This is a genomic window from Micromonospora sp. C31, from assembly GCF_018070575.1.
Taxonomy (GTDB): domain Bacteria; phylum Actinomycetota; class Actinomycetes; order Mycobacteriales; family Micromonosporaceae; genus Micromonospora.
Genome location: NZ_JAGPXN010000002.1, coordinates 55,250 through 170,592, shown reverse-complemented (window position 1 = coordinate 170,592; position 115,343 = coordinate 55,250). Strand labels below are relative to the sequence as shown.

The window sequence follows — 115,343 nt, the reverse complement described above, 5'->3', positions numbered from 1 at the left end:
GCGACCGTGGTGGGCACCATCACCGGCACCAGCTACACCGCCACCGGGCTGACCGCGAACACCAGCTACACCTTCAGCGTCCGGGCCCGGGACGCCGCCGGCAACATCTCGGCCCCCTCACCGGGACGTACCTTCACTACCCTCGACGGGAGTGGCGGCGACGCCGGCTGCACGGCGACCTACCGGGTGACCACCTCCTGGTCGGGCGGCTACCAGGCCGAGGTGGCCGTGAAGAACACCGGCACCAGCGCGACCAGGAACTGGACGGTCACCTGGACCTCGCCGAGCGGCACCTCGATCGGCTCGCTCTGGAGCGGCCGGCACACCGTCTCCGGCTCGACGGTCACCGTGCGCAACGAGGCGTGGAACGGCGCCCTGTCCCCGAACGGGACGACCACCTTCGGCTTCACCGCCAACGGCCCCGACACCGTGCCCGGCGACATCTCCTGCGCCGCGTCGTCCTGATAGCCCTCGACCGGCATCCGTGCCGGCGACGCGCCCGGCCGGTCACCCACGCGACGGGTGACCGGCCGGAAGTGCCGTGACCGCGACCACGACACCCATCCCCATCCGCCGACCGCGGGGGTCGTCGGCGGCCAGAAGCGCGTCTGAACGGCCGGCAGGCCGGTCGGGCATGGACAAGACCGGGCTGCGGAGATCAGCCGGGAACCGGTGGAGGGACACCGAAGAACCATCGGCGCTGTTGCGGACCGGCACGGCCGTCGGCGAGATCGTGGACCTCAGGAAACGGCGAAGCCCAGGTCGTTGACCTGGGCTTCTTCACCGAGCCGCCTGACGGAATCGAACCGTCGACCTACGCATTACGAGTGCGTCGCTCTAGCCGACTGAGCTAAGGCGGCAACGATCAGCAAGTGTACGGCACGACCCGTCGACGGGCCGAGCGGGTTCCCCCATCCGGACATCCGGCCCCGAACCGTCGGCCGCCGGACAGCGTCCGCCGGCGGCCGGGACTACGCTGCGGCGGGTGAACGACGATCGCGGCCCCGACGTGGATCCGCAGGACGGCGCGGCGCGGAGCCCGCACGCGAGTGAGGCGGCGGGCGGGCGGGCGGCGCGCCGGCCGCGCAGCGTCGACCCGCGGGAGCTGGGGTTCACCCCACGCAAGCCGGTGCCGTGGCTCGCGCCGTTCCTGCTGGTCAGCACCGGCATCCGTACGCTGCTGGCGATGCTCTTCGGGGCGTACCTGGACAAGCGGGAACTCCAGCACACCTTCGACACGACCATCGTGCGGCAGGTCGGGCCGGACGGCGGGCTCTGGCTGGACTACGTGGCCGACCTGGGCGACGGCTTCAACGCCACCTACTCGGTGGCCTACCTGCTCGCCCAGCCCGAACTGGAGGTGGACGGGCACCGGCTGCCCCGCGCCCAGACCCTGGTGATGGGCGGCGACCAGGTCTACCCGTCGGCGGCCTTCGAGGCGTACGAGGACCGGTGCAAGGGGCCCTACCAGGCCGCACTGCCGGTCACCCCGCCCGAGCGGCCCACGCTCTTCGCGGTCCCCGGCAACCACGACTGGTACGACGGCCTGACCGCCTTCCTGCGGCTCTTCGTCCGGTCCCGGGACCGGCACTTCGGCGGCTGGGGCACGGGCCAGTCCCGCTCGTACTTCGCGGCCGAACTGCCCGCCGGCTGGTGGCTGCTCGGCCTCGACGACCAGTCCGGCTCGTACCTGGACGATCCGCAGCTCACCTACTTCGACCGGGTCGCCGAGCGGCTGGGCCCGCAGAGCCGGGTGATCCTGGCCGTGCCGGCGCCGACGTGGGTCAAGGCCGTCGACCACCCCACGGCGTACGACTCGGTCGACTACTTCGTCCGTACGATCGTCGCGCCGACCGGGGCGCAGGTACGGCTGTTGATCTCCGGCGACCTGCACCACTACGCCCGGTACGCCGGCCCGGACCGGCAGCTGATCACCTGCGGGGGCGGCGGCGCGTACCTCTACCCGACGCACCAGCTCCCGGAGCGGATCGAGGTTCCGCCGCGCGACACCCTCGCCCGGCGGGCCAGCGCCTCGCACCCGTACGAGCTGGCCGGCCGCTACCCGGACGCCGCCCGCTCCCGGCGGTACGCCTGGGGCATCTTCCCCCGCCTGCCGATGCGCAACCCGGGCTTCACCACCCTGCTGGGCACCCTGCAAACGCTGCTGATGCTGGCGATGGCCGGCGTCGCGAGCAACCCGGAAGGCACCGCGCAGCGGCTGTTCAGCGTGCCGCTGATGGCGATGCTCGTCGTCACGATGCTCGCCGCGGCGTTCTTCGCCAAGCCGCCCAGCTCCGGCGGCAAGCGGCACGCCCGGCACTGGATCCTCGGCGTGGGCCACGGGCTGGCCCAGATCGGGCTGGCCGCCGCCGGCACCTGGGCATGGCTGGCCCTGCCCTTCTACGACTGGCCGTGGCCGTTGCCGGCCGCCGCCGCGGCGGTGCTCTACGGCCCGGTCATCGGTCTGGCGGCGAGCCAGGTGGTGGCCGCGTACCTGCTGGTGGCGGGCGCCTTCGGGGTGAACGTCAACGAACTCTTCGCCGGGCAGGGCATCGAGGACGCGAAGGCGTTCCTGCGGCTGCGCATCGACCCCGACGGCACCCTGACGATCTACCCGATCGCCGTCGACCGGGTGGCCCGCGACTGGCGGGTCAACCCGGACGAGTCCCCGGAGGCCTCCTGGCTGGTCCCGAAGCAGCCGCTGCGCCCCCGCCTGGCCGAGCCTCCCACCACCCTGACCTGACATTTGGGGACAGGACACGCGTCGACCATCTGGTCGGGGACTGCATTACTTGACGAAGGATCTCGTCGACGACGCCAGCGAGAGGCGCGGTCGCGTCGATCACGGTGCCGTTTCTCGGAGTGTCCTCCCTGGTTCGGTGCAACCGCGCGACGAGTTCGCGTTCGGCCGGTCTTGCGCCCCACTCGTCTTCGGATCGCCCGTCGAGCCGCCGGTTCAGGGTGTGCAGGTCGACTTCGAGGACGAAGACGCCGTCGAACAGGTCGACGAACTTGTGGAAGTTCCGCGAGCCCCCGCAGAAGAAGGTCACCGGTTCGTCGTGGTCGGCGACCAGCGCCCGCACGTCGTCCACGCGCCAGATGTGGTGCTCGTGACCGATACCGTCCAACGGCTCACCGGTCTCCGGGTCGCCCTGATAAGCCAACTCCCGGTCACCGTTGATGGCATGGTGGCCGCGCCGCCGCAGCTCTTCGCAGACCGAGGTCTTGCCGGTGCCGGAGACGCCCTCGATCAGATAGTTCCTCAGGCCCATCGCCGGTCATCCCGCTGCCCCAGCCGGACCTGGCTGGTCACGGCCTTCGTAGGCGCGGCGGGAACCGCAGACGTCGGCGCGGGAGCACATGGAACGCGAGCCGTCGGCGTCCAGGCGAACGGTCACCGCGTCCCTCGGGACGCTGTGACCGACCACCCGGCCGTCTCCTTCCGGCGTGGTGACGCGGGAGCCGACCGCCGGGGCGGACTCCTGAAATTTGGCGTACAGGGGATGCTCGTACTTGAGGCAGCACATCAGCCGGCCGCACGCTCCGGAGATGCGCAGCGGGTTGAGCGGCAGGTCCTGGTCCTTCGCCATCCGGACGGTGACCGGCTCGAAGTCGGTCAGGAAGGTGGCGCAGCAGAGGTCCCGCCCGCAGGAGCCGATGCCGCCCTGCACCCGCGCCGAGTCCCGGGCGGAGAGCTGACGCAGCTCCACCCGGCAGTGCAGGGTGGCACCGAGGTCGCGCACCAGCGCGCGGAAGTCCACCCGGTGCGGGGCCGTGAAGTAGATGGTGCTCCGCTCGCCGCCGCCCTCGGCGGCCCCGAGCACATGGTCGATCGCCACCACCTTCATCGGCAGGGCGTGCTCCCGGATCAGCCGCTTCGCCGCGACCTTGGCCTCGGCCTTGCGGCGGCGCACCGTCTCGTCGCGGCGCAGGTCCTCGTCACCGGCCAGGCCGGCCAGCCGGGGAAAGCCCTCGGTCTCCTCGGTGACCCACTGCGCCGCCCAGACGCACTCGGCCACCTCGGGTCCGTCGTCGGTCGGCACCAGCACCTTGTCGCCGACCTGCGGCCGCAGCTCGCCCGGATCCAGGTAGTAGAGGCGCCCGTACCGCTGGAAACTGACCGCGCAGAGCATGCCCATGTCTCACACCCTACGACGCGCGGGCCGGGACGACCGGGTGGCAGTCGCCGACCGACTACTGCACGTCCACACCGGCGTCACCAGCCCACCCGGGTGGGGGTGTCGTAGCGGGGGCGTTCGGTGACCGGCGCCCGCCAGCGGGACTCGGCGAGGCTCGGCGCCCACTGGCGCAGCAGGGTCTCGGCCCCGTCGTACGCGACGCAGAGCACCGCCAGCACCCGCGCGGCGATCTCGGCGGCCTCGGCTGCGCCCGGCCCCACCGCCCCCGGCTGACCCGACGCGCGGGTCGGCACCGGCGTCGCGGCGACCACGGTCACCGCCTCGGCGCAGCGGAGGACGTCGGCCAGCGCCCGGGCCAGCGCCAGCCGGCTGCCCTCCACCCAGTCGGCGAGCGCGTCGGCGTAGCCGGCCGTCGACTCCAGGCGACCGACCAGGCTCTCCGGTCCCTCGTCGAGGTGACGCAGCAGGGCCGCCCGGGCCTGCCCGTACGACGACGCGGCCGGGCCGGACCAGAGCACCGGGTCGGCCAGCGCGGCGCAGGCCTCGTCGTAGCCCCGCATCAGGCGGCGGGTGCAGTGTCCGGCGGCGGCCAGCGGCGCCGGGTGCAGGTCGAGGAAGTTGCGGACGGCCTCGCCGGGGAGCACCTGCATCCGGCGTAGCAGCGGCCACACGCGGTGGCCCTCGGGGGCCCCGGCGGCGAGCAGCGTGTCGACCCGGCGCAGCAGGTCCAGGCCGGGCTCGGCGAGCCGGTCGAGCGCGTCCATCACGCCTCCCCGGTGAGCCGGTGGCGCGCGGCGCGGTCGACGTCGGCGTAGTGGTCGGCGGCGGCCCGCACCGCCGCCGCGGCAGCGGCCAGCCGTTGGGCCGCGACGTGCGCCTCCCGGGCCCGGTCGCCGGTGGCGGCGGTCCACTGCCGGTGCAGGGCCCGCCCGATCTCCCCGGGCCGGCCGGGGGCGTCGGCACCGAAGGCGGCCTGGGGCGGGTCGCCGGCGGTGACCGTGCGGGACACGGTGGTCAAGGTGTCGCTCGCCTCGTCGAGCCGGGCGGCGAGGGCGCGCAGGCTCTCCATCTCAGGCTCCCGCCAGCGGACGGTAGGCGGCGAAGGTCTCGTTGTGCAGCTTCTCCCGGGCCCACTGGGCGGCGTCGGCCGCCGCCGTGACCGCCGCCTGCACCGAGCCGGCGACGTCGCGGGGGTTGCGGGTGTGCAGCGGGCCGAGGAAGCGCACGTCGGTGATCCGCCCGCCGGCGGTGACCACCACCTCGACCAGCCCGTCGGGCGATCGGACCGTGACCTCGACGGTCGACACCGCCTGGTCGAACTCGGTCTGGAGGGACTCGATCCGGCGGTAGCGCCGCACCGCCTCCTCGATCCAGGCCTCGTCGATCTCCCCCCGCGGCATCGGCGGACTCCTCCCGGAACAGGGCATCACTGTGCGTGCCGCCACCGTCACCACGGCACACCGGACCGTACCGCACAGCAATCGCGCGTGTCGATGCCTGTGGACGGACGGTCCGGCCGGCGGGACCGACTGCCGCAGACCGGCCGCCGCGGGCCCGGCACGGCCGCGCCCGCGAGCTGGCGCTCGGCAGGCTCAGCCCTTCCAGAGCGAGAGCATCATCGCCTCGACGGCGATGCGGGGCTTGACGTTCGCCTCGATCGCCGTCCGGCACTCCAGCACCGCCTCCAGACGGCGCAGCGCCCCCTCGGCGTCCCACTTCGCCGCGCCCGCCTCGGCCAGCGCGGCGGTGTCGGTGTGCACCGGCGCCACGGGGGCGCGCAGCGCCATGGTGAGCGCGTCGCGATAGAAGCCGGCCAGGTCGACCAGCGCCCGGTCCAGCGCGTCCCGCTGCGCCCGGGTGGCCCGGGACTTCTGCCGCTTCTCCAGGTCCTTCAGCTGCCCGGCGGCGCCCCGGATCGCGCCGGCCGCCCCCCGCCCGGTGCCGCCGGCGCCGAGCGCGGTCTCCAGCGCCGCCCGCTCGGCCGCGTCGGCCTCCGCGACGGACGCGTCGGCCTCCGCCTCGGCCGCCTCGATCAGCGCCGACGCCGCGTCGAACGCGGCACCCACCCCCGTCAACCGGCGCGGCACCGCGAGCACGGCCTCCCGGCGCTTGCGCGCCTCCGGGTCGCGGGCCAGCCGACGGGCCCGTCCCACGTGCCCCTGCGCGGCCGCCGCCGCCCACCGCGCCACGTCGGGCGTGACCCCGTCGCGGCGTACCAGCACCTCGGCCACCGCCTCCGGCGCGGGCTGCCCCAGCGGTACGACCCGGCAGCGCGACCGGATGGTCACGGAGATGTCGTCGGGGTGGGTGGACGGGGCGCAGAGCAGGAAGACCGTACGCGGCGGCGGTTCCTCGATGGCCTTGAGCAGCGCGTTGCCGGCCGCCTCGGTGAGCCGGTCCGCGTCTTCGATCACCACCACCTGCCAGCGCCCGCCCGACGGGGTGCTGGCGGCGCGCAGCACCAGCGCCCGCATCTCGTTGACACCGATGGAGAGCCCTTCCGGCACCACCATCCGGACGTCGGCGTGGGTGCCCGTCATCGTGGTGTGGCAGCCGGGGCACGCACCGCAGCCGGTGCCGTACGCGCACTGGAGAGCGGCGGCGAAGGCCCGCGCCGCCACCGACCGGCCCGATCCGGGCGGCCCGGTGAAGATCCAGGCGTGCGTCATTGCCGCCCCCGCGTCGACGGCGGCTGCCGTCGGCGAGCCGTCCGGCTCCTCGGCGAACGCGTCGAACTCGTCCCCGGCGGCGGTCGGGGGCGCGACGGCGGCGGCGTGCAGCACGGCGGACGCCCCGGCGGCGGCGCGGCGCAGCGTGTCGACGGCCTCGTCCTGCCCGACCAGGTCGGCGAAGACGTCGGACATCAGGTCCGGTGCTCCATCGGTACCAGCTCCGATTCGGATAACTCAGGCTGCACCGAGGTGTCCGGCCCGTGCGCGGGAGGCGGGTGCACGATGCCGCCCGGCGTACCGAACATCTCCTCGACCCGCCGGGCCACCTGCCCGGCGATCTCCTCGACCGGGCGGGACGCGTCGAGGACCAGGTAGCGCTTCGGGTCGGCGGCGGCGAGGTCGAGGAAGGCGTAGCGGACCCGCTCGTGGAAGGCGACGGATTCGGCCTCCAGGTGGTCGGCCGCCTCGGCACGCGCCGCCACCCGGGCCAGGCCGGTACGCGGATCGACGTCCAGCAGCACCACCAGGTCGGGCTTGAGCCCGCCGGTGGCCCAGGACGAGAGCCAGGAGACCTCGTCGGTCGGGAGCGTCCGCCCCGCCCCCTGGTACGCCAGGGACGAGTCGACGTACCGGTCGCTGACCACCACCGCGCCCCGGACGAGCGCCGGCCGGACGACGGTGGCCACGTGGTGCGCCCGGTCGGCGGCGTAGAGCAGCGCCTCCGCGCGCGGCGACGGCACGTCGGAGCCGGGCGCGCCGAGCAGCAGCGACCGGATCCGCTCGCCGACGGCGGTGGCGCCCGGCTCACGGGTCACCACCACGTCACGCCCCTGCCCGCGCAGTCGATCGGCGAGCGCGGCGAGTTGGGTGGACTTGCCGGCGCCCTCGCCGCCCTCGAAGACCACGAAGAGGCCGGCGGAGACGAACGGCTCGGCCGGCATCAGCGGGCGACCCCGGATCGAGCCCCAGAGGTCGGCCAGGACGGGGACGCCCTTCTTGTCGTCCATCTGCCCGAACGCGCTGATCCCGGCGAAGATGCCGGCGGCGCCGGCGGCGAGCAGCAGCAGTCGGGTGGACGAGATCGACACGCCCAGGTCGGCCAGCTCCAGCCGGCGCGAGCCGCCGACGCCGGCGAGCAGGCTGCCGAGGCCGATCGCGAGGATCAGCACCAGCCGGGTGCCGATCTGCACCACCGCGAAGACCCGGCCGCGCACCTCGTCGGCGATCTCCCCGCCGAGCAGGGTGGTGCCGGAGAGGAAGGCCATCCCGGCGCCCGCGCCGACCAGGATCGCGCCGATCATCGCCATGGAGAGGTGGATGGCGAAGGCCAGGGTCATCACCGAGGCGCTGGCCAGCACGATGCTCATGCCGAACCAGCGCCGCCGGGACATGTCCTTGACGATCATCGGGCCGAGCCCGATGCCGAGCGCGAGGCCGACGAAGATGGCGCCGAAGAGCAGGTAGAAGGCGGCGTCACCGGCACCGAGCGAGATGGCGAAGAACTTGGCGGTGCCGATCACGATGCCGCCGCCGGCGAAGGCGCCGAAGATACCGAGCACCAGGCCGCGTACCAGCGGGGTCTGGCCGATGTAGCGCCAGCCCTCCTTGAACTGGCGCAGCATGCTCTGCTCGCCCCCGCCCCGCTCGGCGGCCTGCCCCTGGCTGATCTCCTTGATGCCGTACGCCACCACCAGCGCCGTGGCCAGCCGGGAGAACGCGTTGAACCAGAGCGCCAGATCGGCCGGCTCGGCCCAGTCCGGCGCCGCGCCCCCGGTGGCTCCCCGCACGATCGCGTCGAGCGCGGCGAGGACCAGCGCGGCGAGGACCGGCGTGAGGCCGTACGTGGTGATCAGCGTGAGCTGGTTGGCGGCCTCCAGCCGGGCGCGCGGGATCAGGTTGGGGACCGCGGCCTCCTTGGCCGGGATCCACAGCAGCGTGAGCGACTCGATCAGGAAGGTGGCGATCGCCGCCCAGGCGACCACCGCCCCGCCCGAGGCGCCGAGCAGCGCGACCAGCGGGATCGAGGCGAAGAGCAGGAACCGCAGCACGTCGCAGATGACCATCGTCCAGCGCCGGTCGAAGCGGTCGGCCAGCACGCCGGCGATCGGGCCGAGCACCAGTGCCGGCAGCAGCCGGATGGCGATCACGCCACCGAAGGCGGCGCCCTTGGCGGTGCTCCCCTCGACCTGGGAGGCGGCGAAGACGCTGGTGGCGAGCAGGCCGAACCAGTCGCCGAAGGATGCCGCGCCGAGCACGATCCAGAGCCGGCGGAACGGGGTGATCCGCAGCACCGAGCGGATGCCCGCGTAGCCGGACAGGTCGGCAGCGGACTTCTCGGCGGCGCCGGGCGGGTCGGCAGCGGGTTTCTCGCCGGCGCCGGGCGGGTTCGTGGACGGCGACACGCCGGGCGACTCGCCGTTGAACTGGCTTTCGATGGCCGTACCTCCACGTGCCGGCCCATCGCTGGGCAGTCCCGGTGGAACACTCTAGACCCGGTGGGGACCCGCCCCGCCGCGACATTCTCCTGTTCGCCGAGCCTAGGCCGCCGCGACCACCGCCCGCAGCCCGGACAGACGCGAGGGTATTTCGCATTGCCTCCCAGACAGTTAGCGTGCACACGTGGCCATCGAAAGCGACAAACTTCGTGAGCGTCTCGACCGGGCGACCGCGCACCTCGACCCGCCGTACGCCGTCGTCGACCTCGCGGCCTTCGACGGCAACGCCGCCGCGCTGGCCGACCGCGCCGCCGGCAAGCCGGTCCGGATCGCCAGCAAGTCGGTCCGCGCCCGGGACCTGATCGGCCGGGCACTGGCGCGACCCGGCTGGGCAGGCGTGATGGCCTTCACCCTGCCCGAGGCGCTCTGGCTGGTCCGCGCCGGCGTGACCGACGACGCGCTGGTGGCGTATCCCACGGCCGACCGGGGGGCGCTCGCGGCGCTCGCCGCCGACCCGGCGCTCGCCGCCGCCGTCACGCTGATGATCGACGGCACCGACCAGCTCGACCTCGTCGACGCGGTGTGCCCGCCCGCACGTCGCCCCGAGCTGCGGGTCTGCCTCGACCTGGACGCCTCCTGGCGACCGCTGGGCGGGCGGGTGCACGTCGGGGTGCGCCGGTCGCCGGTGCACAGCGCCCGGGCGGCCGGCTCGCTCGCCGCCACCGTCGCGGCGCGCACGGGCTTCCGGCTGGTCGGCCTGATGGCGTACGAGGCGCAGATCGCCGGCCTCGGCGACGCGCCACCCGGGCGGGCGGTGCTCGGCTCCGCGATCCGGCTGACCCAACGCCGGTCGTACCGCGAGTTGCTGGCCCGCCGGGGTGCGGCGGTGGCCGCCGTACGCGAACACGCCGACCTGGAGTTCGTCAACGGCGGCGGCACCGGCAGCGTGGCCGCGACCAGCGCCGATCCCGCGGTCACCGAGGTCACCGCGGGATCGGGCCTGTACGGGCCGACGCTGTTCGACGCCTACCGCGCCTGGCGCCCCACCCCGGCGGCGGCCTTCGCCTGCGCGGTGGTGCGCCGCCCGGGGCCCGGCCTCGCGACCGTGCTCGGCGGCGGCTGGATCGCCTCCGGCCCGGCCGAGGACACCCGGCTGCCCCGGCCGTGGCTGCCGGCGGGCCTGAAGCTGATCGGCACCGAGGGGGCCGGCGAGGTGCAGACCCCGCTGGCCGGCACGGCGGCCGGCGCGCTGCGGGTCGGCGACCGGGTCTGGTTCCGGCACGCGAAGGCCGGCGAACTGTGCGAGCACGTCAACGAGCTGCACCTGGTCGAGGGGGATGCCGTCGTGGCCACCGTGCCCACCTACCGGGGCGAGGGCCACGCCTTCCTCTGACCAGCCACACGGCCGGGCCGGTCGGCGTCGGCCGGGTCAGCCGGGCCGGTCGGCGTCAGCCGGGTCAGCCGGGCCGGTCGGCGTCAGCCGGGTCAGCCGGGCCGGTTGGCGTCGGTGGGGGCGTCGACCTGGCGGTGCAGGTACTCCCGGATCAGCGCCTTCGCCTCGACCAGCACCCGGTCGTCGCCCTCGGGCAGCCGACGGAACGCCAGCTTGATCAGCGCGTCGGCCGCCTCCACCGCGATCTCCAGGTGGAACCGGAGGTCGGGGACGTCCAGCCCGAAGCGGTCGGTGAGCACACGGGCCAACTGGTCGGCGATCACCCCGTTGTTGTCCCGCTGCTCGTCGAGCAGGTGCAGGTCGACCACGTCGCCGAAGTGCAGGGTACGGAATCCCGGAACGGTGCGGTGCATCGTGATGTACTCGTCGATCCCCGCGTCGACCCCGTCCCACCAGTGGGTCAGGTCGTCGGCGGCGAACCGCTCGTCGAGCCGCTGGAGGTAGGACTCCATCGTGCGCAGGGTCAGCGCCTGCACGATCGCCCGCTTGTCCGGAAAGAACTGGTAGACCGACCCGATCGCCACCTCGGCACGCTCGGCGAGGAGGGTCGTGGTCAGTCCCTCGTACCCCACCTCGTCGACGAGTTCGGCGCAGGCGTCCAGCATCCGCTGGACCCGCGCGACACTTCGACCCTGCACCGGTACGCGGCGCAGCGGCCCGGCTGTGGCGGCTGGTGTGGACACTCGCCACCCCCCTTCGACGGATGAACATATCTGCACGTCACGAGTTCGTGACTACCGGTACAACGAGCAAACCTCGATTGCGGTATTTACCTGCTACAACGTTCCTGATATGAAGTCAGTTCACATTCATGTCGAGGAGTGCGCATGGCCGGCACCGCACCGCCAACCCTGGCAGCCTGGTCCAACTGGGCCGGCAACCAACGCGCCACCGCCACCGCCACCCTGCGCCCCACCTCCCTGACGGACGTCGCCGACGCGGTACGCGCCGCCGCGACGACCGGGGACCGGATCAGGGCGGTGGGCAGCGGCCACTCCTTCACCGGGGTCGCGGTCACCGACGGGCTGCGGATGGAACTGGTTGACCTGGACACCGGAGTACACGTCGACGTCGATCGCCGACTGGTCACCGTACCGGCCGGGACCACCCTGCGCGCGCTCAACGACCTGCTCGCCGCCCACGGCCTGGCCCTGCCCAACCTGGGCGACATCGACGCGCAGACGATCGCCGGGGCGATCTCCACCGGCACCCACGGCACCGGCGCCGGCTACGGCTGCCTGTCGACGTTCGTCGAGGCGCTCACCCTCGTCACCGGCACCGGCGACGTGCTGCGCTGCTCGGCCGACGAGCACCCCGACGTCTTCGCCGCCGCCCGGGTGTCGCTGGGCGCGCTCGGGGTGCTCGTCGAGGTGACCCTGCGCTGCGTGGACGCGTTCGTGCTCCACGCCCACGAGCGGCCGGCACCGCTGGCAGCCGTACTCGGCCAACTGCCCGCGCTGGTCGAGGAGCACGACCACGCCGAGTTCTACTGGTTCCCCTACACCGACCGGGTGCAGGTCAAGACCAACGACCGGGTCCCCACCGACGACCGGCCGCTGCCCCGGTGGCGCGGCTGGCTCGACGACGAGTTCCTGTCCAACACCGTCTTCGCCGGGGCCTGCCGGCTCGGCCGCGCCGTGCCGGCGCTCGCCCCGGGCATCAGCGCCGTCTCCGCCCGCGCGCTCACCGAACGCCGCTACACCGGCCGCTCCGACCAGGTCTTCTGCACCCCGCGCCGGGTCCGCTTCGTGGAGATGGAGTACGCGCTGCCGCGCGACGCCCTCCGCGAGGCGCTCGACGCGCTGCGGCGGATCGTCGACGGGCTGCCGTTCAAGGTGCTCTTCCCGATCGAGGTGCGCTTCACCGCCGCCGACGACATCTGGCTCTCCCACGGCTACGGGCGCGAGTCGGCGTACGTGGCCGTCCACCAGTACGTCGGCATGCCGTACGAACCGTACTTCCGGGCCTTCGAGCAGGTCGCCGCGGGCCTCGGCGGCCGGCCCCACTGGGGAAAGCTGCACTGGCGCGACGCGGAGTCACTCGCGGCGGCCTACCCCCGCTGGGCGGACTTCCAGGCGCTGCGCGCCCGCCTGGACCCGCACCGCCTCTTCACCAACCCCCACCTGACCCGAACCCTCGGCTGACCCCGTCGGTGCTGCTCGCCGCTCGCCGCTCGCCGCCGAGCGGCGAGCGGCGAGATCTTGGCAGGAAACGGCCCCTCTGGGGGCCGGTAGCTTCCAAGATCTCGCTGCGGGCGTCAGCCCGACCAGCCCGCTCTGCGAAGTGCCGTGCGGAGCTGTTCGATGACCTCAGCCGGGTGGGCGCGGAGGGCCCAGGACGGGAATCGGAGGACGCGGTCCCCTTCGGCCCACAGGTCGTTCTGGCGGCGCATGTCGGCCCAGGCCGCACGCGGGTCCAGATGCTGGCCGCCGTCGATTTCGACGTGCACCTTCCACTCCTCGAAGTACGCGTCGAGGTAGCGGCGCCGTCCCGTGGCGTCGTACCTGATCTTCTGTCGAGTGGGTTCGGGCAGTCCGGCGCGGCGCGTCAGAGTCAGGAAGTCCAACTCGGCCAGCGAATGCGCCCCGCCGCCCGCGTCCGTGGCGACACTCAGGATCAGTTTCCGGCGACGCAGCCGTGGCATCCGGTCGAGGACCTCGCGCAGGTCCTCCTCGCACACGGTCCGTTGCTGAAAGCCTGCCGCAACGATCGCCCGGGCCTCCGCGTCGGTACGCGCCCACTGCGCCGCGTCCACGACCGACCGGGCAGGCATCGTCCGACGTGGCTGCCCGACCGCGAGCACGTCTCGCTCCGGCAGATGGGTCGTCCGGTGTGGCACCACTTGTTGCGGCAGTTCTCGTCGCCGGCCAGCCGGTAGCAGGAGATGGATCGGCCGGTCGGGAAAGCCGCGCAGACCTCCCGCCTGGGCGGCGGTGAGCCCACCGAGCAGCGCGCCCGGCCCGGCAGCCAGCACCGCGATCCACCGAAGCTGTGCGGGACCGACCGGCCCGTTGTGGGCGACGAAGACGGCACGGTGAACGTGTCGCCACCGCCTGCTGGTCACTCGATGCCGGATCGCCTTGCGGGACAGGTGTCGCAGCGCCTGGTCGAGACTGATCACCTCGTCCTGCCGGAAGAGCAACCAGGTCAACTCGTCGGCGTCGTCGCCGGGCACCGCCCGGCCCAGCGCCGCCAGGGATTCCGTGAAGCGCGCTCTCACGCCCTCCACCCTGCCGACGCGGCCCCGCCTCGCGCTGCCCCTGTGGACAACTCAGAAGATCTTGGCAGGCGGTGGCCCTTCAGGGGGCCGGGCCCTGCCAAGATCTCCTGCGGCGGCAGTTGCCGGCGAGCCGGTGGGCGGTCAGTCGGTGGTGGTGGTGGCCTTCTTGGGGGCTGCCTTCTTCGCCGGGGTCTTCCTGGCGGTGGTGGCCTTGGCCGTCGTGGTCTTCTTGGCAGCCGTCGACTTGGTCGCCGCAGCCGTCTTCTTCGCCGCCGTGGCCTTCTTGGCCGGCGCCTTCTTCGCGGGCGCCTTCTTCGCGGCTGCCTTCTTCGGCGCCGGCCCCTTCGCCCGCTTCTCGGCGAGCATCTCGGAGGCCTCCTCGATGCTCAGCGCCTCCGGGGTCTGGCCGCGCCGCAGCGACGCGTTGGTCTCCCCGTCGGTCACGTACGGGCCGAACCGGCCGTCCTTGATGACCAGCGGCTTCTCCGTCAGCGGATCGACACCCATCTCCCGCAGGGGCGGCGCGGCGGCCCGGCGCTGACGGGCCTTCGGGGCGGCCAGCAGGGCCAGCGCCTCGTCCAGCGTGACGGTGAACATCTTCTCTTCGGAGTCCAGCGAGCGGAACTCGTCACCCTGCTTGACGTACGGGCCGTATCGACCGTTGTTGGCGAGCACCTCGGCGCCGTCGGGGGCCACCCCGACCAGCCGGGGCAGGCTGAGCAGCTTCAGCGCCTCGTCGAAGGTCAGCGAGTCCGGCGACTGCGAACGCAGCAGCGACGACTTGCGCTCGCCGCTGGCCACGTACGGGCCGAAGCGGCCCGACTTGAGCAGGATCGGCTCGCCGGTGCCCGGGTCGTCGCCGAGCTTGCGCTCGCCCCCGCCGCCGAGGAACAGCTCGTGCACCTTCTCCGGGGTCAGCTCGTCCGGCGCCAGCCCTTCGGGGATCGGCGCGCGGTCGCCCTGGCCACCGCCCTCCTCGCCCTCGGCGGCCGGCCCCTGCTGCTCGCCCGGCACCGCCCGCTGGAGGTACGGCCCGTAGCGGCCCACCCGCACGACGACCTCGCGGCCCTCGTCGTCGGTGAACAGCGGGATCGAGTTGACGCTGCGCGCGTCGATCTCGTTGAGGTTCTCGGTGACCAGCTTCTTCAGCCCACCCGAGCGGGCGATGTCCTGGTCGCCGGCGCCGTTGGCGCTGCCGAAGTAGAAGGCGGTGAGGAAGTCGACGGCGGCGTGGTCACCGCCGGCGATCTCGTCCAGCTCGTTCTCCATGCTGGCGGTGAAGTCGTAGTCGATCAGGCGCGGGTAGTGCCGCTCCAGCAGGCCGATCACCGCGAACGCCAGGAAGGTCGGGATCATCGCCTGCCCGCGCTTGGTCACGTAGCCGCGGTCCTGGATCGTCTGCATGATCGAGGCGTACGTCGACGGGCGGCCGATGCCCAGCTCCTCGAGAGCCTTGACCAGCGACGCCTCGGTGTAGCGCGACGGCGGCTGGGTGTGGTGGCCCTGCGCGGCCAGCTCGTCGGCGGTGAGCGGCTGGTCCTTGACCAGGTTGGGCAGGCGCCGCTCGGCGTCCTCGGCCTCGGCGTTCTCGTCGTCGCTGGACTCGACGTACGCCCGCAGGAAGCCCGGGTCGGTGATGGTCTTGCCGGTCGCGCCGAAGTCGGCCTCCTCCTGCGCGGAGGAGACGGCGCGGATGCGCACGGAGACGCTGGAACCGACGGCGTCGGTCATCTGCGAGGCGATGGTGCGCCGCCAGATCAGCTCGTAGAGCTTGAACTCCTCGGCGGACAGTTCCTTGGCCACGTCGCCCGGGGTGCGGAAGTTGTCCCCCGCCGGGCGGATCGCCTCGTGCGCCTCCTGCGCGTTCTTCACCTTGCCGGTGTAGCGGCGCGGCTCCGGCGGCACGCTGCGCTCGCCGTACAGCTCGACGATCTGCCGGCGGGCCGCCGCGATGGCGGTCTCCGACAGGTTCACCGAGTCGGTACGCATGTAGGTGATGTAGCCGTTCTCGTAGAGCCGCTGCGCGGTGCGCATCGTCTGCTGCGACGAGAACCGCAGCTTGCGGGCCGCCTCCTGCTGGAGGGTGGACGTGATGAACGGCGCGTACGGGCGGCGGCGGTAGGGCTTCTCCTCGACCCGGGTGACCCTGAACGGCCGGCCCTCCAGGCGGGCCGCGAGCCCCCGGGCGCCGCCGGAGTCGAGGTGCACGACGCCGGCGCCGGCCTTCACCCGGCCGGTGGTCGGCTCGAAGTCCTTGCCGGTGGCGATCCGGTCGCCGTTCAGCGCGACCAGGGTGGCGTTGAAGGCGCGCGGCCCCTCGCCGGCGTTCGTCACGGCGAGCGTGGCCAGGATGTCCCAGTATTCCGCCGTGCGGAAGGCCATCCGCTGCCGCTCGCGCTCCACCACGATGCGCGTCGCCACGGACTGCACCCGGCCCGCCGAGAGCTTCGGCATGACCTTCTTCCACAGCACGGGCGAGACCTCGTAGCCGTAGAGCCGGTCGAGGATGCGCCGGGCCTCCTGGGCGTCGACCAGGTCCCGGTCGATCTCGCGGGGGTTGGCCACCGCGGCCTGGATGGCCGGCTTGGTGATCTCGTGGAAGACCATCCGCTTGACCGGCACCTTGGGCTTGAGCGTCTCCACCAGGTGCCAGGCGATCGCCTCGCCCTCGCGGTCCTCATCCGTGGCCAGGAAGATCTCGTCGACCTCCTTGGCCAGCTTCACCAGCTTGCTGATCTGCTGCCTGCGGTCGGCGGAGACCACGTAGAGGGCGTGGAAGCCGTTGTCGACGTCCACCCCGAGGCGGGCCCACGGCTCACCCTTGTACTTCGCCGGCACGTCGGCGGCGTTGCGCGGGAGGTCCCGGACGTGGCCGAAGCTGGCCTCCACGACGTACCCCGGGCCGAGATAGCCCGAGATCGTCTTGGCCTTCGCCGGTGACTCGACGATGACCAGACGGGTGGTTCCAGCTTTGCTCGGCACGTCTCTCCCCGACCTCACTCCTGCTCGTAGCCACCGGCGCCCGGTTCGGGCCGCTTTCGGCCCACCGGCCCCCGGCGCTCCGGATGTCCAACGTAACGCGCCGCCCGCATTTCGGGCTTCGCGGGCGGCAAACCGTCCCGCGGGGCGGCCTCTTTCTCCACCGGCGGCTGGACGTGCCGGACGGCGCCACCGTACACCGTGCGTGTGCCGCCGGGCGGGACACTGTGACGATGGCGGACCCTCGGCCGAGGCGTCACCCGGCCGTTTTCGCGAAATTGCGCACTTGCTGTCCCCCATCGGACACGCGGGTGCCGGAGTCAGGGGCGGGCCGGCCAGTCCGTCGCGGGGGCGGCGGGCGGCGGGTCGCCGACCAGCTCGGCCAGGCGGGCGAGCCGCCGGCGACCGGTGATCCGGTACGCCGGCCCGCCCTCGCCGGGCCCGAGCAGCTCCCCGGGGAGACCGACCGCGTCGAGTGCCCCGCCGACCGGTTGCCAGCACTCCTCGTCGGCGGCGCCGAGCCGGAGCAGGAAGCCGGACGGCTCGGCGGCCCCCGCCGCGGCGAGCCAGATCCGCAGCCGCCGCCCGTTGAGATGGAAGCCGGCCGGTGGTCGCTTGCCGGTGCCGCGCAGCCAGGCCGCCGCGAGCGGCTTCAGCGTGCGGGCGTACGAGGTGCGCACCGCGTGCCGCCCGTCGGCGGTCGCCTCCCAGGTGGCCGCCACCCCGCGCAGCGCCAGCTCGGCGACGAGCACGTGCACCCGCCAGGCGGCGTCGACCACGACCGAGAGCCGGGCCGTGCCGCCCATCCGGACCACCTCGCCCGGGCCGGCCAGCAGCCCGGCGAGGTCGGCGAGGGACGGGTCCGCCGCCTCCGCGCCGAAGAAGGTCAGCTGCCGGGCGGAATCGTCGGCGCCGGTCGGCGGTGGCGGGGCGGTTCGGCGGGCGACCGGCGCGACCCGGTCCGCGGGGGCCGGGAAGAGCACCGGCAGCGTCTCGCCGCCCGACGGGTCACCGGTCCCGCTCAGCGGCACTCCGGCACCTCGTCGAAGGCGCGTTTCAACTCCTCGGAGTTGAGCCGGCTGGTGTCGAGGGCGCTGGCGTCGTACTCCTTGTTGAGGGTGTCCACGGCGGCCCGGACGCCGTCGTAGAAGACGGTGGGTTGGCCGGTGCCCAGCCCCTCGATGGTGTCGCGGGCCTTGCCGTACGCGTCGCGCACCTTCGTCAGCGAGGCGCGGAAGCCCGCGGAGACCTCGGCGCCGTGCTCGGCCTCCGGGATGCCGGCCTCCTCGACCTTGCGCCGGGCGGTCTCGCTGGCCTGCTCCGCGCCGCCGAAGAGCCGCACCAGGTTCTCCTTCGCCTGCGCCGGGGTGGTCTGGGCGGTCATCTGCTGGTCGGTGCTGCTGGTCAGCTTGCTGATCTCGGCCCGCCACGGGGTCAGCGCGGAGCAGACCGAGGCCGCCCACGCCCGCGGGCTGGGACCGCCGCCGCAGCCGGCCACCACGAGTACGAGCGTGGCCAGGACCACCGTGAGCTTTCCGGCGGCTGCCGCCCGGCACGTGCGCATGCGTTGCAGCGTACGGCCTCTGTCGAGTCCCGGCACCGGACAGGTTTGCCGGGTGGACGGGCGGTCCCCGGCCGGCCACGCGGGCCGACCGGGGACCGGGACGTCCGGACGGATCAGGCGTTGACCGTCTCCGGCCGCTGGCCCGGGCTGCCCGTGCCCGTACCCGAGTCGGAGTCGGCCATCGCGACGCCCTTGCGCTTGCTGAACAGCACCGCCGCGACGATGATCAGCGTCGCCACCACGGCGATCCCCACCCGCAGGGCGGTGTTCCGCTCGTCGCCCACGCTCCAGGCCACCACGGCCGGCGCGATCAGCAGCGAGACCAGGTTCATCACCTTGAGCAGCGGGTTGATGGCCGGGCCGGCGGTGTCCTTGAACGGGTCGCCGACGGTGTCGCCGATGACCGTCGCGGCGTGCGACTCGGAACCCTTGCCGCCGTACGCGCCGTCCTCGACGAGCTTCTTGGCGTTGTCCCAGGCGCCGCCGGAGTTGGACAGGAAGACCGCCATCAGCGTGCCGGCGCCGATCGCACCGGCCAGGTACGCCGCCAGCGCGCCCGGCCCGAGGCCGAAGCCCACCGCGATCGGCGCGAGGATGGCGAGCAGGCCGGGGGTGATCAGCTCGCGCTGCGCGTCCCGGGTGCAGATGTCGACGACCTTGCCGTACTCGGGGCGCTGGGTGCCGTCCATGATGCCGGGCAGCTCGCGGAACTGCCGGCGTACCTCCATCACGACCGCGCCCGCCGAGCGGGAGACCGCGTTGATGGCCAGGCCGGAGAAGAGGAACACCACCGCGGCGCCGATGATCAGGCCGACCAGGTTGCGCGGGTTCGCCACGTTCAGCGAGTTGAGGATCTCGGCACCGACGTCGCCCACCCCGGCAGTGGCGTACGCGCTGCGCAGCGTGTCGGTGTACGAGCCGAACAGCGCCGTCGCGGCGAGCACCGCCGTGGCGATCGCGATGCCCTTGGTGATCGCCTTGGTGGTGTTGCCGACCGCGTCCAGTTCGGTCAGCGTCCGGGCGCCGTGCTCGTCGATGTCGCCGGACATCTCCGCCACGCCCTGGGCGTTGTCGGAGATCGGGCCGAAGGTGTCCATCGCGACGATGACGCCGACCGTGGTGAGCAGGCCGGTGCCGGCCAGCGCCACGGCGAACAGCGAGAGCGTGATGGAGCTGCCGCCGAGCAGGAACGCGCCGAAGACGCCGGCGCCGATCAGCAGCGCCGAGTAGACCGCCGACTCCAGGCCGACGCTGATGCCGGCGAGGATGACGGTGGCGGCGCCGGTCTGCGAGCTCTTGCCGATGTCCTGCACCGGGCGCCGGTTGGTCTCGGTGAAGTAGCCGGTCAACGCCTGGATCGCCGCGGCCAGCACGATGCCGATGACGACCGCGCCGATGGCGACCACCCGCGGGTTCTCGTCGACGTCGGTCAGCCCGCCCTCCAGCTCGGCGAAGGTGGCCGGCAGGTACGCCCAGGTGGCGATCGCCACGAGCACCGCGGAGAGGACCGCCGAGATGTAGAAGGCCCGGTTGATCGCGGTCAGGGCGTTGCGGTCGGAGGCGCGCAGCCGGGTGATGAAGACGCCGATGATCGCGATGAGCACGCCGATGGTGGAGACGATCAGCGGGAAGACCAGGCCCTGCTCGCCGAACGCGGCACGACCGAGGATCAGCGCGGCGACCAGGGTGACCGCGTACGACTCGAAGAGGTCGGCGGCCATGCCGGCGCAGTCACCCACGTTGTCGCCCACGTTGTCGGCGATGGTGGCGGCGTTGCGCGGGTCGTCCTCGGGGATGCCCTGTTCGACCTTGCCGACCAGGTCGGCGCCGACGTCGGCGGCCTTGGTGAAGATGCCGCCGCCGACCCGCATGAACATGGCGAGCAGCGCGGCGCCGAAGCCGAAGCCCTCCAGCACGGTCGGCGCGTCGCTGCGGTAGAACAGCACGACCAGCGCGGCGCCGAAGAGGCCGAGGCCGACGGTGAGGAAGCCGACCACGCCACCGGTGCGGAAGGCGATCTTCATCGCGGCCTCCCGGCCGCCCTCGCGCTCCCGGGCGGCGGCGGCGACGCGCAGGTTGGCCCGGGTGGCCAGCCACATGCCGGCGCCACCGATGAACGCGCTGAACAGCGCGCCCACGACGAAGAAGACGGACCGGCCGATCTTCACCGCCGTCTCGCTGCCGTCGGTGTCGTGCACCGGCAGCAGGAAGAGCAGCACCACGGCGACGACCACGAAGATCGCCAGGGTCCGGAACTGCCGCAGCAGGTAGGCCGAGGCGCCCTCCTGGACCGCGCCGGCGATCTCCTGCATTTTGTTGGTGCCCTTGCCGGCGGCCAGCACGGCCTTCGTCAGCGTGCCGGCGAAGGCGAGCGCCACCAACGCGATGACCGCGGCGATGACGACATACGTGACGTTGTTCCCGGTGAGGGAGATCCCGCCGCCCTCGGCGGCCAAGGTGTCGGACATCTGTGTCCTCCTGTACCGAACGCTCGCGCCGGCCGGTGGAGACGCACCGCCCGGCGCCTGGATGCGGAGTCGCAAGCGCGCGCCACCCCACCCCGGGCGGACCAGCGATGAACAACCGTTCCCGCTGGCTGCGGGATGGATCACTTGCTGACAACCCGCGTACTGTAGCCCTCCACAGTGTTGGAGGTCACACCGAGGGGGCACCCCGGGCAGATGATCTCCGTCGCTGTGTTATGAGGAAAAATCTGATATAGGGACCCATCCATGCCAGCGAGGCCGCACCCGACGGGACGCGGCCTCTCACGGCGTACGACGCCCTCGGCGAGGGCGGTGGAGGATCAGCTCAACGGCCGACGGGCCAGACCATCCGCACCTCGGTGCCGACGCCCTCGTCGACCGGGCGGACCTGGAGGTCCTCGACGAAACCGGCCAGCAGCGCGAAGCCGACGCCGGTGGTGAGGTCGTCCTCGTTGAGCGACTCGTTGGCGAGCTGGTCGGCGTTCAGCGCGGCCAGCCCGAGACCGGCCTCGATCGGCGCGCGGTCGACGACGCGCACCGCGTACGACCCCGCGTCGGACATCTCCACGAGCACAGGCTCGGACACGCCGTACTGGCGGTGCAGGGCGACCGCGCGGGTGCACGCCTCACCGATGGCCAGCCGTACCTCGTCGAGCAGCTCCTCGCGGACCCCGGCCCGCCGGGCGACCGCCACCCCGACCAGGCGCGCGGTGCGCACGTGCACCGGAGCCGGCGAGAAGGAGAGCTTGACCGTGGCCATCAGACGCCGGTGCCGGCCGGGTCGGTGCCGATCGCCGCGTCGACCGTGGGATGCAGCGGGAAGACCTGGTCGAGCGCGGTGATCCGGAAGATCTTGAGCAGCGGTTCCTTGTCGCAGACCAGCGCGAACGAGCCGCCGGCCGCACGCAGCCGCTTGAGCGCGCCGACCAGCACGCCCAGGCCGGTGGAGTCGAGGAAGTCGACCCGCCCCAGGTCGACCACGACGTGGCGGGCCCCGCCGTCGACCAACTCGAGGAGCCGTTCCCGCAGCCGGGGCGCGGTGTAGACGTCCACCTCACCGCCGACCTCGAGCACCGTGTGCTCGCCCACGGTGCGGGTCGCCAGCGACAGCTCCATCGGTCCTCCCTCGCAAGAGCCGTAAACTCTCCTGGGCATCTAACCATCCCCGCCGGACGGCGGCTCTGCTCACCGGCGGAGCCTCCCCTTACCCCGGCCCCCCGTTTTCCATCTCCGAACACCAGTGCGAGAGTGCAGGACGTGACCTCCGACGACGTCAGCTCGGCGCGTCCGTCGCCGCGCCAGTCGCCGTGCCACGACCTGAGGCCGTCGTCCGCGGCCACCGTAGTCGCAGGCACCGGTCCGGGGCGAACGCCGGCCGGGCTGCTGGGCCGGCTGCGCGCCCGCACCGGCGCCGACCCGGTCACCCACGTCGAGCGGGTGCCGGCACGGGCCGGCGAGCCCGCCCCGTGGCCGGACTGGGCGCCGCAGGAGTTGCGCGCGGCGTTCGCCCGACGCGGTGTGGTCGCGCCCTGGCGGCACCAGGCGCAGGCGGCCGCCCTGGCGTACGACGGCCGGCACGTGGTCGTCGCCACCGGCACCGCCTCCGGCAAGTCCCTGGCCTACCAACTGCCCGCGCTGGCCACCCTGCTCGCCGACCCCCGGGCCACCGTGCTCTACCTGGCGCCGACGAAGGCGCTCGCCGCCGACCAGTTGCGCGCCGTCGCCGCGCTGGAACTGGAGGGGGTACGTCCCGCCTGCTACGACGGCGACACGCCGCGCGCCGAGCGGGAGTGGATCCGGAAACACTCCCGGTTCGTGCTGACCAACCCGGACATGCTGCACCACGGCATCCTCCCCGGGCACGCGCAGTGGTCCGGTTTCCTGCGCCGGCTCACGTACGTGGTGATCGACGAGTGCCACACCTACCGCGGGGTCTTCGGCTCGCACGTCGCGCACGTGCTGCGCCGGCTGCGGCGGCAGTGCGCCCGGTTCCGGAGCACCCCCGTCTTCGTGCTGGCCTCGGCCACCTCCGGCGATCCGGCGACGGCGGCCGGGCGGCTCACCGGGCTGCCCGTCACCGCCGTCACCGAGGACACCTCGCCGCGCGGCGGGGTGACGTTCGCGCTCTGGGAGCCGCCGCTGCTGCCGCCGGACTCCGCCGCCGACCAGCAGGCCGACCTCACCCAGGTCCGCCGCTCGGCGCTGCGGGAGACGGCCGACCTGCTCGCCGACGCGGTCGCCGAGGGCGTGCGCACGCTGGCGTTCGTACGCTCCCGGCGCGGTGCCGAGGTGGTCGCGGCGAACGCCCGCCGGTCCCTCGACGAGGCGGTGCCCGGGCTCGGCGACCGGGTGGCCGCCTACCGGGCCGGCTACCTGCGCGAGGAGCGGCGCGAACTGGAACGGGCGCTGCTGCACGGCGACCTGCTCGGGCTGGCCTCGACCAACGCGCTGGAGCTGGGCGTCGACCTGGTGGGCCTCGACGCGGTGCTGATCTGCGGGTACCCGGGCACCCGCGCCTCGCTGTGGCAGCAGGCCGGCCGGGCGGGGCGCTCCGGGCAGGAGGCGCTCGCCGTGCTGATCGCCCGGGACGACCCGCTCGACACCTATCTCGTGCACCACCCCGAGGCGGTCTTCGGGCGGCCGGTGGAGGCGACCGTGCTCGACCCGGCAAACCCGTACGTGCTGGCCCCGCAGCTCGCCTGCGCGGCGGCCGAGGCGCCGCTGACCTCCGACGACCTGGCACTCTTCGGCGACGGGGCGAAGGAGGCGGTGGACCACCTGGTGGCGGCGGGCGCACTGCGGCAGCGGCCGACCGGCTGGTACTGGCGGCACCGGGAACGACCGGAGGTGGACCTGCGCGGCGAGGGCGGCGCGCCGGTCTGCGTGGTGGAGGCGGCGACCGGGCGGCTGCTGGGCACCGTCGACGGGGGTTCGGCGCACTTCCTGCTCCACCCCGGCGCGGTCCACCTGCACCAGGGCGTCTCGTACGTGGTCGACTCGCTCGACCTGGCCGACGGCTGTGCCCTGGTGCACCCCGAGGAGCCGGACTGGTCCACCCACGCCCGCGACGTCACCTCGCTGTCGGTGGTGTCGGTGCGCTCGTACGTCGACGCCGGCCCGGTCGGGCTCTTCCTCGGCGAGGTCGACGTGACCAGCCAGGTGGTGTCGTACCAGCGGCGGCGGATCGCCACCGGTGAGGTCATCGACACCCGCCCGCTGGACCTGCCGGCCCGGGAGCTGCGCACCGTCGCGGTCTGGTTCACCCTGTCGCCGTTGTCGCTGACGGCCGCCGGGGTGCAGCCCGCCGACGTGCCGGGCGCGCTGCACGCCGCCGAGCACGCCGCGATCGGCCTGCTGCCGCTCACCGCGACCTGTGACCGCTGGGACATCGGCGGGCTCTCCACGGCGGTGCACCCGGACACCGAGGCCCCGACGGTCTTCGTCTACGACGGGCACCCGGGTGGGGCCGGCTTCGCCGAGCGCGCGTACGGGACGGCGGCGGCCTGGCTGCGCGCCACCCGGGACGCGATCGCGGAGTGCGGCTGCGAGGCGGGCTGCCCGTCCTGCGTGCAGTCCCCGAAGTGCGGCAACGGCAACAATCCGCTCTCCAAGCCCGACGCCGTCCGGGTGTTGGACGTGGTGCTCGCCAACCTGCCCCACGGCGTGCCCCCGGAACGGCCCGACGACCGGGACGCGGGCGTGACCGGCGGGCCTCGCACGGGTCGGCCCGACGACCGGGACGCGGGCGTGACCGGCGGGCCTCCCGCGGGTCGGGGCGACGTCCTTCCGGGCGACCCTCCGGTGCCGGGGGAACGCGTCGCTCCGGACGACGTCGCCCCCGGTGGCCCCGCCTTTCCGGAGGGCTCTCCGTCCCAGGTGGTGGAGGCGGGTTCGGGGGGCGCCCCCGTCCCGGGTGGTGGAAAGCAGGCATAGAACCTCTTCAGTCGGGGCAACCAAGACGTGGGAGCGCTTCCATCGCTGCTCGCGGACTCGTAGCCGTGCATCCCGTCGAAGGAGGAGTCGTGGCCGACACCATCGCCGAGACCGTCGACCTGCTCTACACGATCGACCAGGAGAAACTCACTCCCGACCAGCAGATCGCCCTGGGCACCGCGCTCGCCAGCCTGGCGCAGGCCGAACGCCTGGAACAGATCAACGAGCGGCTGCGCAGCATCCACCAGGTCCTGAACGCGTGGGCGCTCAAGGCGACCGTCGACGGGGGCCGGTGAACCTGGCCCGCACGGATCCAGGGGATCGCCGCGCGACGGCGTCGAGGCGGGCGGCCGGGGCGGCGCGGCACCGCAGGGGCGGGCGGAGGGCGACCGGCAACCACCGAGTCCTGGCGGGCGGTGCGGCGTGACCTGCGGGGCGGGCCGCGTCACCTGTCGGCGGCGGTGCGGTTGAAGCTGTGCGACACTCCGGCGACCCCTCGAAGGAGAACTGATGCAACTCGACAACTTGCAGGCTCAGCAGCAGTTCCACATCCGGCAGCGGCTCCGGATGATGGTCAACCAGTACGAGGTCCACGCCGTCGCGCCGGACGGCTCCGAAGGTGGGCTGCTCGCGTTCGCCCAGCAGAAGCGGCTCGCCTTCAAGGAGCAGGTGACGATCTACACCGACGACTCGAAGCAGCAGCCCCTGCTCGGGTTCAAGGCCCGCCAGCGCCTCGACATCGGCGCCACGTACGACGTGACCGACCACGCCGGCAACCCGATCGGCCTCTTCCGCAAGGACTTCGCACAGTCCCTGCTGCGGTCCACCTGGCACGTCGAGCAGCCCGGCCTGCCGCAGGTCACCGGTCAGGAGCGCAGCATGCCGGTGGCGCTGCTGCGCCGGTTCGTCGACTCGCTGTCCTGGCTGCCCTACCACTTCGACTTCGTCGCCGGCGGTCAGCCGGTCTTCTCCGTCATCAAGCAGTGGGGCCTGCGCGACCGGTACGTCGTCCAGATGCACAACCCGCAGGTCGACCGCCGCCTCGTGATCGCGATGGCCGTCGCCCTCGACGCCCTCCAGGGACGCTGACCCACCCGGGTCGGGGTGCCGACTCCCGTCGCCCCGGCCCCGGTCGCGTCCAGCGCGGCGGCCCCGGTCGCGTCCAGCGCGGCGGCCCCGGTCGCGTCCAGCGCGGCGGCCCCGGTCGCGTCCGGCCGGCGCGGTGCCACCACCCGGAGGGCCCCTGTCGGGTCTGGTCGTGCCGTCGACGAGCCGGCGGTGACGGGGACCGTCGTCGGGCGGCGCCGGTTGCCGCTCAGCCACGGACCGGACCGGCGCGAGCGCTGGCCGTCGCCATCCGCGCCAGGCCGGGTAGCGGAGTGACGGCGACCTCCGCGGTCACCAGGACGTCCAGACCGTCGAGCCGACAGGCGAGCAGCCGCCCACCGTTGGCACCGGCGATCTCGGCAGCCCGACCGCAGGCCGCCGGCTCGCCCAGGAGAACCCGACCGGCACCGGCGAGCGCGCCGAAGTCCGCCGCCACCCGGGCCTGCTGCCGGGCCGTGCGGGCCGCACCGACCGCAGCGCCGAACAGACCGACCATGACGAATGCCAGCCCCACGGCGAGCAGGCAGACGGTCGCACCACCACGCTCCCCCGTACGCCTCACCGTCCTACCCCCACTTCCACCCTTCCCCGCGCCTGGGTCCTTCCGCCGCACCGCCGCCGCGCTTCGCCGTGCCGCCGCACCGCCGCCGGACCGCCGCCGCGCTTCCGCCGTGCCGCCGCACCTCCGTCGGACCGCCGCCGCGCTTCCGCTCCCCCCGCGCTCGCCGCACCTTCGCCGCGCCGCCGTCCTGCTGGTCGATGCCTCTCGCCGGCCCGGGTCACGGCCCGTCCTCCCACGGCTCGACGGTCGGCGTCGGGGGCTCCGCCGCACCGGGCTGCGCGACGCCCTGCTCCGCGACGCCCGGCTCCATGACACCGGGTTCCGTGGCGGCCACCGCCGTGGCGGTCACGGAGATCCGGGGTAGCCGGGAGCCGAGCGCGCGTACGGGCGCCCGGACGGTGGCCACGACCCGCTGGCCGTCGACGGTGACGGTCACCTCCGCTCCCGGCGGGGCCGCACGGCTGGCTGCGGCAGCCCCGTCAGCGCCCCGGGAGGCGGCCAGCGCCGCCTCCCGGGCCGCGTGCAGGCAACCCGCCTTCGTGCCGACGGCGTTGACCGCCGACAGCCCGGCGAGCAGGAGCAGCAGGAGCGCCGGCAGGCCGGCCGCCAGTTCGGCGGTGAAGGAACCCCGGTCACGGCCGGCCGGCCGGCGCCGGATCACTTGAGTGCCCGGTCGATGACGGCGGTCAACGCGGACTGCACGTTTCCGGAGGTCAGCACCTTCAGCAGGATTCCGGCGAAGGCGACCGCAGCCAGGGTGCCGACGGCGTACTCAGCGGTGTTCATCCCGGCGTCCCCGCGCAGGCGGGCGAGCAGTTTGCGCACGTTCTGGTCCTCTCTCGATGGGTGGTCAGAGCACGTCGCCGAGGACGGCGACGATCACCGGCACCAGGCCGGCGAGAATGAAGGCCGGCAGGAAGCAGAGCCCCAGCGGCAGGACGATGAGCACGCCGGCTCGGCGGGCGGCCGCCTCCGCCGCCGTGGACCGGTCGGCACGGAGGTCGTCCGCGAGTCGGGTCAGCGCGCCGGCCAGGGCGGCGCCGCTGTTCGCGCTGCGCAGCACGGCGGCTGTCAGTCGGTCGGCCCCCGGCACCGCCGCGAGCGGAGCCCACGCCTCCTCGGGGCCGCCGCCGAGCCGCAGCAACCGGCCGACCCGGGCGAGCCGGTCGGCGAGCGGCCCGTCCAGCGCCCCCGCCACAGCCAGGATCGACCTGTCCACGGGCGCCCCCGCCCGCATCGCCGCCGCCAACAGGTCGGCGGCGAGCGGAAGATCGGCCGCCTCCCGTAGCCGCCGGTTCCGTACGGCCGGGGGCTCGATCCGACGGAGCGACCGGTCGAGCAGCAGCGTCGTCGGCACGGCCGCCACCACCCCGGGCCAACCGCCGACGACGACCGCCACCGCCACGCCGCCCAGACCGGAGGCGACGCGGATGGCGTCCGGCCGCCGTCGGGGACGGACGCCGCCGGTCGCGGCGTCACCGGGACCGACCGGTGGGCGCGGCGGGACGGCCGGATGGACGCCGGCGGGCGCCCTGCGCAGGGCGCGCAACCTGCGCAGGGGCCGCCGGCCGGCCGCGAGCGTCGCGGCGAACAGGACCGCCGCCGCCAGGAAGCCCACTGTCAGCGCCACCCCCGGCATCAGCTCGTCCGTCCTGGCGTCGCGCCGAGCCGCTCGGCCCAGAACAGCCCCGCGACCTGGAGCGCGATGGCGACGATCGCGCACGCACCACCGATGGGGGTGTGCAGCAGCACCGCCACCGGATCGACGCCGATGCCGTAGCCGAGCCCGATGCCGCCGAGTGGCAGGGCGGCGAGCAGCAGGGCGGTGGCGCGCGCCCCGGCCGCCTGGGCCTCCGCCGCAGCCAGTCCACGGTCGGTCGCGCGGGCGTCCGCCTCGATCCGCTCCAACAACTCCGCCAGCGGCGCACCCGTCTGGTCGGCGAGGCGTACGGCGGCACCCGCCAGTCGGTCCAGCCGCCCCGGCCCGCCCCGATCGTCGCAGGCGGCCTCGTCGCCCACCGGCATCCCACCGTCGGTGCCCGTGGTGCCGGGGATGAGCCGACCGGCGGCGACCGGTACCGGCAGGCCGGCCCGGAGGTCCGCGGCAAGCCCGCAGAGCTGGTCCAGCCGGCGCCGTCGGGCCCGGACGGCGTACTGACCGGCCTTCCGCCTGAGCAGCGCGCGGGCGGCCAGCGTGCCGTAGGCGCCGACGGCCACCGCCGCGACCGGACCGGCCAGCAGCAGGCCGACTCCGGTGCCGGCCGACGCGGCGAGTAGCAGGGTGCGCCCGGGTGACTCCGTCAGCGCGCCCGACCGCGGCCACGTCGGTCGCCGGGTCTCGCCGGGCGGCTCGGTCACCGCGTCGGGCCGGCGGGAGGGGGGCGCAGTCGGCGCGGGCGTTCCACCGGGCCGTCGGGCGTCCCGCCGCGCGGGTGGCCGGAGCCGACCGGGGTCGCCGCCACCAGGTCTGGCCGACCCCGCCGGTCGCGTCGCGCCACCGTCGTCTCCGGCCGGCCAGGGCCAGGGCGATCGGTCGGCCACGTCCCGCGACGCCCAGCTCGCCCCGCCTTCCGCTTCGCGCTGACCTTGGCGGACGCGGCTGACCGAGGCGTCCGGGCTTGCCGAGGGCCGCCCCGGACGGACCCGGGGTTCGTCGGGCGGCTCCTGGCGGTCGACGGCCCGCGCGACGCCCCCGCACGTGTGCGCCGCCGCCGTGCTTTCCGCGCCCTGATCGGGTGTCCGGCGCAGCTCGGTGATCCAGGCGACGAGCGGGTCCTCCGCGCCGGTGCGCGCGCTCGCCCCGGTGCCGGCGGCGGCCAACACGCCCCGCCGGCTTCGACCACCACGCACCACCCCGGCCACCAGCATCGCCGCAGCGAAAGCCGGGAGCAGCGCCACCAGCGCGTACGGGGCGGTCACCGCGGTCCCGCCGATCCGGGCCACGGCTCGGTCAGGACCGGCGGCACCGGTACGGCCCGTTCCCGCAGCAGCGCGGCGAGCGCCGGTGCGGCGAGGTCGGGCCCGCGCCCGCGTACCCAGGCGGGAACCGCCGTGACCAGTCGGTCCGGGCCCTCCGGCAGGAGCAGGCAGACCGACTCCAGCACCCGCCCCTCGGCACTCCGGCGCACCTGAAGCAGCACCTGGAGCGCTGCGGCCACCTGGGCGTGGAGCGCCGGGCGGGGCAGCCCGCCGAGCATCCCGAGGGCCTCCAGCCGCGCCGGCACGTCCGACGGGGCGTTGGCGTGCAGGGTGCCGGCACCTCCGTCGTGGCCGGTGTTCAGGGCGGCGAGCAGGTCGACCACCTCTCCGCCCCGGCACTCGCCGACGACCAGCCGGTCGGGCCGCATCCGCAGGGCCTGCCGCACCAGGTCGGTGAGCCCCACCGCACCGGAGCCCTCCACGTTGGCCGTCCTCGCCTGCAACCCGACGACGTGCGGGTGCCGGGGGTGCAGCTCGGCCGCGTCCTCCACCAGCACGATCCGCTCGGTGACCGGGACCAGCCCGAGCAGCGTGTTGAGCAGCGTCGTCTTGCCCGAGCCGGTGCCGCCGGTCACCAGGTACGCCAGCCGGGCCGCCACCACGGCGGAGAGCACCGGCGCCACCGGGCGGGGCACCGTCCCCCGGCTCACCAACTCGTCGAGGGTGAAGGGCCGCTGCCGGAAGGTCCGCAGGGACAGGTAGGGCCCGTCGGTCGCCACCGGCGGCAGCACGGCGTGCAGCCGGGTGCCGTCGGGAAGCCGGGCGTCCGCGTACGGGGAGCCGTCGTCGAGCCGTCGCCCGGCGCTGGCGGTGAGTCGCTGCGCGAGCCGGCGTACGTCGTCGACCGTGCCGAGCGGCACCGCGACCTGGTGCAGGCCCCGCCCCCGGTCCACCCAGACCCGCACGCCGTTGACCAGCACGTCGGTGACCTCCGGATCGGCCAGCAACGGGGCGAGCGGACCGGCTCCCACCAGGTCGTCGTGCACCTGGTCGGCCATCCGCAGCACGGCGGTGTCGCCGAGCACGGCGGCGGTGGGCTCCGCCCGTACGGCTGACACGATCGCGGCGGGGGTCACCGGCGCCGCCGCGGACGCGATGCGCTGGCGCACCCGCGCGGCGAGGGTGTCGCCCTCGGACGGTCCGGTCATGCCGCACCCGCCGCCGGCGCGCCGGTCAGCTCGGCGACGATCCGCTGGCAGAGCACGGCCAGCGGACCCCGGCCGTGCGCGGCCGGTGCCTCGCCCCGCTCCAGCCCGCGGGCCAGCGCCGGTTCCGGGCGCAGCGTGCCGGCCAGCGGCAGCCCGAGCGCCCGGGCCACCTCCGGCGCCCCGAGGCGGCCCGGCGCCGGACCGCGCACGATCACCGACATCGTGGCGCAGTGCGGGGCGGCGGCCGCCACCACCCGGGCCGCCGCGGCGGTGGCCCGCAGCTCGGCCGGAACCATCACGTAGACCTGGTCCGCCGCCTGCAACGCGGTCACGGCCGCGTCGTCCAACTGCCGGGGCAGGTCCACCACGACGAAGTCCCGACCCCGTCGGGCGGCGTCGACGGTCGCCGCCATCGCCTGGGCGGGAAGGGCGAGCAGGTCGCCCCGGTCCCAGGAGAGCACCACCAGGTCGCCCCGGCTCGGCAGCGCCCGCACCAGCGCCGGCGCGTCCACCCGGCCGTCGGCGCCGGTCAGCGCCGGCCAGCGCAGCCCTTCCAGCTGCTCCCAGCCGAGCACCAGGTCGAGCCCGCCGCCGAGCGGGTCGGCGTCGACGAGCAGGGTACGCAGCCGGGCGCGGGCGGCGGTGACGGCGAGGCCGCCCGCCAGGATGCTAGCGCCGGCGCCGCCCCGCCCGCCCAGGACGGCGACGACCCGGGCGCCGTTCCGCTCGACGCCCTCCGGCCCGCACTCGGCGAACCGGTCGACCAGCCAGGGCTCGGCGGCCGGCAGCGTCGCCACGTGCTCGGCGCCGATCAGCTCGGCGACCTGCCAGCCGGGGTCGAGTTCCCCGGACCGCCCGACCAGCACCATCCGGGGCCGCTGCGGCAAGCGCGCCCGCAGGCAGGGCTGGGCCTGGTCGGCGCCGACCAGCACCAGCGGGGCGGGCAGCCAGCGGGTGCGGGCGGCGGCGGGGTCGGCGGCGAGTTCCACCTCGACGCCACCCGCCGCGGCGAGCCGGAGCAGGTCGTCGAGCAGGTCGCCGTCCGAGGTGACGAGCAGCGGCAGGGGCCGGTGCGGCGGGACGGAGGTACGGGGTGGCATCGCGGCCTCCAGCGGTCGGGGTTGCTGACCCGAGACACTGCTCCGGCAGCACCCCCGGCACCGCCCCGTCCCCACTGCCTGTGGACAGCCGCACGCGCTGTGGACAACGCCCGCCGAGCGAGTCGATCTGCTATGGCGTACCGCACGCGCTTCCAGCCCCGGAAACACGTCAGCTACCGCGACGGCGGCGCGGGCTCCGGCGCGGGCCGCACGATCGACGCGGAGGCCAGGACTGGCCGTGACACGGCGCCGGGACCTGGGAGCCGCCCCGCGACCAGTCGGCCGCCGCACCGGCCGGCGCCCTGAAGGCGGCGTCATCGTCTCGTACGGGTGGAAGGAACCGCCCTTGCCGGGAGGGCCGCGGGCCGCAGGCGCGGCGACCGCCTCCGCCCGACGAAGACCGGAACTGCCGGGTCCGCCATGCCCCTGACAGCTTGGCAGACTGCTGGCGTGACCGAGCACGGCCATGATGAGCCCGACACCGACCAGCTACCCCGGACACCCACTCTGAAGTTTGCGAAGCAGCTGGCAAGGGAGTTGGTGGGGGTGGCGACTGTGGAGATCGACGGCATCCAGGGCGGGACATCGGTCGACGTCACACCGCGTAACCCCCATGCCCGGGCCTTCGGCTGGATGGACTTCTCGCAACAACTCATCCTGCAGGTCGGCGGCTACGGGGGCCGATGGGAACTGGATGCCGGCCCCGAAGACGTCGCTCTGCTTGAGGGCATCGCCCGCTCGGTGATCGCCGGCAGGGTGCGGGAGGTGTTCGCTCCGGGTCGCTCGGCCATCTCGGTCACGCTCGCCGACGGAGCCGTGGAGACCGAGATCGGAGGCGAAGCGCCGGCCGGCTGCCTGCCACTACCCTTCTGGCGGCGTTGGTCCCGCAGCGTCCAGTACGCCCCGTACAGGTAGCCCGGCGGACGCATCGGTTGGGAAAGACATGGCTCGTCGGCAGGCGATGACGGGCGTGCTGTGGCGAGGCGTGGTGAGACCTCTCAAGCGACCTGGCCGCTACGAGCACGCAGCAGGACTTGAGCGGGTCTTCGGGGATGGGGTGCTGGTCAACGTGGTGCGGCGGGTCGTGGGGCACGAAAGGGCGTCAACGACGCTCAATCGTTATACCGAACCTGGACAACTACACCGCCCGCGTCCTGGCGGCCATCGACGGCTCTGCGGCCTCCCTGCTGCCTCCGGTCGAGAATCCGCCCTCGGAGAGCGGCCCTGACGGGGACGGAGACGACCTACGACCTGCGGCGGAGCGCTCCCCAGGGAAAGGGACGACCCCCGTCGGGGGGAGACGGGGGTCGTCGAAGGTTCGGCTCCGGGGGGGTTGAGCCGAACCCGCTCAGCGGTCACGGGGGGTGCGACCGCCGAGGGTCTGCCTGTTGTACGAGATGTGAACACTCGTCGCGTCGACAAGTCTGCCTGAGCGAACCTGTATACGTCGAGTGGTGTCGCCTCCACTCCCTGCGAAATAATGTTCGCAGAGTGTGACCATCGTCACCATGCGCGAAGATGGTGAGGGCGGGCCCGCAGGTCCGAGGGGTCGCCGGGCCCCGGGCACCCGCCGACGATAGACCATCCGGCTAGACTTTCGCGCCGTGGGCCGAAGTGCCGCTTTCTTCGATCTGGACAAGACCGTCATCGCCAAGTCGAGCGCCCTGGCGTTCGGTCGGCCGTTCTACCGGGACGGCCTGATCACCCGGCGTGACGTGGTCAAGTCGGCGTACGCGCAGCTGATGTTCCGGCTGGGCGGCACCGACGAGCAGACCATGGCCAAGACCAGGGACTACCTCGCCGCGCTCTGTAAGGGCTGGCAGGTGGAACAGGTCCGCCAGATCGTCGCGGAGACGCTGCACGAGCTGATCAACCCTTACGTGTACGCCGAGGCCGCCGCCCTGATCGAGGAGCACCAGGCCGCCGGGCGGGACGTCGTCCTGGTGTCCGCCTCCGGCGAGGAGATGGTCCGGCCGATCGGCGTGCTGCTCGGGATCACCGACGTGATCGCCACCCGGATGGGCGTGGTGGACGGCCGCTACAGCGGCGAGGTCGAGTTCTACGCGGCCGGCCCGAGCAAGGTCGACGCGGTCGGTGAGCTGGCCGCCGAGCGCGGCTACGACCTGGCCGACTCGTTCGCCTACTCCGACTCGTACAGCGATCGGCCGCTGCTGGAGTGCGTCGGCCATCCTTCGGTGGTCAACCCGGACCGGCAGCTGCGCCGGCTGGCGGTCGAGAACTCCTGGCCGGTGCTGGAGTTCCGGCACCCGATCCCGTTGGGGCGGCGGCTGCGTGAGCGCCCGGCCGTCCCGGTCGCCGCCGCGGCGCTGGGCGTGGGCGTGGGCGTCGCCATCGGCATCGCCTGGTACGGCCGCCACCGTCGCACCCGCACCGCGCCCGCGCCCGCCTGAGCCCGTCGAGCCGCGAGGACGGCGCCCGGCCCGGCCCGACGACCGCGCACAACCGCCTGAGCCTGCCCGCCCCAACCACGAGGACGGCGCCCGCCCACGCCCGACGACCGCGTACGACGCGTGGACGGGCCCCAGCCGGGGCGACCGCGGCCACCAGGCGTCGCCGGAGGGGTCAGGCCGCCGCGAGGACCTCGTCGCCGATGGTGGTGAGCTGGTCGGCGCCAACCTCCACCGCCGCCATGTAGTGGCGCAGCCAGGAGCGCAGGCCGTCCTGGGTGCCGGTGGCGAAGGCGCCGGCCGAGCCGACGTACTCCGGCTCGCGCTCGTGGTGACCGACGTCCACGGCGAGCAGGCCGCGCGGGTCGAGGCCGCTGGACAGCAGCACGAGCCGGGCGGCGCCCCGGGCCACCACCCCGGACGGCCCGGCGAAGGGGCGCAGGTTCAGCAGTTCGCCGTGCACGACCGCGGCCAGCACCAGCGGCGAGACCTTCGTGCCGCCGGTGACGAGCCCGGCCAGCCCGTCCAGGCGGGCGGCGACGACCGGGTCGGCCACCGGCCGGCCCAGCTCGGCCTCGCCGACGACGTCACGGGCGGCGAGGACGTGCAGCCGGGCCAGCGCCTGCCGGGGCGCCTTCGGCCAGAGTTCGGAGAGCCCGGGCAGCGCCCCGGCGACCCGTAGCGCGCCCTGCACCACCGGTTCGGTCACCGTTCCGGCGCGCACCGCCTCGCGCTCGCGCGCGTACCCCTCCAGGGCGGCACTGGCCACCGCGGACCGGAGGCTGACCTCGGCCGCGACCTGGCCGCCGTGCCGGCGCAGCGCGCGGTGCCCCAGGGCCTGGTCGAACCGCTCGCGGGCCCGCTCGACGGCGGGGGCGATGTCGGCGAGCGCGAGCAGCGGGGCGAGCGGGTCAGCGGTCACCCCGTCACGCTATCGACTGCCCGGCGCGACCCGCCGGCGAGCCGCCCGGAAGCGACCGCGGCCACCCGGCGTCTTCGTTAGGAAGGGGCCCTTCCTCTACAGAATGCGTTAATAGGGTGCCCTTCCTTACACCTGGAACGCCGTCTGGCGCGGCACGTGTGCCGCTCGGCGCGCGTCGGCCGGACCGGCGGTCGCCCGCATGGGCCGCCACGACTAACCTCGTGCCCTAGAGAGACGCAGGTCACCCGAGCGACGAGGGAGCACGGCATGAGCGAGGCATTGGCAAATCTGCTGAACGAGACGCGCCAGTTCCCGCCGCCGGTCGAACTCGCCGCGAACGCCAACGTCGGCGCCGACGCGTACGCGGAGGCCGACGCCGACCGGCTGGCGTTCTGGGAGCGGCAGGCCGGGCGGCTGACCTGGGCGCGGCAGTGGGACGAGGTGCTCGACTGGTCGAAGCCGCCGTTCGCGAAGTGGTTCGTCGGCGGGCAGCTCAACGTCGCCTACAACTGCCTGGACCGGCACGTCGAGGCCGGCCTGGGCGACAAGGTCGCCATCCACTGGGAGGGCGAGCCGGGCGACACCCGCACCATCACGTACGCGGACCTGCACCGGCTGACCTGCCAGGCGGCGAACGCGCTGACCGACCTGGGCGTCACCGCCGGCGACCGGGTGGCGATCTACCTGCCGATGGTCCCGGAGGCGGCGGTCGCGATGCTCGCCTGCGCCCGGATCGGCGCCACGCACAGCGTGGTCTTCGGCGGCTTCTCCGCCGACGCGCTGACCAACCGGATCCAGGACGCCAGCGCGAAGGTGGTGATCACCGCTGACGGCGGCTACCGCCGGGGCAAGCCGTCGGCGCTGAAGCCGACCGTGGACGAGTCGGTGGCCAACTGCCCGTCGGTCGAGCACGTGCTGGTGGTGCGCCGCACCGGCGAGGAGGTCGCGTGGTCGGGCAAGGACCGCTGGTGGCACGAGACGGTCGAGACCGCCTCGGCCGAGCACGCCGCGCAGCCCTTCGACGCCGAGCACCCGCTGTTCATCCTCTACACCAGCGGCACCACGGCCCGCCCGAAGGGCATCCTGCACACCACCGGCGGCTACCTGACCCAGACGTCGTACACGACGCACGCGGTCTTCGACCTGAAGCCGGAGACCGACGTCTACTGGTGCACCGCCGACATCGGCTGGGTGACCGGGCACTCCTACATCGTCTACGGTCCGCTCTCCAACGGCGCCACCCAGGTGATGTACGAGGGCACCCCGGACACCCCGCACCAGGGCCGGTTCTGGGAGATCGTCGACAAGTACAAGGTCAGCATCCTCTACACCGCCCCGACGCTCATCCGCACGATGATGAAGTGGGGCGAGGACATTCCCGCCGGCTACGACCTGTCCTCGCTGCGGCTGCTGGGCAGCGTGGGCGAGCCGATCAACCCCGAGGCGTGGATGTGGTACAGGCAGCACGTCGGCGGGGGTGAGCTGCCCATCGTGGACACCTGGTGGCAGACCGAGACCGGGGCGATGATGATCTCGCCGCTGCCGGGCGTGACGGCGGCCAAGCCCGGCTCCGCGATGACGCCGCTGCCCGGGATCGTCGCCGACGTGGTCGACGACCAGGGCCAGTCGGTGCCGAACGGCGGCGGTGGCTACCTGGTGCTGCGCGAGCCGTGGCCGTCGATGCTGCGCACCATCTGGGGCGACGACGACCGGTTCATCGAGACGTACTGGTCGCGGTTCGAGGGGATGTACTTCGCCGGGGACGGGGCGAAGAAGGACGACGACGGGCACGTCTGGCTGCTCGGCCGCGTCGACGACGTGATGCTGGTGTCCGGCCACAACATCTCCACCACCGAGGTGGAGTCCGCGCTGGTCTCCCACCCGTCGGTGGCCGAGGCGGCGGTGGTCGGCGCGACCGACCCGACCACCGGGCAGGCCATCGTCGCGTTCGCCATCCCGCGCGGCACCACGGACACGGCGGGCGACGCCGGCGGGAAGCTCATCGCCGAGCTGCGCAACCACGTGGCGAGGACGCTCGGCCCGATCGCCAAGCCCCGGCAGATCATGCTGGTGCCGGAGCTGCCGAAGACCCGCTCGGGCAAGATCATGCGCCGGCTGCTGCGCGACGTGGCGGAGAACCGCTCGCTCGGTGACGTCACCACGCTCCAGGATTCGTCCGTGATGGACCTGATCTCGTCCGGCATGGGTGGCGGAAGGTCCGACGAGGACTGACCCGCGTACGCCACGATGGGTGACGGTCCCGTGCGGGCCGTCACCCATCGTCGTTTCTTACGCATGTGCGGCCGGCCGGATGCGGGCCGTCACATCGGTCGGTCGGGTGAGCAGAGAGAAGCTGAACGGACACAGGCAGACGTCGACCCCTGTCGCTCCCCCGTTTTCTGATTTAGGTTCACGCACGTCGAGTCGGTTCGATGGACGTCACATCGATGGAGGGCCGACCGACTTCTTCCTCCCCCCATGCCCCAGAAACGGAGCGGCATGAACAGAAATTCGCAATCCGGGTCGCGTAGACGCCTGCTCGTCGCGCTGCCCGCCATCGCCCTCGCCGCCACGTCGCTGACCGTGACCGGCGGCGCGGCGGCTGCGGAGCCGGGCCCCGCCCGAGCCACGATCGGAGCGGACGAGCACTACATCAACTATGCCGAGCCCGCCGTCCAGGCGGACAGCAGCGGCCGTGAGGTCAAGGGCAGGGGCGGTGTCTACACCCCGGCGGTCGAGGAGGCGCGCGCCTTCGACCGCAAGCACGCCCGCGGCAACCCGGTCGCGGCCGAGCAGCTCGCGAAGCACGAGGCCAAGTCGATCAGGACGGGTAAGAGCCCGCGGCAGATCAAGAAGGCCCCGACCACCCAGACCGCCAAGCTGCTCACCCTGCTGGTGGAGTTCAACGACCAGGCCGACGACGACTTCACCGGCGTCATGGTGCCCAGGACGGTCTTCGAGGACCGGACCTGCGTCCCCGGCACCGTGCAGAACGGGCCGAAGCACAACCAGATCCCGAACCCGGCGAACCTGCCGCACGAGGACAACAACTCGATGTGGGTGCCGGACTTCTCGCCCGCCCACTACGACAAGATGCTCTACACCAAGAAGGGCATCACCGAGCGGGTCCGCACGGACCTGAAGGGTCCGGACGGCAGGCCGGGCATCGACCTGACCGGCCGCACGATGCACAACATGTACCTGGAGATGTCCAAGGGCGCGTACACGGTCGACGGGCAGGCCAGCCCGTGGATCACCGTCCCGCACTCCGAGGGCTGGTACGCGGCCTCGCGCTGCTTCCAGGACGAGGACGGCAACTGGGTCCCCGGCCGCCAGCAGTCGATGAACGGCCACCCGGACAACCCGCAGGGCGCGGGCCGGCTCGCCACCGACGCGATCGACGCCCTCGCGAAGATGGACCCGAACTTCCCGTGGGCCGACTACGACATCGAGGACCAGGGCGACCGCGACGGTGACGGCAACCTCTTCGAGCCGGACGGCGTGATCGACCACCTGGTGCTGGTGCACGCCGGGCAGGGCAAGTCCCGCGGCGGCGGCGCCGAGGGCACGTACGCCGTCTGGGCGCACTCGTCGACGGTGGCCGGCGGCTACACCGTCCCCGGCACCGACCTGCAGGTCTCGAACTACATCGTGCAGCCGGAGGACGCCGGCGTCGGCGTCTTCGCCCACGAGTTCGGCCACGACCTGGGCCTGCCCGACCTCTACGACACCTCGGGCAACGCCGACTCCGACGTCGACTTCTGGGACCTGATGGCCTCGGGCTCGCACTCGGGGGAGATCTTCCAGGCGCTGCCGACGCACATGGGTCTGTGGGACAAGTGGGTGCTCGGCTGGGCCGACCCGCTGACCCTCGCCCCGGGTTCGGACCCGCGCACCGTCAAGCTGGGCCAGACCTCGCGCACGCCGCGCGGCACCAAGGACGGCATCAAGGTCGACCTGCCGGACAAGGTGGTCACGCTGGCCACGCCGCACAGCGGCGCGAACATGTGGTACTCCGGCGCCGACCAGGAGTGGGCGGACGTCAAGATCGCCCGCCAGGTGGCCGTTCCGGCGGCGGCCGACGCGAAGTTCTGGATGTGGAACAACTTCGTCATCGAGGCCGACTGGGACTACGGCTTCCTGGAGCTCTCCACCGACGGCGGCACCACCTGGACCGAGCAGAAGGTCTACGACTCGACCGGCAAGCTCGTCACCACGGACGACGGCTACGCCGACCCGAACGGCCGGATGGTCGACTTCGGCAACAAGAAGTACGGCCTCACCGGTGACACCCACGGCTGGCGGCACGACTACGTGGACCTGTCGGCGTACGCCGGGCAGACCGTGCAGCTCCGCCTGCGCTACGCCACCGACGAGGCGTTCGCGGAGCGCGGCTGGTTCGCCGACGACTTCTCGGTGACCGGCGGCGGCGCCACCACGTGGAGCGACGACGTCGAGAGCGGGGCCAACGGCTGGACGGCGACCGGCGGCACCTTCGTCGACACCACCGGCCAGGGCTGGCACATCGACAGCGGCACCTCCACCCAGGCGCACTACTACCTGGCCGAGTGGCGCAACTTCGACGGCTTCGACGAGGGCCTGAAGTACACCTACGACACGATCTACTCGCGCGACGCGTGGAAGGTGGACCGGGTCGCCTACAACGCGCCGGGCATGCTGGTCTGGTACCGGGACACGGCGCTGGGCGACGTCAACCACGTCACGGCGCAGATGACCGCGCTGCCCAGCTACGGCGCCAAGGGTGGCCTGCTGATCGTCGACTCGCTCTTCGACCCGTACCGCCGCACGGGCGAGGCGGCCGTCAAGGACCCGTCGGTGCTGGACAACCTGCCCAGCCGCCCGCAGTCCGCGAACGCCGCCTTCTCGCTGAGGCCGACGTACCCCTTCAAGGAGTGCCTGGAGGCGGCGGACGAGCCGTACAGCGAGTACTGCACGAGCTTCGGCCCGCAGGCGCCGGTGCGGGGCTTCACCGACGCGAAGGGCTGGTACCCGGGCATCGAGATGCGCGACGGCTCTCCGTACGCCCGGGACAACGACGCCTCCGTGGTCGTCCCGTCGAAGGGCCACGCGCCGTACACGACCCGGGTCACCAACCCGGACGGTACGCCAGCGACGTCCTACTACGGGGACACCCTGGGCGGCGGGGCCATCGTGCTGGGCACCGGAAACCCCGGTGACCAGGGGGTTTCCTACGGCGTCACCATCACCATCAAGCGCACCGCGAGGGACAACTCGTACGCCACCGTGTACGTCACCCCCGCGCGCAACTGACCCGAGGGGTCGGTCGAGCGGGTAACGGGCGGGGCCCGTCCGGGGAGCAAGCTGCGCTCCGGGCGGGCCCCGCCCACGGGTGCCCGCGGCCAGCGATCGTGACTACTGGACGGAACACTCCCGGGACGGATGGCGACCGCGCCATCACCCCACTTTTCCCGTACGCGATCACGCTTATCGAAAGTGGTCTCTCCCTGCCAAGGGGTGCCCGTTCGCGCTGCTCACCGCTTCGGTGAAGGGCCGGGATATGACGGTGAAAAGCGTTCCCAACAAAACTTTGCAACAAATCAACGTATGCGTCTTCCCACGGGTCACACGAGTGTCTATGTTCACCATTGGTCCCACTAGTGGGATCGGTCGCACCGGCCCGTACCCCCGTTGGGCCGGTTCCCTCACACCGGAGGTACCACGTGCGCAAAGTCGCAGTGGGTCTGCTCGGGCTCTCGCTGACGGCGACAGGACTGGCGGTCGGGACGTCCGCCAGCGCCGCGCCGCAGCCGAAGATGCCGACGGCCGCTCCGTCGGTCGCCGAGCCAGCCCATGCCGACCACGACCTGCCCAACCCGCTCGAGGAGAAGCGCCGTGCCCTGCGCCAGGAGGGCCTCAGCGAGGTCCTGTCCGGCAAGGCCAAGCCACAGCGCATCAACGGGAGCACGGTTGTCAAGGTCGGCAAGACCGCGACCAACGCGGCCGGTGCTAACACCCGGTCCGCGAGGTCGGCGGAGGCCGCCCGCACCGATCAGTACGTCGAGCTGGCCCGCGAGAAGACCGACCGGATCTTCGTCATCCTGGCCGAGTTCGGCAACGAGCGGCACCCGAACTACCCGGACAAGGACACCGACCCGCTGACCCAGGGTCCGGCCCGGTTCGACGGGCCGCTGCACAACGAGATCCCGCAGCCCAACCGGGCGGTGGACAACTCGACCCTCTGGCAGTCGGACTACAGCGCCGACTACTTCCGCAAGCTGTACTTCGGCACCGGGGCCGGCGACGAGTCCCTGAAGCAGTACTACGAGGCGCAGTCCTCGGGCCGCTACACGGTGGACGGAACGGTCACCGACTGGGTCAAGGTCAAGTACAACGAGGCCCGGTACGGCCGCTCGGACGACGACCCGAACGACGCCAACGGCGACGACCCGGCCGTCTGCGCACAGAGCACCTGCCAGAACATGTGGGCGCTGGTCCGCGACGCCGCCAACCAGTGGGTCGCCGACCAGAAGGCGGCGGGCCGCACCGACGCCGAGGTCGCCGCCGAGCTGAAGACCTTCGACCAGTGGGACCGTTACGACATCGACGGTGACGGCAACTTCAACGAGTCGGACGGCTACATCGACCACTTCCAGATCGTCCACTCCGGCGGCGACCAGGCCGACGGCGACCCGCACCAGGGCGAGGACGCGATCTGGAGCCACCGCTGGTACGCGTACGCCACCGACCAGGGCCAGACGGGCCCGCCCGGGGCGCCGCTCGGCGGCAGCCAGGTCGGCAACACCGGGATCTGGATCGGGGACTACACCGTGCAGCCGGAGAACGGCGGCCGGAGCGTGTTCTACCACGAGTACGGCCACGACCTGGGCCTGCCGGACGACTACAACACCGGCGCCAGCGGCGACAACAGCGTCGAGCACTGGAGCCTGATGGCCCAGAGCCGGGTCGGCGCCAAGAACGACGAGGGCATCGGTGACCGGGGCGCCGACCTGGGCGCCTGGAACAAGCTGCAGCTCGGCTGGCTGGACTACGAGACCGTGGTGCCGGACAAGCAGGACCCGCAGACGCTCACGCTGGGCCCGTCGGAATACAACACCAACAAGCCGCAGGCTGCCGTCGTGGTGCTGCCGCAGCGTGAGTACAGCTTCAGCAACGGCAAGCCGTTCGAGGGTGCCCACCAGTTCTTCTCCGGCAACGAGGACGACCTCAACACCACGATGACCCGGACGCTCGACTTCACCGGGAAGTCCTCCGCCTCGCTGTCGATGAAGGCTCGCTACACCATCGAGACCGACTACGACTACATGTACTTCGAGGCCTCGCTGGACGGTGGCCAGAGCTGGACGGCGCTGCCGTTCCTGGTCAACGGTGAGCCGAAGACCGACGGCAACGGCCGCAACGCCCTGGACGGCAGCAGCGACACCGACGGCGACGGCCAGGCCGACTGGGTCGACCTGACCGTGCCGATGGACGTGGCCGCGGGCAAGGTCGCACAGTTCCGCTTCCACTACATCACCGACGGCGGCGTCTCCGACGGCGGCTTCTTCGGCGACGCGATCACCGTGACGGCCGACGGCCAGACGGTGCTCACCGACGGTGCCGAGAACAGCGACGGCTGGACCTTCGCCGGCGGCGAGACCGGGTTCCGTATCGTCGGGGAGACCTCGTCCAAGGCGTACGACAACTACTACATCGCGGCGCACCGGTCGTACGTCTCGTACGACAAGTACCTGAAGACGGGCCCGTACTTCTTCGGCTACGCGAACACCCGGCCGGACTGGGTGGACCACTACGCGTACCAGGAGGGCCTGCTCATCACCTACTGGAACACGCGGTGGCCGGACAACAACACCATGCCGTACGACCCGCAGCTGAACCCCGGTGGTCACCCGGGTGAGGGCCGCAACCTGACGATCGACTCCCGCCCGAAGCCGCTGTACAACCTCACCGGCGACCCGTGGCGGGCCCGCGTCCAGGTCTACGACGCCCCGTTCAGCCTGAAGAAGGCCGACTCGTTCACCCTGCGGGTGAACAGCCAGCCGTCGTACGTCCGTGGCCAGGCACCCGCTCCGCTGTTCGACGACAGCAAGCAGTACTGGTACGCGGAGCTGCCGAACCACGGCGTCAAGGTGCCGAACAACGGCGTCAAGATCCGGGTGCTCGACCAGAACGGCACCGCCGTCAAGATCCGCATCTCCTGACCGGCGGATCAGCGTTCCACCAGCACCACGCGATGCCCGGGCGGATCTCCGCCCGGGCATCGCCCCGTTCCGGGTGGCCCGTCCCGCACCTGCCCGCCCGCGGCGACGGCGGCACGGGAACCGGCCCGCGGCCCAGGACGTCGGATCAGGGTGACCCGACCCGCCACCGCCCTCCCCGCCGCCCTCGCGCTGATCCTGCTCGCCCCCCTCGCCGGCTGCGCCGGACGGGAGAGCGGGTCCACCGGTTCCGGAGGCACCAAACCACCTGCCACCGCCCGCCCCGCCACGGCCCACCCCGACGATGCCGATCCGACCGGCACGCCCTCGGCGAGCCCCGTCGCCCCCGCCGATCGACCGACGCGACCGTCGGGGACCGCGCTGCCGACGCTGCGACCGCCGAAGGAGCCGACCGACACCCGTCCCACCGGCGTCATCACGGCTCGGGTGACCCGCGGCGGCGACGGCCCCTGCTACGGCATGGTCACCCTGGACGGCATCGAGTACGCCGTTTACGGGCCCGGGCTGGGTGTGCTGACCGAGGGCCAACTGCTGACGTTGCGAGTGACCGCGCACACGGTCCGGATGGACTGCGGCCCGGGCACACCGGTCGCGGCGTCGCGCCCGTGAGTTGACGCTCGGTGACCCACCGGGCACCGCGTGCACACCTCCACGCCACCGTCAACGGCAGTACGGCCGATTGACCCCGGACCACCACGCAATTGATCATCGTCACTGCGGGGTGTCGCCACGCCCACCAGCCTGCGACCGGCGCACCGCCGCGATCAGCTGCGACCACGGGGGTGGCACATGTTGAACGACGTACTGTCCGATGCTCTCCGTCAACTGTCAACGCCGGTGACAGCCGGTCCCACAGCGGGTGGCGGCCCGCCGTCGGCCCTGGAGTTGCGACTCCTGCTCGCCGCGAGCCAACAGCAGCTCCTCTTCGCCCAGCGCAGGGTGATCGAACACACCCTGCACCTCGAACGCCTGGAACAGCACGCCGCCGACTCCGCCCCGACGGGGGTCAGCGTCGTCGAGACGCGCGACGAGTTCCTCGGCCTCGCCCGCCGGGTGGCGGACGGCACGGGTGGCGACCAGCGGGTCGTCCACGCCGCCCCGAGCCTGCTCAGCCACGTGCTCCGCGCGGACCGGCCCGGCCGTCGGACGGTCCACGTGACCGACCTGCTCGCCGACCCGGAGCACCGGGAGGCGGCCGAGCGGGCCGGCACCCACCACCGGGTGGCGACGTCGGCGCCCGTGTCGCTGCTGCTCGTCGCAGGCAGCGCACTCGTTCCGCTGTCCCGGCCCGACCCCGGCCCGGCCGGGCTGCTGGTGCGCCAGCCCGACCTGCTGGGCGTCCTCGCCCACTATGCCGACACACTCTGGCGGCAGGCCCGGCCGCTCACCACCGACCGGCCGGGCGCCGCGTCGAGAACCGGCGACGGACCATCCGAGCTGCAACTGCGGATCCTGCGCATGGCCGCCGTCGGGGTCAAGGACGAGTCGATCGCCCGCACCCTCGGCCGCAGCACCCGCTGGGTCCGGCGGCACTTCGAGCTGCTGGAGGAGCTGTCCGATGCCAGCAACCGGATGACGCTGGGCATCGCCGCCGTCCGGCGCGGCTGGCTCTGACGGGCCGCGTCCGCCGGCCCGTCGCGGCGCACGACGGGCCGGCCGCCCCTGCACGGCGCACGACCGGCCGGCCGCATTCGCCGTCGCGTCCCGGCCGGCGCGGCGGTCACGTGCCGGCACCGCGTAGCTGGCCGGATCTTGCAGCGTGCGGCAGCCGTTCCGCTTCGCCATTGGCCGGTGACGCCGGATTCCCAACAATCGATCCGTGCCGATGGAAGTTCCATCGGCACGGCCTCACGAGGGCCACACGGGGAAGGACCACCTTGAACAGACGAGGATTGCTCCGGGTCGCCACCGCGCTGATCGCCGCCGCCGGGGTCGGCGCGTCGATCGCCGGCGTTCCGCAGCCGGCCGCCGCCGCGCCCCAGGGCTTCGATCACGTCGTGTACTGGAACGACGTGCTGCTCAACGCGTTCCGCGCGAGCAGCGAACCGCCGACCGTCCTCAGCCGCGCCGGCGCCATGATGCACCTGGCCATGTACGACACGGCCGTGTCGCTCGGCACCTCCGGCGCCCCCTACATCGCCAAAGTCAACAAGATCCCCAACTACAGCTACGACCGGGACTGGAACATGGACGCGGCGGCCGTCCGGGTACTGAGGGCGGTGTTCCCCGGCCAGAACTTCGACACCGCGTTCACCGGGTCCCGCGCGTACCCGCCGGTCGGTGTGCCCGGCCCCGAGGGCTGGAGCACCAGCGTCGGCGACGGCGCCGCGCAGAACATCCTCAACGCGCGGGCGAACGACGGTTCCGGCAACAACGCCCCGTACCCGGTCAGCAACACCGCCGGCCAGTGGCGCCCGACCGGATCCGGCGCGGCGGTGAGCCCCAACTGGGGGTCGGTCACCCCGTTCGCGCTCACCTCCGGCTCCCAGTTCCGGCCGTCGCTTCCGGGCGGCTTCACCACCGTGACCGGCATGCTGAGCAGCACCGCGTACGCCAACCAGGTCAACGAGGTACGGCGCGTCGGCTCGGCAACCGCCGCACCGACGGACCGGACCGCCGACCAGACCCAGCTCGCGTTCTTCTGGGCCAACGACCTCAACGGCACCTACAAGCCGCCGGGCCAACTCTTCGAGCACACCCAGATCGTCGCGGCCCAGCGGCCCACCGAGACCGTCCGGCTCTTCGCCCTGGTCGCGATGGCGATGGCGGACGCGGGCATAGCCGCCTGGGACGCCAAGTACAACACCGGCATCGACCTGTGGCGCCCGGAGAGCGCGATCGCCGAGCCACAGTCCGACGGAAACCCCGCCACCACCCCGGACGCCTCGTGGCGCCCGCTCTCCGTCGACCGCAACGGCAACCGCTTCTCGCCGCCCTTCCCGGCCTACGTGTCCGGGCACGCCACGTTCGCCGGCGCCTGGGCGGGCGTCATGAAGCGCCACTACGGCACGGACGCGGTGAGCTTCGTGGCGACCACCGAGGATCCGATGGCCGCCGGGGCCACCCGCGCGTTCAGCAGCTTCAGCGCGGCGGCGACCGAGAACGCCCGCAGCCGCGTCTACCTCGGCGTGCACTACCAGTGGGACGCCGACGCCGGCCTCAGCACCGGCGACGGGGTGGCCAACCGAGTCTTCAGCACCTACCTGAGGTGACGCCGGCGGAGGGCCGGGGGTGGCGACACCTCCGGCCCTCCAGCCGTCCGCCACGCCGATGGGCAGGTCGGGCGAGCGATCCGAGCCGCCCATCGGGTCGGCGGACCGGGGACACCGGGCGGCAGGGTCCTAGGCTGTCTGCCATGACCGAGCAGCGCGGCGGGACCGTCGACGAGTCGTGCGTCCTCACCGAAGGGCCGTGGACGCACCGGTTCGTCGGCGCCAACGGCAGTCGGTTCCACGTCGTGGAGGCCGGCACCGGCCCGATGGTGCTCTTCCTGCACGGCTTCCCGGAGCACTGGTGGGCCTGGCACGAGATGCTGCCGGCGGTCGCCGACGCCGGCTTCCGAGCCGTGGCGGTCGACCTGCGCGGCTACGGCGCCAGCGACAAGCCGCCCCGGGGCTACGACGGCTACACCCTGGCGGCCGACGTCGCCGGGCTGATCCGGGCCCTCGGCGAACGCTCCGCCACCGTGGTCGGCACCGGCGTCGGCGGCATGATCGCGTGGACGGTGGCGTCGTTCCACCCGTCGCTGGTCCGCCGGCTGGTGGTGCTTGGCGCCCCCCACCCGCTGCGGCTCCGGGCCGCCATCTTCGCCGACCCGCGCGGGCAGTTCGCCGCCGCCACGCCCACCCTGAAGTTTCAACTGCCCCGCTACGAGCACGTGCTGACCCGCGACGACGCGGCGGCCGTGGCGGAGATGCTGCGCCGCTGGGGCGGGCCGCGCTGGGTCGACGGGCCGGGCTTCGAGGCGTACGCGGAACGGTGCCGGGAGGCCATGCGTATTCCGCAGGCGGCGTTCTGCGCCCTGGAGGGCTACCGCTGGGCCTTCCGCTCGGTGCTCCGCCTGCACGGTTACCGCTTCGTCCGGCTGATGCAGAAGCCGCTCGTCACGCCGACCCTCCAGTTGCACGGCGCGCTCGACGAGGCCTCCCTGCCGCGTACCGCCCAGGGCTCCGGCCGGTACGTGGTGGCGCCCTACGAGTGGCGGCTCCTGGACGACGTCGGGCACTTCCCGCACGTGGAGGCCGGCGACCTGGTGCTGGGCGAGGTCCTGCGCTGGGCGAAGTCCTGAGTCAGACCCGCTGCTCGCGCAGGTCGGCGACCTCCGCGGCGGGCGCCCAGCCCTGGTAGACGCCGAAGTCGAAGACCTCCAGCCCCATCGCCCGGGCCACCGGCCAGCGTCCGCCGGTGTACTCCACCCGCAGCCAGCCGTCGTGTTCACCGAGGACGATGAAGGGCTGCCCCTGCCAGGTGCAGGTGGTCCGCACGTACGCCAGGTCGTCGACGTCGGTGGCCGGCAGCACCCGGACGTACCGGCCGGGGCGGATCTCCTCGAAGCCCTCGCCCGGCTCCGGCTGGTAGAGCCGGACGTCGTCGCCGTCCGGGCTCGCCTGGTATTCCCGACCCTGCCAGCGGGCCACGTAACCGTCGCGCGTCACTGCTCACCGACCTGTCGCCACCGCAGCGCGTCCGTGTCGAGGATGGCGACCACCCGTTCGGTGCCGTCCGCGCCGATCCGCCACAGCTGCGCGCCGTGCGGCAGCCGGGCGCTGTCCACCTTGAACTCCGCCACCACGTCACTGCTCTCGCCCGGCGCGAACCCGTTGCCCCGGAACGGCGGGCGTTCGATGACCCAGCCCTCCATGGCCCGCATGGCGGGCTCGTTCTGCCCGCCGTACGGGATGCGGTAGAGGCTCGGCCGGTGCGCGGGCCAGCGCAACACGTAGATCTCCTCGGCGTCCCGCACGAAGGGGGACTCCGGGTAGCCGAGGCCGAGCGCGTCGTGCAACTGGGCGGGGGTGGTGAGGTGGGCCAGTTCGCCGGCCCGGTGCACGAAGCCGGAGACCCGGTCGTAGCCCCGTTCCAGGTAGTATGCGAGCTGACTGGGGGCGACCGCCTTCTGCATCACGATCGGGCGCGCCGGGTCGGGCGCGGGCGGGGCGTAGCGCGGGCGGCTGACCGGTTCCTCGGCGGCGGGCGGCTCGGCCTCGGTCCCGATGTCGTCGCCGAGCCCCACCTCGGCCGCCCAGCTGGCCAGCCCGACGATCTGCTCACCGGGCAGTTTCGCCCCGACCGGGGTGCCCGGGTTCACCGCGAACGACCAGGACTCGTCCGGCCAGCGCCGGATCAACTGGACGAACCTGACCTCGATGGTCTCGACCGCAGCGTCGGTGTGGTCGGCGAGCCGCTCCGGCGAGGTGTGCACGACGACGAACGTCTCACCGTCCAGCTGCTCCGTACGCCAGACGAAGCCTGGCTCGCCGGGCCGACTGCCCGCCGCGGAGTCGGCGGCCACCGGCAGCAGCACGCGGGCCAGCAGCAGGGTGGACAGGAACGTGTCGGTGCTGCCTGCGCCGGCGGCGTCGAGCAGGTTCTCCTCGACCTCGTTGGCCGGCTCGAAGCCGACCGACTCGTCGGCGACCGCCGACACCTCCCCGGCGACGGGCCCGGTCGTGGGCACCGGCACGGTGACCGGCTCGGTCGTGGGCACCGGCACGGTGACCGGCTCGGTCACGGCCACCGGCACGGTGACCGGCTCGGTCGTGGGCACCGGCACGGTGACCGGCTCGGTCACGGCCACCGGCACGGTGACCGGCTCGGTCGTGGGCACCGGCGCGGTGACCGGCTCGGTCACGGCCACCGGCGCGGTGACCGGCTCGTCGGCGACCGACGGACCGGGGTCCTCCCCGGCCGCGACCGGGCCGACGCCGTGAACACCGACATCGTTCGTCACCGTCGCGGGCGCGGCCCCGTCCCGGGCCGCACCGTCCGCCGCCGGATCGCTGGACCACGCAGGGGCGGCGGCCGACGCGGCGTCGAGAGACACCGTCGCATCCCCGGACGGCGCCGGGTCGACGGGCGGCGCCGGATCGGGCGCGGCGTCGGGCGGCGCGGGGGACGCGGCCACCGGCTCCCGCCGACGCCGGACCGGCTCGAACAGCGAGACGGTCTCGTCGGCAGCCGGATCGGGCTCGGGGGCGGGTGGCCCGGTGAGGTCCCGCGATTCGATGACGGTGCCCTCGATGACGATCGGCGTGAACCCGCGCCGGGCGGCGGGCGGCGCGGACACCGGCTCCGTGTCCGCCGCCTCCGTCACCGGCTCGGGCCCGGCCGGTTCCTGGGTGGCCTGCCGTCGTGGCATCGCCTGGGTGACGTCCTCGGCCGGCTGCGGTCGACCTCCGTCGTACGCCGGTGGCGGCCCAGGCTCCGGGTCGGAGGTCCGGAGGTCCCGGGTGGGGCCCTCGTCGGGCTCACGCGGCGGCAACACCTGGGTGGCTTCGCCCCCGGGCACCGCGAAGGCCCGGGTGGGCTCGCCAGCGGGCACCGTGAAGGCGTGGGTCGGCTCCGCGTTGGGCGCCAGGAAAGCCTGAGTCGGCTCCCCGGCAGGCACCGTGAAGGCGTGGGTCGGCTCCGCGTTGGGCGCCAGGAAAGCCTGAGTCGGCTCCCCGGCAGGCACCGTGAAGGCGTGGGTCGGCTCCGCGCCGGTCGGGGCGCTCGGGATCGGGCGGGTCGGCCCCTCCGGCACCGGCTCCGCGAGCGGCCGGCGGCGGGGAAACGGCTGACTGCCGGCCGCGAGGCGGGACGGCGGCGCCGCCCGCTCGCCCGAGCGCAACGCCTCCTGCCGGTGGGTGGCGGCACGGCCGGAGGCCGGCTCGAAGAACGACCGGTTGGGCCGCTCCGGGGCCTCCCCGGCCGAGCGGCCGTTGGACCCCGGCGCGGGGTGGGCGTCGGGCGTCGACAGGCCCCTCGGGCGCTCGGTGAACGGCGCGGGGCGCGGCGGCGGGACGCGCTCGGGGGCCGGCACGGCGTCGGTGCGCGCGGGTCCGTCAGCCGCCGGTTCGCCACGCCGCGGGTCGAGGTGCTCGGCGGGAAAGGCGGGCGGGGTGCGCGGATGGGCCGGCTCCACCGGCACGCCGGGTCGGGCGGGTGCGGGAACGCGGCCGGTGCTCGAGGCGGGCCGCAGTGTGCCGTTGGACCGGGTGACGCCGGTGGCCGGCCCGGTGTCCGCCCCGGCCGGCGCGTCGTGGCCGGCTGTCTGGGCCCGCGCCCGGGCCGCCGTCTCCACGCGTTCCAGCCGGGCCCGCGCACCCATGGTGCGGCCGGGCAGCCGGACGTCGCCCCGCGAGAGCTGCGCGACGAACCAGGCCGGCAGGTAGCCCTCGATGGGCAGGCCGGGGTTCACCGCAAGCCACCACTCGTGGTTGGGCCAGCCGTCGGCCAGGTCGGCGTACGAGACGCGCCGGACGGTGCCGCCGTTCTCCCCGAGACAGGCGCGAACGGCCGCCCCCGAGGTGAACGCCAGCACGTGCGTGCGGCCACCGGTGGTCCACGTGCCCCAGCCCACCGGCGCCGTCCCCGCGAGTGCCTCGGCGGAGACCGGCAGCAGCAGTTCGGTGCGGGCCAGGACGCGGAAGTAGAGCTGTTGGTCGCTGGCTCGCAGCGCGTCCCGCATCGCCGCCTCGGCGTCGGTGGCCGGCTCCCACTCGGTCACGGCCACCCCTCCTCCCGCGAACAGGCCATAGGTATCGCGTACAACCTACAAGGTAGAAGCAAGATCACAATCGCTGGCCGGCGGCGGTGCGCCCGGTGCCGTCGGAGGCGCTAACATCCCGTTCCGGAGTCGACACGATACGGAGGCGGTCGATGTCCCGGTCCCCCGCGCGCCCGCTCCTCGCCGCCCTGACGACGGCGTTGCTGACCGCCGTCCCGGCCACCCCCGCGCTCGCCGGCCCCGCCGCCGGCCCGGTGCCCGCCGGCCGCCCCGCGTCCGCGCCGGCCGCCGCGCGTGCGGCCCCCGGCTGCGCCTCGTCCCTCGCCCCGGTCCGGCCGGTGTCCGCGCGCCCCTGGCCCCAGCAGCGGTACGCCCCGGAGCGGCTGGCGCCGCTCGCCACGGGTGCCGGGGTGACGGTCGCGGTGGTCGACTCAGGGGTGGACCGGCGGCACCCGCAGTTGACCGGCCGGGTGCTCGACGGCACCGACCTGCTGGACCCCGGCGGCGACGGCAGCCGGGACTGTGCCGGTCACGGCACCGGCGTGGCGAGCATCATCGCCGCCGTCCCCCGCGACGGGGTGGCGTTCCGCGGGTTGGCCCCGGGCGCCCGGATCCTGCCGGTACGGGTCAGCGAGCAGCAGGTGGTCGAGGGGCGGGAGTCGGGGCGCACGGTCAGCGCCGCGGACTTCGCCCGTGCCATCCGCTGGGCCGTCGACCACGACGCCGACGTGCTCAACCTCTCCGTCGTCCTGTACGCGGACGACCCGGCGGTGCGGGCCGCGGTCGGCTACGCCGTCGACCGGGACGTGGTCGTGGTGGCCGCCGCCGGCAACCTGCACGACGCCGGCGACCCCCGGCCCTACCCGGCCGCGTACGACGGGGTGCTCGGGGTGGGGGCGATCGGGGCGGACGGGGCACGCTCCCCGTTCTCCCAGACCGGCTCGTACGTCGACCTGGTCGCCCCGGGCAGCGACGTGCTGATGGCGGCTCCCGGTCAGGGCCACCACCGGGCGGAGGGCACCAGCTACGCGGCGCCCTTCGTGGCGGCCACCGCCGCGCTGCTGCGCCAGTACCGGCCGGAGTTGACCGCGACGCAGGTGGCGCGGCGGATCGTGGCGACCGCCGATCCGGCCCCGGGCGACGGTCGGGGCGGCGGATACGGCGCGGGGGTGCTGAACCCGTACCGGGCCGTCACCGAGACCGGGGGCGGGGCGCCGGAGCGGGCGCGTCAGGTTGCCGCGCTGGCGGACGACCGGACCGAGCCGGCGCTGGTGGCGCAGCGGGCCCGCCGGGCGGCGGCGCAGGACAGGGCGCTGCTGGTGGCGGGGGTCAGCGGGGCGGTGGTGGCCCTGGCGGCGCTGCTGGCGCTCGTCGTGCCGCGCGGCGCCCGCCGTCGCTGGCGGCCGGCCGGCCCGGCCTGACCCGACCCCGGCGGTGGCCGGGTCGATCCCGTCACCCGCCGACGAGGCGGTCGGGTCGGACCACCCGCCGACGGACCGCCCGGACGGCCGGTGGTGGCGCCGACCGGGTCACGGTCGACGCCACCACCGGGCGGGGCTCACTGGAACAGGCCGACGTTCTTCTTCTCCGTGTCGAGGTAGTCGGCGGCGGAGTCGTTCACCGCGAGCTTGATGTCGCGCAGCATCGCCTGGAGGTCCTGCGAGGCCGAACGCCAGCGGGTCTGCCGCTGTTCGTAGGCCTGGCGGGCCTCGCCGGACCAGCTCGCCACGAGCGGGGCGGCGTCCCGTTCGAGCTGCCCGAGCTGCGAGTCGAGCGCGTTCAGCGCCTTCTGGATGTCGGCGCCCGCCTGTTGCAGGGCGGCGAAGTTGACGACCAGTACACCGTGGTCCATCGGATGTCTCCTCCCCCGAGACCGGGTCAGAGCGGCAGCTGGATGCCGCCGCGGTTGGTGGTGGACACGCGGCTGGCGGCCTCGGCGTCCGAGACGTCGTAGTGCTGGCCGGCCGTGCGGATGGCGCCGGCGGTCTCGCGCAGCGCCCGCTGCAACGTCGCCTGGTCCTGCGCCCACTGCTGCTTGACCTGCTCGAACGAGCGCCCGCCGGCACCGCGCCAGGCCTGCTGCAACACCTCCAACTCGGCCATCAGGCTGCTCAGCATGGACTGCAGGGACTGGTCGACCTGCTCGAACTTCGCGGCGGTCTGCTGCATCACCGCTGCTTCTGCCTGGGTCTGGGACACCCGGGACGTCACCTCGTCTCATCGGTCGTGGCTGGCCGCTGGCACGCCCGGTCACCGGGCGTGCCGCTCGCGCCGCCCGGACGTCGAGCGCGGCGGGCGCGGGGGTCAGCAGAACTCGTCGCTGACGGTAGCGGTCCGGTAGCGTTTCTGCTACCCCGTGGTTCTCCCCTGTGGACGACCGCGGTCCCCGCCCCGCCGGCAGGCCCCCTACGATGGGCGGCGTCGATGTCGCGGCGAGTGACCGGTCGAGGAGGCGCGGTGACGGTGACCACCGGCGCGGGCCCGCACCGGCCGGCCTCGGACCACGATCCCGGACCGGCCGCCCCGACCCTCGGCCCGGCGCCGGCCACCCCGACCGGCACCGTGGCGGGAGCGCCGGCGTCCCGGGGCGCCCCGTCGACGCCGTGGATCCCGGCCGCCCGGCGGCGCGGCGCCGGTGTCCGGGCCGGTCAGGTCGTCGCCACGCAGGTGGCGGTGGCCGCCGTGGTGGCGGCCACCGGCCGCGGGGTGCTGGCGACGTTGGCCGCCGTGGGGGTGGCCGCGCTGCTGCTGCCGGTGGCGTGGGTGCGGCTGCGGGGGCGGTGGCTCTTCGAGTGGCTGACCGCCGGCCTGGGCTACGCCACGCGCCGGCGTGCCCTGCCGCCGGCCGCCGGTCCGACGGCCCTGCTGGGCCTGGTCGACCCGGGCGCGGTCGTCCGTCCCGCCGAGCTGGCCGGCACGCCGGCCGCCGTGCTGGACGACGCCGCGGGCATGGTGGCCGTGCTGGAGGTGGGCGACCCGGCCGACCTGCTCGGCGACGCGCCCCGTGCGCTGCCCGTCCCGGCGACGCTGCTGCCGGCCGCCGCGCCGGACGGCCCCCCGGTCCGCCTCCAGCTCCTGCTGACGGGCTCGCCGGCGCCGACGGTCGGCGCGGGTGGCGGCACGGTCGCCACCTCGTACCGGCAGCTCACCGACGGACGGCTCGCCGGGCGGGAACGGGCCGTGCTCGCCGTCCGGGTGCTCCGCGTCGAGGGCTGGACGGCGGAGGAACTGCGGCGGACGCTCTCCGGAACGGTGCGCCGGATCACCCGCCGGCTCGGGCCCGTCACCGCCCGCCCGCTGGGCGAGCACGCGACGCTGCGGGTGCTGGCGGAGCTGGCCCACCACGACGACCACCCCGCGCAGGAGTCCTGGCAGGCGGTCCGGGCGGGCGACCTGCTCCAGACCACGTTCCGGTTGCGCCGCTGGCCCGACGCGCGTACCGACGCCGGTCGACGGCTGGTGTCGCGGCTGCTCGCGCTGCCGGCGACGGCGACCACCGTCTCGTTCGGCGTCGGGCCGTGGTCCGGCGCCGACCCCGCGTCGGCGCCGACCGGGCTGACCGTACGACTGGCCGCCGCCACCCCGGCGGAGCTGTCGGTCGCGGCGCAGGCGCTGCGCCGGCTGATGGCCGAGGTGGGCGGTGAGGTGCAGCGGCTCGACGGCGCGCAGCTCGGCGGGTTGGCCGGCACGTTGCCGCTCGCGGCGGCGGGCGTCGCGGGCCCGGGTCCCACGCCGGACGGCCTGGAGCTGACCCTCGGCGAGGCGGGGCTGATGGTCGGCACCAACCGGCACGGCGGCGCGGTGACCGTTCGGCTGTTCCGACCGGAGAGCACCCGGGTGATGCTGGTCGGCGGGATACGCGCGGCGCAGCTGGTGGCGGTGCGGGCGATGGCGCTCGGGGCCCGGGTGGTGGTGCAGACCGCCCGCCCGCGCGGGTGGGAGCCGTTCGTCCGGGGCGTCGGCGTCCCCGGGGCGATGATCCCGGTGATCCCGCCCGGCCGCCCGGTGGGCGAGCCGGCTTCGCCGCTGCGTCCGCTGCTGGTGGTGGTCGACGCCGGTCCCACGCCCGCCGAGACCGAGCCGGGATCCCCGTGGCGGACCACGCTGCTGGTGCGCGACGAGCTGACCGCCGCCGACGCCGACGCGTTGGGCCGCGCCGACCTGGCCGTGCTGCAACCGCTCGACCCGGCCGAGGCCGCCGTGGCAGGCGCCGCACTGGGGCTCGGCGGGTCGGCGGAGTGGCTGACCCGGATCCGGGACGACATGGTGGCGCTGGTGAACCGGCGGGCGTTGCGCTGGGCGCTGCTCTCCCCCACTCCGATCGAGTCGCAACTGATCGGCCGCCCCTCCCGTCGCTGAGCGGGCAGCCGAACCCGCGACTTCCGCGCCTTGTCCTTCCGTGGCACGATCCCGGCCATGGGTTTCCTCAAAGGGCTGCTGATCCGGCTGGGCAGCACGGCGCTGGCCTTCTGGCTGGCCACGCTGCTCATCCCGGGCATCACACTGGATTCGGCGTCCACCAGCGAGACGGTCGTCACGCTGGTCCTCGTCGCGGTGATCTTCGGCGTGGTCAACGCGGTGCTCCAGCCGATCATCAAGACCGTCGGCTGCGGCTTCTACCTGCTGACCCTCGGGCTGATCGCCCTGGTGGTCAACGGGCTGCTGTTCCTGCTCACGAGCTGGATCGCCGACCAGGCCGGGCTGCCCTTCCACGTCGACGGCTTCTGGCCGGAGGCGGTGCTCGGCGCGCTCCTCGTCGGCATCGTCACCTGGCTCCTCGGGGCCGCCCTCGACCGGGACTGACCCGGGCCGGCCGGAGTCCGGCCGCGACCGCAGGCAGACCCCGATCCCAGGGCCGGCCGACCAGAGGTCAGGCTCCGATCGCAGGGCCGGCCGACCAGAGGGCGGGAATTGGTCGCTGATCGAGGCGGGTGGCCGGGCTAGCGTCGCGGGCATGCTCACCCTGACCCGTGACGACGGCTACCTGCTCAGCACCGAGGCGGACCGGATCGACCTGGACCTGGTGCACCACTGGCTCTCCACCGACGCGTACTGGGCGATCGGGCGGGACCGGGAGACGGTGGCGCGGGCGTTCGCCGGGTCGGTGCCGTTCGGCGTCTACCGCCCGGGTGACGGCCGGCAGGTCGCGGTCGCCCGGGTGATCACCGACAGGGCCACCTTCGCCTGGCTCTGCGACGTCTACGTCGATCCCGGCGAGCGCGGCCGGGGGCTGGGCAGCTGGCTGGCCGTCGCGGTCCGCGACCACCTCGCCGAACTGGGCGTACGCCGGATCCTGCTGGCCACCGCCGACGCCCACGCGGTGTACGCCAAGGTCGGATTCGCCACGCTGGCCGATCCGCACCGCTGGATGCAGCTCGACCAGCGGGAACAGCAGGTGAACCGGGTCACCGGCAAGGATCCGGGCGGCCGGTCACCCCTTACGGTGGAGGCGTGACGCCACTCCGCCTCGGCTACCTCTACGGCTTCGTCGCGTACCTGCTCTGGGGGTTCTTCCCGCTCTACCTGCGGCTGCTGCGCCCGGCGGGGTCGATCGAGATCCTGGCCCACCGCATCGTCTGGTCGGTGGTGTTCGTCGCCCTGCTGCTGGTGGCGCTGCGCAACGTCGGCTTCCTGCGGGCGCTGTTGCGCCGGCCCCGGGCGCTGGCCGGCATCGGCGTCGCCGCCGCGCTGATCGCGGTGAACTGGGGCACCTACATCTACGGGGTGAACTCCGACCGGGTGGTGGAGACCGCCCTCGGCTACTTCATCAACCCGCTGGTGGTGGTGCTGCTGGGCGTCACCGTGCTGCGCGAGCGGCTGCGGCCCACGCAGTGGGTGGCGCTCGGCATCGGCGGCCTGGCGGTGGCCGTGCTGACCGTCGACTACGGCCGGCTGCCGTACCTGGCGCTGGTCCTGGCGTTCAGCTTCGCCGGCTACGGCTTCGTCAAGAAACGGCTGGGGCTGCCCGCCGCGGAGGGGCTCTTCGTCGAGTCGGCGGTGCTGGCGCTGCCCGCCCTGGCGTACCTGGGTTGGCTCACCGCCGCCGGCGACGGCACCTTCGGGCAGGTGTCGCTCGGACACACCGCGCTGCTGGTGTCGGCCGGTGTGGCCACCGCGATCCCGCTGCTGCTCTTCGCCGGGGCGGCGAACCGGCTTCCGCTCACCGGGCTCGGCATGATCCAGTACCTCGCGCCGATCCTCCAGCTCGGCTGCGGGGTGCTGATCTTCCACGAGCCGATGCCGCCGGCCCGGCTCGCCGGTTTCGCCCTGGTCTGGGCCGCGCTGATCGTCTTCACCGTCGACGCCGTGCGCCACTCCCGCCGTACCCGCGCCACCACCCTCGCCGCCCGCCGGGCCGAGGCCGTCGTCACGACCCGCTGACCGACGCGCGGCGCGGTCAGCGGACGTCGTAGGCGAGGACGGGGGTGCCGTCGGCGCGCAGCAGTTCCAGCCGGACCAGCTCCGCGTCGGTGAACCGGGTCGCGCCGGTGAACCGCAGGTCGTCGCCGGGAGCGGCGAGCCACGACCCCACCTGCTCCGTCGCGCCACCCGGGCCGTGCGCCACCAGCCGGAAGGTGTACGCCTTGGCGTAGCCGGCCTTCGCGTCGTACCCGCAGCGCATCCGCACCTCGGTGCCCCAGTCGGTGCCGCTGAGGGCGATCTCGGCGTGCACCGGCACCGTGCCGGCGACCGGTTGCATGGCGACCATCCGCACCTCGACCGGCGGCCCGACGGCTGCCTCCCGGGGCAGCAGGGCGGCGGTGCCGACGCCGACGACCAGGGCCAGCGCGGCAGCCGCGAGCGCGGTGAGGGCGTACCGGCGCCGGGTGGCCGACCGCTCCCGACGGCGGCGCTCCCGCACGGCGGCGAGCAGTTCGGGCACCCGGGGGTTCTCCGGCGGCGGCAGGAACTGCTCCAGGCCGGCCGGGTCGAGGCGGCCGAGCAGCGCCGGCAGGACGGCGATATCGGCGACCGCCTGGCGGCAGGCGGCACAGCCGGCGAGGTGCCGCTCGTAGGCCACCCGGTCGGCGGGAGCCAGCGCACCCAGCACGTACGCGCCGTCGTCGTGCGCGAACTCGCACCGGGTCATTCCGTCACCCCCATCTCGGCCAGGACCAACCGTAGTGAGCGCAGGGCGTAGTGGGTCCGGGACTTGACCGTGCCGGGCGGCACGCCCAGCCGGGACGCCGCCTCCGCCACCGACCGCCCCTGGTAGAAGCACTCGACCAGCACCTCCCGGTGGGTGGGGCTGAGCCGGTTCAGCGCCTCGGCGACGGTCCACGCCTCCACGGCGCGTTCCGCCTCGTCCACGGCCTGGACGGGCTCGGGCAGCTCGTCGGTGAAGACCTCGCCGACGCGGGCGGAGCGGCGCCGCCAGGCGTCGATGGCCAGGTTGCGGGCGGTGGTGAAGAGCCAGGACCGGACCGAGCCGCGCGTCGGGTCCAGCGACTCCGGGTGCCGCCAGGCCCGCAGCAGCGTCTCCTGCACCAGGTCCTCGGCCCGCTGCCGGTCGCCGTTGACCAGCCGCAGGGCGTGCGCGTACAGCGCCTCCGCGTGCTCGTCGTGCAGCGCGCGCAGCAGTTGGGCGTCGTGGTCGCTGATGGCGGTCTCCTCGCTGTCGCCGCGAGTCCGGCGGTGGCGCTCGCCCGGGAATACGTGCCGTCGCCCCGAACGGTTCAGCCGCAGGTCACCGTGGGATTCCCGGCAGAGGTGTTCACGCCCGGTTCACACCGCCGCCGACGGTCGCTCACCACGCCCTCCTAGCGTCCGGCGGGTACGCACGCCAGCGGCTGGTTCGGCGTGCACCGACCCCCTTCAGGAGGCTCCTTCCATGAGCGACCGTCCCCGGCTGCTCCCGTTGCTGGGCGCCACCCGCCACGGCAGCCGCGACGCCATGACCTGTCTCTACCGGTGCGGCAACGCGTGCGACCACCCGGTGCCCAACACCTCCGACAACGCGTACTTCGGGGACGTGGTGAACGCGGAGGTGTCCCGGCGCGGCGTGGTCCGGGCCGGCGCGGTCGGCGCGCTGGTCCTCGGCTTCGGCGGCGCGGTGGCCGGTGCCGCCCCCGCCGCGGCGGCCCCGGCCACCCCCGTGGTCCCCGAGGCCGCCGGCCTCGGCCGCCCCTCCGGCGGCGTCGGCAACGGCGCGCTGACCTTCAAGCCGGTCCCGCCGAACACCCTGGACAGCCTCGTCGTGCCCAACGGGTACGACCACTCGGTAATCATGCGCTGGGGTGACCCGGTCGTGCCGGGCGCCCCCGAGTTCGACCTGCACGCCCAGACCGCCGCCGCCCAGGCCCGGCAGTTCGGCTACAACAACGACTTCGTCGGGGTGCTGCCGCTGGACGGGCGCCGGCGCGCGCTGCTCGTGGTCAACCACGAGTACACCAACGAGGACCTGATGTTCCCCGGCTTCACGAGCCAGGACGCGCTGAGCGTCGAACAGCTCCGGATCGCCATGGCCGCGCACGGCATGTCGGTGGTGGAGCTGGAGCGGGTCGACGGCACCGGGCAGTGGCGGCCGGTCACCAAGGGCCGGCGGCCGTACAACCGGCGGGTCACGGCGCTGGCCACGAAGTTCGAGCTGACCGGGCCGGCCGCCGGCTCGGCGCACCTGCGGACCGCCGCCGACCCCAGGGGTCGTACGGTCGTCGGCACGCTGAACAACTGCGCCGGCGGGGTCACCCCGTGGGGCACGGTGCTCTCCGGCGAGGAGAACTTCAACCAGTACTTCGTCGGCGGTGACGCGGTGGCCGCGGAGGCGAAGCCGAAGCTGGCCCGCTACGGCATCAACACCACCACCCGCTACCCGAGCGGCAGCCGCAAGTGGGAGCGCGCCGACGAGCGGTTCGACCTGGCGAAGCACCCGAACGAGGCCAACCGGCACGGGTGGGTCGTGGAGATCGACCCGTACGACCCGGAGAGCCGCCCGCGCAAGCACACCGCGCTGGGCCGGTTCAAGCACGAGGGCGCGAACGTCATCGTGGCGAAGAGCGGGCACGTGGTCGCGTACATGGGCGACGACGAGCGCTTCGACTACCTGTACAAGTTCGTCTCCGACAAGAAGTTCATGAAGGGCAACTCCTGGGTCGCCCGCCGGCACAACCTGACCCTGCTGGAGTCGGGCACCCTCTACGTCGCCAAGCTCGACGAGACCAGCGCCGGCGAGATCGACGGCTCCGGCCGGCTCCCGTCCGACGGCGCGTTCGACGGCCGGGGCCGGTGGATCAGGCTGGTCAGCGGCAACCGCTCGTACGTCGACGGGATGACGGCCGCCGACGTGCTCACCTTCACCCGGCTGGCCGGCGACAAGGTCGGGGCGACCAAGATGGACCGCCCGGAGGACGTCGAGCCCAGCCTGCTCACCGGCAAGGTGTACGTGGCGCTGACCAACAACACCGACCGGGGCAAGGCCGGCAAGCCGGCCGCCGACGAGGCCAACCCGCGCAACCTCAACAAGCACGGCCAGGTGCTGGAGCTGGTCGAGGACCGGGGCGACAACGCGGGCGAGACCTTCGCCTGGTCGCTGCCCATCGTGGCCGGTGACCCGGCGGACCCGTCGACCTTCTTCGCCGGGTACGACAAGACGAAGGTCTCCCCGATCTCCTGCCCGGACAACGTGGCGTTCGACGCCACCGGGAACCTCTGGATCTCCACGGACGGCAACGCGCTGGGCAGCAACGACGGCCTCTTCGCCACGGCCGTCGAGGGGCCGGAGCGGGGCCACCTGAAGCAGTTCCTCACCGTGCCGGTGGGCGCGGAGGCGTGCGGCCCGTTCATCACCGGGGACAACCGCTCGGTCTTCGTGGCGGTGCAGCACCCGGGCGAGCTCAGCGGCGCGTCGGTCGAGAGCCCGGCCTCGAACTGGCCGGACGGCGACTTCGCCAAGCCGGGCGTGGTGGTGGCCTGGCGCCTGGACGGCGGCCCGATCGGCAGCTGACCCCTCCTCGGGCGGTCCGGCGCTGGACCGCCACCGGGGGGCCCTCTCCCAGCCGGGGAGAGGGCCCCCGGCCGTTGGGACCGAGCCGGCAGGTGGCCCCGGCGGTCAGTTGTCGGCGACCAGGTGGTCGGCGATCGTCCGGGCGACCGTGAGCAGCTTCGCCCGGACCGCGCGGGCGGAGGTCATCATCTCGCCGGCGGGCAGCGCGCAGGCCAGCACCACCCGGCGTTCCATGTCCTTGTCGGGGCTGACCAGCACCGCCGCGCAGGCCACGCCCTGCCGGAACTGCCCCAGCTCCAGCTGCATGCCGCGCCGCTCCCCGGCGGCCAGGTCGGCCTCGAACGCCTCAGCGGTGGTCAGGGTCGCGGAGGTGAACGGACGCATGCCGTAGTCGCGCAGGTAGCGGAAGCGCTGCTCGGTGGTCAGCGTGGCGAGCAGGGCCTTGCCGAGGGCGGTCGCGTGCGCCCCCTCGTCGAACCCCGGCACCAGTTCCTCCAGGTACGGCGAGCGCGGTCCTTCGGCCACGGCCGTGATCGCCACCTGCCCGCCCACGAAGCGGCCGAGGTAGTGGCTGTAGCCGGTGTCCACGGCGGCCCGGCGCAGGTTCTCCCCGACCGCCGGCGGCCCCCGGAACGCCGTCACCAGCTCGCGGTAGCGGTCGGCCACCTCCAGGCCCACGATGTAGGTGCCGTCCTCGCGCCGGATCACGTAGCCCTCGTAGGCGAGGGTGCGGACGAGGTGGTAGGTCGTCGCCACGGTCAGCTCGCAGCGCCGGGCGATCTGTTTGACGGTGAGCCCCTTCGGGGCGCGACCGACCGATTCGAGCACTCGTAGCGCGCGGGACACGCTCCGGATGAGGTCCGAAGGTTCCGCCAAGGGGTCGCGCACAACCACCTCCGCCGCCGGGGACTTACACCATATGAAAAACAGGCCCAGTGCGAAATGCCTGTTCGGGTGGAGGATGCCAGATCGTCATGAACGGGGCGTTGCTCGACAGGCACGTTCCGTGACGTGTGCGCTGCTCGCGTAGGTTTGCCGGGCCATGACCACGACCGCGTCGCCGCCAGCCCCGAGCTGGGCCGGCTCGCCTGGCCGGATCCTGTGCCGCTGGTGGCGGGCGTGCCGCTCGGCTTCGGCCTGGGCCCCGGCCCCGGCCTCAGCTGGTGCGGTCGGCGATGTAGTCGCAGAGGGATTCGAGGGCGCGGCGGGGCGGTCCCTGCGGGAGCGGCCCGAGCTGCTCGCGGGCCTCCTCGGCGTAGCTGCGGACCGTCTCCCGGGCCCGCTTCAGCGCCGGGCTCTCCCGCAGCAGGCCGAGCGCCTCGGCGTGCAGGTCGTCGTCGGTCAGCGGGCCGGTCGCCAGGAGCTCCCGCAGCCGCACGGAGGCGGCGTCGGCGTCGTCCGAGCCGAGCGCGTAGAGCACCGGCAGGGTCGGCACGCCCTCACGCAGGTCGGTGCCGGGCGTCTTGCCCGACTCCACCGACTCGGAGGCGATGTCGAGCAGGTCGTCGGAGAGCTGGAAGGCCACGCCGATGGTCTCGCCGTAGCCGGCCAGCGCCTCGATGTGCTCCGGGACGGCGCCGCCGAACATGCCGCCGAAGCGGGCCGAGGTGGCGATCAGCGATCCCGTCTTCCCGGAGATCACGTCGAGGTAGTGGGCCACCGGGTCGTCGCCGGGGCGGGGACCGACGGTCTCGGCGATCTGGCCGTGCACCAGCCGGGCGAAGGTGCGCGCCTGGAGACGTACGGCCTCGGTGCCGAGGTCGGCGGCGATGTCGGCGGCTCGGGCGAAGAGGTAGTCGCCGACGAGGATGGCGACCGAGTTGGTCCACCGGGAGTTGGCGCTCGGCGCTCCCCGGCGCACCGCGGCCTCGTCCATCACGTCGTCGTGGTAGAGCGTCGCCAGGTGGGTGAGCTCCATCACCACCGCGGCCGGCACGACCTGTGCGCTCGTCGGGTCGCCGAACTGTGCGCCAAGCGCGACCAGCAGCGGGCGGAACCTCTTGCCACCGGCCTCGACGAGGTGCCGGGCGGCCTCCGTGACGAACGGGTCGGCGCTGGCCACGCTCGCGCGCAGCTCGGCCTCGACGCTCTCCAGCAGGCCCAGCACGGAAGCCTCGACGCGGGGGTCGGCGAGATAGAGGCCGAGCGCGCCGAACTGACTCGTGCTCACCCTGGTCCGACGGCCGCCGGACCCGGAGGCACCTGAACGCTCGCCAGCCGGATTCACCACGCCATCAACCATGCCACACCCATCCGACCTGCCCGGGAGGGGGGATGCGGCGCGGGGGCCGGTACGCCGTGGCGTACCGGCCCCCGCGGGCGTCGGCGTCGGTCACCTGACGAATTCGGCGGCGCCGGTGGCCAGGTCGAGCAGCGGCGCGGGCGCCACACCGAGCACCAGCGTGGCGAGCACGCCGATCATCAGCGCGGCCGAGGTCAGCCCGCCGGGAACGGCGACGGTCGGCGTCGACTCGCCGGGCTCCGAGAGCCACATCATCACCACGACCCGCAGGTACGGGAACGCCAGCACCATGCTGGTCAGCACGCCCGCGATCACCAGCCACGCCTGCCCGCCCTCGAGCGCCGGGCCGAAGACCGCGAACTTGCTCGTGAATCCGCTGGTCAACGGGATGCCGGCGAACGCCAGCAGGATGAAGGTGAAGATGCCGGCGTAGAACGGCGAACGCCGCCCCAGCCCGGCCCACCGGGACAGGTGGGTCGCCTCCCCGTCGGCGTCGCGCACCAGGGTCACCACGGCGAACGCGGCGAGCACCGAGAAGCCGTACGCGACCAGGTAGAACATCGTCCCGGAGATGCCGTCGGCCCCCGGCGCCAGTACGCCGACCAGCAGGTAGCCGGCGTTGGCGATCGACGAGTACGCCAGCAGCCGCTTGATGTCCGTCTGCGTGACGGCCAGCACCGCGCCGACCAGCATGGTCAGCACCGCCACCACGCCGAGGACGGGGGTGAAGTCCCACCGGGCCCCGTCGAAGGCGACGTGGAACACCCGCAGCAGGGCGCCGAACGCGGCGACCTTCGTGCAGGCGGCCATGAAGCCGGTGATCGGGGTCGGCGCGCCCTGGTAGACGTCCGGCGTCCAGACGTGGAAGGGGGCGGCCGCGGCCTTGAAGAGCAGACCGATGGCGAGCAGCGCCATGCCCGCGAAGAGCAGCACGGGGCTGGCCGGGGAGTTCGTCACGGCGGCGTCGATGGTGGCGAAGTCGACACCGGCCGGCCGGCCGGGGACGCCCGACGTGAAGCCGTAGATCAGGGCCACGCCGAACAGGAAGAAGGCCGAGGCGTACGCGCCGAGCATGAAGTACTTCAGCGCGGCCTCCTGGCTCAGCAGCCGCCGGCGGCGGGCCAGCGCGCAGAGCAGGTACAGCGGCAGCGAGAAGACCTCGAGCGCGATGAACATGGTCAGCAGGTCGTTCGCCGCCACGAAGATCAGCATGCCGCCGATCGCGAACGTGGTCAGCGGGTAGACCTCGGTGAGGCCGTTCTTGCCCTCGGCCTGCCGCCGGTCGTCGGCCGACTCGGCGGTGACCGCGGCCTGGGCGACGAACGCCCCACCCCGCTCCACCGAGCGCTCGCCGATGAGCAGCAGCGCCATCGCGGCCAGGACCAGGATCGCGCCCTGGAGGAAGAGCGTCGGCCCGTCCACCGCGATCGCCCCGCCGATCGTGATCTTCCGCTCGTCGGCCGCCAGCACCACCATGGTGAGTGCGGCGAGCACCGCCAGCAGGGCCATCGTCAGTTGGACCACGTGCCGCAGCCGGCGGGGCACGAACGCCTCGACCAGCACGCCCAGCAGCGCGGCGCCCAGCATGATCAGGGTGGGAGCGAGCGCCGCGTAGTCGATCGACGGCAGTTTCAGCTCGGTCACTGCGCAAACCTTTCGTTCGCGACTGCGGGGCTCGCAAGCTCACGCCTCGCGCTCACCCCGGGCAGCCTCTCGTTCGCGACTGCGGGGCTCGCAAGCTCACTCCTCGCGCTCACTTGGCCGCCTCCTGGACGGTGCCGCCCGAGGTCGGGGCGGGGTCGGTTCGGCCGACGTCCTGCATGGTCGCCTGCACGGCCGGGTTGATCACGTCGGTGACCGGCTTCGGGTAGAAGCCGAGCAGCAGGATCAGCGCGATCAGCGGGGCGACCACGAACTTCTCGCGCAGGTTGAGGTCGCGCTTCATGCCGTCGATCTGGGTCAGCGCCGGGTTGAGCGTGCCCTGGGTGGTGCGCTGCACCATCCACAGCACGTACGCGGCGGCGAGGATGATGCCGAGCGTCGCGATCACGGCGACCGGCTTGTTCACCGTGAACGTGCCGATCAGCACCAGGAACTCGGAGACGAACGGCGCGGTACCGGGCAGCGCGAGCGACGCCAGACCGGCGAAGAAGAGCACCCCGGCCAGGACGGGCACCAGCTTGCCGGCGCCGCCGAAGTCGCTGATCAGCGCCGAGCCCCGCCGGGCGATCAGCATGCCCACCACCAGGAAGAGCAGGCCGGTGGCGAGGCCGTGGTTGACCATGTAGAGCACCGCGCCGGTGCCGGCCTGGGTGGTGAAGGCGAAGATGCCCACCCCGATGAAGCCGAAGTGCGCGATCGAGGTGTACGACACCAGCCGCTTGAGGTCGTTCTGGCCGACCGCCAGCAGCGCGGCGTAGATGATGCCGATCACGCCGAGCGCCAGCGCCCACGGGGCGAACCACTTGGCCGCGTCCGGGAACAGCGGCAGGCAGTAGCGCAGGATGCCGAACGTGCCGACCTTGTCGAGCACGCCGACGAGCAGGGCCGCCGCCCCCGCCGGGGCCGCACCACCGGCGTCCGGCAGCCAGGTGTGGAACGGGAAGAACGGCGCCTTGATCGCGAACGCGAGGAAGAAGCCGAGGAACAGCCAGCGCTCCGTGCCGGTGGAGATGTCCACCTGGGACAGCGCCTGCCAGTCGAAGGTCTTCCCGCCGACGACCCAGAGGCCGATCACCGCGGCGAGCATGAACAGGCCGCCGACCAGCGAGTAGAGGAAGAACTTCACCGCCGCGTACTGCCGCTGGTGGCCGCCGTAGCTGCCGATGAGGAAGTACATCGGCACCAGCATGACCTCGAAGAACACGTAGAACAGGAAGACGTCGGCGGCGGCGAAGACGCCGATCATCGTGCACTCGAGGACGAGCAGCAGGGCGAAGTAGACCGGCACCGACCGCTTGGACGACTCGGCGTCGTGCCAGGACGCCAGGATCACCAGCGGCACGAGCACCGCGATCAGCATCAGCATCACCAGCGCGATGCCGTCGGCGGCGAAGGTGAAGTTGACGCCCCAGTTCGGGATCCACGAGTAGGACTCGCGGAACTGGAAGCGCTCACCGCCGACCTTGAAGCTCACCCACATGACCACGGACAGCGCCAGCACCAGCAGCGACCAGCCGAGCGCCACCTGCTTGGCCAGCTCCGGCCGACTGCGCGGCAGGAAGGCCACCACCAGGGCGCCGACCAGCGGTGCCACGGTGAGCACCGAGAGGAACGGGAAGTCGGACATTATGCGGCCTTACCTCCGTCGTCACTGCGCGGTCCGCCGGTGACGGCCGCCTGGAAGAGGTCGATCACGCCAGCCACCCCGCCTCGACGGCCAGGAACGCCGCCACGACCAGCAGCGCGCCGGTCAGGATCGAGGTGGCGTACGACCGGACGAAGCCCGTCTGGAGGCGCCGGAGCCGGCCCGAACCGCCACCGATCCCTGCCGCGAGGCCGTTGACCAGCCCGTCGACGCCCCGGTTGTCCAGGTAGACCAGCGCCCGGGTGAGGAAGATGCCCGGCTTCTCGAAGACCGCCTCGTTGACCGCGTCGGTGTAGAGGTTCTTCCGGGCGGCGGTGACCAGCACGCCGGCCGGCTGCGGCGCGGTGGCCGTGCCGTTGCGGAAGAGGAACCAGGCCAGGCCCGCGCCGAGGACGGTGACCAGCAGCGAGAGCACGGTGATCACGGTGTGCGAGAGCACCGCGTGGTGCCCCTCCTGCTGGGCGCCCAGCCCGGCGGTGGCCGTCAGCCAGTCCGGCACCGAGCTGGCGAGCAGGAAACCGGCCCCGACCGAACCCGCGGCGAGCAGGATCAGCGGAATGGTCATCAACTTCGGCGACTCGTGCGGCTGCTCGATGTCCTCCGTCCAGCGCTTCGGCCCGTGGAAGGTGAGCACGAAGAGCCGGGTCATGTAGAACGCCGTGAGCCCGGCGCCGAGCAGCGCGGCCATACCGAAGAGCCAGGCCGTCCAGTCGTCCCGCTCGAACGCGGCCACGATGATCGGCTCCTTCGAGAAGAAGCCCGAGAACGGGAACATGCCGATGATGGCGAGCCAGCCCATCATGAAGGTGATCCAGGTGATCTTCATGTGCTTCGAGAGGCCACCGAACCGGCGGATGTCCACCTGGTCCTTCATGCCGTGCATGACCGAACCGGCGCCGAGGAACATGTTGGCCTTGAAGAAGCCGTGCGCCAGCAGGTGCACGATGGCCAGCGCGTACGCCCCGCCACCGAGGCCGACGCCGAGGAACATGTAGCCGATCTGGCTCACCGTCGACCAGGCCAGCACCCGCTTGATGTCGTCCTTGGCCGCGCCGATGACGCAGCCGATGAGCAGCGTCAGCGCGCCGACGCTCACCACGACGAGCTGGAGGGTGGTGTTGGCCGAGAAGATCGGGTTCGACCGGGCGATCAGGTAGACGCCGGCGGTGACCATGGTGGCGGCGTGGATGAGCGCCGACACGGGGGTCGGGCCCTCCATCGCGTCCGGCAGCCACGCCTGGAGCGGGAACTGGCCGGACTTGCCGGTCGCGCCGAGCAGCAGCAGCAGGCCGAGCACCAGCACCGTGGTGGCACCCAGCGCGCCGACGGAGTTGAAGACCTCGTCGTACTGGGTGGTGCCGAGGGTGGCGAACATGATGAAGATGCCGATCGCCAGGCCGGCGTCGCCGACCCGGTTCATCAGGAACGCCTTCTTGCCGGCGGTGGCGGCGCTGGGCCGCTCGTACCAGAAGGAGATCAGCAGGTACGACGCCAGACCGACGCCCTCCCAGCCGAAGTAGAGCATCACGTAGTTGTTGCCGAGCACCAGCAGCAGCATGGCGGCGACGAACAGGTTGAAGTAGGCGAAGAACCGCCGACGTCCCGTGTCGTGCGACATGTACTCGACCGCGTAGAGGTGGATCAGGAAACCCACGCCGGTGATCAGCAGCACGAACACTGCGGCCAGCGGGTCGAACAGCAGACCGAAGTCCACCCGCAGGTCGCCGACCGTGATGAAGTCCCACATGCTCAGCTCGACCGACTTGTTCTCCAGGCCACGCAGCTGGAGGAAGTAGGTCAGGCCCAGCACGAACGCGGCGCCGATGGCGGCCACCCCGAGCCAGTGCCCCCAGCGGTCCGCCCGCCGGCCGAGCAGCAGCAGGACCGCCGCACTGACCAGCGGGATCGCCACCAGCAGCCAGACGCTGCCCAGCAGCCCGTCCGCCGTCGCGTAGGCGACGGTGCCCAACGGCTCAGCCGGGGCGTTCGTCAGAATCGTTCCCACCGCAGGACCCCTCAGTACTTCAGCAGGTTGGCGTCGTCGACACTCGCGGAGCGTCGGGTCCGGAAGATCGCCATGATGATCGCCAGCCCGACCACGACCTCGGCCGCCGCCACCACCATCACGAAGAACGCCATGATCTGGCCGTTGAGGTCACCGTTGATCCGGCTGAAGGTGACCAGCGTCAGGTTGGCCGCGTTGAGCATCAGCTCGATGCACATGAAGAGCACGATCGCGTTGCGCCGGATGAGCACACCGACCGCGCCGATGGTGAAGAGCACCGCGGCCAGCACCAGGTAGTAGTCGGGCGTCATCGCTGCGCCACCCTTTCGTTCGCGACTGCGGGGCTCGCAAGCTCACTCCTCGCGCTCACCGGTCCGTCCCCTTCAGCGTGGTCTCCCGGTCGGTGAGCTCGCGCACCGGCAGGATGTCCGGGGTGCTCCGGTCGCTCAGCCGGCCGTCGGGCAGGCGGGCCGGAGTCGCCACGGAGGAAGAGGTCGCGAAGACACCCGGGCCGGGCTTCGGGCCCGGGTAGTTGCCGGGGGCGAAGCGCGCCCGCATCGTCGTCGGCTGGTCCCGCTTGTCCTGCTTGCGCCGCTCGACGTGGGCCAGCACCATCGCACCGACCGCAGCCGTGATGAGCAGCGCAGAGGTCAACTCGAAGGCGAGGACGTACTTGGTGAAGAGCAGCCGGGCGATGCCCTGCACGTTGCCCTCGGCGTTGGCCTGCTCGAGACCGACCGCCGTGGTGCCGTCCAGCGCGCGCCACAGCCCGCCGCCGACCAGGCCGGCGAAGCCGAGCCCGAGCACCGCCGCCGCGACCCGCTGGCCCCGCAGCGTCTCGATCAACGAGTCCGAGGCGTCGCGGCCGACCAGCATCAGCACGAACAGGAACAGCATCATGATCGCGCCGGTGTAGACGATGATCTGCACCATGCCGATGAACGGCCCGGCCTGGAGGACGTAGAACACGCCCAGGCAGAGCATGGTCAGCACCAGCCACAGGGCCGAGTGCACGGCGCTGCGCGCCGCGACCATCCCGATCGCGCCGATCAGCGCCAGCGGGGCCAGGATGTAGAAGGTCACCTGTTCCCCGCCGGAGACCTCGCCCGCCGCGGCGAGCAGCGTCTGCGTGGTCATGCTCCGTCCCCCTTGGCGGCCGCCGCCCGCTGGGCGTGCTGCTCGGCACCGGGGAAGGTCACACCGGGGTGCTCCTCCACCTGGTACCGGCCGGGGTTGTTGGTCGAGTGCTCCGCGCCGGCCGAGGTGCCCGGGTTGGTCAGCGCGCCCACGTAGTAGTCCTTCTCGCTGTCGCCCAGCCGCATCGGGTGCGGCGGCTGCTCCATGCCCGGCAGCAGCGGCGCGAGCAGCTGCTCCTTCGTGAAGATCAGGTCCTGCCGGTTGTCCCGGGCCAGCTCGTACTCGTTGCTCATGGTGAGCGAACGGGTCGGGCAGGCCTCGATGCAGAGCCCGCAGAAGATGCAGCGGGCGTAGTTGATCTGGTAGATGCTGGCGTACCGCTCACCCGGCGAGAAGCGCTGCTCGTCGGTGTTGTCGCCGCCCTCGACGTAGATCGCGTCCGCCGGGCAGGCCCAGGCGCACAGCTCGCAGCCGATGCACTTCTCCAACCCGTCCGGGTGCCGGTTGAGGATGTGCCGCCCGTGGTAGCGCGGCGCCGACACCGGCGGCTTGAACGGGTAGTCGGTGGTGACGACCTTCTTGAACATGTGCGAGAAGGTGACACCGAAGCCCTTGAACGTTCCGGTGATCGCGCCCACGTCACACCTCCCTGGAGTCCGGGCCGGCGGCGATGTTGGCCGGCTCCCGCTCGGCGACCACGCGCCTCGTGCGCGGGCTCGGTGGTACCTGCAGGTCCATCGGGGGCAGCGGGAAGCTGCCGTGTGGCCGGTCGTTGACCTGCTCCTGGACCGTCGGCTTCGGCTTCGGCTTGCGGCTCGGCCAGAGCAGCGTGGCGAGCAGCAGGATGCCGGCGGGGATGCCGACGGCGATCAGCTTGCTGCGCGAGTCCCAGTCCTCGATCGAGCGCAGGCCGGCCAGGACCAGGATCCAGACCAGGTTGATCGGGAGCAGGACCTTCCAGCCGAGGCGCATGAACTGGTCGTAGCGCAGCCGGGGCAGCGTGCCCCGCAGCCAGACGAAGACGAAGACGAGCATGACGACCTTGGCGAAGAACCACAGCATCGGCCACCAGCCGGAGTTGGCGCCGGCCCAGAAGGTGGTGATCGGCGCCGGGGCCCGCCAGCCGCCCAGGAAGAGCGTGACGGTGACCGCGGACATGGTGACCATCGCGACGTACTCGCTGAGCATGTAGAGCGCGAACTTCAGCGAGCTGTACTCGGTCATGTAGCCCGCGACCAGTTCGGACTCTGCCTCGGGCAGGTCGAACGGCGCCCGGTTGGTCTCGCCGACGGTGGAGATGAAGAAGATGACGAAGCTCGGCAGCAGCAGGATCGCGTACCAGCCGGGGGCCGGAACCTCGAAGCCGGCGATGCTCAGCCGGGTGCCGTCCCCCTGGGCGGCGACGATCCCGCTGGTCGACATCGTGCCGGCGGTCATGAAGACCGCCACGATGCTCAGGCCCATGGTGACCTCGTACGAGATCATCTGGGCGCTGGAGCGCAGGCCGCCGAGCAGCGGGTACGTCGAGCCGGAGGCCCAACCGCCCAGCACGCTGCCGTAGACGCCCAGCGACGAGCACGCCAGCAGCACCAGCACCGCCACCGGCACGTCGGTGACCTGCAACGGCGTCCAGTGGCCGAAGATGCTCACCATCGGGCCGAACGGCACCACCGCCAGCGCGGTGACCGCGCAGATCACCGAGATGGTCGGGGCGAAGAAGAAGACGACCTTGTCGGCCGCCCTCGGCAGGATGTCCTCCTTGAAGGCCATCTTCAGGCCGTCGGCGAGGGTCTGCAACAGGCCGAACGGGCCGGCCTGGTTGGGGCCGGGCCGCACCGCCATCCGGCCCACGACCCGCCGCTCGAACCAGACGCCGAGCAGCGTGGCGAGCAGGCCGAAGGCGAAGGCGAAGACGACCTTGATGAGGACCAGCCACCACGGGTCCCGGCCGAAGTCGGCCAGCGTCGGGTCCTGAGCCAGGTAGACCGCGTTCACTGGTGTACACCCCCTGCGTTGAGGAGCGGGCCCGGGCGGTCGGCCGCGTCGGCGGCGACCGCGGCGGCGGAGATCCGCACGACCGCTCCGGACGTCGCGCCGAGGCTGCGCCGCACGGTCGAGCCGGGCGAGTTGGTGGGCAGCCAGACGACGCCGTCCGGCATCTCGGTGATCGCCGCCGGCAGGGTCAGCGCCCCCCGGTCGGTGCCCACCGTCACCGGGTCGCCGTCGGCGACGCCGAGCGCCTCCGCGGTGCCCTTGCCCAGCCGGACCACCGGCGGGCGGGCGGTGCCGGCGAGGTGCTCGTCGCCGTCGGTGAGGCTGCCCAGGTCGATCAGCTGGTGCCAGGTGGCGAGCACCGCCTCACCGGCGCCCGGCTCCCGCACCGTGACCGGCTCCACCGACGGGGCGGCGGGGCGGTCGGTGCGGGTGCGGGGCAGCGCGCCCAGCTCGCGGCGGACGCTGAGCACGTCGCCGGTGCCGAGCCGCACGTCGAGCTGCGCGGCGAGCGCGTCCAGCACGCGGCCGTCGGTCATCGCGGCGGTGAGCAGCACCGCGTCGAACGGGCGCAGCCGGCCTTCCCAGTCCAGGAAGCTGCCGGCCTTCTCGGCCACCGGCGCGACGGGGAGTACCACGTCGGCCCGGCGGGCCACCGCGCTCATCCGCAGCTCCAGGCTGACCAGGAACGGCACCTCGTCCAGGGCCGTCTCGGCCAGCCGCGGGTCGGCCAGGTCGGCCGGGTCGACCCCGGCCACCACCAGCGCGCCGAGCTGACCGCCGGCGGCGGCGGCGAGGATGCCGTCGGTGTCCCGGCCGGCCTGGCTCGGGATCACCCCGGCGGGGATGTCCCACGCCTCGCCCAGCTCGGCCCGCGCGGCCGGCTCGTTGACCAGGCGGCCACCGGGGAGCAGGTTGGGCAGGCAGCCCGCGTCGACCGCGCCGCGGTCACCAGCGCGCCGTGGCACCCAGGCCAGCTTCGCCCCGGTACGCCGGGCCACGTCGGCCGCCGCGGAGAGGCCGCCCGGCACGCTGGCCAGCCGCTCGCCGACGATCAGGATCGCGCCCTCGGCGCCCAGCGCCTCGGCGACCGTCGCGTGCTCGGCCAGCACGGTCGCCTCCTCGCCCGGCACCACCCGGGCCAGCTTGGCGCCGAGCTTCTCCAGGCCGCGGGTGGCGAACGGCGCGATCGCGTAGACCGTCAGCTTCTTCTTCAGGTACGCCTTGCGCAGCCGCAGGAAGAGGATCGGGCACTCCTCCTCCGGCTCCAGCCCGACCAGCACCACCGCCGGCGCCTTCTCCACGTCGGCGTAGGTGACGTCGGTGACCCCGGCGACCGAGCTGGCCAGGAAGTCGGTCTCCTCGCGGGAGACCGGCCGGGCCCGGAAGTCGATGTCGTTGGTGTTCAGCGCGACCCGGGCGAACTTCGCGTACGCGTAGGCGTCCTCGACGGTCAGCCGGCCGCCGGTGAGCACCGCCGTGCCGCGCCCGCCGTCCCGCGCCGCGCGCAGCCCCTCGGCGGCGACGGCCAGCGCCTCGCTCCACGCCGCCTCACGCAGCTCGCCGGTCTGCGGGTCGCGGACCAGCGGGGTGGTCAGCCGGTCGAAGGCGCGGGTGTACTGGAAGCCCCACCGCCCCTTGTCGCAGTTCCACTCCTCGTTCACCGCCGGGTCGTCGCCGGCCAGCCGGCGCAGCACCTTGCCCCGCCGCCAGTCGGTGCGCTGGGCGCACCCGGCCGAGCAGTGCTCGCAGACGCTCGGGCTGGAGACCAGGTCGAACGGCCGGGCCCGGAACCGGTACTGGGTGCCGGTCAGCGCGCCGACCGGGCAGATCTGCACCGTGTTCCCGGAGAAGTACGAGTTGAAGGGCACGTCGCCGGAGTCGGCCTCGTCGGCGCCGGGGCAACCCGCCCCCACCTCCACGCCGTAGTCCTCGTCCCGGTAGATGTTGATCTCCTCGGCGGACGACCGGCCCATCAGGTCGATGAACTTGTCGCCGGCGATCTCCTCAGAGAACCGGGTGCAGCGCTGGCAGAGCACGCAACGCTCCCGGTCGAGCAGCACCTGGCTGCTGATCGGCAGCGGCTTCGGGTACTCCCGCTTGTGCTCGTGGAACCGCGAGTCGGCGCGCCCGGTCGACATCGCCTGGTTCTGCAGCGGGCACTCGCCGCCCTTGTCGCACATCGGGCAGTCGAGCGGGTGGTTGAGCAGCAGCAGCTCCATGACCCCCTCCTGCGCCTTCTTGGCGACCGCGGAGGTGAGCTGGGTACGCACCACCATGCCGTCGGCGACGGTCTGGGTGCAGGAGGCCACGGGCTTGCGCTGCCCCTCCACCTCGACCAGGCACTGCCGGCACGCGCCGGCCGGGGCCAGCAGCGGGTGGTCGCAGAACCGGGGGATCTCGGTGCCCAACTGCTCGGCGACCCGGATCAGCAGCGCCCCCTTGGGGGCGGTGACCTCGACGCCGTCGATGGTGAGCGTGACGGTCTCGGTCTGCTTCGCTACGTCGGTCATTAGTGGGCCCCCACGAGCTGCTTGTCCGACAGCTTCGGCGCGGTACGTCCCTCGATGTAGTCGAGGTAGTCCTGCTTGAAGTACTTCAGCGACGAGGTCACCGAGCTGGTCGCACCGTCACCGAGGCCGCAGAACGAACGGCCGAGGATGTTGTCGCAGGTGTCCAGCAGGGTGTCCAGGTCCTCGTGGGTGCCCTGACCGGCGAGGATCCGCCGGTAGACCCGGACCATCCAGTAGTTGCCCTCCCGGCACGGGGTGCACTTGCCGCACGACTCGTGGTGGTAGAACTCCAGCCACCGGTAGGTCGCGTAGACCGGGCAGTCCTGGTCGGAGAAGATCTGGGTGGCCGTGGTGCCGAGGATCGAGCCGGCCGCCGCCACCCCCTCGAAGTCCAGCGGCACGTCGAGGTGCTCGGCGGCGAGCAGCGGCGTCGACGAGCCACCCGGCGTCCAGAACCTCAGCTCGTGGCCCGGCTGCATGCCGCCGGCCAGCTCGATCAGCTCCCGCAGGGTGACGCCCATGCCGCACTCGTACTGGCCGGGGTTGGCGATCCGGCCGGAGAGCGAGTAGATCATCGGGCCGGACGACTTCTCCGTGCCCATGGTCTTCCACCAGTCGGCGCCGCCCAGCACGATGTACGGCACGCTGGCGATGGTGCCGACGTTGTTGACCACCGTCGGGCTCGCGTACAGGCCGTGGGTGGCCGGGAACGGCGGACGCAGCCGGGGCTGGCCCCGGAAGCCCTCCAGCGAGTCCAGCAGCGCGGTCTCCTCGCCGCAGATGTACGCCCCGGCGCCCGAGTGCACCACCAGCTCCAGGTCGAACCCGGTGCCGAGGATGTTCCGGCCGAGGTAGCCCTTGGCGGTCGCCTCCCGCACGGCGTTGCGCAGCCGGCGCGCGGCGTGCACCGCCTCGCCCCGGATGTAGATGTAGGCGCGGTTGGCCCGGATCGCGTACGACGCGATGATCACGCCCTCCACGAGGGCGTGCGGGTCGTGCGTCATCAGCGGGAGGTCCTTGCAGGTGCCCGGCTCCCCCTCGTCGGCGTTGACCACGAGGTAGTGGGGCTTGCCGTCGCCCTGCGGGATGAACCCCCACTTGAGACCGGTCGGGAAGCCGGCGCCACCGCGACCGCGCAGGCCGGAGTCCTTGATCAGCTGGATCAGGTCGTCCGGGTGCGCCTTGAGCGCCTTGCGCAGGGCCGCGTAGCCGTCGAGCTTCTCGTAGGTGCCGATCCGCCAGGCGTCCGGCGACAGCCAGCGCTTCGTGAGTACCGGCGTCAGCTTGGCCAGGGTCTCCGGCCGGGGAGTGGTCACTTCTGGACCCCCGTCTCGCTCGCGACGGCGGAGCCCGCGCCACCGGCGCCCGCTCCCGCCTCGGCTTCCTTGAGGTTGCGCTCCTGCGCCCCGGCCTCGTCGCCGGCGGGCTTGCCGTCGCCGGCCGGCGCGTTCGCCGCCACGCCGGCGGCCTCCGCGTCCTGCGCGTCGCGGGGGGCCGGCGGCGTGCCGTCCGCCGGAACCTTGGTGCCGGGCGCGTCCGGTACGGCGGTCGCCGCGTCGGGCTGCCGGGTCTCGGCCGCCCGCACCTCGGGCGACTTGTCGTCCGGCGCCTTCACGTCCCGGGTGGTGCTGCCGGCCGCCTGTGTCGGGGTCGCCGGCTCGCCGGTGCCCGCGGTACCCGGGCGCGCGGCGCCGCCGTTCGACGGGGCCGGCGCGGTGCCGGCCGGCTTCGCCTCGGCGGCCTTCTCCGCCTCGCTGCGGGCCTTCGCCTCGGCGGCGGCCTTGTCGGCCTCGGCCTTGCTGCGGATCGGGGTGTTCGGGTCGAAGCCCGGCACCGAGATGCCGTGCTCCTGCGCCAGCCGCAGCCCCCGCAGGGTGGGCTCGCCCGGCCCGCCGTCGGCGACCGCGCCCTCCCGCTCGTCGGCGAAGCCGGCGAGCTGCACCGCCATCTCCTTGAGGGTGCAGAGCCGGGCGCCCCGGGTCGGCATCGGCCGGCCGCCGGCGCGCAGCTCGTCGACCACGCCGCGCGCGGTCTGCGGGTCGACCCCGTCGAAGAAGTCGTAGTTCACGGTCATCACCGGGCCGTAGTCGCACGCCGCCAGGCACTCGGCGTGCTCCAGGGTGATCTTCCCGTCGGCGGTGGTCTCGTCGTGCCCCACGCCGAGGTGCTCGGCGAGGGTGTCGTAGACCTCCTGGCCACCGAGCACGTTGCACATCGTGTTGGTGCAGACGCTCACCAGGTAGTCGCCGGTCGGCCGGCGCTTGTACATCGTGTAGAAGGTCGCCACCGCCCCGACCTGGGCCTTGTTCAGGCCCAGCACCTCGGCGCAGAACGCCACGCCGGCCGGCGAGACGTAGCCCTCCTCGGCCTGCACCAGGTGCAGCAGCGGCAGCAGCGCCGAGCGGGACCGGTCGGCCGGGTAGCGGGCGATGATCTCCCGTGCCCGTTCGCGGGTCTCGTCAGTGAAAACGCTCATCAGCGTCGCCTTCCGTTCACGACCGGGCACGCCTTTGCCCGCGACTGCGGGGCTCGCTCCGCTCTCTCCTCGCGCGGGCGACCGGGGCTCGCAAGCTCACTCCTCGCGCTCACCGGTCACACCCCCCCATGACGGGGTCCAGCGAAGCCCCACCGGCGATCACGTCGGCGATCAGGCCGCCCTCGGCCATCGCCGGGAGGGCCTGGAGGTTGACGAAGCTCGGCTCCCGGTAGTGCACCCGGTAGGGCCGGGTGCCACCGTCGGAGACGGCGTGCACGCCCAGCTCGCCGCGGGGCGACTCGATGCCGACGTAGACCTGCCCCGGCGGCACCCGGAAACCCTCGGTGACGAGCTTGAAGTGGTGGATCAGCGACTCCATCGACTGACCCATGATCTTCGCGACGTGCTCCAGCGAGTTGCCCATGCCGTCGATGCCGATGGCGAGCTGCGCCGGCCAGGCGATCTTCTTGTCGGCCACCATCACCGGGCCCGGCTCGAGCCGGTCCAACGCCTGCTCGACGAGCTTGAGCGACTCCCTGATCTCGGCGAGCCGGACCAGGTAGCGGCCCCACACGTCGCCGTCGGTGTGCGTCGGCACGTCGAACTCGTACGTCTCGTAGCCGCAGTACGGCATGGTCTTGCGCAGGTCCCAGGCGAGGCCGGCGGAGCGCAGCACCGGGCCGGTCACGCCCAGCGCGACGCAGCCCGTCACGTCGAGCACCGCGACGTTCTTCGTCCGCTCGAGCCAGATGGGCTGCCCGGAGAGCATGTCCTCGTACTCCTTGAGCCGCTTCGGCAGCAGCTTCAGGAACTCGCGGATCTTGACGATCGCCTCGTCCGGCACGTCCTGCGCCACGCCGCCCGGCCGGACGTACGCGTGGTTCATCCGCAGGCCGGTGATGATCTCGAAGATCTCCAGGATGTACTCACGCTCGCGGAAGCCGTAGAGCATGATGTTGATCGCGCCCAGTTCCATGGCGGTGGTGGCCACCCAGACCAGGTGCGAGGAGATCCGGTTCAGCTCCATCATCAGGACCCGGATGGTGTTCGCCCGCTCGGTGATCTGGTCGGAGATCCCGAGCAGCTTCTCCACCGCGAGCGCGTAGCCGGTCTCGTTGAAGATCGGGGAGAGGTAGTCCATCCGGGTCACGAAGGTGCTGCCCTGGACCCAGTTGCGGTATTCGAGGTTCTTCTCGATGCCGGTGTGCAGGTAGCCGACGACCGAGCGGGCCTCGCGGACCGTCTCGCCCTCCAGCTCAAGGATCAGCCGGAGCACGCCGTGCGTCGACGGGTGCTGCGGACCCATGTTGACGACGATCCGCTCGTCGTTGATCGGGTCGGTCCCCGAGACGACGCTGTCCCAGTCGCCACCGGTGACGGTGAAGACCCTGCCCTCGGTGGTCTCGCGCTCGGTGGCGTAGTTCGACGTGGTCACAGTGCCGGCCCTCCGTTCACGACTGCGCGAACCTCTGCCCGCGACTGCGGGGCTCGCTGCGCTCGCTCCTCGCGCGGGCGGCTGGGGCTCGCAAGCTCACTCCTCGCGCTCACTGGTAGGACCTCCTCCGGTCCGGCGGCGGGATCTCAGCGCCCTTGTACTCGACGGGGACGCCGCCGAGCGGGTAGTCCTTGCGCTGCGGGTGCCCCTCCCAGTCGTCCGGCATGAGGATCCGGGTCAGGTTGGGGTGGCCGTCGAAGACGATGCCGAACATGTCGTACGCCTCGCGTTCCTGCCAGTCCGCCGTCGGGTAGACCGACGTGACGCTCGGCAGGTGCGGGTCCTCGGCGGAGACCGCGGCTTCCAGCCGCACCGTGCGGCGGTAGGTCATCGAGGTGAGCTGGTAGACGACGTGCAGGCGGCGGGCGTCGGCGCCGAGGTAGTCCACCCCGGAGACCGACGAGCAGAGCTCGAAGCGCAGCGCCATGTCGTCCCGCATCACCTGGCAGACCTCGGCGATCCGCTCGGGGCGGATGTGCAGGGTCAGCTCGCCCCGGTCGACCACGACCTTCTCGACGGCGTCGGCGAAGGCCGGGTACGCCTCCTCCAGCGCGTCGCGGACCTCGTCGAAGTAGCCCCCGTACGGCCGGGGCGCGTCCTCGATGGTCCGGCGCTGGCGGACGAGGCCGCCGAAGCCGGACACGTCCCCGGAGCCCTGGTTGCCGAACATGCCCCGGCCGGCCGGGCTGGCCGGCGGGTACTCCGCGGGCGCGGTGCTGCTGGCGCCGGCCGGCGTGACCGGCACCGGCACGCCGCCGTCGTCTTTCCTGTCCTGAGGCGCGGTCACTTCTGGACACCCCCGTGCTGGTGCAGGTGGTTCTGGGCCTTCATCCAGTTCTCGATCCGCAACTGCTCCTCGCGCCCCTCACGGACCGCCTTGGTCCATTCGGCCCGCCGGGCCTTGTCGCTGCGGTACGACGACGGCATCGAGCCGTAGGGGACGACCGGCACGTCGCCGCGGGCCTGACGCGCCTCGAGCATCTTGCGGCCGTTGGGGCCGAGCGGCTCGTGCCCGATCTTCTCGCGCAGCTTGAGGACCGCGTCGATGAGCATCTCGGGCCGGGGCGGGCAGCCGGGCAGGTACATGTCGACCGGAACGATGTGGTCGACGCCCTGCACGATGGCGTAGTTGTTGAACATGCCGCCGCTGCTGGCGCAGACGCCCATCGAGATGACCCAGCGGGGCTCGGCCATCTGGTCGTAGATCTGGCGCAGCACCGGGGCCATCTTCTGGCTCACCCGGCCGGCCACGATCATCAGGTCGGCCTGCCGGGGCGAGGCCCGGAAGACCTCCATGCCCCAGCGACCCATGTCGTAGTGCGGGCCACCGGCGGCCATCATCTCGATCGCGCAGCAGGCCAGGCCGAAGGTGGCCCCCCAGACCGACGTCTTCCGCGACCAGTTGACCAGCTTCTCCACCGAGGTGAGCAGGACACCGGCGGGAAGCTTCTCCTCGATACCCATCTGAGGTTCCTCCCTCAGTCCCAGTCCAGGCCGCCACGCCGCCAGACATAGGCGTACGCGACGAAGACAGCGACGATGAACAGGACCATCTCCACGAAGCCGAAGATCGGCAGGGCGTCGAACGAGACCGCCCAGGGGAAGAGGAAGATGATCTCGATGTCGAAGACGATGAAGAGCATCGCCGTCAGGTAGAACTTGATCGGGAACCGGCCGCCGCCGATCGGCTGCGGACTGGGCTCGATGCCGCACTCGTACGCCTCGAGCTTGGCCTTGTTGTAGCGCCGGGGACCGGCGAAGCGGGCAGCGCCCACGGAGAACAGCGCGAACCCCGCGGCGAGGGCGAACAGCCCGATGATCGGTGCGTAAGGCGAGAGCGACATCGTTTTCTCCTGCTCGTCCTTCCCTGCCCCTGGTCCTTGTCAAAAATCACACTATTCACGTCCCGCGCGACGCTCGTCGGCGGGGGTCCGTCTCCCCGGTCCACACCGGCGGTCGTCACAGACCGTGGACGGGGCCGTCACACTCGCCTGTGGTCGTTCGTGACCTTGGGTGCTCGCAGGCTCACCCGGGGTCACACGGCCGGCGCCACTCTGGTCATCGCGTTGATGACGCGGTCCATCGCGTCACCGTCGCGGGGGTCGGTCAGGTTGGCCAGCAGCTTGAGCACGAAGCGCATCAGCATCGGGTGTGGCATGCCGTGCTTCGTGGCCATCCGCATGATCTCGGGACGGCCGATGAGCTTGACGAAGATGCCGCCGAGCCGGTAGTAGCCGCCGAAGCGGGCCTTCAGCTCCGTCGAGTACGCCGCCAGGGCACGCTCCCGGTCCGCGCCGGCCGGGCGGGCGAGCGCCTGCACTACGACCTCCGCGGCCAGTTCGCCGGATTCCATCGCGTACGCGATGCCCTCGCCGTTGAACGGGTTGACCATGCCGCCGGAGTCGCCGACCAGCAGCACGCCGCGGGTGTAGTGCGGCACCCGGTTGAACCCCATGGGGAGGGCGGCGCCGAGGATCGGGCCCTCCGCGTTCGCCTCGTCGGTCATGCCCCAGTCGGCGGGCGTGTTGGCCAGCCAGTCGGTGAGCAGCCGGCGGTAGTTGGTCTTACCGAACGCGGACGAGGAGTTGAGCACGCCGAGGCCGACGTTGACCCGGCCGTCGCCGAGCCCGAAGATCCAGCCGTAGCCGGGTAGCAGGCTGTCGCCGCTGTCCTTGCTGCGCAGCTCCAGCCAGGACTCCAGGTAGTTGTCGTCGTGCCTGGCCGGCGAGCGGTAGTAGCGCCGGACGGCGACGCCGATCGGCCGGTCCTCGCGCTTGGCCAGCCCGAGGGCGAGCGGGAAGCGGCCGGAGACCCCGTCGGCCGCGACGACCAGCGGCGCGTGGAAGGTGGCGGGCTCCCGGCCCGGGCCGACCTCCGCCTCGACGCCGGTCACCCGGCCGTCGGGGCCCAGCACCGGGCCGGTGACGTTCACACCGGTGCGCAGTTCGGCACCGGACTCGACGGCCCGCCGGGCGAGCAGGTCGTCGAAGTCGAGCCGGGTGCGCACCAGGCCGTAGTTGGGGAAGCTCGCCAGGTCGGGCCAGTCCAGCTCCAGCCGGACGCCGCCACCGATGACCCGCAGGCCCCGGTTGTGCAGCCAGCCCGCCTCGGGCGAGGTGTCCACGCCCATCCGGATCAGCTGCCGCACCGCGCGCGGGGTCAGCCCGTCGCCGCAGACCTTCTCCCGGGGAAACTCGGTCTTCTCCAGCAGCAGCACCCGTACGCCGTGCCGAGCCAGGTGGTACGCGGTAGCCGACCCACCGGGACCGGCGCCCACGACGATCACGTCGGCGTCATGTTCCACCGCGGCCATCCGCGCCTCCTCCCGCAGGCTCGTGAAATCCTTCACAAGCCAGACGGTGGGAGTCTATGACCGACGTCATGACCGGCCCGGACCAGGGGTACCTAACTTGCCGCGGACGCGTCGGCCGAGCGGGAGGCGAGGTGCCGGGGCGGGACGTCAGCGCCGGGCTGCGCGCGCCGGGCTGGGGGCGTCAGCGCCGGGCGGCGGTGGCCGGGTCCAGGCCGGCGTCGTGCCGGATCGCCTCCGGCAGGTGCTCGCGCAGCGCGCCGCCGGCCGCGCGGTCCAGGGCCGCCAGCACCTCGGCCACCACCTGACGGACGTCGGCGGGATCCGCGCCGGCCAACTCCTTGAGCTGGGCGATGAGTTCGGCCGCGTCGTCGTCGGCGGCCTCCGCGCCGACCGTTCGGTGTGCTCCGGTCATGGGGGCGAGCTTACGGAACACGGAGCCCGGAAACGGATATTTTGCCGAAAAGCTGCCGGATCGGGCTAGCCGCGGACCGCGCGGTGCAGCGCCGCGATCCCGCCGGTCAGGTTGCGCCAGGCCACCCCGCCCCAACCCGCCGCGCCGATCCGCGCGGCCAGGGCCGGCTGGTCGGGCCACGCCCGGATCGACTCGGCCAGGTAGACGTACGCGTCGGGGTTGCTGGAGACGGCGCGCGCCACGCTCGGCAGCGAACGCATCAGGTACGACAGGTAGACCGTGCGGAACGCCGGGTTGACCGGGGTGCTGAACTCGCACACCACCAGCCGGCCGCCCGGCCTGGTGACCCGGGCCAACTCCCGCAGGGCGGCGTCGGTGTCGTTCACGTTGCGCAGCGCGAACGAGATGGTCACCGCGTCGAAGGTGGCGTCGGCGAAGGGCAGCTTCAGCGCGTCCCCGGCCAGCAGCGGCACCTGGGGGCGGGTCCGCTTGCCGACGCGCAGCATGCCCAGCGACAGGTCGGCGCCCACCGCGTACGCGCCCGACTGGGCCAGTTCCTCCGTGGAGACGCCGGTGCCGGCGCCCACGTCGAGCACCCGCTCACCCGGCCGCAGGTCGAGCGCGGCGCGGGTGGCCCGCCGCCAGAGGCGGTCCTGTCCGAAGGAGAGGACGGTGTTGGTCAGGTCGTAGCGAGCCGCCACGCCGTCGAACATCGCGGCGACCTCGTGCGGCTGCTTGTCCAGGTCGGCGCGCTGGCCCTGCGGGGTACGGCTCACCCCTCCACTCTGCCAGCCCCGCGCGCCGGGACGTCCGGTGGGTCTCCCGGCGGCGCGGGGCGCCGCTCGACGCGCCGGCACCCGGGCACGCCGCGGGGGCGGGGTGGTCACCCACCCCGCCCCCGTGTCGTCGTACGTCAGTCGGTCGACTTCTCGTCGCCGGGCGCCACCAGGACGACCTTGCGCCGCCGGGAGAGCAGCAGCAGGGCGCCACCGGCCAGCAGCACGGCCGCGCCGATGCCACCGATCAGCCCGACCTGCACGCCGGTCACCGGCAGCCCGCCGTCGCCACCGCCACCGCCACCGGTGCCGGGGGTGGTGGTCGGGCTGGCCGTGGGTACACCGGTCGGGGTGGCCGTGGGGGTCGGCGTCGGGCTCGGCTGCGCGGACAGGTCCACGAAGGCCTCGAAGACCGTGTGGTTGTCGCCCATGTCGGTCTCGGAGAAGGCCTTCCGCTGCGCCTGGCCGGCCACCCGCGGCTCCTCCTCCGGCTCGCCCTCGGCGACGTCCAGCCCGTACGCGAAGAGGTCGCCCTCGCGCAGCACCGGCTCGGTCACGTCGTCGCCGACCTTCACCGTCACGTCGGCGGTGTAGTACTGCCCCCGGCGGATGGTCGCGCCGGCGTCCTCGCAGAACGCCTGCTCCCGCCCGAGGAACACCTGCTGGACGCAGCCCTGCGGCAGCGCCACGAAGCTGACGCCCGCCGGGAGGGTGATGCCGTAGAAGACGCCGGTCGCGGGCCGGCTGCCGTCGTTGTAGACGGCCCAGTCCAGCGGGACGACTTCGCCCCGGCGCACCGGCTTGAGGTCCGGCTCGTCGGCCACCGCGCCGTTGACCACGACGCCTGCCTGGATGTCCTGCACCCAGGCGGTGAGGTCGTAACCGGGCTTCGTCACGGTGACCGGCACCTCGACGATCTCGTCACCGAGGTCGCTCTCGGGCGTGGTGGTGGCGACGCCGACGACCAGCGTGCCACCGTCGCCCCGGCCGCCGGTGCTGAACAGCGGGACGCCGAAGTCCCTGCTGGTGCCGGCGGGCAGGTCGCCGAGCGTGCACTGGTAGAGGGAGTTCCCGACGACCTGGCAGCCCTCGGGCACCAGGTAGCCGACCCGCCTCTGCTTGAGTTCCGAGGTCTTCACCCGGAACGTGACGTTCTCCGCCGTGGTCGTGCCGACGTTGGTGACGGTGAACTTGAACGGCTTGCTCCGGGCCGCGTCGACGCCCTTCGCGAGCTGGGTGCTGATCGGGATGACGGCGAGGTCGGGCCCGTCGGCGGCCTGGGCGGGAACGGCGACGGTGGTCAGACCACCCGCTGCGAGCAGTGCCACGGCGCCGGCGCGGGCCAGGGCCGAGCGATGGAACAGGGTCATCGGTCCCCCGGGGGTTAGGGAAGGGAATGGTTGCGGAACCCGGGCGGACGCTATCGGAGGCCGATGCGGCACGCCAGCAGGCAGATCGTGTTTCGTCCGTCCGTCCGGCCGATCCGGACGGACGGCCCGACGCACAGCGGGGGCGGGATGGTCACCCATCCCGCCCCCGCTGCCGTGCGTTATGTGAACGACCCACGCGGGTCGATGGAGGACGACCGTCAGGCCGTCGGCTTCTCGTCGCCCGGGGTCACCAGGACGACCCGGCGCCGCCGCGCCACCATGAACATGACCGCGCCCGCGACCAGGACCGCGCCGCCGACGCCGCCGATCAGCGTGGTCTGCGCGCCGGTGACCGGCAGACCGCCGTCGTCGTCACCGCCGCCGCCCGCGCCGCCCTTGGCCGCGACGACCACCGCGTAGCCGTCGGAGTTGTCGCTGGCGTCCACATCGGTGGCCCGCAGGCCGGTGACGTTCTCCGGCAGGGTGACCGCGGCGGCCCGCATCCGGCTGGAGTCGGAGACGATCGGCTCGACGCTGACCAGGCCGCCCTTGAGCGCGCCCGGCTTCACGTCGGCCGCCACGTCGAACAGGTGGTAGAAGCCGTAGGCCGAGTAGAGCTTGTCCTCGGCGTTGGTGTCCTCGTCCTGCGGGATCAGCCCGAAGTTGGCGTAGGTGCAGGTGAAGGTGGACTTGTCGGCCGCGTACTCGCAGCCCGGCTCCACCTCGGTCGGAGTCACGCCCTTGGGCAGCTTGACACTGATCTTGAGACCGGCGGCGGCCTTGTCACCCTGGTTGCGGATGAAGTAGGTCAGCGCCGACCGGCCGCCCGCGTGCAGGTCGCCGGAGTAGACCGGGTTGCCGTCGACGACCTTCACGGCCTGCTTGACGTCCTCGGCGACGACCGAGAGGTCCGGCCCGCTGGCGTCCGAGAGGTCCAGCGTGGCGGTCTTGGTGTCGTTCGCCGCGTTGGTGTCGTCCTTCGAGACGAGCTTGAAGGAGAGCGGAGCCTGGTAGGTGCCCTTGACCTCGGCCTTGAACAGGACGATCGGCAGGTCGACGGTCTCGCCCGGGCCCGGCAGGCCCTTCTCCGTCGCGTAGCAGACGAAGGCGGTCGGCTTCTTGTCGGTGCCCTCCATGTCGCAGCCGTCCTCGACGGCGGGCCAGGCCTGGACCTTGTCGAAGTCGACCTTGGACACGTCCACCCGTACGGCCAGCTCGCTAGGGGTGTTCTTGCCGAGGTTGGTCACCTTGGCGAAGGCGAACTTGCCCTCCGCGTTGGCGGCGACCCGCGTGCCGGCCACCTCGATCGCGAGGTCCGTCTCCGTGCCCGAGGCGTGAGCCGGGCTACCGAGGACGGTCAACGCGCCGGAGGCGAGCAGCGCGCCGGCGCCGATACGCGCCAGCGAACGGTTACGGAAGATCATGGAAAGGGTCCCCCCGTTGGGGTGAAGGAAAGGTACGGCCGGGGACGTTAGCGGTAAGCGATCACGCTCGCCACCCCCGGAATCGGGCGCACTGAACAGCCTGGCTAAGAATCACTTAAGGAATGCCCGGATTGATATGTCTTGCTGCCCCGGCCACCTTGCGGACGACTCCGAACGGCAACCTGATCGAGATCAACGGCCCACGGGAATTCACCCGATCGGTTGGCCGGCCGGGCCATTGCCGGTCACTTTCCGTACGCCCGTGATCCACACAGCGGCCCACGTACGACGACACCCCACCGCCGTTCGACGGTGGGGTGCCGGGGTCTCGCGGGTGGCCGCGTCAGTGGGCGTCGACCAGCGGCAGGGTCTTCCCGGCGCCGCCGCCCGGTATGGCGATCGAGGAGAAGTGCGACACCACCCGCTCGTCGGTCGGGTCGTCGGCCGGGGTCCGGTGCACGGCCAGCCGGTTGTAGAGGGTGTCGCGCTGGGCGGGGATCCGGTCCGCCGACCGGATCATGCCGATCAGCTCGTGCAGGTTGGAGCGGTGCCGCGCGCCGGCGGAGGAGATGACGTTCTCCTCCAGCATGATCGAGCCGAGGTCGTCCACGCCCATGTGCAGGGCGAGCTGCCCCACGTCCTTGCCCGTGGTCAGCCAGGACGCCTGGAGGTGCGGCACGGTCTCGAAGAAGAGCCGGGCCACGGCGACCAGCCGCAGGTACTCCAGGGCGGTGGCCTGCGTACGGCCCTTGAGGTGGTTGTTCTCCGGCTGGTACGTCCACGGGATGAACGCCCGGAAGCCCTTCGTGCGGTCCTGCACGTCGCGGATCATCCGCAGGTGCTCGATCCGCTCGGCGGCGGTCTCGCCGGTGCCCATCATCATGGTGGCGGTCGACTCGACACCCTGCCGGTGCGCCAGCTCCATGACCTCCAGCCAGCGCTCGCCCGACTCCTTCAGCGGCGCGATCGCCTTGCGCGGGCGGGCCGGCAGCATCTCGGCGCCGGCGCCCGCGATCGAATCCAGACCGGCCGCCTTGATCCGGGCGATGGCCTCGTCGAGGCTGACGCCGGAGACCTTGGCCATGTGCAGGATCTCGCTGGGGCCGATCGAGTGGATGGCGAGCTGCGGGTAGGCCTTCTTGACCGAGGAGAACAGCTCCTCGTAGTACTCGACGCCGTAATCCGGGTGGTGCCCGCCCTGGAGCATGACCTGGGTGGCGCCCAGCTCGACCGCCTCGCCGCAGCGGCGCAGGATCTCCTCGGTCGGGTGGGTCCAGCCCTCCCGGTGCTTCGGGGCCCGGTAGAACGCGCAGAACTTGCACGCCGTCACGCAGACGTTCGTGTAGTTGATGTTGCGGTCGATCAGGTACGTGACGACGTTGTCCGGGTAGCGCCGTCTGCGCACCGCGTCGGCGGCCTCGCCCAGGGCGTGCAGGGGCGCCTCGGTGTAGAGCAGCAGGGCCTCCTCGGGCGTGATCCGCCCGCCGTCCGCGCCACGCTGCAGGATTTCGTCGATCTCCCGGCTCACACTCACCCCCCGAGCCTACGTCGCCCCGCCTCCGGCCGGTCCCGCCGGACTCCTGTCGACCACGCCACAGGGGCCCCGCCGGGTGGCCGATGATCGAGGGACTTACCCGCGCTCTGTCGGTCCATTAACATTCGTGGATGATTTTCCCCGTGACTCCCCCCACCCGTCCTCCCCTACCGCGCAGGGCGCTGCTCGGGCTCGTACCGCTCGGGGCCGCCGCACTCGCCGTCGCCACGATGGGCCGACCGGCGCGCGCGGCCAGCACGGCCCGGGCGCCGGAGTGCCTCGCCGACCTGACGGCGGCCTGATGGCCACCATCCCCTGGCTCGCCGACGTGCTCCGCGCCGCCGGCGTCACGGTGGTCGAGCACGGCAACTGGCTCGGCCGGGTGGCCGGCAGCTCGTTCGACCCGATCGGCGTGCTCTGGCACCACACCGCCGCCACCTCCAGCGCCGGCAACCCGCACCCCGCGCTGAACATCTGTGTCAACGGCCGCTCCGACCTGCCCGGCCCGCTCTGCCAGGCCCTCGTCGACTACCACGGCGTCTTCCACGTCATCTCCGGCGGGCGGGCCAACCACGCCGGCGTCAGCCGAGGCAGCGGCCCCATCCCGGCCGGCGACGGCAACACCCTGATGATCGGCTGGGAGATCGACTACAACGGGGTCGACCAGGCCATGACCGGCGCCCAGTACAGCGCATCGGTGCTCGCCACCGCCGCCGTGCTGCGGCGGCTCGGCCGGGACGCCAGCCACGCCCGGGGCCACCGGGAGACCAGCACCAGCGGCAAGATCGACCCGTCGTTCATCGACCTCGACTCGATGCGCGCCGACGTGGCCCGCCAGCTCACCGGCAACCCGCCCCTCGACCTCACGGAGAACGACATGAAGCTGATCCAGTCACCCGGCCGCGGCATCGCCCTCGTCGGCCCCGGCTACTTCCGCCAGCTCCGCAACAACGAGGAGGTGCACGCCGCCGTCGCGCTGGCCGGCAACCCGCTGGTCGGCAACGACCGCCAGTTCGACCTGTGGCGCAGCATCGCCTACGACGGCCAGGTCAAGGCCCCGAGCTGACCACCGTCGGGTGGGGTCGGCGGGTTCGACGCGGTGCCGGCGCCGACCCACCGACCCGGCTGCACCCGCCGGCCGGCGGACCCCTCAGGCGTCGTAGTCGACCGTCAGCCGGTCGGTGGTCGGGCTGGACTGGCAGGTGAGGACGTAGCCGGCGGCCACCTCGTCCGGTTCCAGCGCGTAGTTACGGGCCATCGTGACCGCGCCGTCGACCACCTTGGCCTTGCAGGTCGAGCAGACCCCGCCCTTGCAGGCGTACGGCAGCTCGCCGCGCACCTTCAGCGCCGCGTCCAGCACCCGCTCGTCGCGCCGCATCGTGAAGCGCGACGACCGGCCGTCCAACATGATCGTCACGTCGGCGCCGCCCCTCGGCTCGTCGGCCGGGCGTCGCGGCGGGGCCGGGGCCTCGGCGACGTGGAACAGCTCCGTGTGCACCGCCGACTCCGGCACGCCGCGCGCGGCGAGCACCTCCCGGGCGTCCACCACCATGTCGTACGGGCCGCAGAGGAACCACTCGTCGACGGTGTCGCCGGGCACGACGGTGTCCAGCAGCCGGCCCAGCCGGTCGGCGTCGATCCGGCCGGAGAGCAGCGGGGACTCGCCCTGCTCCCGGGAGAGCACGTGCACCAGGTGCAGCCGGGTCGGCCACCGGTCCTTCAGGTCGGCCAGCTCCTCGGCGAACATCACCGTGTTCGCCGTGCGGTTGCCGTACACCAGCGTGAAGGTGCTGGCCGGCTCGACGGCGAGCGCCGTCGCGACCAGCGCGAGCACCGGGGTGATGCCGGAGCCGGCGACCACCGCGCCGTAGCGGCGGGCCCGGTCCGGCGCGAGGGCCGTGGTGAAGTGCCCCAGCGGCGGCAGCACCTCGATCGTGTCGCCGCCGCGCAGCGCGCCGCAGGCGAAGGCGGAGAACGCGCCGCCGGGGATCTCCCGCACGCCGATCCGCAGCCGGCCGTGCCGGGCCAGGTCGTCGGGCGTGGAGCAGATGGAGTACGACCGCCGCACGTCCTCACCGGCGGCGCCGGGGCGGCGGACGGTGAGGTGCTGACCGGCGGAGAACGCGAACGTCTCCCGCAGCTCCTGCGGCACCGCGAAGGTGACCGCCACGGCGTCGTCGGTGAGGCGGTCGACGGCGGCGACGGACAGCGGGTGGAAGACCGGCCGGCGACGGACGGGGCGGGAGATCGTGACAGTCACAGCGCCTTCAGGTGGTCGAAGGGTTCACGGCAGGAACGGCAGCGCCAGAGCGCCTTGCACGCGGTCGAGCCGAAGCGGCTGACCTGCTCCGTCTCCGGCGAGCCGCAGCGCGGGCAGCGGACGGCGAGGGTCAGCGGCACCACGTTGTCGGCGCGTGCGGGCGACGGCGGGGCGATGCCGGCGGCGGCGAGCTTGGCCCGGCCCGCGTCGGAGATCCAGTCGGTGCTCCACGCCGGGCTGTAGACGGTCCGCACGTCGGCGTCGGGGCGGCCGACGGCGGCCAGCGCCCGCCGGATGTCGGCGCGGATCACGTCCATCGCCGGGCAGCCGGTGTAGGTGGGGGTGATGGTCACGACCACCCGGCCGGTCGCCGGGTCCTCGTCGACCGCCCGCAGGATGCCGAGGTCGTCGATGGTGACGACCCGGATCTCCGGATCCACCACCGCCGCCACGGCCGCCCTGAGGTCGGTCACCACCGCCCCCTCACCAGCGGGCCCCGGGGTGGGCGCGGTGCAGCACCTGCATCTCCGCGAGCAGAAACGACAGGTGCTCGGTGTGCACGCCGTCCCGCCCGCCGGCCGGCGCCCAGCCGGACTCCGGCCGGGTCAGGGTGGCCTCGTCGAGCACGGCGGCCACCCGGGCGTCGAAGTCGGCCCGCAGGGTGGCCGGGTCGACCGGCGCCGCCGGGTCGGGGGCGAACAGCTCGTGCACGTACGGCCAGACCTGGTCGACGGCCGCCTGCATGCGCCGGTGCGACTCCTCGGTGCCGTCGCCGAGCCGCCGCACCCACGTCGACGCGTGGTCGAGGTGGTAGGCCGACTCCTTGCGGGCCTTGGCCCCGATCGCCGCCAGCCGCTCGTCGGCGCACCCGGCCAGCGCGGTGTAGAGCGGAAGCTGGTAGGCCGCGAGGAAGAGCAGCTTCGCCATGGTGACCGCGAAGTCGCCGTTGGGCAGCTCCACCAGCAGGCAGTTGCGGAACTCGCGGTCGTCGCGGAGGAACGCCAGCGCGTCCTCGTCCCGGCCGGCGCCCTCCAGCTCGCCCGCGTACGACAGCAGGAGCCGGGCCGCACCGAGCTGGTCGAGGGCGATGTTGGCCAGCGCGATGTCCTCCTCCATCTCCGGCGCGCGGGTGGTCCACTCGGCCAGCCGCTGGGCCGCGACGAGCGCGTCGTCGCCGAGGGCGAGGGCGAAGTCGAAGGGGCCGATCACAGGTGGGCCACCCCGTCCGGCACGTCGTAGAAGGTGGGATGGCGGTAGACCTTGTCGGCCGCCGGGTCGAAGAACGCGTCCTTCTCGTCGGGGCTGGACGCGGTGATCGCGGACGCCGGCACCACCCAGATCGAGACGCCCTCCTGGCGGCGGGTGTAGAGGTCCCGCGCGTTGCGCAGGGCCAGCTCGGCGTCGGGGGCGTGCAGGCTGCCCACGTGGGTGTGCGACAGCCCGCGCCGCGCCCGCACGAAGACCTCCCAGAGCGGTGAGGATCCGCTCGCGCCGGCCTGTCCCGTTCGCTCGCTCACGCGGCCACCTTCTCCTTCTGCTCCACCCGCTTGGCGGCGTACGCCGCGGCGGCCTCACGCACCCAGGCGCCGTCGGCGTGGGCGCGGCGACGGTGCTCCATCCGCTGCCGGTTGCACGGCCCCTGACCCTTGATCACCCGCATCAGCTCGTCGTAGTCGGGCTGGGTGAAGTCGTACGCCTGGCGGGACTCGTTCCAGCGCAGCTCCGGATCCGGGATGGTCAGGCCGAGGATCTCGGCCTGCTGCACGCACATGTCCACGAAGCGCTGGCGCAGCTCGTCGTTGGAGAAGCGCTTGATCTTCCAGGCCATGGACTGCGCCGAGTGGGTGGAGTCGGTGTCCGGCGGGCCGAACATCGCCAGCGACGGGTACCACCAGCGGTCGAGGGCGTCCTGCGCCATCGCCTTCTGCTCGCCGGTGCCGTGTGCCAGCGTGTGCAGGATCTCGTAGCCCTGCCGCTGGTGGAACGACTCCTCCTTGCAGACCCGGATCATCGCCCGCGCGTACGGCCCGTAGGAGCAGCGGCACAGCGGGACCTGGTTGACGATGGCGGCACCGTCGACCAGCCAGCCGATCGCGCCCACGTCGGCCCAGGTCAGGGTGGGGTAGTTGAAGATCGAGCTGTACTTCTGCCGACCGTTGAGCAGCAGCTCGACCAGCTCGTCCCGGCTGATCCCGAGGGTCTCGGCGGCGGCGTAGAGGTAGAGCCCGTGGCCGGCCTCGTCCTGGACCTTGGCCAGCAGGATCGCCTTGCGCTTGAGCGAGGGGGCGCGACTGATCCAGTTGCCCTCCGGCTGCATGCCGATGATCTCGGAGTGCGCGTGCTGAGCGATCTGCCGGATCAGCGTCTTGCGGTACGCCTCGGGCATCCAGTCGCGCGGCTCGATCTTCTGGTCGGCGTCGACGACCTCGGTGAAGTACGCCTCGAGGTCCTCGTCCGGGCCGGGGGCGCCGCCCCGGCGGCCACGTGCGGCGGCTTCCCGCAGGGCCGCCTCCGCCGCCTCGACCTCGCCGAGCAGGCCGCCGCCGGGTGCGTCCTCGGCGGAGAAGTCGTTGCCATACATGGGGTCAAGTGTTACAGCTCGCCCCTCGGGACGCCAGGGGGTGTAACAGGTTTCCGGAGACTCTTTCGCCACGGAGAGGTGATCGCAGACAGCCGGGCAAACTATGACTTGGGTCACTATGGAAAGGTGAATCGCCCCAACAACCGCATAGCGGCTCGATAGCCCGCCTACTTGGCCAAGTTGCCAGGTGTCAGGTCCTGGCGCCGGGCCGATCCGCACGTAGACTTCCCCCGTCACACCGATCGGTTGCCGACGATCGCCCGAGAAACCCGGAGGGCGCATCCCCCGCCCTCGGCGAGCCGCCGATCCGTCCGACAACCAGCCGGTCCCCCCGGCCCTGACAACTGGAGCTCATCCACTCATGCGATCCCGCGTGACCCTGGTGCTCGCCGTCGTGGCGGTCCTCCTCGGTGGCGGCCTGCTCGTGCCGGCCGCGTACGCCAGACTCGCCGGCGACGACGCCGCGAGCGGCGGGAAGGGCGGCGGAAGCGTCGCGGTGCCCGCGCCGGTCCCGCCCATGCCGCCGACCCTGGCGGCCGGCCCGGTGGCGGTGGACTTCAAGGGCGAGTTCTTCTCGTGGGCCCTGATGGACCGGGAGACCGGCGAGATCTCCGGGTCGAAGAACCTGGCCTCGACCAGCTCCACCGAGTCGATGATCAAGGCCTGGTTCGCGGCGGACTACCTCCGCCAGCTCGGCGCCAAACCGCTGCCGGCCGACCGGAAGAAGCAGATCACCACCGCCATCCGGGACAGCAACGACGACGCCGCCAACGCCCTCTACGGCGCGGTGGGCCGGGCCGCCACGATCAAGCGGATGATCAGCACCTGCGAGCTCACCGACACCAAGCCGGGCAACGTCCCCGGTTACGTGGGCTGGTGGAGCTTCACCCGGATGTCCCCGCGCGACGCCGCCCGGCTCGGCGACTGTGTCGCCGACGGCACGGCCGCCGGCCCCAAGTGGACGAGTTTCCTGCTGGACGAGATGAGCAAGGTCAGGGGCAGCACGGCCGCCAAGGACCAGAAGGCCCGGTCGGGCGGTGGACGCTGGGGCATCATCGACGGCCTCCCCCAGTCGGTCGTCGGCCAGGGCCCGGTCAGCATGAAGAACGGCTGGACCCCGCTCAACTACGACGGCAACTGGCACGTGAACTGCCTCGCCGTCACCGGCAGGTGGAGCCTCGCGGTGATGCTCCGCTACCCGCAGAAGAGCGGCCTCGACTACGGCGCACAGGTCTGCGCCTCGGTCGCCAGCCAGCTCGTGACCCCGCAGCCGGGCGCCGCCCTCAAGGTGCCGCAGCTGCCCGCCGGGAAGCTCTGATGGCGCGGCAGCGTCGGTCCGCCGGGGCGGCCGACGCCTCTCCCGGCAGACTGATCGCCATCGCGCTGGTCCTCATCGGCCTGGTGCTCGTCTCGCTGCGACTGCTGCCGGGCTCGCCGTTCGAGTCCTCCGCCGCCGCGAAGTGGGGCACCCCCGCCGGCCCCGCCGAGCGCGCCGCGACGGCTCCGAGCGACCGCAGCTCGCGGCCGTCGCCGTCGCCGAGCCCCACCCCGGAGCCGCTGCCGTTCCAGGCGAAGGACCTCGACCTGGACATCGCGGGCTGGTACTCCTGGAGCGTCCTCGACCGCCGCAGCGGCGAGATCATCGGTTCGGACAACATGGCCGAGACCAGCACCACCGCGTCGCTGATCAAGGCCTGGATCGTCGCCGACTACCTGCGCCGCGCCGACGACGCCGGCCAGACCCCGAGCGCCGCCAAGCTCGCCGACGCCACGAAGATCATCCGGGACAGCGACAACACCCGGGCCGAGCAGTTCTACAACACGGTCGGCCGGTCCGCCTCGATAAAGCGGCTGATCTCCCTGTGCGAACTGACCGACAGCAAGGTCGCCGCCGACGGCGGCTGGAGCCGCACCGCCCTCTCCCCCCGCGACACCGCCCGGATGGGCGCCTGCATCGCCGACGGCCGCGCCGCCGGACCGAAGTGGACGAAGTGGTTGATCGGCGAGATGCGGCTCGTGCGGGGGGCCGGCGACTTCGGCATCCGCAAGGCGTTCCCGGCCGCGGAGCGCAAGACCATCGCCATCAAGAACGGCTGGATCGACCGTACGCGCGAGCAGGAGATGCACATCAACTGCCTCGCCGTCGCCGACACCTGGACGATGGGCGTGATGGTCCGCTACCCGATCGGCAAGGGCTACGAGTACGGCATGAAGAACTGCCAGGAGATCACCGAAGCCCTCCTGCGCCCCACCACCTAGACCCGACCGCCGCCCGTTCGGTCGAAGGGCTCAGCCCATGAAGAAGGCCGGGCCGGCGGCGGGCAGGGGCGGGGCGGCGCCGATGGCGGCGGCGCGACGGGCGAACTCGCGCAGGCCGGCCACCTGGCGCTCGCCGAGGGAGAAGTCCAGCGCCCGAAAGTACGTCGCCAGCGTCGCCGCGTCGAAGGGCTCCCAGCGGGCGGCGGCCTCGGCCACCTGGTCCAGCTCCGCCAGGCACAGGTCCCGGGAGCGCAGGAACGCCTCGTGCACCTCCTTGACCAGGCCGGGGTGGGCGGCGGCGAAGTCGCGGCGTACCGCCCAGACGGCGAAGACCATCGGCAGGCCCGTCCACTCCCGCCACGCCTGCCCGAGGTCGGTGACCTCCAGCCCGCGGTTCGGCGCCTCGTAGAGGGCGCGCAGCGCGACGTCGCCGATCAGCACCCCGGCGTCGGCCTCCAGCAGCATCTGGGTCAGATCGGGCGGGCAGCGGAAGTACTCGGGGGCCACCCCGTACCGCTCGCCGAGCAGCAGCTGGGCCAGCAGCACGCCGGTCCGCGAGGTCGAGCCCAGCGCCACCTTGCCGTGGCCGAGCTCGGCCAGCGGGCGGGTGGAGACGATGTTGACGGACAGCACCGGGCCGTCGCTGCCGACCGCCAGGTCGGGCAGGAGCAGCAGCTCGTCGGCGTGCCGCAGGTACTCCACGTGGGAGATCGGGCCGATGTCCAGATCACCTGCGACCAGCGCGGCGCTGAGCCGGTCCGGGGAGTCCTTGTGCAGGTCGACGTCGATCAGGGCGCCGGAGCGCATCAGCCCCCAGTAGATCGGCAGGCAGTTCAGGAACTGGATGTGCCCGACCCGGGGGCGTGCGACGTGCTCAGCCATGCCCCGACCGTATCCCCGTCGCCGGTCGAGGGCTCAGCGGGCCGGGCGGGGAGTGGCCAACCCCGCATCCGCCGGCGGTACGCACGACGGCGCCGCCTCGTCGACGTCGAGTCGTCCGCCGGCTTCCAACCACCCGGTTGGCGTGGCCCCTCTGCCAGGTCACGCCGCCTGCGCCTTCAGCCGCTCGCGTGCGTCCCCCCGGCTCGGTGCCTGCTCCACCAGGCCCGACTTCGCCAACGCCCGGAGGTGGTAGCTGGTCGCGCTCGGCGACAGCCCGACGACCTCCGCGCACTCGGTGGCGGTCGCGCCGCCCTCCACCACGCCCAGATGTTCCATGATCGCGATTCGGGCCGGTTGAGCCAGCGCCCGCATCACCTGCGGGTCGCTGATCGTGATCCGGCGCTGTTCGGGACGCGCCTCGGTCATGCGCCCATGATTCCTGGTCGCCCGCCCGCCGTGGGCCGCCGGCCGGCCGGCACCGAGGGCTCGCCGACGGGCGGCGGCGCAACGGTCGATATCCGGTGGAGCGCCGCGCGCGCGGCGCGTAGGCTGTCAGGTCGCTTGACGGCCAGGGTGGTGACCACCGCATCGGACGTCCCGCGCCGGGGGGCGGCCCATCCGTCCGCCGGACACGCGAGCGACCGGCAGATGACCCGATGGGATCCACCGTGACCGCACTCGACCTCGACCTCGATGCCGACCTCGCCGCCGAGCGGGAGCACCTCGCCACCTCCCGGGCCGCCCTGGCCCGGATGCGGCAACGCGCCGAGGCCCTCTTCTCCACCGGCGACCAGGTGGCCGGCGACGCGTACGCGGCCGAGACGCTCGGGCGCACCCTGGCCCGCCGGGTCGCCGAACTCGCCGACGACCCCGGCACGCCGCTCTTCTTCGGCCGCCTCGACTTCGGCCCGGCGACCGGCGCCCCGCCCGCCGACGACCGGCCCGCGGACCCCGGCGACGAACCGGACGGACGGCACGCGGACCACGCCGGGCGGCGCTACCACGTCGGCCGGCGACACGTCACCGACGACCGGGGCGAACCGCTGGTGCTGGACTGGCGGGCCCCGGTCTCCCGGTCGTTCTACCGGGCCAGCGCGCGCGACCCGCAGGGCGTGGCCGTACGGCGCCGCTTCGGGTTCAGCAACGGGATGCTGACCAGCTTCGAGGACGAGCGTCTGGACCGGGGCGAGGAGCTGGGCACCACCAGCCGGATCCTGACCGCGGAGATCGAACGGCCGCGGGTCGGGCCGATGCGCGACATCGTGGCCACCATCCAGCCGGAGCAGGACGAACTGGTCCGGGCCGACCTCGCCGACTCGATCTGCGTGCAGGGCGCCCCGGGCACCGGCAAGACGGCCGTGGGCCTGCACCGGGCCGCGTACCTGCTCTATCTGCACCGGGAGCGGCTACGCCGGTCGGGTGTGCTGATCGTGGGGCCGAACCGGGCCTTCCTGTCGTACATCGCGGCGGTACTGCCGGCGCTCGGCGAGGTGGAGGTCGAACAGGCCACGGTGGAGGACCTGGTGGCCCGGGTGCCGGTGCGGGCCGTCGAAGACCCGGCGGTGGCGGCGGTCAAACACGACGCCCGGATGGCCGAGGTGCTGCGCCGGGCGGTCGACGCGCACATCGGCGAGCCGACCGAGCCGATCATGGTGTCGGACGGCTCGTTCCGCTGGCGGATCGGGCTGGACCCGCTGCACCGGCTGGTCGAGGAGACCCGCCGGGAGCGGCTGCCGTACGCCACGGGCCGCGAGCGCGTCCGGGCCCGGGTGGTGTCACTGCTGCAACGGCAGGCCGAGGCGCGACGCGCCGAGTCCCCGAGCGACGCCTGGCTGCGCCGGATGGGCAAGGCCACGCCCGTCACCGCCTTCCTCGACGCGGTCTGGCCGGCGCTCACCCCCGAAGGGCTGGTGCACGCCCTGCTCAGCGACCCGCAGCGGCTCGCCGCGGCGGCCGACGGGCTGCTCGGCGCCGAGGAGCAGGCGCGGCTGCGCGGGGTGGCCGCCCCCGACGAGACCCCCGGCCCGACGACGGCGGCGGACGCCCCGACGGCGGCGGACGCCCTGACGACGCCGGACGCCCCGACGGCGACGCCCGGCGCCACGGACCCGACGCCCGGCACCGCGCGCGCCTCGGCGCGGCGCCCCGCGCCGGCCGGCACGAAGCTCGGGCGCACGCCGAAGGCCACGAAGTGGACGGCGGCCGACGCCGTGCTGATCGACGAGGCGGCCGGGCTGATCGAGCGGCCGGGCGGCTTCGGGCACGTCGTCGTCGACGAGGCGCAGGACCTCTCGCCGATGCAGTGCCGGGTCATCGCCCGGCGCAGCGAACACGGGTCGATCACCCTCCTCGGCGACCTGGCCCAGGGCACCGCCCCGTGGGCCGCCGCCGACTGGCGGGAGTCCCTGCGCCACCTCGGCAAGCCGGACGCCGTCGTGGTGCCGCTGACGGTCGGCTTTCGGGTGCCCGCCGCCGTGGTCGCGTTCGCCAACCGGCTGCTGCCGGCGCTCGCCGTCGACGTGCCGCCCGCCGAGTCCCTGCGCCGCGACGGCGCGCTCGACGTGCGTACCGTCGACGACCTGGCCGCCGCAACGGTGGCCGAGGTGCGCGCGGCGCTGGCCTTCGACGGCTCGGTGGCGGTGATCGCCGCCGACGACGCGGTCGGCGGGCTGCGGGCGGCGCTGGACGCTGCCGGCGTCGACACCGCGACCGTCGACGAGCCGACCGCCGCGGCGCGCGTCACGGTGGTGCCCGCGACCCTGGTCAAGGGCCTGGAGTACGACCATGTCATCGTCGTCGAGCCGGCGGCGATCGTGGCCGCCGAACCGCGCGGCCTGCACCGGCTCTACGTGGTGCTCACCCGGGCGGTCTCCCGGCTCGCCGTGCTGCACGCCCAACCGCTGCCCGCGCCGCTGGGGTGACCGGCGACTTGCGCAAGGAAGGTAGACAGGTGTCCGTGGTCCCACCCGACGAGCGTCCCGTGATCCTCGCCCGCGCCGAGGCGGTCAGCCGACGCTACGGCGACGTGCTCGCCCTCGACCGGGTCGACCTGGAGGTCTCCGCCGGCGAGCTGGTCGGCCTGCTCGGCCCGAACGGCGCCGGCAAGAGCACCCTGCTCAACCTGCTCGTCGGGCTGCGCCGGCCCACCGCCGGCCGGGTCGAGCTGTTCGGCGGCGACCCGCGCGACCCGGCGAGCCGCCAGCGGATCGGGGTCACCCCGCAGGAGACGGGCCTGCCCGGCACGCTGCGGGTCGCCGAGGTGGTGGACTTCGTCGCCGCCCACCACCCCGACCCGGTCCCCCGGGGCGAGCTGCTCGACCGCTTCGGCCTGGGCGAGCTGGCCCGGCGGCAGACCGGCGGCCTCTCCGGCGGGCAGCGCCGCCGGCTCGCGGTGGCGCTCGCCTTCGTCGGCCGCCCCCGGCTGGTGCTGCTCGACGAGCCCACCACCGGCCTGGACGTGGCGGCCCGGCACACCCTGTGGGAGGCGATCCGGGCGTTCCACGACGACGGCGGCACCGTGCTGCTGAGCAGCCACTACCTGGAGGAGGTCGAGGCGCTGGCCCGGCGGGTGGTGGTCATCGGGCACGGCCGCGTGCTGGCCGACGACACGGTCGACGCGATCCGGGGGATCGTCGGCGTACGCCGGGTCAGCCTGGTCGCCGACGAGTTGCCCGCGCTGCCCGGCGTGGTCCGCACCGAGCGGATCGACGGCCGTACCCACCTGCTCACCACCGACGCCGACGAACTGGTGCGGGCCCTGGTCACCGCGGGGGTGGCGTTCACCGACCTGGAGGTCCGCCCCACCTCGCTGGAGGAGGCGTTCCTCGCCATCACCGCGACCGACGCGGCGCCGGGCGCCGGAGCCGGCCGTCCGACGACCGCGGTGGCCGACCCGCCGACCACCGCCTGAGAGACGGATCCGCCATGCGCCTCGCCCTGGTCCACGCCCGCTACCAGCTCCTGGAGACGGTCCGCATCCCGATCGCCGTCGTCGGCAGCGCCTTCTTCCCGGCCGTCGCGATGCTCTTCTTCGTGGTGCCGTTCGCCGGGAACGACCCGGTCGGCGCCACGTACGCCACCGCCGCGATGGTCACGTTCGCGGTGATGAGCGCGAACATCTTCCAGTACGGGGTCGGGGTGGCCGAGGACCGCGACCAGCCCTGGAACCCGTACACCCGGACCCTGCCGGCCGGCCCCGCGCCGCGCTTCGCCGGCCGGGTGCTGGCCGGGCTGGCCCTCACCTACCTCTCCCTGATTCCGGTGGTGGTGATCGGGGCGACGCTCACCGAGGCACGCGTCAGCGCACCGGCGTTCCTGCTGGCCCTGGCGACCGTCGCGGTGATCTCGGTGCCGTTCACGCTGCTGGGGCTCGCCATCGGCTACTCGATGCCGAGCAAGGCGGCGATCGTGGTGGCGCAGGTCGTCTTCTTCCCGCTCGCCTTCGGGGGCGGCCTGCTCTCCGCACCGGACCAGGCGCCCGGGTTCGTCGAGGTCGTCGCGCCGTTCCTGCCGACCCGGGGCGCGGTGGAGCTGATGTGGGCGACCACCGGCGACTACCCGGTCAACCCGCTGTCGATGGTCATGCTCGGGGTCTGGGTGGTGCTGCTGGCGGTGGTGGCCGGGTGGGCGTACCGGCGCGACGAGGGCCGACGCTTCAGCTGACGATTCGTCCGATCCGCCCCGTGGTGCGGCGGGTCGGTGCCACGATTCCGGCAGGGGCGTGCCGGCGTGGCCGTCCCCCGCCGAGAGGGGTCGACGTGAGCACCGTCCCGCCGGGCACACCCTGCTGGGCCGACCTCGCCACCCCGGGCCTCGCCGAGGCGCGGCGGTTCTACCCCGAACTGTTCGGCTGGACCGGCCGGATCGATCCGGAGCCCGAGGCGGGCGGCTACACGTTCTTCCTGCTCGACGGGCGGGCCGTGGCGGGCGCGGGTCCGCCGGCCGTCCCCGACCAGGTGCCGATCTGGTCGACCTACCTGGCGACCGACGACGCGGACCTGGTGGCCGGCCGGGTCGAGCGGGCCGGCGGGCAGGTCGTGGTGCCCCCGTTCGAGGTCTTCGACCAGGGACGGATGGCGGTCTTCGCCGACCCCGCCGGGGCGGCGTTCAGCGTCTGGCAGCCGATGGCGATGCCCGGGGCCGAGGTCTTCGACACCCCGGGGGCGCTCACCTGGACCGAGCTGGTCACCCCCGATCCGGAGGGGGCGAAGGTCTTCTACGAGCTGGTCTTCGGCTGGCACCCGGACGACCGGCGGGCGGGCCCGCTCACGTACACCGGCTGGCGGCTCGGCACCCGGATCGTGGCCGGCATGGTGCCGCCGCTCGGTGACGGGTTCCCCGCCGAGACGCCCGCGTACTGGTCGGTGTACTTCGCCGTGGCCGACGCCGACGCGGCCGCCGCCCGCGCCGCCGAACTCGGCGGCACCATCCTCGTCCCGCCCCGGACCGCCCCGGCGGGCCGCTACGCCGCCCTGCGCGACCCCCACGGCGCCCTCTTCAACGTCCTCACCCGCCCCACCCCCACGCCTCGTTGATCATGAAGTTGTTGCGGCGACACGCCGAGCGGAGCGACAACAACTTCATGATCAACGAGGTGGGGGAGGTGGGTGGGGGCGGACGGGGACCACCAGGGGGCCCCGGGCGCCGGGGATGACGCGGACGGTGGCGCGGTACCAGGTGGCGAGGAGCTGCTCGGTGAGCACCTCGCGGGGCGTGCCGGCGGCCACCACCCGCCCGTCGGCCAGCAGCACCATGCGGTCGGCGTACTCGCCGGCGATGGAGAGGTCGTGCATGGTGGCGAGCACGGTCAGGCCGTGCTCCCGGCGCAACCGGTCGACCAGCTCCAGCACCTCCTGCTGGTGGCCGATGTCCAGCGCGCTGATCGGCTCGTCCAGCAGCAGCAGGGTCGCGCCCTGGGCCAGCGCGCGGGCCAGGAAGACCCGCTGCCGCTCGCCGCCGGACAGGGTGGCCAGCTCCCGGTCGTGGAAGCCGGCCAGGTCCAGCCCGTCGAGCACCTCGTACGCGGCGGCCAGGTCGGCGGCGGACTCCCGGCCCAGCGGCGCGATGTAGGGGGTGCGGCCCAGCAGCACGTAGTCGAACACCGACATGCCGGCCGGCACGACCGGGGACTGGGCCACCGTGGCGACCACCCGGGCGCGGTCGCGGCGGCGCAGCGCCTCGCTGGGCGTACCGAAGAGGGAGACGGCGCCCGGCGCGGGCAGCAGGCCGCCGACGGCGCGCAGCAGGGTCGACTTCCCGGCGCCGTTCGGACCGATCACGGTGACCCACTCGCCCGGGGCGACCGTCAGGTCGACGCCGGCCAGGATCGGCGTGCCGTCCAGGCGCACGTGCAGGTCGCGCACCTCGACGGCGGGGACGCCCGACCGGTCGCCCCCGGTCACCGGCCGCGCAGCCCGCGCCCGGTCCCCGCCGTCGGCCGGCTGCGTGGCCGGCCCCCGTGCCGCGCTCACCCGAGCGCCCGGCGGGAGGTACGCAGCACCAGGACGAAGAACGGGCCGCCGAGCAGCGCGGTGACCACGCCGATCGGGATCTCCGACGGGGCGGCGGCGGTACGGGCCACCACGTCGGTCAGGGCCAGGAAGGCGCCGCCGAAGAGCAGCGACAGCGGCAGGACCACCCGGTAGCTCGACCCGGCGAGCAGCCGGACGGTGTGCGGCACGATGATCCCGACGAAGCCGATCAGGCCGGACGCGGAGACGGCGGCGGCGGTGCCGAGCGAGGCGGCGGCGATGAGCAGGTAGCGGGACCGCTGCGGGTGCAGCCCGAGGCTCGCGGCCTCGTCGTCGCCGACGGAGAGCACGTCCAGCTCCCGCCGGTGCAGCAGCACCACCAGGGCGGTGAGCAGGAAGTACGGGAGCACCAGCCGCACGTCGTGCCAGCCGGCGGTGGCGAGCCGCCCGAGCAGCCAGGAGTAGACCTGCTGGATGCTGTCGGAGTTGCGTTGCAGCAGGTAGGTCTGCCCGGCCGAGAAGAACGCGGAGACGGCCACCCCGGCGAGGATCAGCGTGGCGGTGGAGCGGGCGCGTCCCCCGGAGGCGCCCAGCAGGTAGGTCATCGCCACGGCGCCGATCGCGCCGACGAAGGCGGCCAGCGGGATGGTCAGCGGCAGCCCGGTCAGCGCCCCGCCCGTCCCGGCCCCGAGGGTGATCACGGCCGTGACGGCGAGCCCGGCCCCGGCCGCCACCCCGAGCAGGTACGGGTCGGCCAGCGGGTTGCGGAACACGCCCTGGTAGCAGCCACCGGCCAGGGCCAGCAGCCCACCGACCAGCAGCCCGAGCACCACCCGGGGCAGCCGCAGCTCGGTGACGATGGCGATCTCGCGCTCGGTCAGCCCGCTGTCGAGGCGTACGCCGGGGACGAGGTTGAGCAGTTCGGCCGCGACGCTGCCCGGCGGCAGGCTGACCGGGCCGAGGGACACCCCGGCGACCAGCGCGACCAGCACCGCGGCGATGCCGGCGACCAGCCAGCGGGGCCGCAGTCCGGCGGGCCGGGACGCGGGCAGCGTCCCGGCCCGCCGGGCGGGCGGTGCCGTCACGACGGGACGGCTCACGGACGGGCGCGGGTCACGCGGGGACCTTGGCGGTCGCGTCGACGATCACGCGGAGCAGCTCCACGACGCGGGGTCCCCAGCGGGAGGCCACGTCGTCGTCGAGGGCGACGATCTGGTTGTTCTTGACGGCGGTGACGCCGGCCCAGCCGCCGCGCGCCTTGACCGTCTCCGCGCTCTGCTGGCAGCACTTGGTGTCGGCGAGGAAGACGAAGTCCGGGTTGGCCTTGACGATGACCTCCTGGGAGAGCTGCGGGTAGCCGCCCTGCTTGCCGTCGGCGTCGGACGCGTCGGCGATGTTCTCCAGGCCCACCATCGTGTAGAGCGAGCCGATGAAGGTCTTGCTGGTGGCCGTGTAGAGCTCGGGGCCCAGCTCGTGGAAGTAGGTCAGCTTCTCGGAGCGCTTCGGCAGGTCGGCGACGAGCTTGGCGATGTCGTCCTTCATCCGCTTGGTCACGTCGGCGGCCTCGGCGGAGTGGCCGGTGAGGGTGCCCAGGTCGGTGATCTGCCGGTACGAGTCGTCGAGCGTGGTCGCCGCCGGGGTGAGGTAGACCGGGATCTTCAGCGTGGTGAGCTGCTCGACGATCTTGTTGCGGTCGTCCGAGAGCACCACCAGGTCGGGGCTCTTTCCGGCGATCGCCTCGGCGTTCGGCGTGAAGCCGGAGAGGTCGCTCTTCGGCACGTCGGCCGGGAAGTTCGAGTTGTCGTCGACGGCGGTGACCTGCTTGCCGGCGCCGATGGCGAAGAGCATCTCGGTGGCCGTCGGTGACAGCGAGACGATCTTCTCGGGGCGCTTCTCCAGCGTCACCGAGCCGACGGTGGCCGGGAAGGCGGCGCCGGCCGAGCTGGCGCCGGCCGCGGGAGTGTCGTCGGAGCTCTTCTCGGCGCAGGCGCCGAGGGCGAGCGCGGCCACCGCGAGGGTCGCGGCGAAGAGCCGGGGGGTACGTCTGAGCACGGGTCCTCCTGTCGGTCGAGGAGCGTGGTGCTTCGCCGACAGGGAGCGGTGGCGCCCGTCCGCGAGGCGCCCTTCCTCGAGAGCGCGTGTCGCGACCACGGACGCAGGCGACCTGGCTCGTCCCCGCCGTGGCCCGGCGCTCGGCCGGGATGGCGGGGACATCACAGTTGCGGGACAGCGCCGGATTCGCACCGGCTTCGCTGCTCGTGGTCGGTAGAACCGTAGCGCACGCCCCGGACGTGCCTCGTCGATCCAGGGCGCATCGGCGCTCGTTGATCATCAACGGCAGCGATATGCCCTGGATCGACGTCTACTGGGCGGTGATGGGGCCCCGCCGGGGGGCGGGACGGGACCCCACCGGAATCAGGAACTCGTGATGGTGACGTTGTCCACAGCCGCCTCGACCAGGCTCGCGCCCGAGGCGTCCGCCGCCTCTACGAGGATCCGCACCGACTGGCCGGCGTACGGGGTGAGGTTGGCGTTGGACACCGCCCAGGCACCGTTGCGGTTGGTGGCCGCCCCGGACTGGGTGAACAGGGTCGTGGTGCCGCCGTTGTGCACCACGCTCACCCGCAGGTAGTCGGCCGACGAGGCGTTCGAGCCGTGGGCCAGGTACCAGGCGAGGGAGAGGGTCAACGTGCCGCTCGACGGCAGGGTCACCGCCGGCGACCGGGCGCTGGTCACGCCGCCGTCGATGTCGTAGGCACCGGCTCCCGTGCCGGCCAGCCGGCCGGTGACGAGGTCGTTGCTGCCGGCGTACGGGGTGAGCTGCTTCGCCCCGCTGGAGTTGGTCGCCTGGGCGGCGCCCCGCTCCCACGCCCCGACGGTCGCGGTGTCGGTGCCGTTCGGGTTGATGGTCCAGCCGGTGGCGGTCTCGAAGGTGTCCGACCAGACCGTGGTACCGCCGCCACCGCCGCAGTACTGCGCCTGCTTGCCGATGGCCCGGTACGGGCAGTCGGCGTACTCGCTGAACAGCAGGACCGCCTCCCGGTTCCGCGAGGTCTGGGCGGGGATCACCTCGTCGGGCGGGTAGAAGCCGCCGCCGCCGGCCGAGCCGGGGTACATCTCGAAGGTGTACGCCCAGATGCCGTGCTGGCCCCACATCCAGTCGATGCTGTCCCCGTCGGTGACGTAGAGGTCGCTGGACTGCTGCGGGGTGTAGCCGTTGGTGTTCGCCATCTGCTGGCCCAGCGTGGCGAAGGTGTTGTACTGGTCGGCGGTCATCCCCGGCGCGGTGTTGTTGTACGTGTAGCCGAACGGCCAGAGCACCAGCTCCGAGTACGTGTGGAAGTCGATGTTGGCCTTGATCTGCTGGGTGCCGCCGACGACCCGGCTGTTGACGAAGTTCCGCAGCGCCTGCGTCTCCGGCGCGGAGAACGCCGACGGACCCCGGTAGGTGTCCGACGAGGTCGAGCCGGACGAGCCGCCGCAGCAGCCCCACTGGTAGGACCAGTTGCGGTTCAGGTCGGTGCCGACGTACGACGAGCCGCTGTTCGGCTGCCGGTTCTTGCGCCAGGAGCGGTAGGAGCCGGTGGCGATGTCGTACTCGCTGCCGTCCGGGTTGACCGTGGGCACGATCCAGATCTCCCGGGTGTTCACGACGTTGGTGACCCGGGAGTCGCTGCCGTAGCTGTCGGTGAAGAGGTTGAGCAGGTAGATCGCCATCTCGACGGTCAGGTGCTCACGGGCGTGCTGCTGCGAGTTGAACAGGATCTCCGGCTCGTTCTCGTCGGTGGCGACGTTGTCGGAGATCTTCACCGCCATCAGGTCCCGGCCCTCGTACGAGGAGCCGATGCTGATCTTCCGGGCGATCGTGGGGTGGTCGGCGACCACCTTGTTCACCACGGCGGTCAGCTCGGCGTAGTCGTGGTAGTTGGAGTCGGCGGGCGGGAAGGCGGCCGCGCCGACGTCCCCCTCGGCGTGGCTGTGGCCGTGGTCGTCGGCCGACGGGGCGGGGACCGCCTCCAGCCGGAAGCCGAGCCGGGTGATCGCCGCCGCCTCGGCCGGGGTGGCCGAGACGTTCAGCACGCCGTGCTCGACGAAGTCGATGGCGGCGCCGGTGCCGGCGACGGCGGTGCGGTCGTCGACCGTACGCGGGCCGAGCACCCGGTAGGAGGCCGTCGGTGAGTCGGCCCGGTCCGGGGCCGGCCGGGCGGTGGCCGGCGCGGCGGCAACCGAGAGCAGGGCGAACCCGGCTGCTACGGCGACCGCCAGGCGGCGTCGGAGGGCGGTGTTGCGGAGGGCCATGGACAACCTCCTCGGGGGGCGGGAGGAGATCCCGCTCGGTGGAGGACACTCCACCACCGCCCGCATGGTCATATCAACATCCATCGCTGGTCAGTTCCATGCCATCCTGATCGTCATGTCGGCAATGATTTTCCAACTGTCGACCTCTGGCGAAAGTTCCCTCCAAGCGGGACACTGACCCGCAACGATCCGTCCGTCCCTGCGGAGGACCCATGGCCAGAACACACCTGCGCACGGCCGCCCTCGCGGCCGCCACCGCGCTCACCCTTCTCGGCACCGCGGCACCCGCCGTCGCCGCCGGACCCGTCGCGGCCCCGTCGACCAGTCGACCGGTGGTCCACGACGAACAGATCACCTTCCAGGACTGGTCGCGCTACCCCGAGTGGCGTCGCGGCACCCACGCCGGCACCCGGGCCGTGCCCGGCCTCCGGCCGGGTGTGACGCTGGCCCGACCGCTCGGCACCACCGACTACACCGACCCGCACACCGGCGTGACCAGGAGCTGGGAGTACGGCACCTGGACCTCCCCGGTCACCCGGATCGGTTTCGACGCCACCGAACTGATCGCCTCGTGGAACGCGGACACCCCGGCCGGCACCTGGATCCAGGTGGAGATGCAGGGCACGTACAACACCGGCGACCAGACCAAGTGGTACGTGATGGGGCGGTGGGCCTCCGGCGACGCCGACATCAAGCGGACCAGCGTCAACCGGCAGGGCGACCCCTGGTCGACCATCTGGACCGACACGTTCAGCATCGACGACGCCTCCGCCGGGGTGCTGCTGCGGGCGTACCAGCTGCGGCTGACCCTCTACAAGGCCCCGGGCCAGCGCGCCGCGCCGGTCGTCCGGACGGTGGGCGCGATGAGCTCCAACGTGCCCGACCGGTTCACCGTCGAGCCGAGCGCCGGCGGCATCGCCTGGGGCCGCGAACTCGCCGTGCCCCGCTACTCGCAGAACATCCACGCCGGCCACTACCCCGAGTACGACGGCGGCGGCCAGGCCTGGTGCTCCCCCACCTCCACCACGATGGTGCTCGAGTACTGGGGTCGCAAGGCGTCCGAGGAGGACACCTCCTGGGTCGACCCGACCTACCCGGACCCGACGGTCAACCATGCCGCCCGGATGGTCTACGACTACCAGTACGACGGGGCCGGCAACTGGCCCTTCAACACCGCGTACGCGGCCAGCTTCCCGGGCCTCGAGGCGCGGGTCACCAGGCTGCACTCACTGGACGAGGTGGAGCGCTTCATCCGCGCCGGGATCCCGGTCGTGACCAGCCAGTCCTTCCTCGCCAGCGAGCTGGACGGGGCGAACTACGGCACCTCGGGCCACCTGTTCGTGGTGGTCGGCTTCACCGCCGACGGCGACGTGATCGTCAACGACCCGGCCTCGTCGAGCAACGAGGCGGTGCGCAACGTCTACAAGCGTGAGCAGTTCGAGCAGATCTGGCTGCGCACGAAGCGGACCAACGCCAGCGGCGGGGTGTCCGGCGGCTCCGGCGGCGTCGTCTACCTGATCAAGCCCAAGCTGCTGCCGTGGCCGAAGGTCGCCGGCTCCACCAACTGGTGATCGGTCGCCGGCTCCACGACTGGGTGATCGGTTGACGCGGGGCCCGGCACGGTCGACGACGACCGCGCCGGGCCCTGCCGTCGTGCGCCCTCCACACAGTCGCCCCCGGCCGCCGCCCCCGGCCGCGCCGCGCCCGGGGCGACGGCATGATCGTCGGCAGTTCGGCAGCGGCCGTCCCGGCGGGTCGAGTCGCTCGGCCGTCAGCGTTCCGCTGGACGGGCGCCACCCGGCTGCTCGTCGCCGTCGGGCTCGTCCTCGCCGGCGAGGGCGGAGCGGAGGCGCTCCTTCTCGGCGCGGCGGCGCTCGGCGGCAGTGGCCATCTCCTCGGCCATCTCGTCCCGCCAGCCCTTGAGCAGGAAGAACGACAGGGCGGCCGAGAAGGCCAGCGCCACCATCAGCTTGATGAAGATGTTCATCTCGACCAGCCAGAGGGCCGCCAGTACGGCGACGAACAGCCCGATCCGGCCCAGCGTGTACTTGACCGCCGCGCTCACGTTCCGCACTCCGTTCTCCGCCACCGGGGTTCCCGGCGGCAGGTTCAGCCCGTCCGGCGGGCCAGCCAGTGGACGCCGTGGAACCACACCACCGCGTACCCGAGGGTGAAGGTCGCCGCTCCCAGCCCACCGGAGAGCAGCGGCGGGAGACCGGCGGCGAGACCGGCCACCACCAGCCCGGCGACCACCCCCACCGCGGCGGCCGCCAGCGCCGCCACCACCCGCGCCGCACCGAACTCCCAGGCGCGGAAGTCGTCCCAGAACAGCCAGGCCGGCAGGATGATCGCCAGCCAGCCGTTGGCGCGCCCGAAGTCGCCGGCGCCGATCAGCGCGAACGCCCAGTCGAACAACACGACCGCCAGCACGCCGATGACCAGGCCGGCCAGGCTCACCCCGAGCAGGTCGCCCAGGGTGAGGACACGCCCCTCGGCGTCGCGCCGGGGGAACCCGCTCCGCTGCTCGGTCATGGCCTCAGAGGGTACGTGCCGGCTCAGGCCCAGACCTGCTGCGGCTCGGCGCGGCGCTCGGCCAGGGACGGAGCGGCGTCGTACTCGCGGACCACCTCGTAGCGGGTGTTGCGCTCCACGGGGCGGAAGCCGGCGTCCCAGATCAGGTGCAGCAGGTCGTCCCGGTGCATCGTGTTCGGGGTGCCGTACGAGTCGGCGTCGTGGGTGATCTTGTATTCGACGACCGAGCCGTCCAGGTCGTCGACGCCGAAGTTGAGCGAGAGCTGGGCGACCGACAGCCCGTGCATGACCCAGAAGCACTTCACGTGCGGGACGTTGTCGAAGAGCAGCCGCGAGACCGCGAAGGTCTTCAACGACTCGGCCGGCGAGGCCATCGTCGTGCGGGCCTGGATCCGGTTACGGATCTTGCCGTCCGCCGAGTCGACGAAGTCGTGCTGGTAGCGCAGCGGGATGAAGACCATGAAGCCGCCGGTCTCGTCCTGGAGCTCACGCAGCCGCAGCACGTGGTCGACCCGGTGCCGGGGCTCCTCGACGTGGCCGTAGAGCATGGTCGACGGGGTCTTCATGCCCTTGGTGTGCGCCAGCCGGTGGATCCGCGACCAGTCCTCCCAGTGGCAGGCGTGGTCGACGATGTGCTGGCGGACCTCCCAGTCGAAGATCTCCGCGCCGCCGCCGGTCAGCGACTCCAGGCCGGCGTCCATCAGCTCGTCGAGGATCTCGTCGGCGCCCAGGCCGCTGATCTTCTCGAACCACTGCACCTCGGTCGCGGTGAACGCCTTGAGCTTGACGTTCGGCAGCGCCGCCTTGAGCTCCCGCAGCACCTTCGGGTAGTAGCGCCACGGCAGGGTCGGGTGCAGGCCGTTGACGATGTGCAGCTCGGTGAGCTGCTCGTCCTCCATCTCCTTGGCCTTGCGGACCGCCTCGTCGATGCGCATCGTGTAGGCGTCCTTCTCGCCCGGCTTACGCTGGAACGAGCAGTATGCGCAGGAGGCGGAGCAGACGTTGGTCAGGTTGAGGTGCCGGTTGACGTTGAACATCACCCGGTCGCCGTTGAGCTCGGTGCGCCGGTGGTGCGCCAGCCGGCCCAGCCACGCGAGGTCGTCGCTGTCGTAGAGGGCGACCCCGTCCTCGCGGGTCAGCCGCTCGCCGGCGTACACCTTCGCTTCGAGCTCACGCTTGAGTCCGGCGTCCATCGAAAGCCACGTCCCTTCCACCTGCGGTAGGAATCGAGCGTACGTCGGCCCGCCGACGCCGCCGCAGCATGGTCGGACCCCGTGCGCCGGCTCACCGAACTCTCAGCCTCCTGTTACCTGCCGACGCATCGACATCGTTGCCTGGGTGCGGTAAGACAGGGTGGGACGTTCGCCACACGCTGGTAGCGTCCCCACGGCCGCGCCCACCGGCGCGGCCATTCACGCCGGACGGGGAGCGGAATGGTCGACAGCGGGCGCGGGCGACGGCAGCGACGACGGAGTCCGGTGATCTCGCCGGTGCTGCGCCCGGCGCTCTGGTCCGCCCTGCTCGGCGCCGTCGCGGCCACCGTCCTCGCCAACCCGGTCATGGCCGACCCGTCGCTGCCCACCAGCGTCCCCGACACCGGTTCCCGGCCGTCCTACACCGGCCAGCTCCAGCTGCCCGGCGGCGTGCCCGTCCCGGGCCTGCCGGGCGGCGTCCCCGGGCTGCCGGGCGGCGTCCCCGGGCTGCCGGGCGGCGTTCCCGGCGTGCCGGGCGGCGTCCCCGGCCTGCCGGGCGCGGTGCCCGGCGTGCCGGCCGGCAACGTCGGCAACGGCCCCCTCGCCGCCCAGATCTACGCCGCCGAGGCCCAGGTCGGGCAGCTCCGTGACCAACTGCTCTCGCTCCAGCAGAAGCGCACCGAGGCCGAGACGCAGCGCGCCACCGCCGAGCGCAACCTCGCACTCGCCCGCGACGCGGTGGCCCGCGCCCAGGAGGGTGCCGACGCCGCCGCCGCGGGCGCCTTCAAGGCGGCCGCCGCCCTCCCGCCCGGCGAGTTCGCCAACGACCTGCACGACCTGAGCCGGCTGTCCCGGATCATCCGGGGCCAGAAGGCCGAGGGCGGCACCACCGCCGCCGAGGGCGAGGTGTCCCGGGCCCGCACCGGCGAGCAGGCCGCCAGCCAGGCGATGGTTTCGGCGCAGTCCCGCCACGCGGGAGCCAGGGCGGACTACGCCGCCGGCGAGAAGGCCCTGCGCGAGGCCGAGAAGAAGCTGGACAAGCTGAAGCGGGACAACGCCGCACAGCTCATCGAGATCGAGCGCCAGCAGGAGGCCGCCGAGCAGCGCCTCGGCGCCGGCTACCTGGGCAACGAGACCGCCAATGGCCTGGCCGCCCACCCGAAGGCGCTGAAGGCCCTGGCGTACGCCAGGGCGCAGCTCGGCGATCCCTACCTGTGGGCCGCCGAGGGGCCGGACCGCTTCGACTGCTCCGGCCTCATCTACGCCGCCTACCGGTCGGCGGGCTACTACGGGCTGCCCCGGGTCTCCCGGGACCAGTACTACGCCACCCGGTCGCGCACCGTGACCCGTACCGCGCTGCTCCCCGGTGACCTGCTCTTCTTCGCCTCCGGCACCAGCTGGACGACGATCCACCACATGGGCATGTACGTCGGCGGCGGCAAGATGATCCATGCGCCGACCACCGGCGACGTGGTCAAGATCTCCACCGTGCGCTGGTCCCGCCTCTACGCCGCCACCCGGGTCGTCGGGGCGGTGCCCGCACCGGCCAACACCCCTTCGCCCACGCCGACGCCCAGCAAGCCGCCCACGCCGAAGCCGACGCCGAGCAAGCCGCCGGCCAGCCCGAAGCCCACCTCGCCGTCGCCGACCCCGTCGACCTCGACGTCGCCGTCGCCGTCGCCCACCGGCTCCCCCTCGCCCACGGCCACGCCCAGCACGTCGGCGTCGCCTTCGGCATCGGTGTCGGCGTCGCCTTCGGCATCGGCGTCGGCGTCGCCTTCGGCATCGGCGTCGGCGTCGGCGTCGGCGTCGGCGTCGGCCAGCAGCTCGGCGACCTCCTCGCCGAGCGCCTCGACCGGTTCGCCCAGCGCCTCGACCGGCAGTGTGGCGCCGACCACGGCGCAGAGCAGTTCCGATCCGGCGGGCAGCGCCTCGGCCACCGCCTCGGCGGGCACCGGTAGCTGACCCTGGCCCTCGCCTGGGCCGTTCGACCGGACCGGCCAGCCGCCGACCGGGACGGACCGTCACCGCCTTGGAACGCGCTCCGGCTGTGCCGCCGGGCCGGAATGTGGCACGGTGACAGTCAGGCACGCCCGGTCCCACGTCGCGGATCCGGGCGCGAGCGTGCGCGGAGGGCGAGCATGGCCGAGCAAGAGGTTCCGGCGGAGCCGGTCGACCACGGATCCACGCCCGACCGGAGCCGTGCCGGGGCACCGCATCCCCTGACGCCCGTCGGCGCCCCGGGGACGACCGCGCGCGACGGCTCAGCCACGCCGGCAGCCGGTTCCCCGGGGCCGTCCGGGTCGTCGTCCGGGCCGCCCGCCGACGACGTACGCCGACAGCCCGCCGCGCGGGGTCAGGTGTCCGTGGCCACCGCCGCCGCGCCCGGTGCGAGCGACGCCGCGCCGACCGGCCCGAGCGCCGGCACCACCTACCGGGCAGCCGGAACGCCCGCCCCGGCTGCCGCTGCGGTCCCCGGGCAGCGGGGCACGGCGGGAGCGCGGGCCAGCGCCGCCGTACCCGGGATGAGGCCGATCTCGGCCGACGAGGCCGGGGCGATCCGCTCCCGGACGGGCGAAGCCCGGATCTACCGCGCGGCACCGGTCGACCCGGAGCCCGCCCAGCCGCCGACCCCACCGGTCCCGGAGCCCGAGCCGGCGCCCACCCCCACGCCGCCGGTGCCGGGCCCGAACCCGCCGTCGCCGGCCCCTCCGGTCCCGAACCCGACGCCGCCGGTCCCCGGCCCCTACCCGCCCGGCCCGGTGCCCCCGGGGCCGGGGCCCAGGCCGCCCGCGCCGGTACCGCCCGTACCGGGTCCGCCCGCGCCGCCACCCGGACCGCCGGTGCCCGCCCCGCCTCCCCCGCCCGGCCCGACGCCAGCGCCGCCGTTCCCGCCACCGCCCCTCACGGCCGCCGCGGGCGCCGGCGCCAGGCCGGCACCAGGGCCCTTCGCGGGCGCGCCGCCGTTCCACGCGACCCCGGCCAGCGCACCGCCGAGGTCCGCGCCCCCGTCCTCCGCACCGCCGTTCCACGCGACCCCGGCCAGCACACCGCCGGCCAACGCACCGCTGGCGTCCGCGCCGCCGGTCGTGCCCGCGCCCGCGCTGCCGGCCTGGCCGCTGCCCACCAGCCCGGACGACCGCCGGACCGGCGGTGCCGAGCCGGCCGCCCCGCCCCGGGAGGCACGCCGGCTGACCGGTCACCCCGACGGCGGGCCGGCCACTCGCGCCGGACGGGCCGAGGGCAGAGCGTCGGGGCGCTACGACGGCGGACCCGACCTGGGCACGATCTACGGCGCCGGCACCGAAGGCCCGGGTTTCAGCACGGTCTCGATCCCGAGCAACCCGATGGAGAACTCCGGCTCGCTGACCGGGCACATCCTGGCCCAGGGCTGGACGGAGACCCCCACCGAGGAGCGCTCCAGCACGACCAAGGTGGTGGTCGTACTGGCCGCCTCGCTGGGCCTGCTGGTGGCGATCAGCGTGCTCGTCGTGCTGCTCGCCAACGACACGGTGGGCGGGCTGGTGGGCGGCGTCCTGAGCTGACGGGCCGCGTACGACGTTCGATGGTGAGCCCGCCCACTACCCTCGGTGGTCCGGTGGCGGGTTCGTCCCGTCCCCGTACACTGGTGGGGATCACTGACCCGGCGTGCCCTGCGCGCCCATGGGCGATCTTGCGGGCGATCCGGCGGCGTTCAGCTGCGGCGGGCCATCGCGAAGATGCGCCCCGCTCGAAAGGCATTTCTTGACGACCTTTGCTGAACCCGGCACGTTCACGCCCGCCCTCGACACCGCCGACGCGCAGACCGCCGTCGAGCGGGACGGCAGCGTCCAGGACCCGGCCGCCCCGGTGACGCCCGACGCCACCGACTTCGCCGCGCTGGGGCTGCCCCAGCCGTTGGTCCACGCACTCGCCCGGCAGGGCATCACCACCCCGTTCGAGATCCAGCGCGCCACCATGCCGGACGCGCTCGCCGGCCGGGACGTCCTCGGCCGGGGCCAGACCGGCTCCGGCAAGACCCTGGCCTTCGGCCTTCCCCTGCTGGCCCTGGTGGCCGACCGCAACCGGGCCCGGCCCCTGCGCCCCCGGGCTCTGGTCCTGGTGCCGACCCGGGAACTCGCGATGCAGGTGAACGACGCGCTGATGCCGCTCGGCAAGGCCGTCGGCGTATTCCTGAAGACCGCCGTCGGCGGCGTGCCCTACGACCGGCAGATCGACGCCCTGCGGCGCGGGGTGGAGATCATCGTGGCCACCCCGGGCCGGCTGGGCGACCTGATCTCCCGGGGCGTCTGCCACCTGGACGACGTCGAGGTCACCGTCCTCGACGAGGCCGACCAGATGGCCGACATGGGCTTCCTGCCCGAGGTCACCGAACTGCTGGCGAAGACGCCGGCCGGCACCCAGCGGCTGCTCTTCTCGGCCACCCTGGACGGCGACGTCGACGCGCTGGTCAAGCGGTTCATGACCGACCCGGTGACGCACTCCACCGCGCCATCCACCGCCTCGGTGTCCACCATGGACCACCACATGCTGCTGATCCCGCCGCACGACAAGTTCCCGGTCGCCGCGTCCATCGCGGCCCGGGACGGGCGGACGATGGTCTTCGCCCGCACCCAGCTCGGCGTCGACCGGCTGGTCGAGCAGTTGGCCGCCGTCGGCGTACGGGCGGGTGGGTTGCACGGCGGCAAGACCCAGCGGATGCGTACCCGCACGCTGGCCGAGTTCCGTGAGGGCCGGGTCAACGTCCTGGTCGCCACGGACGTGGCGGCCCGGGGCATCCACGTCGACGGTGTCTCGCTGGTCCTGCACGTCGACCCGCCGAAGGACCCGAAGGACTACCTGCACCGCGCGGGACGTACCGCCCGGGCCGGCGAGTCGGGCGCGGTGGCCACGCTGGTGCTGCCGAAGCAGCGGCGGACCACGCTCGCCATGCTGGAGAAGGCCGGCGTGGCGCCGGCCGAGACCCGGGTGCGGGTTGGCGACCCGGCGCTCGCCGAGCTGACCGGTGCCCGCGAGCCGAGCGGCGTCGCGGTGCGCATCGAGCTCGACGAGCCGCGCCGGCACGGCGACCGACCGGGCGGCCCGCGCCGCTACGGCGACCGCGACGCCCGTGGCGAGCGCCGCTACGGCGACCGGCCGCAGGGCGAACGCCGTTACGGCGACCGGCCGACCGAGGGCCGTGGCTACGGCGACCGCCCGACCGAGGGCCGCAGCTACGGCGACCGGCCGCAAGGCGAACGCCGCTACGGCGACCGCCCCACCGACGGCCGCAGCTACGGCGAGCGGAGCTTCGCGGACCGTGGCGAGCGGCGCTACGGCGACCGGCCGCAGGGCGAGCGGCGCTACGGCGACCGGGACGGGCACGGCGACGGCCGTGGTTACGGTGACCGGCCGCAGGGCGAGCGGCGCTACGGCGACCGGGGCGGCTTCCGGCCAGAGGGCCGGGGGCGCGACGAACGACCGCGCGACGATCGCCGGGGCTTCGGCGGCCGTCCGCCGGCGCGTACCCACTGATCACCAGCGTCATCGGCGAACGCCGTCGCGGGGCTCCGGCTCCGCGGCGGCGTTTCCGCTGCCGGTGCCGGCCGGGTCGCGTAACGTCCGGCTCATGCCGACCATGCCGAAGTCGCTCTTCTGGACCCGGACGGACACCGCCGGCGCGGAGCACGTGCTGTTCGACGACGGCCGCGGGCTCACTGCGCGGGGCACCCTCACCGCCGTCGACCCGATCCCCTACACCTGCCGCTACCAGCTCGCCACCGACCCGCAGTGGGCCAGCGCCCGGGTCGAGGTCGAGGCGGAGGGCACCGGCTGGCTGCGGAGCGTACGCCTGGAACGGGTGACCGACGGGTGGCGGGTGACCACCAGCGAGCAGGGTGACCTGGACGCGGCGC

At 73.2% G+C, this 115,343-nt stretch carries 99 protein-coding genes, 1 tRNA gene, 2 pseudogenes and 1 riboswitch (2 of these 103 running past the window's edge); of the genes and pseudogenes, 36 read left to right on the top strand and 66 right to left on the bottom strand.

What is annotated here, in order from left to right; all coding sequences use genetic code 11:
• Window positions 1–465, top strand: partial view of a cellulase family glycosylhydrolase gene (locus KBX06_RS05605; protein ID WP_307854440.1) — the end only. Its footprint begins 1,515 nt before the window's first position; only the last 465 of its 1,980 coding nucleotides appear in the window; its start codon lies beyond the left edge, outside the window; it ends in the stop codon at window positions 463–465.
• A gap of 321 nt (window positions 466–786) precedes the next feature.
• Here the strand turns inward: KBX06_RS05605 and KBX06_RS05600 are convergent.
• Window positions 787–860, bottom strand: a tRNA-Thr gene (locus KBX06_RS05600).
• 53 nt (window positions 861–913) lie between these two features.
• Here KBX06_RS05600 and KBX06_RS05595 point away from each other — a divergent pair.
• On the top strand, window positions 914–2,743 hold the full coding sequence (locus KBX06_RS05595; protein ID WP_374225580.1) for a metallophosphoesterase: 1,830 nt from the start codon (window positions 914–916) through the stop codon (window positions 2,741–2,743).
• On the opposite strand, the gene KBX06_RS05590 is transcribed toward KBX06_RS05595, so the two are convergent.
• The 7 genes from KBX06_RS05590 to tmk form a co-directional block, all read right to left on the bottom strand.
• On the bottom strand, window positions 2,652–3,272 hold the full coding sequence (locus tag KBX06_RS05590) for an AAA family ATPase (RefSeq protein ID WP_210833102.1): 621 nt from the start codon (window positions 3,270–3,272) through the stop codon (window positions 2,652–2,654). The two genes, KBX06_RS05595 and KBX06_RS05590, sit on opposite strands and share 92 nt — an antisense overlap.
• A gap of 6 nt (window positions 3,273–3,278) precedes the next feature.
• Window positions 3,279–4,139, bottom strand: coding sequence for a regulatory iron-sulfur-containing complex subunit RicT (locus KBX06_RS05585; protein ID WP_210833101.1), 861 nt, complete (start codon window positions 4,137–4,139; stop codon window positions 3,279–3,281).
• Window positions 4,140–4,216: 77 nt separating this feature from the next.
• Complete coding sequence (locus KBX06_RS05580; protein WP_210833100.1) at window positions 4,217–4,903, bottom strand: hypothetical protein; 687 nt, start codon at window positions 4,901–4,903, stop codon at window positions 4,217–4,219.
• Window positions 4,903–5,208: a hypothetical protein gene (locus KBX06_RS05575; protein WP_210833099.1), complete on the bottom strand. Its 306-nt coding sequence runs from the start codon at window positions 5,206–5,208 to the stop codon at window positions 4,903–4,905. Before KBX06_RS05575 ends, KBX06_RS05580 begins: the two co-directional genes overlap by 1 nt.
• A gap of 1 nt (window position 5,209) precedes the next feature.
• Window positions 5,210–5,539, bottom strand: a complete 330-nt coding sequence (locus tag KBX06_RS05570) for a YbaB/EbfC family nucleoid-associated protein (RefSeq protein ID WP_121397041.1) — start codon at window positions 5,537–5,539, stop codon at window positions 5,210–5,212.
• Window positions 5,540–5,731: 192 nt separating this feature from the next.
• The gene (locus tag KBX06_RS05565) at window positions 5,732–7,003 is read right to left on the bottom strand and encodes a DNA polymerase III subunit delta' (protein ID WP_210833098.1); all 1,272 of its coding nucleotides are present in this window, start codon (window positions 7,001–7,003) and stop codon (window positions 5,732–5,734) included.
• A complete protein-coding gene (gene tmk, locus KBX06_RS05560) occupies window positions 7,003–9,282 on the bottom strand; it encodes a dTMP kinase (RefSeq protein WP_374225579.1) in 2,280 nt (759 codons plus the stop codon). The genes KBX06_RS05565 and tmk overlap by 1 nt, the downstream gene beginning before the upstream one ends.
• Window positions 9,283–9,430: 148 nt before the next feature.
• Here tmk and KBX06_RS05555 point away from each other — a divergent pair, with 148 nt between their 5' ends.
• Window positions 9,431–10,639 carry an amino acid deaminase/aldolase gene (locus tag KBX06_RS05555; RefSeq protein WP_210833097.1) on the top strand — a complete coding sequence of 403 codons (1,209 nt, stop codon included), beginning with the start codon at window positions 9,431–9,433 and terminating at the stop codon, window positions 10,637–10,639.
• A gap of 92 nt (window positions 10,640–10,731) precedes the next feature.
• Here the strand turns inward: KBX06_RS05555 and KBX06_RS05550 are convergent, their stop codons facing one another.
• Window positions 10,732–11,304 (bottom strand): TetR/AcrR family transcriptional regulator, encoded by a 573-nt coding sequence (locus KBX06_RS05550; RefSeq protein WP_210833311.1) that lies wholly within the window; start codon window positions 11,302–11,304, stop codon window positions 10,732–10,734.
• Window positions 11,305–11,526: 222 nt separating this feature from the next.
• On the opposite strand from KBX06_RS05550, the gene KBX06_RS05545 reads away from it, so the two are divergent.
• On the top strand, window positions 11,527–12,843 hold the full coding sequence (locus KBX06_RS05545; RefSeq protein WP_210833096.1) for a D-arabinono-1,4-lactone oxidase: 1,317 nt from the start codon (window positions 11,527–11,529) through the stop codon (window positions 12,841–12,843).
• A 113-nt stretch (window positions 12,844–12,956) separates the two neighbouring features.
• Here KBX06_RS05545 and KBX06_RS05540 read toward each other — a convergent pair whose 3' ends face one another.
• The 7 genes from KBX06_RS05540 to KBX06_RS05510 all read right to left on the bottom strand — a co-directional run bounded on the left by KBX06_RS05540 (window position 12,957) and on the right by KBX06_RS05510 (window position 22,064).
• The gene (locus KBX06_RS05540) at window positions 12,957–13,874 is read right to left on the bottom strand and encodes a DUF559 domain-containing protein (protein ID WP_307854438.1); all 918 of its coding nucleotides are present in this window, start codon (window positions 13,872–13,874) and stop codon (window positions 12,957–12,959) included.
• Between the two features lie 186 nt (window positions 13,875–14,060).
• Window positions 14,061–16,901, bottom strand: a complete 2,841-nt coding sequence (gene topA / locus KBX06_RS05535; RefSeq protein WP_210833095.1) for a type I DNA topoisomerase — start codon at window positions 16,899–16,901, stop codon at window positions 14,061–14,063.
• A 317-nt stretch (window positions 16,902–17,218) separates the two neighbouring features.
• Window positions 17,219–17,929, bottom strand: coding sequence for a hypothetical protein (locus KBX06_RS05530; RefSeq protein WP_210833094.1), 711 nt, complete (start codon window positions 17,927–17,929; stop codon window positions 17,219–17,221).
• On the bottom strand, window positions 17,920–18,462 hold the full coding sequence (locus KBX06_RS05525; RefSeq protein ID WP_210833093.1) for a hypothetical protein: 543 nt from the start codon (window positions 18,460–18,462) through the stop codon (window positions 17,920–17,922). The genes KBX06_RS05530 and KBX06_RS05525 overlap by 10 nt, the downstream gene beginning before the upstream one ends.
• A gap of 113 nt (window positions 18,463–18,575) precedes the next feature.
• Window positions 18,576–20,930, bottom strand: a complete 2,355-nt coding sequence (locus KBX06_RS05520; protein WP_210833092.1) for a sodium-translocating pyrophosphatase — start codon at window positions 20,928–20,930, stop codon at window positions 18,576–18,578.
• A gap of 343 nt (window positions 20,931–21,273) precedes the next feature.
• A complete protein-coding gene (locus KBX06_RS05515; protein WP_210833091.1) occupies window positions 21,274–21,708 on the bottom strand; it encodes an ATP-binding protein in 435 nt (144 codons plus the stop codon).
• Complete coding sequence (locus KBX06_RS05510) at window positions 21,708–22,064, bottom strand: STAS domain-containing protein (RefSeq protein ID WP_210833090.1); 357 nt, start codon at window positions 22,062–22,064, stop codon at window positions 21,708–21,710. The genes KBX06_RS05515 and KBX06_RS05510 overlap by 1 nt, the downstream gene beginning before the upstream one ends.
• Window positions 22,065–22,205: 141 nt before the next feature.
• Here KBX06_RS05510 and KBX06_RS05505 point away from each other — a divergent pair.
• From KBX06_RS05505 to KBX06_RS05495, 3 genes and pseudogenes are all read left to right on the top strand, one after another.
• A pseudogene (locus KBX06_RS05505) lies at window positions 22,206–24,611 on the top strand (DEAD/DEAH box helicase); the annotation flags it as partial.
• Between the two features lie 359 nt (window positions 24,612–24,970).
• Complete coding sequence (locus tag KBX06_RS05500) at window positions 24,971–25,177, top strand: hypothetical protein (protein ID WP_121397051.1); 207 nt, start codon at window positions 24,971–24,973, stop codon at window positions 25,175–25,177.
• Between the two features lie 214 nt (window positions 25,178–25,391).
• On the top strand, window positions 25,392–25,970 hold the full coding sequence (locus tag KBX06_RS05495; protein WP_210833089.1) for a hypothetical protein: 579 nt from the start codon (window positions 25,392–25,394) through the stop codon (window positions 25,968–25,970).
• A 226-nt stretch (window positions 25,971–26,196) separates the two neighbouring features.
• Here KBX06_RS05495 and KBX06_RS05490 read toward each other — a convergent pair whose 3' ends face one another.
• The 7 genes from KBX06_RS05490 to ssd all read right to left on the bottom strand — a co-directional run bounded on the left by KBX06_RS05490 (window position 26,197) and on the right by ssd (window position 31,777).
• Entirely contained in the window at window positions 26,197–26,601 is a 405-nt protein-coding gene (locus KBX06_RS05490; RefSeq protein WP_374225576.1) for an Rv3654c family TadE-like protein, read from the bottom strand.
• 166 nt (window positions 26,602–26,767) lie between these two features.
• On the bottom strand, window positions 26,768–27,211 hold the full coding sequence (locus KBX06_RS05485) for a TadE family type IV pilus minor pilin (RefSeq protein ID WP_307854436.1): 444 nt from the start codon (window positions 27,209–27,211) through the stop codon (window positions 26,768–26,770).
• A complete protein-coding gene (locus KBX06_RS05480) occupies window positions 27,208–27,336 on the bottom strand; it encodes a DUF4244 domain-containing protein (protein WP_208418639.1) in 129 nt (42 codons plus the stop codon). The genes KBX06_RS05485 and KBX06_RS05480 overlap by 4 nt, the downstream gene beginning before the upstream one ends.
• A 64-nt stretch (window positions 27,337–27,400) precedes the next feature.
• Window positions 27,401–28,174, bottom strand: a complete 774-nt coding sequence (locus tag KBX06_RS05475; RefSeq protein ID WP_247685308.1) for a type II secretion system F family protein — start codon at window positions 28,172–28,174, stop codon at window positions 27,401–27,403.
• Between the two features lie 14 nt (window positions 28,175–28,188).
• Window positions 28,189–28,908 carry a type II secretion system F family protein gene (locus KBX06_RS05470; RefSeq protein WP_374225575.1) on the bottom strand — a complete coding sequence of 240 codons (720 nt, stop codon included), beginning with the start codon at window positions 28,906–28,908 and terminating at the stop codon, window positions 28,189–28,191.
• 557 nt (window positions 28,909–29,465) lie between these two features.
• A complete protein-coding gene (locus KBX06_RS05465; RefSeq protein WP_210833086.1) occupies window positions 29,466–30,677 on the bottom strand; it encodes a TadA family conjugal transfer-associated ATPase in 1,212 nt (403 codons plus the stop codon).
• On the bottom strand, window positions 30,674–31,777 hold the full coding sequence (gene ssd / locus KBX06_RS05460; protein WP_210833085.1) for a septum site-determining protein Ssd: 1,104 nt from the start codon (window positions 31,775–31,777) through the stop codon (window positions 30,674–30,676). Before ssd ends, KBX06_RS05465 begins: the two co-directional genes overlap by 4 nt.
• Window positions 31,778–32,227: 450 nt before the next feature.
• Here ssd and KBX06_RS05455 point away from each other — a divergent pair, with 450 nt between their 5' ends.
• Window positions 32,228–32,692 (top strand): hypothetical protein, encoded by a 465-nt coding sequence (locus KBX06_RS05455; protein WP_210833084.1) that lies wholly within the window; start codon window positions 32,228–32,230, stop codon window positions 32,690–32,692.
• A 689-nt stretch (window positions 32,693–33,381) separates the two neighbouring features.
• Entirely contained in the window at window positions 33,382–34,188 is an 807-nt protein-coding gene (locus KBX06_RS05450; protein WP_210833083.1) for an HAD family phosphatase, read from the top strand.
• Between the two features lie 172 nt (window positions 34,189–34,360).
• Here the strand turns inward: KBX06_RS05450 and KBX06_RS05445 are convergent, their stop codons facing one another.
• On the bottom strand, window positions 34,361–35,107 hold the full coding sequence (locus tag KBX06_RS05445; protein ID WP_210833082.1) for an oxidoreductase: 747 nt from the start codon (window positions 35,105–35,107) through the stop codon (window positions 34,361–34,363).
• A gap of 267 nt (window positions 35,108–35,374) precedes the next feature.
• Here KBX06_RS05445 and acs point away from each other — a divergent pair, with 267 nt between their 5' ends.
• The 7 genes from acs to KBX06_RS05410 all read left to right on the top strand — a co-directional run bounded on the left by acs (window position 35,375) and on the right by KBX06_RS05410 (window position 47,614).
• Entirely contained in the window at window positions 35,375–37,339 is a 1,965-nt protein-coding gene (gene acs / locus KBX06_RS05440) for an acetate--CoA ligase (RefSeq protein ID WP_210833081.1), read from the top strand.
• A gap of 267 nt (window positions 37,340–37,606) precedes the next feature.
• On the top strand, window positions 37,607–40,399 hold the full coding sequence (locus KBX06_RS05435) for an immune inhibitor A domain-containing protein (RefSeq protein ID WP_210833080.1): 2,793 nt from the start codon (window positions 37,607–37,609) through the stop codon (window positions 40,397–40,399).
• Between the two features lie 425 nt (window positions 40,400–40,824).
• Window positions 40,825–43,308 carry an immune inhibitor A domain-containing protein gene (locus KBX06_RS05430; RefSeq protein ID WP_210833308.1) on the top strand — a complete coding sequence of 828 codons (2,484 nt, stop codon included), beginning with the start codon at window positions 40,825–40,827 and terminating at the stop codon, window positions 43,306–43,308.
• A gap of 150 nt (window positions 43,309–43,458) precedes the next feature.
• Window positions 43,459–43,935, top strand: coding sequence for a hypothetical protein (locus KBX06_RS05425; RefSeq protein WP_210833079.1), 477 nt, complete (start codon window positions 43,459–43,461; stop codon window positions 43,933–43,935).
• A gap of 228 nt (window positions 43,936–44,163) precedes the next feature.
• On the top strand, window positions 44,164–44,940 hold the full coding sequence (locus tag KBX06_RS05420) for a hypothetical protein (RefSeq protein ID WP_210833078.1): 777 nt from the start codon (window positions 44,164–44,166) through the stop codon (window positions 44,938–44,940).
• Between the two features lie 263 nt (window positions 44,941–45,203).
• On the top strand, window positions 45,204–46,538 hold the full coding sequence (locus KBX06_RS05415) for a vanadium-dependent haloperoxidase (RefSeq protein WP_210833077.1): 1,335 nt from the start codon (window positions 45,204–45,206) through the stop codon (window positions 46,536–46,538).
• Between the two features lie 143 nt (window positions 46,539–46,681).
• The gene (locus KBX06_RS05410; protein WP_210833076.1) at window positions 46,682–47,614 is read left to right on the top strand and encodes an alpha/beta fold hydrolase; all 933 of its coding nucleotides are present in this window, start codon (window positions 46,682–46,684) and stop codon (window positions 47,612–47,614) included.
• A 1-nt stretch (window position 47,615) separates the two neighbouring features.
• Here KBX06_RS05410 and KBX06_RS05405 read toward each other — a convergent pair whose 3' ends face one another.
• Together KBX06_RS05405 and KBX06_RS05400 are read right to left on the bottom strand one after the other, a co-directional pair.
• A complete protein-coding gene (locus KBX06_RS05405; protein WP_210833075.1) occupies window positions 47,616–47,981 on the bottom strand; it encodes a hypothetical protein in 366 nt (121 codons plus the stop codon).
• On the bottom strand, window positions 47,978–51,034 hold the full coding sequence (locus tag KBX06_RS05400) for an SseB family protein (RefSeq protein WP_210833074.1): 3,057 nt from the start codon (window positions 51,032–51,034) through the stop codon (window positions 47,978–47,980). The genes KBX06_RS05405 and KBX06_RS05400 overlap by 4 nt, the downstream gene beginning before the upstream one ends.
• Before the next feature lie 152 nt (window positions 51,035–51,186).
• Between KBX06_RS05400 and mycP the strand changes: the two genes are divergently transcribed.
• On the top strand, window positions 51,187–52,455 hold the full coding sequence (gene mycP / locus KBX06_RS05395; protein WP_210833073.1) for a type VII secretion-associated serine protease mycosin: 1,269 nt from the start codon (window positions 51,187–51,189) through the stop codon (window positions 52,453–52,455).
• Between the two features lie 137 nt (window positions 52,456–52,592).
• Here mycP and KBX06_RS05390 read toward each other — a convergent pair whose 3' ends face one another.
• Complete coding sequence (locus KBX06_RS05390) at window positions 52,593–52,886, bottom strand: WXG100 family type VII secretion target (RefSeq protein WP_210833072.1); 294 nt, start codon at window positions 52,884–52,886, stop codon at window positions 52,593–52,595.
• 26 nt (window positions 52,887–52,912) lie between these two features.
• The gene (locus tag KBX06_RS05385) at window positions 52,913–53,233 is read right to left on the bottom strand and encodes a WXG100 family type VII secretion target (protein WP_210833071.1); all 321 of its coding nucleotides are present in this window, start codon (window positions 53,231–53,233) and stop codon (window positions 52,913–52,915) included.
• Between the two features lie 225 nt (window positions 53,234–53,458).
• On the opposite strand from KBX06_RS05385, the gene eccE reads away from it, so the two are divergent.
• From eccE to rarD, 4 genes are all read left to right on the top strand, one after another.
• Entirely contained in the window at window positions 53,459–55,393 is a 1,935-nt protein-coding gene (gene eccE / locus KBX06_RS05380; RefSeq protein ID WP_210833070.1) for a type VII secretion protein EccE, read from the top strand.
• A gap of 57 nt (window positions 55,394–55,450) precedes the next feature.
• Window positions 55,451–55,837 carry a phage holin family protein gene (locus KBX06_RS05375; protein ID WP_210833069.1) on the top strand — a complete coding sequence of 129 codons (387 nt, stop codon included), beginning with the start codon at window positions 55,451–55,453 and terminating at the stop codon, window positions 55,835–55,837.
• A gap of 151 nt (window positions 55,838–55,988) precedes the next feature.
• Window positions 55,989–56,489 carry a GNAT family N-acetyltransferase gene (locus tag KBX06_RS05370; RefSeq protein ID WP_210833068.1) on the top strand — a complete coding sequence of 167 codons (501 nt, stop codon included), beginning with the start codon at window positions 55,989–55,991 and terminating at the stop codon, window positions 56,487–56,489.
• Window positions 56,486–57,415, top strand: a complete 930-nt coding sequence (rarD, locus tag KBX06_RS05365; protein WP_210833067.1) for an EamA family transporter RarD — start codon at window positions 56,486–56,488, stop codon at window positions 57,413–57,415. Before KBX06_RS05370 ends, rarD begins: the two co-directional genes overlap by 4 nt.
• 16 nt (window positions 57,416–57,431) lie before the next feature.
• On the opposite strand, the gene KBX06_RS05360 is transcribed toward rarD, so the two are convergent.
• Window positions 57,432–58,124 carry an anti-sigma factor gene (locus KBX06_RS05360; RefSeq protein ID WP_210833066.1) on the bottom strand — a complete coding sequence of 231 codons (693 nt, stop codon included), beginning with the start codon at window positions 58,122–58,124 and terminating at the stop codon, window positions 57,432–57,434.
• Window positions 58,121–58,615 (bottom strand): sigma-70 family RNA polymerase sigma factor, encoded by a 495-nt coding sequence (locus KBX06_RS05355; protein WP_247685301.1) that lies wholly within the window; start codon window positions 58,613–58,615, stop codon window positions 58,121–58,123. Before KBX06_RS05355 ends, KBX06_RS05360 begins: the two co-directional genes overlap by 4 nt.
• Window positions 58,616–58,865: 250 nt before the next feature.
• On the opposite strand from KBX06_RS05355, the gene KBX06_RS05350 reads away from it, so the two are divergent.
• A complete protein-coding gene (locus KBX06_RS05350) occupies window positions 58,866–60,977 on the top strand; it encodes a PhoX family phosphatase (RefSeq protein WP_210833065.1) in 2,112 nt (703 codons plus the stop codon).
• A gap of 105 nt (window positions 60,978–61,082) precedes the next feature.
• On the opposite strand, the gene KBX06_RS05345 is transcribed toward KBX06_RS05350, so the two are convergent.
• The 22 genes from KBX06_RS05345 to mqnC all read right to left on the bottom strand — a co-directional run bounded on the left by KBX06_RS05345 (window position 61,083) and on the right by mqnC (window position 86,973).
• Window positions 61,083–61,865, bottom strand: coding sequence for an IclR family transcriptional regulator (locus tag KBX06_RS05345; RefSeq protein ID WP_210833064.1), 783 nt, complete (start codon window positions 61,863–61,865; stop codon window positions 61,083–61,085).
• A 268-nt stretch (window positions 61,866–62,133) separates the two neighbouring features.
• Complete coding sequence (locus KBX06_RS05340; RefSeq protein WP_210833063.1) at window positions 62,134–63,219, bottom strand: polyprenyl synthetase family protein; 1,086 nt, start codon at window positions 63,217–63,219, stop codon at window positions 62,134–62,136.
• Between the two features lie 90 nt (window positions 63,220–63,309).
• On the bottom strand, window positions 63,310–64,863 hold the full coding sequence (gene nuoN / locus KBX06_RS05335; RefSeq protein WP_210833062.1) for an NADH-quinone oxidoreductase subunit NuoN: 1,554 nt from the start codon (window positions 64,861–64,863) through the stop codon (window positions 63,310–63,312).
• 109 nt (window positions 64,864–64,972) lie between these two features.
• Window positions 64,973–66,508 (bottom strand): NADH-quinone oxidoreductase subunit M, encoded by a 1,536-nt coding sequence (locus tag KBX06_RS05330; protein ID WP_210833061.1) that lies wholly within the window; start codon window positions 66,506–66,508, stop codon window positions 64,973–64,975.
• A gap of 64 nt (window positions 66,509–66,572) precedes the next feature.
• On the bottom strand, window positions 66,573–68,531 hold the full coding sequence (gene nuoL / locus KBX06_RS05325) for an NADH-quinone oxidoreductase subunit L (protein ID WP_210833060.1): 1,959 nt from the start codon (window positions 68,529–68,531) through the stop codon (window positions 66,573–66,575).
• A gap of 11 nt (window positions 68,532–68,542) precedes the next feature.
• A complete protein-coding gene (nuoK, locus tag KBX06_RS05320) occupies window positions 68,543–68,842 on the bottom strand; it encodes an NADH-quinone oxidoreductase subunit NuoK (protein WP_132232104.1) in 300 nt (99 codons plus the stop codon).
• A gap of 55 nt (window positions 68,843–68,897) precedes the next feature.
• Window positions 68,898–69,668 carry an NADH-quinone oxidoreductase subunit J gene (locus KBX06_RS05315; RefSeq protein ID WP_210833059.1) on the bottom strand — a complete coding sequence of 257 codons (771 nt, stop codon included), beginning with the start codon at window positions 69,666–69,668 and terminating at the stop codon, window positions 68,898–68,900.
• Window positions 69,665–70,306, bottom strand: coding sequence for an NADH-quinone oxidoreductase subunit NuoI (nuoI, locus tag KBX06_RS05310; RefSeq protein ID WP_210833058.1), 642 nt, complete (start codon window positions 70,304–70,306; stop codon window positions 69,665–69,667). The genes KBX06_RS05315 and nuoI overlap by 4 nt, the downstream gene beginning before the upstream one ends.
• A gap of 1 nt (window position 70,307) precedes the next feature.
• Window positions 70,308–71,663: an NADH-quinone oxidoreductase subunit NuoH gene (gene nuoH / locus KBX06_RS05305; RefSeq protein WP_210833057.1), complete on the bottom strand. Its 1,356-nt coding sequence runs from the start codon at window positions 71,661–71,663 to the stop codon at window positions 70,308–70,310.
• A complete protein-coding gene (locus KBX06_RS05300; protein ID WP_210833056.1) occupies window positions 71,660–74,173 on the bottom strand; it encodes an NADH-quinone oxidoreductase subunit G in 2,514 nt (837 codons plus the stop codon). Before KBX06_RS05300 ends, nuoH begins: the two co-directional genes overlap by 4 nt.
• Complete coding sequence (gene nuoF / locus KBX06_RS05295; RefSeq protein ID WP_210833055.1) at window positions 74,173–75,489, bottom strand: NADH-quinone oxidoreductase subunit NuoF; 1,317 nt, start codon at window positions 75,487–75,489, stop codon at window positions 74,173–74,175. The genes KBX06_RS05300 and nuoF overlap by 1 nt, the downstream gene beginning before the upstream one ends.
• The gene (nuoE, locus tag KBX06_RS05290) at window positions 75,486–76,649 is read right to left on the bottom strand and encodes an NADH-quinone oxidoreductase subunit NuoE (protein WP_210833054.1); all 1,164 of its coding nucleotides are present in this window, start codon (window positions 76,647–76,649) and stop codon (window positions 75,486–75,488) included. The genes nuoF and nuoE overlap by 4 nt, the downstream gene beginning before the upstream one ends.
• A gap of 109 nt (window positions 76,650–76,758) precedes the next feature.
• Entirely contained in the window at window positions 76,759–78,084 is a 1,326-nt protein-coding gene (locus KBX06_RS05285) for an NADH-quinone oxidoreductase subunit D (protein ID WP_210833053.1), read from the bottom strand.
• Between the two features lie 109 nt (window positions 78,085–78,193).
• A complete protein-coding gene (locus tag KBX06_RS05280) occupies window positions 78,194–78,931 on the bottom strand; it encodes an NADH-quinone oxidoreductase subunit C (RefSeq protein ID WP_121397086.1) in 738 nt (245 codons plus the stop codon).
• Window positions 78,928–79,608, bottom strand: a complete 681-nt coding sequence (locus KBX06_RS05275) for an NADH-quinone oxidoreductase subunit B family protein (RefSeq protein WP_210833052.1) — start codon at window positions 79,606–79,608, stop codon at window positions 78,928–78,930. The genes KBX06_RS05280 and KBX06_RS05275 overlap by 4 nt, the downstream gene beginning before the upstream one ends.
• Window positions 79,609–79,622: 14 nt before the next feature.
• Entirely contained in the window at window positions 79,623–79,988 is a 366-nt protein-coding gene (locus KBX06_RS05270; protein WP_210833051.1) for an NADH-quinone oxidoreductase subunit A, read from the bottom strand.
• A 191-nt stretch (window positions 79,989–80,179) separates the two neighbouring features.
• Window positions 80,180–81,457 carry a geranylgeranyl reductase family protein gene (locus tag KBX06_RS05265; RefSeq protein WP_210833305.1) on the bottom strand — a complete coding sequence of 426 codons (1,278 nt, stop codon included), beginning with the start codon at window positions 81,455–81,457 and terminating at the stop codon, window positions 80,180–80,182.
• Window positions 81,458–81,638: 181 nt separating this feature from the next.
• Window positions 81,639–81,869 carry a hypothetical protein gene (locus tag KBX06_RS05260; protein WP_210833050.1) on the bottom strand — a complete coding sequence of 77 codons (231 nt, stop codon included), beginning with the start codon at window positions 81,867–81,869 and terminating at the stop codon, window positions 81,639–81,641.
• Between the two features lie 65 nt (window positions 81,870–81,934).
• Window positions 81,935–82,645: a demethylmenaquinone methyltransferase gene (locus tag KBX06_RS05255; protein WP_210833049.1), complete on the bottom strand. Its 711-nt coding sequence runs from the start codon at window positions 82,643–82,645 to the stop codon at window positions 81,935–81,937.
• Window positions 82,646–82,782: 137 nt separating this feature from the next.
• Window positions 82,783–84,015, bottom strand: coding sequence for a cell wall anchor protein (locus KBX06_RS05250; RefSeq protein ID WP_210833048.1), 1,233 nt, complete (start codon window positions 84,013–84,015; stop codon window positions 82,783–82,785).
• Window positions 84,016–84,233: 218 nt separating this feature from the next.
• Window positions 84,234–85,439 carry an LPXTG cell wall anchor domain-containing protein gene (locus KBX06_RS05245; protein WP_210833047.1) on the bottom strand — a complete coding sequence of 402 codons (1,206 nt, stop codon included), beginning with the start codon at window positions 85,437–85,439 and terminating at the stop codon, window positions 84,234–84,236.
• A 343-nt stretch (window positions 85,440–85,782) separates the two neighbouring features.
• Window positions 85,783–86,973, bottom strand: coding sequence for a cyclic dehypoxanthinyl futalosine synthase (mqnC, locus tag KBX06_RS05240; RefSeq protein ID WP_210833046.1), 1,191 nt, complete (start codon window positions 86,971–86,973; stop codon window positions 85,783–85,785).
• Between the two features lie 131 nt (window positions 86,974–87,104).
• On the opposite strand from mqnC, the gene KBX06_RS05235 reads away from it, so the two are divergent.
• A complete protein-coding gene (locus KBX06_RS05235; RefSeq protein WP_210833045.1) occupies window positions 87,105–87,275 on the top strand; it encodes a hypothetical protein in 171 nt (56 codons plus the stop codon).
• Window positions 87,275–88,039, top strand: coding sequence for an N-acetylmuramoyl-L-alanine amidase (locus KBX06_RS05230; RefSeq protein ID WP_247685260.1), 765 nt, complete (start codon window positions 87,275–87,277; stop codon window positions 88,037–88,039). Before KBX06_RS05235 ends, KBX06_RS05230 begins: the two co-directional genes overlap by 1 nt.
• Window positions 88,040–88,123: 84 nt before the next feature.
• Here KBX06_RS05230 and paaE read toward each other — a convergent pair whose 3' ends face one another.
• The 5 genes from paaE to paaA are packed head-to-tail and all read right to left on the bottom strand — an operon-like array spanning window position 88,124 to window position 91,814.
• The gene (gene paaE / locus KBX06_RS05225; RefSeq protein WP_210833044.1) at window positions 88,124–89,233 is read right to left on the bottom strand and encodes a 1,2-phenylacetyl-CoA epoxidase subunit PaaE; all 1,110 of its coding nucleotides are present in this window, start codon (window positions 89,231–89,233) and stop codon (window positions 88,124–88,126) included.
• Complete coding sequence (paaD, locus tag KBX06_RS05220; RefSeq protein ID WP_210833043.1) at window positions 89,230–89,706, bottom strand: 1,2-phenylacetyl-CoA epoxidase subunit PaaD; 477 nt, start codon at window positions 89,704–89,706, stop codon at window positions 89,230–89,232. Before paaD ends, paaE begins: the two co-directional genes overlap by 4 nt.
• 10 nt (window positions 89,707–89,716) lie before the next feature.
• Window positions 89,717–90,442: a 1,2-phenylacetyl-CoA epoxidase subunit PaaC gene (gene paaC / locus KBX06_RS05215; protein WP_210833042.1), complete on the bottom strand. Its 726-nt coding sequence runs from the start codon at window positions 90,440–90,442 to the stop codon at window positions 89,717–89,719.
• Window positions 90,439–90,750, bottom strand: a complete 312-nt coding sequence (paaB, locus tag KBX06_RS05210) for a 1,2-phenylacetyl-CoA epoxidase subunit PaaB (protein WP_210833041.1) — start codon at window positions 90,748–90,750, stop codon at window positions 90,439–90,441. The genes paaC and paaB overlap by 4 nt, the downstream gene beginning before the upstream one ends.
• On the bottom strand, window positions 90,747–91,814 hold the full coding sequence (gene paaA / locus KBX06_RS05205; RefSeq protein WP_210833040.1) for a 1,2-phenylacetyl-CoA epoxidase subunit PaaA: 1,068 nt from the start codon (window positions 91,812–91,814) through the stop codon (window positions 90,747–90,749). The genes paaB and paaA overlap by 4 nt, the downstream gene beginning before the upstream one ends.
• A gap of 361 nt (window positions 91,815–92,175) precedes the next feature.
• Here paaA and KBX06_RS05200 point away from each other — a divergent pair, with 361 nt between their 5' ends.
• The gene (locus tag KBX06_RS05200) at window positions 92,176–93,132 is read left to right on the top strand and encodes a hypothetical protein (protein ID WP_210833039.1); all 957 of its coding nucleotides are present in this window, start codon (window positions 92,176–92,178) and stop codon (window positions 93,130–93,132) included.
• Complete coding sequence (locus KBX06_RS05195; protein ID WP_210833038.1) at window positions 93,132–94,073, top strand: hypothetical protein; 942 nt, start codon at window positions 93,132–93,134, stop codon at window positions 94,071–94,073. The genes KBX06_RS05200 and KBX06_RS05195 overlap by 1 nt, the downstream gene beginning before the upstream one ends.
• Before the next feature lie 30 nt (window positions 94,074–94,103).
• Here the strand turns inward: KBX06_RS05195 and KBX06_RS05190 are convergent, their stop codons facing one another.
• Entirely contained in the window at window positions 94,104–94,955 is an 852-nt protein-coding gene (locus KBX06_RS05190; protein ID WP_210833037.1) for a menaquinone biosynthetic enzyme MqnA/MqnD family protein, read from the bottom strand.
• 177 nt (window positions 94,956–95,132) lie between these two features.
• Window positions 95,133–95,381 (bottom strand): annotated as a pseudogene (locus tag KBX06_RS05185) (ArsR/SmtB family transcription factor); the annotation flags it as partial.
• 242 nt (window positions 95,382–95,623) lie between these two features.
• Here KBX06_RS05185 and KBX06_RS05180 point away from each other — a divergent pair.
• The 4 genes from KBX06_RS05180 to KBX06_RS05165 all read left to right on the top strand — a co-directional run bounded on the left by KBX06_RS05180 (window position 95,624) and on the right by KBX06_RS05165 (window position 100,489).
• Complete coding sequence (locus KBX06_RS05180; protein ID WP_374225574.1) at window positions 95,624–97,876, top strand: AAA family ATPase; 2,253 nt, start codon at window positions 95,624–95,626, stop codon at window positions 97,874–97,876.
• Between the two features lie 59 nt (window positions 97,877–97,935).
• The gene (locus KBX06_RS05175) at window positions 97,936–98,865 is read left to right on the top strand and encodes an ABC transporter ATP-binding protein (RefSeq protein ID WP_307854461.1); all 930 of its coding nucleotides are present in this window, start codon (window positions 97,936–97,938) and stop codon (window positions 98,863–98,865) included.
• Between the two features lie 14 nt (window positions 98,866–98,879).
• Window positions 98,880–99,617, top strand: coding sequence for an ABC transporter permease (locus tag KBX06_RS05170; RefSeq protein ID WP_210833035.1), 738 nt, complete (start codon window positions 98,880–98,882; stop codon window positions 99,615–99,617).
• Between the two features lie 95 nt (window positions 99,618–99,712).
• Window positions 99,713–100,489 (top strand): VOC family protein, encoded by a 777-nt coding sequence (locus tag KBX06_RS05165; protein ID WP_210833034.1) that lies wholly within the window; start codon window positions 99,713–99,715, stop codon window positions 100,487–100,489.
• Between the two features lie 51 nt (window positions 100,490–100,540).
• Here the strand turns inward: KBX06_RS05165 and KBX06_RS05160 are convergent, their stop codons facing one another.
• From KBX06_RS05160 to KBX06_RS05145, 4 genes are all read right to left on the bottom strand, one after another.
• Window positions 100,541–101,356, bottom strand: coding sequence for an ABC transporter ATP-binding protein (locus tag KBX06_RS05160; RefSeq protein ID WP_210833303.1), 816 nt, complete (start codon window positions 101,354–101,356; stop codon window positions 100,541–100,543).
• Between the two features lie 65 nt (window positions 101,357–101,421).
• On the bottom strand, window positions 101,422–102,525 hold the full coding sequence (locus KBX06_RS05155; protein ID WP_374225573.1) for a FecCD family ABC transporter permease: 1,104 nt from the start codon (window positions 102,523–102,525) through the stop codon (window positions 101,422–101,424).
• A 13-nt stretch (window positions 102,526–102,538) separates the two neighbouring features.
• Window positions 102,539–103,477, bottom strand: coding sequence for an ABC transporter substrate-binding protein (locus KBX06_RS05150; protein WP_210833032.1), 939 nt, complete (start codon window positions 103,475–103,477; stop codon window positions 102,539–102,541).
• Between the two features lie 111 nt (window positions 103,478–103,588).
• Window positions 103,589–103,673: riboswitch (cobalamin riboswitch) on the bottom strand.
• Between the two features lie 167 nt (window positions 103,674–103,840).
• The gene (locus KBX06_RS05145; RefSeq protein WP_210833031.1) at window positions 103,841–105,724 is read right to left on the bottom strand and encodes a M14 family zinc carboxypeptidase; all 1,884 of its coding nucleotides are present in this window, start codon (window positions 105,722–105,724) and stop codon (window positions 103,841–103,843) included.
• On the opposite strand from KBX06_RS05145, the gene KBX06_RS05140 reads away from it, so the two are divergent.
• A complete protein-coding gene (locus KBX06_RS05140) occupies window positions 105,723–105,902 on the top strand; it encodes a hypothetical protein (RefSeq protein WP_210833030.1) in 180 nt (59 codons plus the stop codon). The two genes, KBX06_RS05145 and KBX06_RS05140, sit on opposite strands and share 2 nt — an antisense overlap.
• A 34-nt stretch (window positions 105,903–105,936) precedes the next feature.
• Complete coding sequence (locus KBX06_RS05135) at window positions 105,937–107,295, top strand: C39 family peptidase (protein WP_210833029.1); 1,359 nt, start codon at window positions 105,937–105,939, stop codon at window positions 107,293–107,295.
• Between the two features lie 200 nt (window positions 107,296–107,495).
• Here the strand turns inward: KBX06_RS05135 and KBX06_RS05130 are convergent, their stop codons facing one another.
• From KBX06_RS05130 to mqnE, 3 genes are read right to left on the bottom strand one after another with little or no spacing between them, the layout of a single operon-like run.
• Entirely contained in the window at window positions 107,496–107,789 is a 294-nt protein-coding gene (locus KBX06_RS05130; protein WP_210833028.1) for a DUF4229 domain-containing protein, read from the bottom strand.
• 44 nt (window positions 107,790–107,833) lie between these two features.
• The gene (locus KBX06_RS05125) at window positions 107,834–108,256 is read right to left on the bottom strand and encodes a hypothetical protein (RefSeq protein WP_210833027.1); all 423 of its coding nucleotides are present in this window, start codon (window positions 108,254–108,256) and stop codon (window positions 107,834–107,836) included.
• 23 nt (window positions 108,257–108,279) lie between these two features.
• Complete coding sequence (gene mqnE, locus KBX06_RS05120) at window positions 108,280–109,449, bottom strand: aminofutalosine synthase MqnE (RefSeq protein ID WP_210833026.1); 1,170 nt, start codon at window positions 109,447–109,449, stop codon at window positions 108,280–108,282.
• Between the two features lie 240 nt (window positions 109,450–109,689).
• Between mqnE and KBX06_RS05115 the strand changes: the two genes are divergently transcribed.
• From KBX06_RS05115 to KBX06_RS05100, 4 genes are all read left to right on the top strand, one after another.
• Window positions 109,690–111,414, top strand: a complete 1,725-nt coding sequence (locus tag KBX06_RS05115; protein ID WP_210833025.1) for a C40 family peptidase — start codon at window positions 109,690–109,692, stop codon at window positions 111,412–111,414.
• Between the two features lie 1,124 nt (window positions 111,415–112,538).
• Entirely contained in the window at window positions 112,539–112,994 is a 456-nt protein-coding gene (locus KBX06_RS27595; protein WP_247685259.1) for a hypothetical protein, read from the top strand.
• Between the two features lie 199 nt (window positions 112,995–113,193).
• Entirely contained in the window at window positions 113,194–114,963 is a 1,770-nt protein-coding gene (locus KBX06_RS05105; RefSeq protein ID WP_374225572.1) for a DEAD/DEAH box helicase, read from the top strand.
• A 103-nt stretch (window positions 114,964–115,066) separates the two neighbouring features.
• Window positions 115,067–115,343, top strand: the beginning of a protein-coding gene (locus tag KBX06_RS05100) for a putative glycolipid-binding domain-containing protein (protein ID WP_210833300.1). 344 nt of this gene lie beyond the right edge of the window; 277 of the gene's 621 nt are visible here — the first part of the coding sequence; its start codon is at window positions 115,067–115,069; the stop codon falls past the right edge of the window.

Bases quoted from the DNA above. Each gene is read 5' to 3' on its own strand.
- KBX06_RS05590 (WP_210833102.1), bottom strand. From the start codon at position 3,272: ATGGGCCTGAGGAACTATCTGATCGAGGGCGTCTCCGGCACCGGCAAG.
- KBX06_RS05585 (WP_210833101.1), bottom strand. From the start codon at position 4,139: ATGGGCATGCTCTGCGCGGTCAGTTTCCAGCGGTACGGGCGCCTCTAC.
- KBX06_RS05580 (WP_210833100.1), bottom strand. From the start codon at position 4,903: ATGGACGCGCTCGACCGGCTCGCCGAGCCCGGCCTGGACCTGCTGCGC.
- KBX06_RS05575 (WP_210833099.1), bottom strand. From the start codon at position 5,208: ATGGAGAGCCTGCGCGCCCTCGCCGCCCGGCTCGACGAGGCGAGCGAC.
- KBX06_RS05570 (WP_121397041.1), bottom strand. From the start codon at position 5,539: ATGCCGCGGGGGGAGATCGACGAGGCCTGGATCGAGGAGGCGGTGCGG.
- KBX06_RS05565 (WP_210833098.1), bottom strand. From the start codon at position 7,003: ATGTCCGACGTCTTCGCCGACCTGGTCGGGCAGGACGAGGCCGTCGAC.
- KBX06_RS05550 (WP_210833311.1), bottom strand. From the start codon at position 11,304: ATGCTGGACGCCTGCGCCGAACTCGTCGACGAGGTGGGGTACGAGGGA.
- KBX06_RS05545 (WP_210833096.1), top strand. From the start codon at position 11,527: ATGGCCGGCACCGCACCGCCAACCCTGGCAGCCTGGTCCAACTGGGCC.
- KBX06_RS05525 (WP_210833093.1), bottom strand. From the start codon at position 18,462: ATGCGCACGTGCCGGGCGGCAGCCGCCGGAAAGCTCACGGTGGTCCTG.
- KBX06_RS05520 (WP_210833092.1), bottom strand. From the start codon at position 20,930: ATGTCCGACACCTTGGCCGCCGAGGGCGGCGGGATCTCCCTCACCGGG.
- KBX06_RS05515 (WP_210833091.1), bottom strand. From the start codon at position 21,708: ATGGCCACGGTCAAGCTCTCCTTCTCGCCGGCTCCGGTGCACGTGCGC.
- KBX06_RS05510 (WP_210833090.1), bottom strand. From the start codon at position 22,064: ATGGAGCTGTCGCTGGCGACCCGCACCGTGGGCGAGCACACGGTGCTC.
- KBX06_RS05495 (WP_210833089.1), top strand. From the start codon at position 25,392: ATGCAACTCGACAACTTGCAGGCTCAGCAGCAGTTCCACATCCGGCAG.
- KBX06_RS05480 (WP_208418639.1), bottom strand. From the start codon at position 27,336: ATGAACACCGCTGAGTACGCCGTCGGCACCCTGGCTGCGGTCGCCTTC.
- KBX06_RS05465 (WP_210833086.1), bottom strand. From the start codon at position 30,677: ATGACCGGACCGTCCGAGGGCGACACCCTCGCCGCGCGGGTGCGCCAG.
- ssd (WP_210833085.1), bottom strand. From the start codon at position 31,777: ATGCCACCCCGTACCTCCGTCCCGCCGCACCGGCCCCTGCCGCTGCTC.
- acs (WP_210833081.1), top strand. From the start codon at position 35,375: ATGAGCGAGGCATTGGCAAATCTGCTGAACGAGACGCGCCAGTTCCCG.
- KBX06_RS05435 (WP_210833080.1), top strand. From the start codon at position 37,607: ATGAACAGAAATTCGCAATCCGGGTCGCGTAGACGCCTGCTCGTCGCG.
- KBX06_RS05410 (WP_210833076.1), top strand. From the start codon at position 46,682: ATGACCGAGCAGCGCGGCGGGACCGTCGACGAGTCGTGCGTCCTCACC.
- mycP (WP_210833073.1), top strand. From the start codon at position 51,187: ATGTCCCGGTCCCCCGCGCGCCCGCTCCTCGCCGCCCTGACGACGGCG.
- KBX06_RS05390 (WP_210833072.1), bottom strand. From the start codon at position 52,886: ATGGACCACGGTGTACTGGTCGTCAACTTCGCCGCCCTGCAACAGGCG.
- eccE (WP_210833070.1), top strand. From the start codon at position 53,459: ATGTCGCGGCGAGTGACCGGTCGAGGAGGCGCGGTGACGGTGACCACC.
- KBX06_RS05375 (WP_210833069.1), top strand. From the start codon at position 55,451: ATGGGTTTCCTCAAAGGGCTGCTGATCCGGCTGGGCAGCACGGCGCTG.
- KBX06_RS05370 (WP_210833068.1), top strand. From the start codon at position 55,989: ATGCTCACCCTGACCCGTGACGACGGCTACCTGCTCAGCACCGAGGCG.
- KBX06_RS05360 (WP_210833066.1), bottom strand. From the start codon at position 58,124: ATGACCCGGTGCGAGTTCGCGCACGACGACGGCGCGTACGTGCTGGGT.
- KBX06_RS05350 (WP_210833065.1), top strand. From the start codon at position 58,866: ATGAGCGACCGTCCCCGGCTGCTCCCGTTGCTGGGCGCCACCCGCCAC.
- KBX06_RS05340 (WP_210833063.1), bottom strand. From the start codon at position 63,219: ATGGTTGATGGCGTGGTGAATCCGGCTGGCGAGCGTTCAGGTGCCTCC.
- KBX06_RS05330 (WP_210833061.1), bottom strand. From the start codon at position 66,508: ATGTCCGACTTCCCGTTCCTCTCGGTGCTCACCGTGGCACCGCTGGTC.
- nuoK (WP_132232104.1), bottom strand. From the start codon at position 68,842: ATGACGCCCGACTACTACCTGGTGCTGGCCGCGGTGCTCTTCACCATC.
- KBX06_RS05315 (WP_210833059.1), bottom strand. From the start codon at position 69,668: ATGACCACGCAGACGCTGCTCGCCGCGGCGGGCGAGGTCTCCGGCGGG.
- KBX06_RS05300 (WP_210833056.1), bottom strand. From the start codon at position 74,173: ATGACCGACGTAGCGAAGCAGACCGAGACCGTCACGCTCACCATCGAC.
- nuoE (WP_210833054.1), bottom strand. From the start codon at position 76,649: ATGAGCGTTTTCACTGACGAGACCCGCGAACGGGCACGGGAGATCATC.
- KBX06_RS05275 (WP_210833052.1), bottom strand. From the start codon at position 79,608: ATGGGTATCGAGGAGAAGCTTCCCGCCGGTGTCCTGCTCACCTCGGTG.
- KBX06_RS05270 (WP_210833051.1), bottom strand. From the start codon at position 79,988: ATGTCGCTCTCGCCTTACGCACCGATCATCGGGCTGTTCGCCCTCGCC.
- KBX06_RS05265 (WP_210833305.1), bottom strand. From the start codon at position 81,457: ATGGCCGCGGTGGAACATGACGCCGACGTGATCGTCGTGGGCGCCGGT.
- KBX06_RS05260 (WP_210833050.1), bottom strand. From the start codon at position 81,869: ATGACCGGAGCACACCGAACGGTCGGCGCGGAGGCCGCCGACGACGAC.
- KBX06_RS05250 (WP_210833048.1), bottom strand. From the start codon at position 84,015: ATGACCCTGTTCCATCGCTCGGCCCTGGCCCGCGCCGGCGCCGTGGCA.
- KBX06_RS05245 (WP_210833047.1), bottom strand. From the start codon at position 85,439: ATGATCTTCCGTAACCGTTCGCTGGCGCGTATCGGCGCCGGCGCGCTG.
- KBX06_RS05235 (WP_210833045.1), top strand. From the start codon at position 87,105: ATGATTTTCCCCGTGACTCCCCCCACCCGTCCTCCCCTACCGCGCAGG.
- KBX06_RS05230 (WP_247685260.1), top strand. From the start codon at position 87,275: ATGGCCACCATCCCCTGGCTCGCCGACGTGCTCCGCGCCGCCGGCGTC.
- paaA (WP_210833040.1), bottom strand. From the start codon at position 91,814: ATGTATGGCAACGACTTCTCCGCCGAGGACGCACCCGGCGGCGGCCTG.
- KBX06_RS05200 (WP_210833039.1), top strand. From the start codon at position 92,176: ATGCGATCCCGCGTGACCCTGGTGCTCGCCGTCGTGGCGGTCCTCCTC.
- KBX06_RS05195 (WP_210833038.1), top strand. From the start codon at position 93,132: ATGGCGCGGCAGCGTCGGTCCGCCGGGGCGGCCGACGCCTCTCCCGGC.
- KBX06_RS05190 (WP_210833037.1), bottom strand. From the start codon at position 94,955: ATGGCTGAGCACGTCGCACGCCCCCGGGTCGGGCACATCCAGTTCCTG.
- KBX06_RS05170 (WP_210833035.1), top strand. From the start codon at position 98,880: ATGCGCCTCGCCCTGGTCCACGCCCGCTACCAGCTCCTGGAGACGGTC.
- KBX06_RS05140 (WP_210833030.1), top strand. From the start codon at position 105,723: ATGGACAACCTCCTCGGGGGGCGGGAGGAGATCCCGCTCGGTGGAGGA.
- KBX06_RS05145 (WP_210833031.1), bottom strand. From the start codon at position 105,724: ATGGCCCTCCGCAACACCGCCCTCCGACGCCGCCTGGCGGTCGCCGTA.
- KBX06_RS05135 (WP_210833029.1), top strand. From the start codon at position 105,937: ATGGCCAGAACACACCTGCGCACGGCCGCCCTCGCGGCCGCCACCGCG.
- KBX06_RS05125 (WP_210833027.1), bottom strand. From the start codon at position 108,256: ATGACCGAGCAGCGGAGCGGGTTCCCCCGGCGCGACGCCGAGGGGCGT.
- mqnE (WP_210833026.1), bottom strand. From the start codon at position 109,449: ATGGACGCCGGACTCAAGCGTGAGCTCGAAGCGAAGGTGTACGCCGGC.
- KBX06_RS05115 (WP_210833025.1), top strand. From the start codon at position 109,690: ATGGTCGACAGCGGGCGCGGGCGACGGCAGCGACGACGGAGTCCGGTG.